This is a genomic window from Pirellulales bacterium, from assembly GCA_036499395.1.
In the GTDB taxonomy this organism is placed as follows: domain Bacteria; phylum Planctomycetota; class Planctomycetia; order Pirellulales; family JACPPG01; genus JACPPG01.
On sequence record DASYDW010000063.1, the window covers coordinates 288,358 to 403,700 of the forward strand.

The 115,343-nt window shown below is 60.5% G+C and carries 87 protein-coding genes (2 of these 87 only partly in view); 31 read left to right on the plus strand and 56 right to left on the minus strand.

Annotated elements, in window-relative coordinates; genetic code table 11:
• From VGN12_10505 to VGN12_10520, 4 genes are all read right to left on the minus strand, one after another.
• Positions 1–730, minus strand: partial view of a hypothetical protein gene (locus tag VGN12_10505; GenBank protein ID HEY4309871.1) — the 5' portion only. It extends 116 nt beyond the left edge of the window; only the first 730 of its 846 coding nucleotides appear in the window; its start codon is at positions 728–730; its stop codon lies off the left edge, out of view.
• A gap of 733 nt (positions 731–1,463) precedes the next feature.
• Positions 1,464–3,779, minus strand: a complete 2,316-nt coding sequence (locus VGN12_10510; GenBank protein HEY4309872.1) for a CehA/McbA family metallohydrolase — start codon at positions 3,777–3,779, stop codon at positions 1,464–1,466.
• A 147-nt stretch (positions 3,780–3,926) separates the two neighbouring features.
• Positions 3,927–4,544, minus strand: coding sequence for a class I SAM-dependent methyltransferase (locus VGN12_10515; protein HEY4309873.1), 618 nt, complete (start codon positions 4,542–4,544; stop codon positions 3,927–3,929).
• A gap of 65 nt (positions 4,545–4,609) precedes the next feature.
• Complete coding sequence (locus VGN12_10520) at positions 4,610–4,867, minus strand: hypothetical protein (GenBank protein ID HEY4309874.1); 258 nt, start codon at positions 4,865–4,867, stop codon at positions 4,610–4,612.
• Positions 4,868–5,389: 522 nt separating this feature from the next.
• Here VGN12_10520 and VGN12_10525 point away from each other — a divergent pair.
• The 3 genes from VGN12_10525 to VGN12_10535 all read left to right on the plus strand — a co-directional run bounded on the left by VGN12_10525 (position 5,390) and on the right by VGN12_10535 (position 10,289).
• Positions 5,390–6,205, plus strand: coding sequence for a PEP-CTERM sorting domain-containing protein (locus VGN12_10525; GenBank protein ID HEY4309875.1), 816 nt, complete (start codon positions 5,390–5,392; stop codon positions 6,203–6,205).
• A 118-nt stretch (positions 6,206–6,323) separates the two neighbouring features.
• Complete coding sequence (locus VGN12_10530) at positions 6,324–9,785, plus strand: PEP-CTERM sorting domain-containing protein (protein HEY4309876.1); 3,462 nt, start codon at positions 6,324–6,326, stop codon at positions 9,783–9,785.
• Positions 9,786–9,815: 30 nt separating this feature from the next.
• Positions 9,816–10,289 carry an NUDIX domain-containing protein gene (locus VGN12_10535; GenBank protein ID HEY4309877.1) on the plus strand — a complete coding sequence of 158 codons (474 nt, stop codon included), beginning with the start codon at positions 9,816–9,818 and terminating at the stop codon, positions 10,287–10,289.
• A 36-nt stretch (positions 10,290–10,325) separates the two neighbouring features.
• Here the strand turns inward: VGN12_10535 and VGN12_10540 are convergent, their stop codons facing one another.
• Positions 10,326–11,267, minus strand: a complete 942-nt coding sequence (locus VGN12_10540) for a DUF6263 family protein (GenBank protein ID HEY4309878.1) — start codon at positions 11,265–11,267, stop codon at positions 10,326–10,328.
• 216 nt (positions 11,268–11,483) lie between these two features.
• Positions 11,484–12,191 carry a metal-dependent hydrolase gene (locus tag VGN12_10545; GenBank protein ID HEY4309879.1) on the minus strand — a complete coding sequence of 236 codons (708 nt, stop codon included), beginning with the start codon at positions 12,189–12,191 and terminating at the stop codon, positions 11,484–11,486.
• A 325-nt stretch (positions 12,192–12,516) separates the two neighbouring features.
• Here VGN12_10545 and VGN12_10550 point away from each other — a divergent pair, with 325 nt between their 5' ends.
• Positions 12,517–13,722 carry a 2,3-bisphosphoglycerate-independent phosphoglycerate mutase gene (locus tag VGN12_10550; GenBank protein HEY4309880.1) on the plus strand — a complete coding sequence of 402 codons (1,206 nt, stop codon included), beginning with the start codon at positions 12,517–12,519 and terminating at the stop codon, positions 13,720–13,722.
• A 69-nt stretch (positions 13,723–13,791) separates the two neighbouring features.
• Here the strand turns inward: VGN12_10550 and VGN12_10555 are convergent, their stop codons facing one another.
• The 10 genes from VGN12_10555 to VGN12_10600 all read right to left on the minus strand — a co-directional run bounded on the left by VGN12_10555 (position 13,792) and on the right by VGN12_10600 (position 30,220).
• A complete protein-coding gene (locus tag VGN12_10555) occupies positions 13,792–15,048 on the minus strand; it encodes an NPCBM/NEW2 domain-containing protein (protein HEY4309881.1) in 1,257 nt (418 codons plus the stop codon).
• Positions 15,049–15,052: 4 nt separating this feature from the next.
• The gene (locus VGN12_10560; protein ID HEY4309882.1) at positions 15,053–16,108 is read right to left on the minus strand and encodes a prenyltransferase/squalene oxidase repeat-containing protein; all 1,056 of its coding nucleotides are present in this window, start codon (positions 16,106–16,108) and stop codon (positions 15,053–15,055) included.
• 55 nt (positions 16,109–16,163) lie between these two features.
• Complete coding sequence (locus tag VGN12_10565; protein HEY4309883.1) at positions 16,164–16,961, minus strand: hypothetical protein; 798 nt, start codon at positions 16,959–16,961, stop codon at positions 16,164–16,166.
• Positions 16,958–20,593: a hypothetical protein gene (locus VGN12_10570; protein ID HEY4309884.1), complete on the minus strand. Its 3,636-nt coding sequence runs from the start codon at positions 20,591–20,593 to the stop codon at positions 16,958–16,960. Before VGN12_10570 ends, VGN12_10565 begins: the two co-directional genes overlap by 4 nt.
• A 39-nt stretch (positions 20,594–20,632) precedes the next feature.
• Complete coding sequence (locus VGN12_10575; GenBank protein ID HEY4309885.1) at positions 20,633–23,002, minus strand: VWA domain-containing protein; 2,370 nt, start codon at positions 23,000–23,002, stop codon at positions 20,633–20,635.
• An 8-nt stretch (positions 23,003–23,010) separates the two neighbouring features.
• On the minus strand, positions 23,011–25,215 hold the full coding sequence (locus VGN12_10580; GenBank protein ID HEY4309886.1) for a VWA domain-containing protein: 2,205 nt from the start codon (positions 25,213–25,215) through the stop codon (positions 23,011–23,013).
• A gap of 71 nt (positions 25,216–25,286) precedes the next feature.
• Positions 25,287–26,189 (minus strand): DUF58 domain-containing protein, encoded by a 903-nt coding sequence (locus tag VGN12_10585; GenBank protein HEY4309887.1) that lies wholly within the window; start codon positions 26,187–26,189, stop codon positions 25,287–25,289.
• On the minus strand, positions 26,146–27,201 hold the full coding sequence (locus VGN12_10590; GenBank protein HEY4309888.1) for a MoxR family ATPase: 1,056 nt from the start codon (positions 27,199–27,201) through the stop codon (positions 26,146–26,148). The genes VGN12_10585 and VGN12_10590 overlap by 44 nt, the downstream gene beginning before the upstream one ends.
• 99 nt (positions 27,202–27,300) lie before the next feature.
• A complete protein-coding gene (locus tag VGN12_10595; GenBank protein ID HEY4309889.1) occupies positions 27,301–29,715 on the minus strand; it encodes a PQQ-binding-like beta-propeller repeat protein in 2,415 nt (804 codons plus the stop codon).
• Between the two features lie 331 nt (positions 29,716–30,046).
• Positions 30,047–30,220, minus strand: a complete 174-nt coding sequence (locus tag VGN12_10600; GenBank protein HEY4309890.1) for a hypothetical protein — start codon at positions 30,218–30,220, stop codon at positions 30,047–30,049.
• Positions 30,221–30,337: 117 nt separating this feature from the next.
• Here VGN12_10600 and VGN12_10605 point away from each other — a divergent pair, with 117 nt between their 5' ends.
• Complete coding sequence (locus VGN12_10605; protein ID HEY4309891.1) at positions 30,338–30,745, plus strand: DUF983 domain-containing protein; 408 nt, start codon at positions 30,338–30,340, stop codon at positions 30,743–30,745.
• Between the two features lie 41 nt (positions 30,746–30,786).
• On the opposite strand, the gene VGN12_10610 is transcribed toward VGN12_10605, so the two are convergent.
• The 19 genes from VGN12_10610 to VGN12_10700 all read right to left on the minus strand — a co-directional run bounded on the left by VGN12_10610 (position 30,787) and on the right by VGN12_10700 (position 53,338).
• Complete coding sequence (locus VGN12_10610; protein ID HEY4309892.1) at positions 30,787–31,122, minus strand: hypothetical protein; 336 nt, start codon at positions 31,120–31,122, stop codon at positions 30,787–30,789.
• Between the two features lie 178 nt (positions 31,123–31,300).
• On the minus strand, positions 31,301–32,188 hold the full coding sequence (locus tag VGN12_10615) for an SEC-C metal-binding domain-containing protein (GenBank protein HEY4309893.1): 888 nt from the start codon (positions 32,186–32,188) through the stop codon (positions 31,301–31,303).
• An 88-nt stretch (positions 32,189–32,276) separates the two neighbouring features.
• A complete protein-coding gene (locus tag VGN12_10620) occupies positions 32,277–32,768 on the minus strand; it encodes a DUF420 domain-containing protein (protein HEY4309894.1) in 492 nt (163 codons plus the stop codon).
• The gene (locus tag VGN12_10625; protein HEY4309895.1) at positions 32,765–33,535 is read right to left on the minus strand and encodes an SCO family protein; all 771 of its coding nucleotides are present in this window, start codon (positions 33,533–33,535) and stop codon (positions 32,765–32,767) included. Before VGN12_10625 ends, VGN12_10620 begins: the two co-directional genes overlap by 4 nt.
• 2 nt (positions 33,536–33,537) lie before the next feature.
• Complete coding sequence (locus tag VGN12_10630) at positions 33,538–34,452, minus strand: ABC transporter permease (protein HEY4309896.1); 915 nt, start codon at positions 34,450–34,452, stop codon at positions 33,538–33,540.
• A complete protein-coding gene (locus VGN12_10635; GenBank protein HEY4309897.1) occupies positions 34,445–35,392 on the minus strand; it encodes an ABC transporter ATP-binding protein in 948 nt (315 codons plus the stop codon). Before VGN12_10635 ends, VGN12_10630 begins: the two co-directional genes overlap by 8 nt.
• 207 nt (positions 35,393–35,599) lie before the next feature.
• Positions 35,600–36,067 carry a cytochrome C oxidase subunit IV family protein gene (locus VGN12_10640; GenBank protein HEY4309898.1) on the minus strand — a complete coding sequence of 156 codons (468 nt, stop codon included), beginning with the start codon at positions 36,065–36,067 and terminating at the stop codon, positions 35,600–35,602.
• A gap of 39 nt (positions 36,068–36,106) precedes the next feature.
• Positions 36,107–37,093: a heme-copper oxidase subunit III gene (locus VGN12_10645; GenBank protein ID HEY4309899.1), complete on the minus strand. Its 987-nt coding sequence runs from the start codon at positions 37,091–37,093 to the stop codon at positions 36,107–36,109.
• 128 nt (positions 37,094–37,221) lie between these two features.
• Positions 37,222–38,133 (minus strand): heme o synthase, encoded by a 912-nt coding sequence (gene cyoE, locus VGN12_10650; protein ID HEY4309900.1) that lies wholly within the window; start codon positions 38,131–38,133, stop codon positions 37,222–37,224.
• Positions 38,130–39,200 carry a COX15/CtaA family protein gene (locus VGN12_10655; GenBank protein ID HEY4309901.1) on the minus strand — a complete coding sequence of 357 codons (1,071 nt, stop codon included), beginning with the start codon at positions 39,198–39,200 and terminating at the stop codon, positions 38,130–38,132. Before VGN12_10655 ends, cyoE begins: the two co-directional genes overlap by 4 nt.
• 2 nt (positions 39,201–39,202) lie before the next feature.
• The gene (locus VGN12_10660; GenBank protein ID HEY4309902.1) at positions 39,203–41,014 is read right to left on the minus strand and encodes a cbb3-type cytochrome c oxidase subunit I; all 1,812 of its coding nucleotides are present in this window, start codon (positions 41,012–41,014) and stop codon (positions 39,203–39,205) included.
• Complete coding sequence (gene coxB / locus VGN12_10665) at positions 41,011–41,769, minus strand: cytochrome c oxidase subunit II (protein ID HEY4309903.1); 759 nt, start codon at positions 41,767–41,769, stop codon at positions 41,011–41,013. The genes VGN12_10660 and coxB overlap by 4 nt, the downstream gene beginning before the upstream one ends.
• 134 nt (positions 41,770–41,903) lie before the next feature.
• Positions 41,904–43,217 (minus strand): c-type cytochrome, encoded by a 1,314-nt coding sequence (locus VGN12_10670; protein HEY4309904.1) that lies wholly within the window; start codon positions 43,215–43,217, stop codon positions 41,904–41,906.
• A gap of 26 nt (positions 43,218–43,243) precedes the next feature.
• Complete coding sequence (locus VGN12_10675) at positions 43,244–44,161, minus strand: hypothetical protein (GenBank protein ID HEY4309905.1); 918 nt, start codon at positions 44,159–44,161, stop codon at positions 43,244–43,246.
• A 14-nt stretch (positions 44,162–44,175) separates the two neighbouring features.
• Positions 44,176–44,925, minus strand: a complete 750-nt coding sequence (locus VGN12_10680; GenBank protein HEY4309906.1) for a hypothetical protein — start codon at positions 44,923–44,925, stop codon at positions 44,176–44,178.
• 142 nt (positions 44,926–45,067) lie between these two features.
• On the minus strand, positions 45,068–49,561 hold the full coding sequence (locus VGN12_10685) for a hypothetical protein (GenBank protein HEY4309907.1): 4,494 nt from the start codon (positions 49,559–49,561) through the stop codon (positions 45,068–45,070).
• Positions 49,562–49,657: 96 nt separating this feature from the next.
• Positions 49,658–51,013: a hypothetical protein gene (locus tag VGN12_10690; protein HEY4309908.1), complete on the minus strand. Its 1,356-nt coding sequence runs from the start codon at positions 51,011–51,013 to the stop codon at positions 49,658–49,660.
• Between the two features lie 186 nt (positions 51,014–51,199).
• On the minus strand, positions 51,200–51,973 hold the full coding sequence (locus VGN12_10695; protein ID HEY4309909.1) for a cytochrome b N-terminal domain-containing protein: 774 nt from the start codon (positions 51,971–51,973) through the stop codon (positions 51,200–51,202).
• Between the two features lie 270 nt (positions 51,974–52,243).
• Positions 52,244–53,338, minus strand: coding sequence for a ubiquinol-cytochrome c reductase iron-sulfur subunit (locus VGN12_10700; protein HEY4309910.1), 1,095 nt, complete (start codon positions 53,336–53,338; stop codon positions 52,244–52,246).
• Positions 53,339–53,721: 383 nt separating this feature from the next.
• Between VGN12_10700 and VGN12_10705 the strand changes: the two genes are divergently transcribed.
• The 3 genes from VGN12_10705 (at position 53,722) to VGN12_10715 (ending at position 56,761) form a co-directional block, all read left to right on the plus strand.
• Positions 53,722–54,792 (plus strand): glutamate cyclase domain-containing protein, encoded by a 1,071-nt coding sequence (locus VGN12_10705; protein ID HEY4309911.1) that lies wholly within the window; start codon positions 53,722–53,724, stop codon positions 54,790–54,792.
• A gap of 240 nt (positions 54,793–55,032) precedes the next feature.
• Positions 55,033–56,316 (plus strand): phosphoribosylamine--glycine ligase, encoded by a 1,284-nt coding sequence (gene purD, locus VGN12_10710; protein ID HEY4309912.1) that lies wholly within the window; start codon positions 55,033–55,035, stop codon positions 56,314–56,316.
• 70 nt (positions 56,317–56,386) lie between these two features.
• Positions 56,387–56,761, plus strand: a complete 375-nt coding sequence (locus VGN12_10715; GenBank protein ID HEY4309913.1) for an STAS domain-containing protein — start codon at positions 56,387–56,389, stop codon at positions 56,759–56,761.
• Between the two features lie 100 nt (positions 56,762–56,861).
• Here the strand turns inward: VGN12_10715 and VGN12_10720 are convergent, their stop codons facing one another.
• Positions 56,862–57,077, minus strand: a complete 216-nt coding sequence (locus VGN12_10720; GenBank protein HEY4309914.1) for a hypothetical protein — start codon at positions 57,075–57,077, stop codon at positions 56,862–56,864.
• A gap of 215 nt (positions 57,078–57,292) precedes the next feature.
• Here VGN12_10720 and VGN12_10725 point away from each other — a divergent pair, with 215 nt between their 5' ends.
• Positions 57,293–58,489 carry a M20/M25/M40 family metallo-hydrolase gene (locus VGN12_10725; GenBank protein ID HEY4309915.1) on the plus strand — a complete coding sequence of 399 codons (1,197 nt, stop codon included), beginning with the start codon at positions 57,293–57,295 and terminating at the stop codon, positions 58,487–58,489.
• 24 nt (positions 58,490–58,513) lie between these two features.
• Here the strand turns inward: VGN12_10725 and VGN12_10730 are convergent, their stop codons facing one another.
• Positions 58,514–58,837, minus strand: coding sequence for an HU family DNA-binding protein (locus VGN12_10730; GenBank protein ID HEY4309916.1), 324 nt, complete (start codon positions 58,835–58,837; stop codon positions 58,514–58,516).
• 432 nt (positions 58,838–59,269) lie between these two features.
• Here VGN12_10730 and VGN12_10735 point away from each other — a divergent pair, with 432 nt between their 5' ends.
• From VGN12_10735 to VGN12_10755, 5 genes are all read left to right on the plus strand, one after another.
• Complete coding sequence (locus VGN12_10735) at positions 59,270–59,758, plus strand: hypothetical protein (GenBank protein ID HEY4309917.1); 489 nt, start codon at positions 59,270–59,272, stop codon at positions 59,756–59,758.
• A 134-nt stretch (positions 59,759–59,892) separates the two neighbouring features.
• On the plus strand, positions 59,893–60,513 hold the full coding sequence (locus tag VGN12_10740; protein HEY4309918.1) for a hypothetical protein: 621 nt from the start codon (positions 59,893–59,895) through the stop codon (positions 60,511–60,513).
• Positions 60,510–62,600: an efflux RND transporter periplasmic adaptor subunit gene (locus tag VGN12_10745; GenBank protein HEY4309919.1), complete on the plus strand. Its 2,091-nt coding sequence runs from the start codon at positions 60,510–60,512 to the stop codon at positions 62,598–62,600. Before VGN12_10740 ends, VGN12_10745 begins: the two co-directional genes overlap by 4 nt.
• A gap of 49 nt (positions 62,601–62,649) precedes the next feature.
• Positions 62,650–65,955 (plus strand): efflux RND transporter permease subunit, encoded by a 3,306-nt coding sequence (locus VGN12_10750; protein ID HEY4309920.1) that lies wholly within the window; start codon positions 62,650–62,652, stop codon positions 65,953–65,955.
• A gap of 99 nt (positions 65,956–66,054) precedes the next feature.
• Positions 66,055–67,029 carry an SMP-30/gluconolactonase/LRE family protein gene (locus VGN12_10755; GenBank protein ID HEY4309921.1) on the plus strand — a complete coding sequence of 325 codons (975 nt, stop codon included), beginning with the start codon at positions 66,055–66,057 and terminating at the stop codon, positions 67,027–67,029.
• Between the two features lie 16 nt (positions 67,030–67,045).
• Here VGN12_10755 and VGN12_10760 read toward each other — a convergent pair whose 3' ends face one another.
• From VGN12_10760 to VGN12_10770, 3 genes are read right to left on the minus strand one after another with little or no spacing between them, the layout of a single operon-like run.
• A complete protein-coding gene (locus tag VGN12_10760; GenBank protein HEY4309922.1) occupies positions 67,046–67,924 on the minus strand; it encodes a PHB depolymerase family esterase in 879 nt (292 codons plus the stop codon).
• An 8-nt stretch (positions 67,925–67,932) separates the two neighbouring features.
• Positions 67,933–68,700 (minus strand): class I SAM-dependent methyltransferase, encoded by a 768-nt coding sequence (locus VGN12_10765; GenBank protein HEY4309923.1) that lies wholly within the window; start codon positions 68,698–68,700, stop codon positions 67,933–67,935.
• A gap of 26 nt (positions 68,701–68,726) precedes the next feature.
• Complete coding sequence (locus VGN12_10770) at positions 68,727–70,376, minus strand: Ppx/GppA phosphatase family protein (protein HEY4309924.1); 1,650 nt, start codon at positions 70,374–70,376, stop codon at positions 68,727–68,729.
• A gap of 353 nt (positions 70,377–70,729) precedes the next feature.
• Between VGN12_10770 and VGN12_10775 the strand changes: the two genes are divergently transcribed.
• From VGN12_10775 to VGN12_10795, 5 genes are all read left to right on the plus strand, one after another.
• The gene (locus VGN12_10775; GenBank protein HEY4309925.1) at positions 70,730–73,540 is read left to right on the plus strand and encodes a tetratricopeptide repeat protein; all 2,811 of its coding nucleotides are present in this window, start codon (positions 70,730–70,732) and stop codon (positions 73,538–73,540) included.
• A gap of 74 nt (positions 73,541–73,614) precedes the next feature.
• Positions 73,615–73,878 carry a MazG nucleotide pyrophosphohydrolase domain-containing protein gene (locus tag VGN12_10780; protein HEY4309926.1) on the plus strand — a complete coding sequence of 88 codons (264 nt, stop codon included), beginning with the start codon at positions 73,615–73,617 and terminating at the stop codon, positions 73,876–73,878.
• Positions 73,875–76,085: a hypothetical protein gene (locus VGN12_10785; protein ID HEY4309927.1), complete on the plus strand. Its 2,211-nt coding sequence runs from the start codon at positions 73,875–73,877 to the stop codon at positions 76,083–76,085. Before VGN12_10780 ends, VGN12_10785 begins: the two co-directional genes overlap by 4 nt.
• Positions 76,086–76,131: 46 nt before the next feature.
• On the plus strand, positions 76,132–77,058 hold the full coding sequence (locus VGN12_10790; protein ID HEY4309928.1) for an ABC transporter ATP-binding protein: 927 nt from the start codon (positions 76,132–76,134) through the stop codon (positions 77,056–77,058).
• 7 nt (positions 77,059–77,065) lie between these two features.
• Positions 77,066–77,449, plus strand: a complete 384-nt coding sequence (locus tag VGN12_10795; protein HEY4309929.1) for a hypothetical protein — start codon at positions 77,066–77,068, stop codon at positions 77,447–77,449.
• Positions 77,450–77,544: 95 nt separating this feature from the next.
• Here VGN12_10795 and VGN12_10800 read toward each other — a convergent pair whose 3' ends face one another.
• From VGN12_10800 to VGN12_10825, 6 genes are all read right to left on the minus strand, one after another.
• Entirely contained in the window at positions 77,545–78,534 is a 990-nt protein-coding gene (locus tag VGN12_10800; GenBank protein ID HEY4309930.1) for an amidohydrolase family protein, read from the minus strand.
• 37 nt (positions 78,535–78,571) lie between these two features.
• A complete protein-coding gene (locus tag VGN12_10805) occupies positions 78,572–79,393 on the minus strand; it encodes a mycofactocin-coupled SDR family oxidoreductase (protein HEY4309931.1) in 822 nt (273 codons plus the stop codon).
• A gap of 98 nt (positions 79,394–79,491) precedes the next feature.
• The gene (locus VGN12_10810) at positions 79,492–80,022 is read right to left on the minus strand and encodes a hypothetical protein (GenBank protein ID HEY4309932.1); all 531 of its coding nucleotides are present in this window, start codon (positions 80,020–80,022) and stop codon (positions 79,492–79,494) included.
• 34 nt (positions 80,023–80,056) lie between these two features.
• Positions 80,057–81,490 carry a DUF1501 domain-containing protein gene (locus VGN12_10815; GenBank protein ID HEY4309933.1) on the minus strand — a complete coding sequence of 478 codons (1,434 nt, stop codon included), beginning with the start codon at positions 81,488–81,490 and terminating at the stop codon, positions 80,057–80,059.
• Positions 81,491–81,611: 121 nt separating this feature from the next.
• On the minus strand, positions 81,612–82,295 hold the full coding sequence (locus tag VGN12_10820; protein ID HEY4309934.1) for a PEP-CTERM sorting domain-containing protein: 684 nt from the start codon (positions 82,293–82,295) through the stop codon (positions 81,612–81,614).
• A gap of 87 nt (positions 82,296–82,382) precedes the next feature.
• Positions 82,383–83,576 (minus strand): PEP-CTERM sorting domain-containing protein, encoded by a 1,194-nt coding sequence (locus tag VGN12_10825; GenBank protein ID HEY4309935.1) that lies wholly within the window; start codon positions 83,574–83,576, stop codon positions 82,383–82,385.
• 425 nt (positions 83,577–84,001) lie between these two features.
• On the opposite strand from VGN12_10825, the gene VGN12_10830 reads away from it, so the two are divergent.
• The 3 genes from VGN12_10830 (at position 84,002) to VGN12_10840 (ending at position 89,153) form a co-directional block, all read left to right on the plus strand.
• Complete coding sequence (locus VGN12_10830) at positions 84,002–85,051, plus strand: metallophosphoesterase (protein HEY4309936.1); 1,050 nt, start codon at positions 84,002–84,004, stop codon at positions 85,049–85,051.
• A 131-nt stretch (positions 85,052–85,182) separates the two neighbouring features.
• Positions 85,183–87,726 (plus strand): DUF2339 domain-containing protein, encoded by a 2,544-nt coding sequence (locus VGN12_10835; GenBank protein HEY4309937.1) that lies wholly within the window; start codon positions 85,183–85,185, stop codon positions 87,724–87,726.
• The gene (locus VGN12_10840) at positions 87,723–89,153 is read left to right on the plus strand and encodes a DUF3999 family protein (GenBank protein HEY4309938.1); all 1,431 of its coding nucleotides are present in this window, start codon (positions 87,723–87,725) and stop codon (positions 89,151–89,153) included. The genes VGN12_10835 and VGN12_10840 overlap by 4 nt, the downstream gene beginning before the upstream one ends.
• A 136-nt stretch (positions 89,154–89,289) precedes the next feature.
• On the opposite strand, the gene VGN12_10845 is transcribed toward VGN12_10840, so the two are convergent.
• Positions 89,290–89,664, minus strand: coding sequence for a hypothetical protein (locus tag VGN12_10845; protein HEY4309939.1), 375 nt, complete (start codon positions 89,662–89,664; stop codon positions 89,290–89,292).
• 380 nt (positions 89,665–90,044) lie between these two features.
• A complete protein-coding gene (locus VGN12_10850; protein HEY4309940.1) occupies positions 90,045–91,148 on the minus strand; it encodes a glucose 1-dehydrogenase in 1,104 nt (367 codons plus the stop codon).
• A gap of 186 nt (positions 91,149–91,334) precedes the next feature.
• Between VGN12_10850 and VGN12_10855 the strand changes: the two genes are divergently transcribed.
• Together VGN12_10855 and VGN12_10860 are read left to right on the plus strand one after the other, a co-directional pair.
• A complete protein-coding gene (locus VGN12_10855; protein HEY4309941.1) occupies positions 91,335–92,171 on the plus strand; it encodes a phosphatidylinositol-specific phospholipase C/glycerophosphodiester phosphodiesterase family protein in 837 nt (278 codons plus the stop codon).
• A gap of 62 nt (positions 92,172–92,233) precedes the next feature.
• Complete coding sequence (locus VGN12_10860) at positions 92,234–93,559, plus strand: CCA tRNA nucleotidyltransferase (protein ID HEY4309942.1); 1,326 nt, start codon at positions 92,234–92,236, stop codon at positions 93,557–93,559.
• 32 nt (positions 93,560–93,591) lie between these two features.
• Here the strand turns inward: VGN12_10860 and VGN12_10865 are convergent, their stop codons facing one another.
• Positions 93,592–94,911: a reverse transcriptase family protein gene (locus tag VGN12_10865; protein HEY4309943.1), complete on the minus strand. Its 1,320-nt coding sequence runs from the start codon at positions 94,909–94,911 to the stop codon at positions 93,592–93,594.
• Between the two features lie 324 nt (positions 94,912–95,235).
• Here VGN12_10865 and VGN12_10870 point away from each other — a divergent pair, with 324 nt between their 5' ends.
• Positions 95,236–95,733 (plus strand): hypothetical protein, encoded by a 498-nt coding sequence (locus VGN12_10870; GenBank protein HEY4309944.1) that lies wholly within the window; start codon positions 95,236–95,238, stop codon positions 95,731–95,733.
• 59 nt (positions 95,734–95,792) lie between these two features.
• Positions 95,793–95,963, plus strand: coding sequence for a hypothetical protein (locus VGN12_10875; protein ID HEY4309945.1), 171 nt, complete (start codon positions 95,793–95,795; stop codon positions 95,961–95,963).
• A 157-nt stretch (positions 95,964–96,120) separates the two neighbouring features.
• Here VGN12_10875 and VGN12_10880 read toward each other — a convergent pair whose 3' ends face one another.
• From VGN12_10880 to mfd, 7 genes are all read right to left on the minus strand, one after another.
• Positions 96,121–97,242: a VCBS repeat-containing protein gene (locus tag VGN12_10880; GenBank protein ID HEY4309946.1), complete on the minus strand. Its 1,122-nt coding sequence runs from the start codon at positions 97,240–97,242 to the stop codon at positions 96,121–96,123.
• A gap of 464 nt (positions 97,243–97,706) precedes the next feature.
• On the minus strand, positions 97,707–102,278 hold the full coding sequence (locus VGN12_10885) for an SdrD B-like domain-containing protein (GenBank protein HEY4309947.1): 4,572 nt from the start codon (positions 102,276–102,278) through the stop codon (positions 97,707–97,709).
• A 63-nt stretch (positions 102,279–102,341) separates the two neighbouring features.
• On the minus strand, positions 102,342–103,376 hold the full coding sequence (locus VGN12_10890; GenBank protein HEY4309948.1) for a WD40 repeat domain-containing protein: 1,035 nt from the start codon (positions 103,374–103,376) through the stop codon (positions 102,342–102,344).
• A 328-nt stretch (positions 103,377–103,704) separates the two neighbouring features.
• Positions 103,705–105,021, minus strand: coding sequence for a citrate synthase (locus tag VGN12_10895; protein HEY4309949.1), 1,317 nt, complete (start codon positions 105,019–105,021; stop codon positions 103,705–103,707).
• A 151-nt stretch (positions 105,022–105,172) separates the two neighbouring features.
• Positions 105,173–105,730, minus strand: a complete 558-nt coding sequence (locus tag VGN12_10900; GenBank protein ID HEY4309950.1) for a class IV adenylate cyclase — start codon at positions 105,728–105,730, stop codon at positions 105,173–105,175.
• 207 nt (positions 105,731–105,937) lie between these two features.
• Positions 105,938–107,479: a peptidyl-prolyl cis-trans isomerase gene (locus tag VGN12_10905; protein HEY4309951.1), complete on the minus strand. Its 1,542-nt coding sequence runs from the start codon at positions 107,477–107,479 to the stop codon at positions 105,938–105,940.
• A 156-nt stretch (positions 107,480–107,635) separates the two neighbouring features.
• Positions 107,636–110,881: a transcription-repair coupling factor gene (mfd, locus tag VGN12_10910; protein ID HEY4309952.1), complete on the minus strand. Its 3,246-nt coding sequence runs from the start codon at positions 110,879–110,881 to the stop codon at positions 107,636–107,638.
• A 131-nt stretch (positions 110,882–111,012) separates the two neighbouring features.
• Between mfd and VGN12_10915 the strand changes: the two genes are divergently transcribed.
• The 5 genes from VGN12_10915 to VGN12_10935 form a co-directional block, all read left to right on the plus strand.
• Entirely contained in the window at positions 111,013–112,104 is a 1,092-nt protein-coding gene (locus VGN12_10915; protein HEY4309953.1) for an AAA family ATPase, read from the plus strand.
• Positions 112,104–112,778 (plus strand): DUF3226 domain-containing protein, encoded by a 675-nt coding sequence (locus tag VGN12_10920; GenBank protein ID HEY4309954.1) that lies wholly within the window; start codon positions 112,104–112,106, stop codon positions 112,776–112,778. Before VGN12_10915 ends, VGN12_10920 begins: the two co-directional genes overlap by 1 nt.
• Positions 112,779–112,829: 51 nt before the next feature.
• Positions 112,830–113,462 (plus strand): NYN domain-containing protein, encoded by a 633-nt coding sequence (locus tag VGN12_10925; GenBank protein HEY4309955.1) that lies wholly within the window; start codon positions 112,830–112,832, stop codon positions 113,460–113,462.
• Positions 113,463–113,635: 173 nt separating this feature from the next.
• Positions 113,636–114,973, plus strand: a complete 1,338-nt coding sequence (locus tag VGN12_10930) for an amidohydrolase family protein (GenBank protein HEY4309956.1) — start codon at positions 113,636–113,638, stop codon at positions 114,971–114,973.
• A gap of 14 nt (positions 114,974–114,987) precedes the next feature.
• A protein-coding gene (locus tag VGN12_10935; protein ID HEY4309957.1) for an amidohydrolase family protein crosses the window boundary here: on the plus strand, positions 114,988–115,343 show its 5' portion. Its footprint extends 925 nt past the window's final position; 356 of the gene's 1,281 nt are visible here — the first part of the coding sequence; its start codon is at positions 114,988–114,990; its stop codon lies beyond the right edge, outside the window.

The following is a 115,343-nucleotide window of genomic DNA, read 5'->3' on the forward strand; positions in this document are numbered from 1 at the left end:
CGTCGTCACCTGTCATCAGACGCAGCGCCCTGCGCAATTCACGCTCGGCTTCAGGCACCTTGCCACGGTAACCATAAAAGTAGCCCAACAGGAAATGGCCGGCCCCTTCACGAGGGTTGCTTCTCACGTGCGATTCGAGCTCAGCCAAGCGGGCCGCGAATTCTCCCTCAGACGCGAAATACTCGCGCACTTTCAGAACGGGGTCGCCCCACTGCTGCTGCGGCAAGAGACGCAACGCAATATGCAACGATTCCGCCGCCTTACCATACGTACCCAATGCGAACAGAGCCTGGGCACGCACCATCCACGTGTCACCATCGTCAGGCAACTCGGCCAGCACGGGATCAAGCTCGATCAGCACTTGCGAATAGTTGGCGGCCCGCAGCGCGGCCAAGGCCCGATCGTAATACGATCCCAAATCGGTCACGGGCCGATAGATATAACCGCTTGCCCCGTACGAAATGACCTGATGACCCAGCGGTTGCGGAAAGCCAAGGTTAATGGCCGGGTAACCAAACAGCGGCGAAAACGGGAACGCGTCGTACGTGAAGAACGCACTCGGTCGGATCACACCAGCACCGCCCACTGACGGAAGAACGCGCTGGCTGATCGACGACTGCCTTTCCCGCGCCGGCGCCGGGAAGATGGCCTGACGAGCCGGATCGGAATAAGAGAACTGCCCGAAGACCTGCGATGGATAGCAGACCGCGATGGTTGCTGCGCAGAGCATCAGGCACCTACCTGAAAATGCGCGCCACGATCGGCTCGAGTCCTTCATCGGCGGGCCTCCACGACTGCCCAACCGAAATCGTGACAGAAGTCTCGGCCCGTGGCAAGAAATCGGTCGACGCCCCGCTCGCACCGGGCAGAGGCTAAGGCCGATTGCGGCGTGTTGGAATGCGGTAGCCACGCCCTTGGTCAAAAACTGACCAGCACCGGACATTGCCGCGGGTGCAAAAACGAAGAGGCCGGCCGATTATCTCGGCCGGCCTCTTCTGACTCAGACACTCATTGACTCGTCAACAGAATCGGCTGCCTGACGCGCTCCGAACCCGGAGCAGGACAGCCCGTCGGCTGAAGCGTCAGACGAGCCACCTCTGGAAATCACTACACATATAGAGACCACCTCCTTCCTCTAGAGCCTTCCCGCTGGACGGCCGATCCAGGCCGGCGTCACGACGGGCCTCTAGTCCGGTCGGGACCACGTTAGCCCACGACACACGCGACAATGCATACTATGCAAACCACTCCAAAAGGGTCAAGCATTTTTGCTGCTGGGGACTCTACCCTACCGCAGCAAAAACCCATTTGGGCCGGGGCCAAGGCGCGCTAGCACCTCGTTCCCTAAAGGGACCTGACCACGACCACGGCCTGCTCCGAAAAGACAGCCACGCCAGGAAAATGGTTCGCGCCCGCGCCGTCGAGACATGACCGGGTACAACGCAGTGCGACCGGCTCGGCCGCTATTCCGCAACCGCTTCGGCCAACGCCTTACGATAGGCTTGCCGGGCCACTTCATACGCGGCGGCGGCCGCGGCGTGCTCGGGCTCGCGCGTGTTGCGCAACTTCTGTTTCCAGCAGACGTCCACGGCATCCAAACACCATTGTGCGCTGCGACGGCTGGCGCGGATCGGCTTGTTGTCGACCTCGATAAATACGGGGTTCGTATGTGCGGCGGCAAAAACGCGCAGCGCCACCCAACACGAATGTTGGGGCGTGTACTCGAACTGCAGATCCTTGACGCTGCCGTCGGCCTCGATCTCGCGCATTTCGACGACCTGCCCATTGACGATCAATTCAACCGGCACCTTGCGCGTATCGCCGACCCGGGCTCGCTCGACATGCCAGTACGGCTTCTGATCAAGCTTGCGGGCACGAATGTCCTCGCGTGGTTTTTCTTCAAGCAGCGCCGCCGCGTTGACACGGATCGGTAGCTTCTCGCCCTGCTTCACCGACAGCACACTGGCGCGACCTGCCGAGCCCGGTTCGCCGACGCCCAGGCCGTTGACCGTAAAATCGTAAAGATGCGCGAGCCCCTCAGTGCAGTAGCTGCGTCCATCGCGGATGCCTACCGCCCACTGATCGTAGTCCAGCGGTTGATCCTTAGATCCTTTTAGCTTCACGTACGCGCGCCCAAGTCCGACGCGCTCGCCATAGATGCACGGAAAATCCGTCTCACCACTGATGCGGCATGTGTATCCGCAGTTCAGCGTGTGATACCAGATGTTCATTTCCCACACGAACGGAGTGTCGACAGCGGAAATGAAATCGCAAACGTCGTGTGCCACGTCGACGATATATTCGTTGGCGCCGATACCGTCGAACGGTGGCATGTCATAGGTCGGCAGCGAAGTCGCGGGAACCTGCAGCCCCCAGCCACTGTGCGAGAAGCCGACGACGCCTCCTTGCTCTTTCCCCCATTTCAAGACCGGCAGATCCCAACTGGGCCATTCTTCGATCTTGGTCGTGCCTGGGTAGTCGTCTTCTTTCAAGCGCAGCAAGCACAAGTGACCGCAGTGCGAGCTGGGAAAGCCTGAAACTTCGACATCGTAGCGCATCAGGTTGTCGGGGGTCGAGAGGGCGCTGACTTTGCCCTCGAAATATTGCTTCTGGAAATACCAGCATGGCCCCCACGACAGCACGCAGCCGATGTTCAGATCCTCGCCCAGGATGTGCCGCATCATGTCCTCGGGCTGGACCCCTTCTTCGGGCGATTCGTAGTGCGCGCAGCCCGCGCTGTGGACGTGATGATCGCCGGAAAACCAGCCGTGATCGGCCATTTTGATCCACCGCTTCAGCCGAAAGCTCTCGCGATGCGTGGCCGCATTGGGCACCTCGATCTCGCGAGTCAGGATGCGATACTCCGGACCGCGTGAGTACGTCACCGTATATTTGCCCGGCGGCAATAGCACTGTCTCGCCGCTGTGACGATAGATCTGATCGTGAAAGAACAGGTCCGGAGCCATGCGCCGCGCGCGCGAGGGATAGACGCGTCCCAACGTGTCGCGAAAGACGAATTGCCCAGTCGTCGGCTTGCCGTCATCGTCGATCACTTCGAGTGACACGTGTACGGCCGGCTCGCATTGAAACAGCAGATTTAGCTCGTTGCGAAAGCCCAGGTCCTGCGTCCCCTGCCCTACGTCGAACATCAGCTTCGCCTCGCGTTGGCCGACGTCCCGGCTATACATTTCGATCACACGATATTCGAGCGGCAGGCCCGAGAGTTCCTTGTTGAGCGGCTGAGAAGTGTTGAGCGACACGTCGAGCCAGCGCTCGCTGACATCTTGCGGAGAGATCGATTGCGGCGGATCCGCTCTGCCACTGGACGGCTTGTGTAGCTTGGCCGCGTTGGGGCTGCTGACGCGCAAGGCCGCGGTCACGCCGGCTTCGTTGGCGACCTTCACCAAAAGCACGCGCCAGCCGTGCTGGACGAGTTTCTTCGGCGCCGCGCCTTCGGCCACCTTCACGCGACTTTCGGGATTGATCGTTACGCCGGCCACGCACAGGGGGTCAAGCACATTCTGAATCGCGGCCAGGCTTTTCGCCGCATCTTGCTCGGCGACCGCCACGTCAAGTGCGCTTTTCTGATCCGCCGTTAGCGGCGAGCCGGCCAATTCCAAGGCCTGCACCAGGCGCGTGACCTGCGCCTTCAGTGGTTGCAGTTCCACGCCCGTAACAATCGTGAGCGGCTCGGCGGCACGCGTCGCATTGCTTGATAGGAGCAACATCGCAGTCAGCAGCAGGATAAATAGCAAAGCTGGTTTTCGCGATAGCGTCACGGGGCATCCCCTATGGTTCGAGTGCAGGGCGTGTTCGCGGGCGCCGGGCCAGGCATCTCACTCAAAGAGCATAGAGGGCGCGGACCACGGCAAAAGGCGAGAACTCAAAGGCAGGATCACACTACCCTTGTACCCTGCTGGTGGGGCTCATGCCACTATCGCGGCACCCAGGTAATGAGGGGCCATGTAGCCGGGCACGCCGGCCAGATTGAACCGGTCGACCCGCTCGATCGCCAAACCTGCGCCGGCGACCAACTGATCGATCTCGCGATTCACGTGACAGCCACCGGTGAAGAAGCCGTGCAGCCGGTCGAGGCGATGCTGCCAGTCGGCGGTGCGCGGATTCTGGCTCAGACCATGTTCGAGGAACAAGAATCGCCCCGACGGCTTCAGGACGCGGCGAATCTCGGCCAGCGATTGGGCAACTCGCGGAATCGTGCAAAGGGTCCAAGTGCTGACGACGCAATCGAATCGCCCGGCATCGAATGGCAGCACAGCGGCATCAGCGCGCTCGATGCTGACCGGAATCTTGGCAGCCGCGATCCGCTGGGCCACCCGGGGCGCCAACATTTCGACCGGATCGGCTACGACCAGCCGTTCGACGGCCGGCGGATACGACGCAAGATTCAGCCCGGTTCCAAAACCGATCTCGAGGACTTCACCGCGAGCCTCGGCCAGTGCGCGAGGTCGCTCGCGCATCACTTGTGGCCGGCTCATGCCGAATTCCAGCACACGCGGCAGAATATATTTGTCGTAGAGTCCCATCCGAGGGTTCTTCCCGAGGGCAAGCCGCGCACGAGAGAGCGGCATCTTATCCCGGGATTCTACGTTTAGCCGAAGGCCGGCAAAATGCCCGACCACAGATTTCGAACCAGGACGCTGGTCTCGCAACGAATCGGCGCTGGCCGGCGGGCGACGGCCTTGGCATGTATTCGAGTGCGTGGGAAACGTCGATTCAGCCGCGTGCAAATGGCCGATGCCTCTTGGCGACAGGCGGCCTCGAACACGATATGACCGGACGTCGAGCGAACTTGCCATTGAGCGGCGTGACTACCCCAACCCAAGGTGTAGCAGCGTTTGCCGAGCATGATGTGCTCCTGGAAATGAGCGAAGGGCGTGGCAGAGATAAGGGCGTGACGAAGAAGGGTGGCCTGAATTCGCCGAACGGCGTCCGAAGGCCGACCGTTACGATTTGCGAATCTCATGCCAGGGGCTGATGGTCAGCGAAATCGCCTCCGGCTAATGCCTGGCAGGGCAAAAGGCGTTGCCGGGCCACCCCAAAAATCGCAATTCCCCAGAGACGAAGGACTATTCTTTGAAGCTATCGCTTCAACCGACCAGAACCACAAATCGGGAAAAGGGCCCGGATTCGAGCGGCCTGCCCGCCCCAAAAGCGCCTCGCAGGCCCTTGCCAACCGGTACATTACAAATCCCAGGAAAGCTAGTATTTTTGTTGACACGATCCTAACACCCACCTAGAATCGCGAGCTGTTGGGCAGATTGTCCGCCCACTCTTTGTAACCCACGGTAGCAGCTAGTGAATTCCGAAAAAGAGTCGCCCTAAGTAACTCTTTTCACCACTCGGAACTCTACTAGCTAGGTAAAACACCGTGAGGTTTACTACTACTTCGTTCTTCCGCATCGCGCCTGTTTGCGCGCTCGTTTCGTTGGGCATCGCCCTCGGATCGACAACTCCCGTACACGCCGCTCCGGCCAGCTTCGCGCAATTCTCCGAAGCATCCCCCGGCGGCAATTTGTTCACGTTGACTGGAAGTGCCAGCGAGACTGACTTCGGCACTTCGACCGGCGGCCCGTTGGGCGCGCCGATTCCGGTGAACTTCACCTATTTGACAGTTACGGGAACGGTTCCCGCTGACTTGCAAGGGGTGCAGAACGCCACGCTGTCGATGATTTCCAGCACGACGAATCCGGTCACCACCGGCTTTGGCGGCACCATTGCCGCGCAAGTGTTCAACGGCCTGGGCAGCCTGCCCAACGGCATCGCCATCACGCGCGACACTCCCGCGAGCGAAGGTTTCGGCACGAAGACGAACCTGTTGACCGTGACGTACACCAACGCCACGCTGCTGGGCATTATCAACAGCAGTGCACCGCAGTTGTCGGCCGACACGGCCACCGGCGGCGGCGTGACGGTGAACTACACCTCGGACTTCCTGACGTTCCCCAACGGCGAGCATAACTTCTCGCTGACGTTCAGCTCGTGGAGCTCGATCGGCGTGCAAGGTCTGCCGGGCGGCTTGCAAGTCGCCGGCGTTGATCCTGCGCTGTTCTTCCAATCGGCCACGGCTGCCGGTGCTGGCACCTTCGGTGGTAACGCCGTCGTTGTGCCCGAGCCGAGCTCAATCGCTCTGGCCGGACTTGGATTGGTCGCCCTGGTCTACGGCATGCGGCGTCGTCGCTCATAGCGACGCCGCACGATTGTGCGATGCCTTTGGTAGTGGGCATCGCACGATCGTGCAACCAGTGGGATCCAATTCAAACGTCGTCGTTTGGGTTCTTTCGGGCGTGATAAGGGCTGGGGCAATGCAGCGGTTTCGTGGTATTCCGCGCGCAATGAACGATTGCGCGTTTTTTTGTCTCCCGGTGATCGCGGTCGCGATCCTCTCTTCGCAATTGCTGATTCCAGCGGCATTCGCTCTGCCACCGCTTCAGCCAATTGTCTTTTCCGGGACACAAGCGCCGGGCATGGTCGCCGGCGCCAACTTCCAGTTTTTCAACTCGGTCTATTTTCAAGACGCCTCTGGCGCCACGATCGGCCCGAATGGCCAGATCGCGTTCTACGGCACGTCCTACGACCAATCTAGTTCACCGGTGTATGGGGGCATTTGGGAGAGCGACGACACGGGCCTACACCTGGTGGCCGTGAAGAATCAAAACGCGGCTGGCTTCGCGCACGGTGTCAATTACACCGATGTGCTTGGTAGCTCATCGGTCGAACCTACTCAAACCGCTCCGGTCTCGCTGCCACTTGTCGACGCATCGGGTAATGTCGCCTACAGCGGTTACGTCACCGGGCTTGGCGTCAGCTCGGGCACCGACGAGGTCCTCTGGCAGGGCCCCGCCGGGCAAGCCGGCATTGTCGCGCGAGAGGGAACCGCGGCGCCGGGTTCGCCAGGCAATACGTTTCGCGCAGCGCTCGATTATACCTTTCCCTCGTATGCGATGAACGCGGCGGGCAATGTCGCCTTTAGTGCCGGCACACAGGGATCGTCAGGCTTTGGGATTTGGGAGGGCGCGCCTGGCAGCTTGAACCCCGTGGCCCGTGCTGGTGATGCGGCCCCCGGAATTTCGGGAGGCACGTTCCGATCCCTCGCCCTTCCTGGCTTGCCGCCGCTGATTTTGGGCCCCGCGATTAATAGCAACGGGCAAGTGGCCTTCGAGTTTCCCTACGCTGGGCCCAACAGCACCGTACATGACGGTGTGTGGGTCGGGTCAGCAGGAAGCTTATCGCTGGTCGCCAAGTTTGGTGACCAGGCTCCGGGAACCCCAAGCAGCGTGACATTCGCCGATCCGACAAACGGTGATATTGGCACGAATAACGGTCCACTCTACACGTTCAGTCGTCCGGAGATCAGCTCGGACAACCAGGTCGCGATCGCCGGCCTGCTGACCGGCACTGGCGTAACCAGCGCCAACAACACGGGCATCTGGGCCGGGGCGGTCGGCAATTTGCAGCTCGTCGCGCGCGCGGGGGACGTAGCGCCTGGAGTGGGAAGCGGCAAAATCTTCGGCAATTTGGATTCCACGCCCTCTGCCGCCACGACTCCGCTGTACATGAACGCAAACGGTCAGATTGTGTTCGCGGCGCCCTACACCCATGCTGGTGCGTCGTCGCCGGATGGATACGGCATCTGGACCGGCACGGCTGGTCATCTAACGCTAGTCGCACGCGATCAGCCGACTTCACTGGCGATTAATTCCGCCGGCCAAATCGCGTTTGCCGACTCAAGGGGCATTTGGGTTACCGACGCCGGAGGAACTCCGAGCCTGGTGGCCAGTCCCGGCGAGTTAGTCACCGACTCTCACGGCAATCAAACCACCCTGTACGCGCTGAGTTTTGCCAGCGGCAGCACCTCGGACGGCTTTGGCACTGGCTTCAACGACAATGGTCAGATCGTTTTCACATCGACGTTGAACGAGTTTAGCACGGGCAACGGTCCGACAGCCATTTTTACAACTACTATCTCATCGTCACTGGTGCCGGAACCGAGTTCGCTTGGATTGGCGATTGGCGCCTTGGTCGGGGTTTTTACTTGGACTTTGCGCAAGCAATTGCTGCGTTCCTTCGCAGTGGTGCTCGCTGTCGGCGCGATTGCCGTGATGACTACGGCTGACGCGGCAACAACGGTCGACACCATTGCCACGAGTGCGACGCAAGCTCCCGAAGTCCCCGCGGGGATCAATTTCGCGGCGTTTCAAAACGGTGGTACGGTACCCGTACCACCGTCCATTAATGCGTCGGGCCAGGTGGCCTTTTATGGAACACTCAGCGGCGCCGGCACGACGACAACCAACAACGTCGGCGTTTGGACGGGTACCAGCGGCAACGTACGATTGACTGCGCTCGAAAACGATAGCGTGAGCGGACTGGGCGCCGGCATCAACTTTCTTGGATTCGCCGCTAGCTCGCTCCCTATTTTGGCTCCTAGTGTCATTCCACCGCCGATACCGATCAACGCTGCCAATCAAATCGCGTTGTCAGCGAACATAACCGGCTTCAATGTCAATCCATCGAATGATGAGTTGCTGTGGTCCGGCTCTGCGATCGCCGCGAATCAACTCTTGCGCGAGTCGTCTACGACGTTTCATTCGAATAACTCGAGCGTTCCGACCTTCGGCCCGGCGCCGCTGATCAATGACGCCGGCGATATCGGTTTTACATCTCTCAGCTCAGCCAACGGTCTGTCCGGCATTTGGGTCGATCACGGAGGAAACGTCCAGCCCGTCGCGACGTTCGGGCAGCAGGCACCCAGCACCGCATCCGGCGTGAAGTTCAGCAATGGCACCTATGGCAGCAGCGCGACCGGGATGAATGCCTCGGGCAGCGTCGTGTTCAACTCAGCACTCGTTGGGCCGGGCGTGACCGGACTTAACCAGGTGGGCATCTGGGCTGGGACGCCGGGGAACGTTCAGCTCATCGCCCGCGCCGGCGATACGGCGTCGGGCGTGGTGCCACAATTCCCGGGTCAGGATGTTTTTGCGGCGCTGACCGGGCTATCCCCCTTCTCTGTCGCCGAAATAAATGCCGCGGGAACGGTCGCGTTTTCCGCGTCGATGTTTACGGCCACTGGCATGTGGATTCACGACTCGTCAGGTTTGAAACTTGTCGCGACCGATGGGCAGCAAGTGCCGGGATTACCCGCGGGCGACGCTTTCGCTTCGCAGGCATTCTCACCGGCTTCGCCGCTACTGAACGCGCAGGGAACCCTGGCCTTTCAAGCGCGCCTATCCGGTCCGGATATCACCGCTGCCAACAACACGGCAATATTCAGCGGATTGCCTGACAGTCTGCACATCGTCGCACAAGCCGGCGCACAAGCTCCGGGCACGCCGACGGGCACGACCTTTACGCAGCTCGCACTGTCGCTTAATCCCGCCTATGCGGACATCGGACTGAATGGAATGGGGCAAGTCGTCTTCACCGCACAGTCCAGCGACGGCAAGATCGGCATCTGGGGTACCGATCGCGGCGGCAATCTGCTTGAGGTTGCCCGGCAGGGAGTCGCTATTCAGGTCGCTCCCGGCGACGTTCGCACAGTCGCGGGCATCGCCTTCCTCGGCGGTAGCGGCAATTCCGATGGCCGTGCAAGCGGCTTCAGCGACAACAGCCAGCTTGCCTTCTGGGCCAGCTTCACCGATGGCAGTTCCGGCATCTTCGTCAGCGATGCACTGGCCGTGCCCGAGCCTACGACACTCGTCTTGGCCGGCCTGGGGCTGCTGCCGGTCGTGGCATCCTGGCTCCGTCGGCGGCTTCGCACCCGTTAGGCATTTCGCGCGAAGCAACGGCATCCGCACTTGCGACTCATCACCGGCGCCGCGTACTCGTCGCTTTGCTACACTGCGGCCATGAAACAATCCGCGGGCGTGCTCCTCTATCGACAAACACAGGAGAAGGAATCTTCCGAGTCCGGTCTCGAAGTCTTGCTCGTGCATCCGTCGGGCAATTACAACCACCGGGCTCCTTGGAGCATCCCCAAGGGATTGCCAGGCACGAACGAACCTCTCGAGGCCGCCGCGCGGCGCGAGACTCTCGAGGAAACCGGTGTCGTTGCCGGCGCGCTTGTCGCGCTGGGCTCGGTGATCCTGCAGAAGAGCCGCAAAGAGATTCATTGCTTCGCCGGACGCGCGCCCCATGACGCCCAGCCGGCGCCGGCAAGCTGGGAAGTCGATCGGGCCGAGTTCGTCGGAATCGAAAACGCGCGGCAGCTACTGCATCCCGATCAGGTGCCACTATTGGACCGGCTGCTTGGAAGCGTGGATCGCTCCTGAACGGATCGCACGTGTCGCTGTCCGGCTCCTTGCCATTTACAACTCGCGGGCTTCCCCGGCAGCGACGCGCTTCATCGAGCTTTTGGTCGTGACCGTCTGCTCGAGTGAATTTGTGCCTACCGTGATCTCGAACTTCATCTTGCTGTTGACGCGCGAATCAGCCGGCTGGCCTGCCGCGGTATCCCAATAAATCACGCCGCTGGCGTCATTACCTGCGAGCTTTATCTTCGCCTGAGCGTCCTCGCTGGGTTCGAGCTTTACGTCCATTGCGACATCGATCTTGTCGAACTTCTTGCCGTCAACTTCTTCTTCCCCGCCGAACTTGTACTGCGTGGTCGTGACTTGCTTGCCAAAGGGGGGCGTTTCCATTTCGGCCGATTGATCCCACGTCTTGCCGACAGCCACTGCTTCCTCGGGCAGCGGCATCATGCTCTGGCCGATCATCTGCTTCAGACCGTCCTCGGAGAACATCCCGCCCGCCGGCATGTTCTTGAATGCCTGCACCATTCCATCGGGCGCCTGCATGTCGCTGACCTTACCCAGCGGCGAAACCTTCATAATAAACGGCTTGCCGATCATGGCGTCGAAGATCTTGGCCAGCGTCTCGGTACCGGGCGCCTTGCTCTCTTGTTGCGAGTCGTACTTCATCGGCGGCTGTCCCGCCTGCGGCAGCGTCATTTCCATCCGCACCCGGTCGATCGTCTGGCTCAGCGTGGCCGAACCATCAGCGGCGACGTCGGTAACTTCCCACGTCATATCCATGATCTGGCTGACCTTCACCTGAAAAGGCATGGGCCCGGACTTCGTCTCTTGGGTCATGTCCATTTTCATTTCGTAGCGGGTCTTGTCACCCGACTTGAATTTCCAGCGCAGTTCGGTGTCGGCCTGTGCCGACGCCATCAGGGCGCTGACCAGTGCCAGGGGAGCCATGACGAGGCATAATTGACGAACGACTGACCGGCGTACGAGCAACGACATAGGGCACCCCCCAAAAAATCGGATTCTTGTGTCCGTGTATTTGTTTCTACGAAATTTGCGTTGACGCTACGAATTGTAGACGAACTATCCGTCGCGGGGCACCCGCCCCGGGTCCGCCGCGCATCACCGCAACCAACCAACTATCAAAGTCGCGCAAACTGCTTGAGAGCTTGGGCTTCGAGTCTTTCAGCCTACATGGCCTTGCCGCGCTCACCCTTACGATGCATTTAGGACAATCTTCCCGCCGGGAGTAAGGACGCGGGGTTCGGCCTTGGTCTTACTACGTATCTCGTCGGCCCAAAGTGCAGCGTCCTGGTGGATCGGCGGCCAGGTGTCGTAATGCGACGGCACAACGATCTTCGGCGCGAGTAATTGGGTGGCGCGGATCGAATCCGCCGGGCCCATGGTGAACTGATCACCGATCGGCAACACCGCCAGATCCAGGCCCCCCTCGCCGATCAATTTCATGTCGTAGAACAATGCCGTGTCGCAGGCGAAGTACAGCTTCTGTTCCGCGATCGACAATAGAAAGCCGGATGGATTTCCGCCGTAGGAACCGTCCGGCAGCATCGAGCTGTGATGCGCAATGGTCAATTGCACGCGGCCGAATTTCTGCGATGAGCCTCCGCCCAGGTTATGCGGATGAGTCCGCGCGATTCCCTGCTTTTCGAGCCATTGGCAGATTTCAAAATTCGAGATCACGAGCGCCCCGGTTCGCCGCGCAATTTTCGCCGCGTCGCTCACATGATCGAAATGACCATGCGATATCAGGATGAAGTCCGCCTTCACGTCATCGGACTTCATCGCGGCCGTTGGCGAGTCGTCCAGAAATGGATCGATCAGGATCGTCTGCGGACCATGCTCCGGCGAGGGAGCCAGGACTGACCACGCACCATGCCCTAGCCACGTCAACTCGATATCCACCGCGCATATTCCTTTTGATGAGACCGGGCGAGACGATAAGGGAAAACGCAAGATTTTTGGTTTCGCCAGGCCAAAGCGCAGTAATCATAACGGACCCTAGCGCGGCGAGCCAGGATTCCGACCGCGGCAGCGCGTTCGATAAGATGGTCCATGGTTGACCAGCGTGATACCCTAATACCACGGAAACAATCGTTCGCACCGGCTTGCCAAGCGCCGTCATTCTGATAGGAAAGAGGCGCGTCGCGGGCGACGAATGCCGAGGAGACGTTCGGCCCCTCTGGTCGCGCAACGTGACAATCGAACATTTTTCGCCAGGGAGCCGATCATGGATATGCACGAACTGACACGCAGCCTGCACGTTAAGAACAATTCCAAGATCGTGATGGTCGTCGCCGACGGGTTGGGCGGACTGCCCTTCGAATCCGGGGGACTCACTGAGCTCGAAGCGGCGCAAACGCCCCGCTTGGATATGCTGGCCCGACGCGGCATCGTCGGACTCAGCGTTCCTGTCAAGCCCGGCATCACGCCGGGCAGCGGTCCGGGCCACTTGGCGCTGTTCGGCTATGACCCGTTGCAATACGTCATCGGCCGCGGCGCCTTGGAAGCGACCGGCATCGGCTTCGAGTTGGGGCCGAATGACGTCGCGGCGCGCGGAAACTTTTGCACGCTCGACGCTCAAGGGTTAATCAGCGACCGCCGCGCGGGACGCATCGAAAGCCAGGAAAGCGCACCACTGGCCGTGAAACTCCGGCAGGTCAAAATCCCCGGCGTCGAGGTTTTCGTCGAGCCGGTCAAGGAACACCGCTTTGTCGTCGTGTTCCGCGCGCCCGGCTTGGGCGGAGATGTCCTAGACACCGATCCGCAGACCACGGGCGTCGCGCCGCTGGCCCCTAAGGCAATCAACGCCGCCAGCGCCAAGACCGCCGAAATCGCGGCCGAGTTCGTCAAGCAAGCGCAAAAACTCTTGGCCGACCAGCCGAAGGCGAACGGCCTGACACTGCGCGGCTTCTCCGCACGTCCGGCGCTGCCGTCGTTCGAGGAAGTATACGGCCTGCGCGCCGCGGCCATCGCCGTTTATCCCATGTACAAGGGACTGGCGCGGCTGGTGGGAATGAATCTTATTGGTCCGGCGCAAACGCTCGACGATCAGCTCACTTTCTTGATCGAAGAGTGGACCAACTACGATTTCTTCTTCCTACACTACAAGTACACGGACAGCACCGGTGAGGACGGAAATTTCCAGGCGAAGGTGCAGCGCATCGAAGAGTTGGACGCCGCCATACCACGCATCATGACGATGCAGCCTACGGTGCTGATCGTGACCGGCGACCACAGCACGCCCAGCCGTTTGCGCACGCACAGTTGGCACCCCGTGCCGACGCTGCTGTTGTCGGATGTTTGCCGCAGCGACTCGGCTGATGGCTTCTGCGAGCGTGAATGTCTGCGCGGCGGGCTTGGACAATTCGAGGCAAAATATCTGATGCCGTTAGCGCTGGCTAATGCCGGACGGTTGGGAAAATACGGCGCGTAAGTGGCGCCACGATCAGACGCCGGCCAGAGTCGATCTGCCTGTTAAGCGCTACGCGTCGCGCGCCTTCAGTTACGGTGTGAGCCGCGCGTCGAGCCAGTTGGCCCGGTCCAGCTCGTCACCGCGCTCGCCAAACTCGACGATTAGGCTCAATCGTTTGGCGCCGCTAACGTCGACCGAAACCGGCTGCGGGCGCATGCCGCCGCGGATCACATCGCTCTTCCATGCCAGCTTGTCGTCGACATAGACGCCGAATACGACAGCCCCCCCGTCGCCGACCTGATCGTCCAGAGCCACATCGGCCTCGAACTTGCGAAAGCGTTTGTCCAAGCGATACGTCAAACGCCCGGCACTGTGCATGCCGATTCCCTTGGCCGCAGGATGGCCACCAGCGCGAAGTTGCGTACCGACTACGTTCGCATCGTTCTTATAAGGCCACGACTGGCTCAAGAACGGCAAATGCCGGTAGCCCTCGGCCGTCAGGTCCGAAAGATAGACAACATTGCCCGATAGTGGCTGAAACCAAACAAGCGAATCAGCCGGCAGTTCCCACACTTTCTTGCCAGGCATAGTGACCTGCAACAGGTCTTTATTGAGCACCACGCCGTTGACCGTCAAGCGGCTGCCATCGCGCAAACCCACCAGCGTGCGAGTCGGCGATGGCTTTTCATCAGCCGTTAGTGTGGGATCGAAGGCCGCGGCGGCAATGCGCCGCAGTTCAACGGCCACCTTTTGTCCCTGCGCATCGATAATGACGGAAGTCCCCGTCACCGAGGTAATCGTGCCCGACAGCTCGTCACCGTTCTCCAGCAGCAGCCGATCGCTCCGTGCCGCCGGATCGAGCGTTCGATTCGCCAACCGGTCTCGTTCCTGCAAATCCCGCGGCGTCTGGAAAATGATACCCGCCAGAAACTCGAGCGGCACTGCGCGCTCACCCAGCAGGTCCGAATCGAGATGTAGTTGCTCGTTTTCCAAGCGAACGGTTTCGGCCACGATCAACCCGCCGCCGCTGAGCAATACCTGAATGCCACGTTGCGGGTCGACCAGGTCGCCCCAGCGCACCAGATCCGCCAGCGGCACGCGCCGCTTTCCGTCGCTAGTCTGAAACGTGGCCTCGCCGGCCGAAGTAATTTCGAGCGGTCGTCCCTCGAAGCGAGCCCCAATTGCGGGAATCGCGAATGCCGTCGAAGGTTTGGGCGATGCTACGCTTGAGTCGCTCTGTGTCGCATCTTCCGTCGAGGACCGGACGAGATGCGCGGACAGAATCATCCCGCCGATGCACAGCAACAATGGCAATCGCGTGTACAAAGGGCGAATGAGAAGTGCCATCTAGCTAGCGCTGAAAAATGGGGAGATAATTCGTCGGCATCTGCAACACGATGCAGGCCATTGCCGTTCCATACTCGGGGCAGATCGAGTCCATCCATGATCCATCGTCGCGCTGCCGGGCGAGCAGCTCGTCGCGAATCGCCGGGTACCATTGCCGCCAGCGCTCGCCGCCCGAATGCCACATCGCCTGCACCGCGTAGTAATGCCCGTAAAAGTAATGGCTATCGCGGGCCAAAGTATTGCCGCGCGGCAAGCTCTCCATCAAATACGTCAAACCGTTTTCGACCGCCGGGCTGTCGTAAATACCGGCGCTATACAGGGCAACCACGCCAGCCGCCGAACGAGGGAACGCGCTTGGTCCCCCTTGCTGCATGTACATGAATCCGCCGTCGGCGTTCTGACTGCGCTTGACGTACTCGATGCAGCGCTCGATCGTCGCAGCCGGCACGTACAATCCGGCATTCCGCGCGGATCGCAACGCCATCACCTGGCAAATCGTCACCGAAATGTCGGCATCGCGGCGTTGCGGCTGATAACGCCAGCCACCTTCCGAGTTTTGCGTATCGACGATCAAGTTGACGGCCTTGGTCAGCTTCTCGCGCATATCGCGGCGCGGCGTCATGCCATATGTCTCCGCCAGAAATAGCGTGGCGAACCCGTGACCGTACATCGGTCCGTGGCCAGTGTCGTCGGCGACGTGGATGAATCCTTCGTCGCCCGTGTTTGCCAGGACGAAGTCGACAGCCCGGGTGACCTCTTTGCCGTGCGGACCTTCGTCGGGCGTACTGCCCGAGGCCACGAAAGCGATGCCCGACAGCGAACATACCGCCACGTTATGGCTCCATCCTCCCGAGCCCAGCGCACCATTTTCCTGCTGCCGTTTGGCGAGAAAAGCCAGGCCGCGGTCGATGCCGCGAATCGTCGCCGGGGTCATCATTTCCACGCCGCTACGATCGGCCTCGTCCTCGCGCTCGGCGGCGGACGCAGCAGCCGGCATCTGCGCAACGAGAGTGAAAACGCCAAGGAAGAGTACCAAGCTCGAGCGGCGCAACGTTCTCATGCGATTGATCTCCTTCGCAGCCGCGGCATGACGACGCCGCAGAGCGTCGGCCGGATTACGGCTTACCAGGTGTACCCTCGGCCAACGAGCGAAAATAATCGGCGATCATTTGTTCGTATTTCGGCAAGAACTGCTCTTCGTACGATTGTATCATTTGCTCGCGCTGGCGCTCGGGAAGCTGTCCCCAAACCCCCTTCAGCAGGTCGCGCATGTTGGCCATATCGGGCTTTTCCGCTTGCTGTTCGCGTGTCTTCTTCGTGCTCTGCCGTGCCGGTGCGTCAGACATGTCGCTTGATTCCCCGGTGCGTCGATGTGGCTGCAAAGACTCGCGGCGTTTCGTGGTTTGTTGCGCGCCCTTGCCGGTCGAGCCCGATTGCGAAGATTGCCCACCGCTTTGACGCTGGTTCTGCGCTTGTCGAATCAGGTCGTCGATGGACTTGACGATTTGTGTTTGCCGGTCGAGCGTGTCTCGATCGGCGCGGCGCTGGGCGATCTTGCCCTCGACGTCGCGCATCTGCTGTCTAAGGCGCGCGAGTGGATCCCGCCCCGCGGCATCGGCGGACTGGTCAGAATCTTCCAACCCTTTGAGCAACTCTTGTTCGAGCGGATCGATCTCTTTTTTGGCACTGCCGTCCTTAATCGCAGGGTCGGCGGCTTGCTTTTTCGTCGGACCAGTATCCAGCCCGTCGATCTCGGCATCCGGTCCCAGGTCCTTGAGCAACTCCGCGTCGAGCGCTGACATATCGCGTCGCGACGACGGTTTATTCGGCGTTTTTGGCTCGTCACCGTAAACATTGCCTGCGCATGTCAGTGGCATCGCCAGCCAAATAACTGCCCGCGATATGATACTCATGGCGACTCCTCGTTGGGGGCACCGTCATTTGGCAGCGTGGGAGTATCGCGGCGCAGATCGGGCAACCGTTCCGGATGATCTTCCGGCCGCTGGTCGGTCGTCTGCATCATGTTTGTAACCAGGTCAGCCAGCCGCCCCTGTTCGCGGCTGAGCAATTCGAATTCGGATTCCTGCTGCGCCTTATCTGGCGAGGGTTGACTTTTTGCTTCGGCCAGGGCGGTGGTCCGGCTGTTGATTTGTTCTTGGATGGCTTTCAGTAACTTCAGCTCGGCGACCGATCCGGTTTTGCCGTTCGAGCCCTCTTGCCCTCCCCCTTCGCCATCTCCTTGTTCGTCGTCCGGCTTCTCGCTTTTCGGTGCGGCATCTTCGTCGAGGGCACTCTTGAGCTGTGCGATGCGATCGAGCGCGCTATTCTCGTACATCAGCGTTTGGTCCCCCAGATCGCGCTGATCGAGTCGTTCGGCGGCACGAGTCATGTCTCCGCCGGCGATCTCGAGGACGAACTGAAAAACTTCGGCGCCAGCCAACGTTTTACTCAGCTCTTGCATTTCATCGCGCAAAGCGCCCTGGTTGCGGGCCATTTCCCGAACGCTCGCCGCCTCGGCCCGCGTTAGATTCCCACGTTCTTTCTCGCGAAGCTGATAGTGGATCGTTTCGCCGACGAGCTTTTGCTGCCGCTCGTGCAGACTGGCGACGGCATCCTCCATGCGTGCCAACTGCTCTTGCGCCAAATCGGTCTCGGCCTCGCGACGCCTGGCGGCCAGCTCGCGCTGCGCGTCCTCCAGGTCTTGTTCCGCGGCCTGCGCCTCATCGGCCGCTGATCCGGCTTCGCCCGCCTCGCCACTGTCCGAGGCCTGCCCCATCTTGCCTCCTGCCGCGGCGACATTCGCGCCTGCCTTCTCGGCCTGCAGCCGTTCCAGCTTGCGGGCAAAGCGATTGGCTTCGTCTTGTAACTGACGCTGCTCGCGCGTCAGTCGCTCCAACTCGCGGCGCCGCTCCTCTTCGGGCAGTTGCTCGGCCGCTTTCAGTTTTTTCTGCAAGCCCTGTTGCTCGTTTGCCAGACGGGCAAGATCCTGCTCGGCCTCGCGTAGCTTCTTTACCAATCGACCCAGCTCGTTTTCGCGGCGGCTGGAAAGAATGTCCAACATTTCGCGCAGCTCATTGGCCGCTTGACGCTGTCCCTGAGTGGCTTGCGAAATGCGATTCTGCTCGACGCCGCGCCCCGCCTGCCGCATCGTTTCGGCAACGCCCTGGCGGCGCGCCTGCTCGATCGCGTCTGCCATGCTATCGGCCGCGAGCGGATCCTCTTGCCGTGCAGCCGTCGCAGATTCGTCCATCTGCTGCTCAAGCCTGTCGAGGCGGCGCGCCAGATCCAATTGCCGCTGCGCGAGTTTCTGCAAATCGGCCCGCTGCTGCGGTTCTAAATCTCCGCTGGCGCGAGAGAGTGTCTGCTGGCCGAGCTTTGCCGTTTCTTCGACGAGCTCTTCCTGCGCCTTGGTGACTTGCCCGACTTCACGATGAAAATGACGGAAGCTGGCCCACTGCTTCATCTCGTCGAGCATTTCGGCGAGCGACTCGGTCACTTCATCCTGCGCCTGGGCGGCTTCTGCGAGAGGCGTATTGATGCCGGCCCCCTTGCCAGGCGCCGTCTCAGTCTTGTCTTGCAGCTCGACCTGCGCCGTCTTGATCGCCGTCGCCAGACCGCGACCAGCCTCGGGCAGGGGACCGTCAGCCAATCGCGATAGCCGATCGAGCAGGTCCTGCATTTGTCGCTGAGTGTCGGGTCCGTCGATCTTGTTGATCTGCAATTCTTCGAGCAGATCGTTGACCTGGCCTCGCAGACCTTCGTGCTTGTTGGTCAATTCGCGTTCGACCTGTTGCTGATTCAGGCCCGCTCCCTGCAAGGCGTCGATGTCCGATTTTTTCAACTTGCCGGTTTGCTTGAGCTGTACTTCCAATCCGGCCACGTGAGATCGTGCCGCGTGCTGCAATTGCAGCACGCGCGACAACTCGTTGAAAATTACCCCCTGCCGATCGACCAGACGGTCTTGCGCCTCTTCAGGCGTGACGATCGCCAACCGCCGTGGCAGGCTTTGGCCTGTTTGCCCGGCGTAATCGGTCACCGAAGCGTGAAACGTAAGCTGCACACCCGGAGGCAAGCCCAGCGGCGTCAACTGCCACTCATAAGACAGCTCGCGCCGGTCGCCGGTATAACCTTCTGCGGATGAGGCGGTCGCCACTTCAGCGGGCACGGACTCCGGCCCGGCGAAGAGTTCCAATCGCTCTGAGCCCGCGTCAGATTTGTCAGAGCGCAAATACTCAAGCGATACACCGTGTACCGCCAGATCGTCTGCGGCGTTCAGACTCAGTGACAGAACCGCGTCAGGCGTGACATACAAGTTTGCCTTCGGTTGCTCGATTTCCGCGGTCGGGGGCGCGTCGGGCACGGCTCGAATTTCATAGCGAGTCGTTTCATCGTTATGAAAGCCTTCGCGGTCCGTCAAAACGAACCGGTACGGTCCCGAGGCCCGCACTTCAAAAGGAGTTTCCGCATCGGGGGCAATCGTGGCACCGTAACCGTCGGCGCGAAGCGTCGCGGGAATCGTGACGTCATCCGCCATCCGCAGGGCTGCCTCGGCCAGCGGCTTCGTGAACGTGGCTTCCAGTTGCACCTTCGTGCCGACCAGTGCGCGCAGATTCGCTTCGCTGGCGCGCGGTTCCCAACCGGTATACGCCGGAAAGTGCAGCATCAGCTTGGTACTGCGCACCGCCGGCGGCTCGACGACGTCCAGCGCCGTCCAGGGCATCGTATAATCATCTCCCCCCACCGCGCGATATTCGAACGGCCGCTCGACGTTTTCTCGACGCGCGAGCAGTTCTCCTCCGATCGCATGCAATGGTTCGGTCTCTTCGCTCACTTTGTCGTCAGGGCCACTAAACCGGTAATGCATCACGACGTCGTCCGGCGGAACGGCCGACGTTTGATCGATCACTTCAACTTCGAAGTTCTGTCCGTGGGGCAAACGGTCGACCGGGGCAACGATTGCCAACTGATTCACGCGCGGCCAGTCGAAGTCACCCAGCGGACTCACCAGGCGCAATAGCGCCACACGCGACGTCGAACCGCCAACAAAAATGAGCAACAGCACCGCGGCCAGTGAAATTCCCAAGCTCAACAGAGCACGGCGGGCCGGCCGCGCGTCGAGGGCCGTCGAAAGATCGAGTTCGTCGATCGCGGCCGAGGTATCGCGAATCACGGCCCGGCGCAAGTCCGCCGAGCCCGCCAGGGGGTCGTCCGCAGGCTCGCGAACGAATTCCACGGCGCTCGCTAACCGGCCACGAAGAGACGGATATGCGAGTTCCAAACGCTTAGCGATCTGGACATCGCTCATTCGGCTGCCGCGAATGGCACGCCAGACTCCGCGCGCGGCCAAGGTGACAACGGTCAGCAAGGCCAGCGAGGAAATCGCCCGCAGCCCGCGATCTTGATAGCGGAAGAGCGCATCGACGAGCGCCAGCGTCACGCCAGTCCACAGCACGAGGACCAGCGCACGCGATATGGCTTTCGACAGTACGAACTGCCGTGCTCTTCGGCGGATTCGCGCGAGTTTGAGCTCGAGCGGATGCGGCATAACTATTCCTCGCCCGTCGAATTCCGCCACTCTTTGTGATTATACCATTGCATATCGCTTGCGCAGCAGCCACTCGCCGACTAGCAAACCGACAAATGCCAGCAATAGCGGCCAACGATTCCAAAGCTCGATGGGGGGCAAAGCTTCGATTGGCACCTGTCGCCCGGCTGGCAGGGATTTCTTCAATTGCTCGGCCGTGGCGAGCGTGAAGCTGCGCCCCTTAGTCGTTTCGCTGGCCCGCGCCAGCTCTGCAAAATCGGCCTCGACGCGCTCGAACTCACCGGCGGCCAATGTCACGGTGAAGTCGGTCGCCGGTGCGCCCCCCTCCAAGGTCGGCGCCGCGATCCAAGCGTGATAGCGCCCCTCAGGCAAGTCCGCTAGCGAAGCGACGAAAACACCACGCCCCATTTCCGCGCGCTCAAGCTGCACATGGATGTTCTTGCTTCCCTGTTGCTCGAGCACCACGCTGACACCATTATCCTCGGCCGGGGCCAATCGCTCATCGGTGAAGCGGACGCGCACCAGGACTGGTTCGCCTCGGTGATATTCGCGACGATCGGTCGTCAATTCGGCCGATCGATTATTTCCCAGCAACTTCGCCCGACTGAGATAACGGATGGTTTGAATCCAGTAGCGGGCGAAAAAAACATCCCCCACCCGATAGCGCCAACGCCAGGTGCCGTCGACGGCGTGAAACAGCACCTTGCCTGCCCCCGCATATTGCAGACAGATCAATGGCAACTTCGCGCCGTTTTCGCCCGACCGGGCAACATGCTCGGCCAGCACGCGCACGGCCGGCTTGAGCTTCGAAATCTCGAACATCCAATACAGCGGTGGCAAGTTGTTCCAAATCTCGCGAGTCTGTTCCGGTGTGTCCCCCAACTGCATGGTTGGGCTGGCCAGGCCCAGATCGGTAGGCAACACCTGAAAGCCTGCGACCGATCCCGAAATGGGCTGCCCGGCCGTGGCGCCGTCGAACTCCAATGGCAACAGCGCAGCCAACGGCGTATCGCGATAAGCGTCGGGGGTGAATCGAAGCCCCGAGATAAACACCAGTCCGCCCCCCTTCTCGGTGACGAACTCGTTCAGATTTCGCATCACGCCCGCGCCCAGCAGCGTGGGATTCACATCACCGAAGATGATCACGTCGTACTTGAACAACTCCTCGCGTCGCACGGGGAACGATCGCAAAGCCGATTGGTCGATCTCGGCATACGAAGGATCGGCCTCTTGCAGGACAGTATGCAACTCGATCGTCGAGTCGCGCTCTAAAAGGTGCTTAAGATAGCGGAACTCGTAGTTCGGATAAGCTTGCGCAAGCAGGACATGAATCTGATCCTTGCGCACGCTGACCAGCCGCTCTTGCCGATTGTTATCCGCCTGCACCTCGTCCGGCAAACTGGGAACTTCGACAACGAACTCGAATTCGCCGACGGCCGTGGGGCGATACGGGATGACGACCTTTTTCGCCTGGCCATCAGCGCCCACCTTGACCGTGGTTTTCGCCAGCGGCGCAGGGTTTGTCTTATCGCGCAGCACGACGTCGACTTGCTTATCGGCAAAGCCGTGGCCGATGAGCTTGAATTCGAAGTTCACCACATCATCGACAAAAACCACGTCATCGACCAAAAGATCACTGACGACCAGATCGCGGTTTGGCCGGTCGTTCCCCAGCGCAACCGTCAACAGCGGCACTCCCCGACGTCGCGCATAGCCGGCCGCATCGGCCAGCGATTCTCCCTCGGTGCTGATGCCATCGCTGAACAGCACGATCGCCGACGGTGGTGCGCCGCGCAAATCGTTCAAGATGTTGCGGATCCCCTGCCCCAGACGCGTGCTCTGACCCGTCGGCTCGACCCTGGCAATGCGTTCGAGCAATTCTTCGGTTTCGCCTAAGTCGCTACGCGCACTGTCCGCGATAAAGTACAGTCGCAGCTTGTGACCTCGGGCGGCATCTTGCAGTAACTGGCCGTTATCGGCCAACAGTAATGACTTCGCCAGGTTCAGGCGGGTCATTCTTTGCAATCGAGCGCCGCGCAACTGCGATTCGGCTAATGAAGCGATCTGCGGATCATCGTAACGATCGACCACGCCCATGCTGGCCGAATCATCAACGGCGAACACCAAATAAGGCAGCCCCGTCCGCTCGAGCGTGACGGCTACTTGCGCGATCATGAAGCAGACGATTCCCAGCACCACCAACCGCACGCCGATCAGGGCAATGCGAATGTTGCGCCCGGCGCGGGCCGCCTCGCGCAGGTAAAAGAATACGATCAGCGTTACGATCGACGCCACCACGACCAATGTCAGGCCGGCCGGCCACGGCCACTGATAGTCGAGCGTCCAAACCGTACCTTCCCCGGACTCGGCGGGCTCGAGGCCGAGGAAACGCTCTAACCAGGCTGGCACGGTTCCTTTCATCGCGCGTAACGTCCGCTGAACCAATTCAAAAAGCTCTCGGTCACCAGCAACCCGACCGCGGCGACTAATAACCACAAATGCAAGCGACTACGAACGACGATCTCGTCACTGACGTCGGCATCCGTATCGCGCCAGTTCGTACGATGGAAATAACGGACTCCCGGCCAGACGTCTTGCGCGAGTTCCTCGGGAGTGACTTGCTCCAAATCGCTTTCGACCGTGTTGAGATTCACAGCAAAGGCTTGCGCCGCTGCGAGCTGCGTTCCGCCGCCGAATGGTTCGACGCGGTAGATGCCGCTCTGCTGCGTGTCGCCGAACGACCAGGAACGGTCGCTCGCTTCGCCAACGACCGCGGCGCGTTTGATTTCTCCCGACGGCACTCGCACGTCGATCCCTGCCACGCGCCCCGCCGGCAACAAGCCCCCCAGTGCCTGCCCCACCGACACGTTGTGCTCTTGCAAGCGTCCGTGCATGGCGAACATCAGGAGTTCCTGGACGATGGGTACATAGCTGGGCCACATCGGCATCGCCGTCCAAGTGGCATCGGCGCTGGTCGCCACCAGGATCGATCGTCCGCGGCCGATCGTTTCTTCCACGATTAGCGGATCGCCGCTATCCGTGGCCAGCGCGACTTGCGCTCGTGTCGGCTCGGCCAATTGCAATTTGAAATACTTTTGCAGCGGAGTGGTCAACAGGCCGGCTTGTTCTGAATCGCGGAACTCGGCGACCAGCGGATGCCGATAGCCGAGCGGGTCGAGCGCGTATTGCGCCGCCTCGGCCGGCTTCAAGAGTTGCGCCGGCAGGACGCGCTTCGCGGGATCGTCACGCGCGGCGAGCAGCCGATTGTAATTATCGGGCTGCACCTGGTCGCCAAGGAAAAAGACGACGCCCCCGCCAAAGTTCAAGTAAGAGCGCAACACATTGGCCTCGCGCTCCGTGAATTGCGACACATTGCACAGGAACACGCAGTCGTACTGCGTGAGATCGGTGTCCAACAGCGCGCTCTCGTTGACAACTTCGGGCCGGACTCGCGATCGCTGGCGTTCGCCCGCCGGTGGCGAGAGGGCGACCATCAGAAAATCGGTCGCCGATTTGAACCGCCCGCCGGCCGGTCGACCATCAACGCACAGGACGCGCAGTTGGTCCTTAACACCAATCGCCAGGTAACGGTGATTATCGATATCCAGCAAGTCAGGCGTCATGCGTAGCTCGACGACGTGCTCGCCCGCGGCGTCGAAATAACAGGGAAAGTTTACGGCCGTACTGCCACCGGCGGCCAGGTCGACCGTTCGCTCGGCGGTACGCTCGCCGTCGATGTGCAGCTCGACAGTTTGCTGCGCTTTGGCCTGACGTCCGAAGTTGCGCACCTCGGCGGCTAGCATCGTCGCTTGCCCCACCGTGACAACTCCATCGGCCAGGCGAAGCTGCTCGATCGCGGCGTTATCAGCTCCGGATTGCCCGAGGTCGATCACGGTCAATGCGGCCGCTTCGCCGAGGCGCCGCGCGCGTTCGCGGAATTCTGCAATTGACGCGGCGCCGAGATCGGGGGACCAACTAGTCCGGCCCAAATCGGTAAGGAAGTACACCTGCTCGCGCGTGAGCCGGGGAAATTCGCGCCGCGCGGCCGCAAGTACCTGCTCGATCTGTGTGAGTGTCGTCGCCAGGTCGGCGCCACCGTGCGTGATCTTCGTCGCCGCGATCTCGCCCAAAAACTCAGCGGCCGAAAACGACGGCGTGCCGACAATCACTTGCGGCGGATCAGCCATTAAAATCAGCGTCAAACCGTCTCCTTGGCTGCGCTCTTCGACGATTTGCTCGGCCAGTTGCTTGGCACGGTCGAACCGGCTGCGATCCGTGGGCTTGTACGCCATCGAATACGAAGCGTCCAGCACCAGCAACTTATGCGTCGGCTGGCCGGTATGCGTCACCATGCCGGTGCGCTCGATCATGGGCTCGGCCACGGCCAGCACCACCGCCAAAACAAGAGCCGTGCGCACGGCCAGCAGCAACCAGTTCTCCAGGTGAATGCGCCGTGAATTCTTGGTGACCGCGGCTAGCAGATACTGCATCGCCGCCCAGGGAACCTCCTGGTAGCGGCGCCGACTGAGCAAATGAATCACTACGGGCGCAGCAGCAGCCGCCATCCAGCCGAGCATCGCCGGATGCATCCACAGGCCCAGCAGTATTAACCGATTAAGCAACGTCTTTCACGATAAGATTGTGATCGAACTGCATTCCAACAATTCGCCTTACTTCACCATCAACGGTCCCATCAGCCGGCATGCCTGAGTCGAGACGCCAGGTATGCCGACAGCGGCACGTCCAATGTTTGATCGGTGCGCATCGGTACGTAATCGATGCGCTGCGCCCGGCAGCCGCTTTGCACCTGGCGCAAGAAAGCACCAAACTCCGCCAGGTACGCTTTGCGCAGCGTGCGCGGTTCGCTCAGGACGTCGGGCAACTGCTCGAGCCCCTTGAACAGAGTCGTCTGCTGAAAGGGAAAATCCATTTCGGCCGGGTCGAGCACATGGAAAATTACGACCTCGTGCCGGCGATGTCGCAGATGCTTTAGTCCCGCCATCATCGCGGGAACATCATCGAACAAATCGCTAAGAATCACGACCAGGCCGCGCTTCTTCAAGCGTTCGGCCAGGTCATGAAAGATGGGGCCCGTCGCCGTCTTCCGTTCGGCATGCGTCTCGTCCATGACGTGCATCATTTGTTTCAGTTGCGACGGATTGCCGCTGGGGCGTAGCAAAGTGCGGACCTCCTGGTCGAACGTCACCAGGCCGACACTATCCTGCTGGCGCAGCGTGAGGTAAGCCAGTGATGCAGCGATGCACTGCGCATATTCCAATTTGCTGAGAGCCGCGTGGTCGCTCTTGTAGCGCATGCTCTCGCTCGTATCCAACAGCAAATAACAGGCGAGGTTCGTCTCCTCTTCGTATTGCTTCAGATAGACCTTGTCGGTCTTGGCAAATACTTTCCAATCGACGTAGCGCAGATCGTCACCTGGCACGTATTCGCGATGCTCGGCGAACTCGACCGAGAATCCGTGGTAGGGGCTGCGATGCATGCCCGCCACGTATCCCTCGACGATCGAACGAGCTCGCAGCTCCAGGCCGTGCAATTTAGCGAGCGTCTGCGGATCTAAATACTTCTGCGACTCGTCCACCGCCGCTGGTCTCCAGGTCCGATTCCGGAACGACTTCGATCAACTTGCGAATGATATGGTCTGTCTTGATTCCTTCGGCCTCGGCATTGAAGTTGGTCACAATGCGATGCCTGAGCACCGGCGCCACGACAGCCCGCACGTCCTCGCACTCGGCGTGATACCGGCCGTGCAGCACGGCCCGCGCTTTCGCCGCAAGCACCAGGTACTGACTGGCCCGTGGTCCCGCGCCCCAACTGACGTAATCGCGAATGAACTGCGGAACGTCCCCCTTCTCGCGCCGCGTCAACCGCGTGAAGCGCAATGCATAGCGGGCCACGTGCTCGGCCACGGGCACGCGCCGCACGATGTTCTGCAGCGTGAGAATGTCCTCGGTCGATAGTGTTGTTTCGAGTGTCGGCGTTTCGTCGGCGGTCGTGCGGCGCACGATTTCGAGTTCTTCGTCTTCGTCCGGATAGTCGACGAACGTGTTGAACATGAAGCGATCGAGCTGCGCCTCGGGCAATGGATAGGTACCCTCCTGCTCGATCGGGTTCTGTGTGGCCAGGACGAAGAATGGCGCCGTCAGACGATGCCGTGTGCCACCCACGGTCACCTGGTGCTCTTGCATTGCCTCGAGCAGCGCCGCCTGCGTCTTTGGCGGCGTGCGATTGATTTCGTCGGCCAAGATCACGTTCGCAAAGATCGGGCCGGCCAAAAACTTGAACTGCCGCACGCCTGAAACCTTGTCTTCCTGAATCACCTCGGTGCCCGTAATGTCCGATGGCATCAGGTCGGGCGTGAATTGGATGCGGCTGAACTTGAGCGACAGCGTGTCGGCCAGCGTGCGAATCAGCAATGTCTTTGCCAGGCCTGGCACACCGACCAACAAGCAGTGGCCGCGAGCGAACATCGCGATCAGCAACTCTTCGATCACCTGTTGCTGGCCGACGATCACGCGCCCCAACTCGGCGACCAGTCGGCGGTAGGCGTCGTTAAGCTTTTGTACTGATTGCACGTCATCGTCGGGGAGCATGCGATCCTCTTTTCAAATCGTTGATTTCCGCCTGATTTGATTCAGCCCGTTCTGCCAATCCAACTCGATCGTGGCGTTGCCAACATGCGCCACTAGCTCTTACCGGCCGCTCGCACTCTGCGACGCCGGTCTTGTACGACCGGATGGCGCCGGCGCGCGCGTCGCTTGTTCGGTGCGAGGCTTGGCCCGTTCGCCTTGTCCTAGCGTGTTGCCTGCCGCCGAGTAATCGGCTGGTCCTAAGGCGGTAAGTCGATCACTGCTGGCAATGACCAGCACTTCGCCGGCCGCGACTAAATTGCCCGAATGAATCCCGCGCGCTTCGAGCATGACGGGCGCTTGCTCCTGTCCTGTGCGCTGATCGAAGACGTGGATCGCTTGCACGGTTGGCCAATAGACCTTGCCGCCCGCCAACACGCCACGGCCAAACCCCTTGGGCGTCGGGCCCTCGGGCCAGGGATAGCTCACTTTGCCGGTCATCACGTTGATGCGCCATAGTTTTTCGCCGCTAGCCCACAGTGCGTCACCGCCGACCCCCAACAGATGCACGACGTCGTTGGCCAGATTCGTCTCCCACAGCAACAGCCCGGTCGCCGCATCGTAGGCCAGAATGCTTTCACTGTCGGCCGGTGCGACGATCAGCCGGCCACGGTCGTAGAGACACGGAGTCAAATCGCGATAGAAATGCGTCGCCCGCTGATTTAGGTCCCCCTTCTTCGCGCGCGGATAGCGCACGATCCACAGCGGGTGTCCCGTGTCGGCAGCCAGCGCCGCTACGGCGCCCAGGTTCGTGTTCACGTACACAACATCGTCGACCAACGTCAGCAGGTTGTGCGTACACTCACCCGATTGGCCGCGCGACGGCGTTTCAGCGCTGGCGACGAACTGCCGCCACAATTGTCGGCCGGTGCGCGCGTCGTAACAAGCGACGTGCGATTGGGGGCGCGTGCCATGTCGCAGCGCGACAAAAACTCGCTTGCCGTCCGTGACCGGCGATCCCTCGTAGGCCCATTTCTCTTCCAGTCGCAGCGGCGGCCACGTCAAACGCCCTTCGCCGACCAGGTCCAGCCCGACGAGATAGCTCGGCTGATGATAATTGACGCTGTCTTCGGGGCGCGTCGTCAGCGGATCGCCCATGCGGGCATAGAGAAAGCCTTCATGAGCCGTGAGTGTGAATCGCGCCACGCCCAGCGTGCTGGCCGTGCCATGTACGCGCTCGGCGATCGGCTCGGCAGGACGAAATATAACGGCGTCGCCCCCCCAGGCCGGCTTACCGGTGCGGAGGTCGTAAATTCGAATTTCATGCTGCGTGTTTACGGCAACCAGATTGCCGACGACGATCGGATGGTAGCTGAGCAGCTCGTTCTTGGTCTCGGCAACGCGAGGCGAAGGATAAAATGAATCGGTAACCGGCGCCTTGGGGAGCGAAATCGGTTCGCTCCACAAGACAACATCCGGAGCAAGCGCCGCCGGCCCGCAATGCGATCGAGACATCGCCCCGGCGAACGTCGGCCAATCGCGCCCCGCGGCAGACGGCTGCCAATCCTTCGCCCCGGCCAAGAGCGCCGTCAGCGACTCGACGTAATTCACTTCCAGACCGGCGAGTCGACCACGTGCCGAGGCATGCATCGCCGTAAACGCCACAAGTTCGTCGGCGGCGCGCTCGAGCGAACCTTCCAGAATCGACACCAGCACGAGCCGCGCACGCACGCTGGCCAGATCGACGTCCGAATCCGGATATGCCAAGCGATTGGGGGGCAGGTTGCGGTCGTTCCAACAAGCGACAAGTTCGCGGCGCGTTTCATCGGTCAAAGCTTCATCGGTGCGCAACCGATACACGGCCGGCGGGATCGCGCTATCCGGCTGGTACCACCGCTGCAACTGCTCGCGACGCTCGGTCGCGAGTCCATCATCGGCAATCGTGCGATCAAATGCGTCGCGCGGCACGCTTTGTGGCGGGGTAGGAATCAACGCCTCCCAACTGGCTCGCGCAACGCCATGCTCGCCCCGTTCGAGAGCCATATCTCCCAAGGCCAACAAGGCATCGTCGCCCGTGCTGCTGACAAAGTACTGGTCGAGCATGTCGCGCAATGCCCGCACATCATGTCGGGCCACTACGTCGTCAAATAATCGTTTGGCCTGGGCGTCGATCCGGGCACGATAAAGCGCGAGCGCCTGCGCCGGCAGAACCGCCAGCCGCATTTGGCAATATTCACGCACGCTGACGTAACGGCGGTCGCTGGCAGCGATGACACGGCCCAAATCTTTTTCCATCACCTGTCGCAAGGTTTCGACAGCTTCGTCCCATTGCTGGTCCCCGGCGAAGGCCTTGGCCTGCTCCAGGCGGGACAACGTATCGGCGTCGGCCTGCGGCACTTCCACCGAATCGGAAAGCTCAAAGCGGCTGGACAGGCTAAAGAAGAAGGGTTGCGCTGCGCATAAACGCGGCGCAATCAGCAACGCGAAGAACGCGACAACCAGCCAACTCAGATTACGGCATACGAAACCGATACTCACGTTCGCACGGACCTCGGTGAAGGGTCGAGCATGCCAGGCAAGACATCTGGGCGGCGGCGCGCGTCGAAAGCAGGCTGAACCGGATCGATCGAAAGCGTAACGACGGTTCGGGCGTCAACCGACGCTGGGCACTTAAGTATAAGCCGCGACACAGTTCCCGGAAAGGAAACGCCCACTCACAGCCGACCCGGCAGACGATGCGAAATGCAGGGAAAACCGCAGAAAATCGTGGCGATTCCTGCAAATCGCGGCGCGGGCGCGGCGCGGCTACCCGCGACACGTCCCACCTTCGTAAGCTCCCACTTGATGGGTGCGCCAGCACCGCCAGGACTTACCGCGACCGCGAATACCCTTCCAGAATGCGACCGATGTAGAACATCGCGAATGAAGCCACGGCCATCACGAGCATCTTGCCAACGCTTACGAGCTCCGTGATTTGCATGACGATGGCCAGGCCGGGCAGAACGAGTCCCGCGATCTGTAGCAGCCGCCCAATGATTTGCACGCCCGTTCTCCTGCGCGACACCTTGGATAAACTTACACCCGCATGGCTGCGTCGCTGGCAGTAGAGTATCGTAAAGACATGCCGCGCCGCAACGAGCGCGGCGGGAGGCAGACAACAATGAGCCTGTGGCAAATCCTCGGACGAACCTTACGGCTGCGCTGTCCGCGCTGCGGCCAGGGGCGACTCTTCAGCGGTTGGGTCAGCATGCCGCGACAATGCGAGTCGTGCGGCCTGAAATTCGAGCGCGAGCCCGGCTACTTCCTTGGCTCGATCTATTTCAACTACGGCGTCACGGCCTTTATTGTGACGATTGCCGCCCTGTCGATGATGATGTTCAGCGACTTCTCCGAACGAACGCTGCTCTTCTCGCTCGGTGCGTTTTGCATCCTGTTTCCGATGTGGTTTTTCCGCTATGCCCGGGCGCTGTGGATGACGTGGGATCATTTTGTCGATCCTCTGCCGACAACGACCGCCGCATCACAACCAATTCCACATGATGCCGCGAAAGACGCAGCGCATAGGTAACGTCGAATCGCGCGGCGAAATAGAAAAACGCGTGCGAACGATTACTCGCCGCGAATCTCGGTCGACTGGTGACCGCCGAGCGGAGCGTCGCCATTTTTCTGCTGGCGACGGGCCTGGCGCACCAGGTAATAGAAATAACCGCTGAACGAACCGAAGATCGCGAACGGCATCGAGAGCATGAACAGGATGCTGTACATCATCCCGGTGACCAGGTCTCCCCCCTTGCCATCCTGATTGGCGAGAGCCGCCTTGCAACTGGGACAAGCCGAGGCCGTCTGAGCCGCAACCAAGACGAGAACCACTGCGGCGAACAAGACAACGTTCGACAACAGGCGTCGACGTCGTTCGGCGCGGGTGTCATGGCTTGTATGCGTCATTTTCAGACTCGCTAGACCGGACATCTTTAACAATCGAAATTATAGCCGATACAGGGCACCTGGGTAGACGGAAACCGGGGGAGGATCGTGCCTGGCAAGTCGGTTTTTAGCCGGTTTTTCTCGTTCGAGTAGGACGCCCGGTGCCCCATGCCCCCGCTCGTGGATTCCGCACGCGTCGCTACGACGGCTTCTTCGTCATACAGCATTTCTTATATTTCTTGCCTGAGCCACAAGGGCAGGGATCGTTCCGCCCCGCCGCGCCGGTTGCCGGCCGCGCGACCCTGGCGGACGCAGGTGCTGGCGGGGGTTGCCCTTCACGCCCGGGCAAGCAATCCCGGAAGACGTTTTGTCCCTTGATCCATTTCGCCGCCACGTCCGGAGTCGTTAACGCGCACAGTACCGCGCTGTTCAGCTCATACCGCTGGGCATCGATTCCTTTTTCCGCGAGCCCATCGCGCATCCCGTCGGACACTGACACCGTCCAGATGCGCGCGTGATAGTCGAACGGGGCGGTATTGGGCTGCGTCGGATGCAGATACGCCTCTTCGCATTTTTTGACCGATAGCGAACTATACCCGCGACAGATCAAGGGGCGCGCCGCGTATACGCTGCACGTATTATCGTCGGCCAGCAATGCACAAGGGATGTTCGCCTGCTTGCGCTGCTCGGCAGTCATCGGCCGTTTCCGCCGTACGCGATCGCGCAATCGTTCTTCGACCTTGGCGAGTTGCTCGGGTGGCAGCGTTTGACGCAGATGATGGGCCACGCTGATGGCATCGAGCGGATGAACCTCGACGTGCGAGTAGCAACAGAAAGCGCACCCTGCCCGGCATTCTCGCCCCGCGCGGCCAGGCGATTGATCGATGCCGACCTGAGCCCGGCCCAGCGTATCGTCGATCAATTCGAGCGCCGCCCGCTCAGTCCGGCCGGCGTTCTCGATGATTTCGATCGTGGATTCGTACTCCGCTCGGCGGGCACGGGCGCAAGCCTCGAACGCTTCGGCCTGCGTGGGCATTTCGGCGTCCGCGTCGCCGCCCATCGGAGTTGGCAGATACTCGCCAGTCATGCCGCCATCGCCCCTTGGGTCTGTCGTCCAGGCAACGCACACGCACGAGATCAGGTCACAGCCAGCGAAACGAGCCGCGCGCCTCGGTTTATACGCCTTCGGTGGCGTAGCCCAACCATGCCCCGTGATACAGCATCACATACACGATCACGCCGGTTACCGAAACAAACAGCCAGATCGGAAAGGTCCAGCGGGCCACGCCACGATGCCGTAACCGTTGATCGGTGAGCCCCAGATAGATGGTCGTCACCGCCAAAAAAGGCACGGCCGCCGCCAGAATTACGTGCGGAATCAGGATCGCATAGTAAACGTACCTCACCGTCGCCGGCCCGGTGAATTTCACGTGCAGGGCTTGGTAGTGGTAAATCAGGTAAGAAATCAAAAAGAGAATGCTGACCACGAATGCCGCCAGCATGGCCCGCTTGTGCGCTTGCTCGCGTCCTTGCTTGATGAACGTGAAACCCACGACCAGTAAAACCGTGGCGGACGCATTCAACAGCGCATTGAGCGTAGGCAGGTCCGTGACCGTGAATGCCAGTAGCGAGTGAACGACCATGCCGACATGTGCGAACGACGTCACGGCGTGGCCTCGCTCGCTGCCGGCTCGGTCGTCGAAGAGCTCTCGGCGCCGTCAGTGGTTTCTGAGGCGTCTGCTGCCGGATCGGCCGAGGTCGTGGCTTCCGCTGCTGTTTGTTCGCTCGCCGACGTCTCAGCCTGGTCAGTCTTCGCCGGGGGCGTCTCTTCGGCCAGCAGCTTCGTGATCTTCTTCTTCAGCGCCAACATCTGGCTCGAATCACTAGTCAGGTACAGGCCGCGGACGTTGCTCCATTTATCCACCAGGATCACGCGCTCGGTATGCATCTTCGGCCCGACCGGCACCTGAAAGGCTTCGCTGCCGAGCTTCTGAACGGACTCGAACGGGCCGCTGAGGAATGTCCACCGCTTGGGGTCAGCTTTGAACGTGCGAGCGTATTTGGCCAACACCTCGGGCGTATCGTTCGCCGGATCACAGGTAACGCTGACGAACTTCAGATGCGGATCTTTATCGTCGTTTTGCAGCTCCGCCAGCGCGCGGTTCATCTGGGCGCAAGGACCGGGGCAACTAGTAAAAAAGAAACTCGCTATCCACACGTCCCCCTTCAGCTCATCAAGCGCAAAGGGCTTTCCGTCCGTATCAACCAGCGCCGCGTCCTCGAGCGATCCCGTAGACCGCGTGCGCTCGATATGGCGGGGCTTGCTCACCACGCTGCGGTCACCGCTCGTGGCTTGATAAACGCGCCATCCGGTGTACGAGCCGTACGCCCCTAAGGCCGCCAGCAGCAAGGACAACCAAACCTTAACTTGCATCGTCACAGCAGATCTCCCGTCGTTCGCTGTCCGGCAATCCAACATGCGGCGGCGAACGTTACCACAGCAAATAAAATTGTCACCGTCAGTGCCACCGGCAGCGACGGCAGCGCGTTCATCCACCCGAGTGCTGCCGGAGCGGCCTCGCCCCAGTAGAGCAATCTCCGCATCGCCGCCACGCCGTAGGTCAGCGGATTCACGTACATGATCCACCGCAGCCAACCACTGTCGGCGGGAAAAAACGCGCCAGACAATAACCACATCGGCAACAGAAACACGCTCATGATGGCGTGAAAGCCCTGCGTCGAATCCATCCGCCAGGCAATGACAAACCCCAGTGATGTCAGCGCAAAGGCGACCACTAACGAAAACAATGCCGCGGCAATGGTGCCGACGAGCGAAAAATGCAGTCCGACCGTCAGCCCCAATATCAGAAACAACAATCCCTGGCCAGCGGCCAGTAGTGTTCCGCCGAGGATCTTGCCCAGCACCATCGACCAACGGGGAATCGGCGCGACGAGCACGGATTGCAAGAAGCCCTCGCGGCGATCTTCAATGATGGAAATCGTCGAGAAGATTGCCGTGAACAGCAGGATCAGCGCCAGCGTGCCCGGAAAGAAGTATTCGCGATAACTCACGTCCGTGCCGGCGCCAGCCATTTGGAACGACGGACCCAAGCCCGCGCCGAACAAAATCCAGAATAGCACGGGCTGCCCGATCGCGCCGACGATCCGATTTCGCTGACGCACAAAGCGCACCAGCTCGCGATAACAAAGGGACCAGACGGCCGAACCCGAGGTGCCTGCGCTCGATGTCATCGGCGCTTCGGTCGTGGCGCGGGCGCGCGGCTCGCCAGACACCGGTTGTGGCGTTGTTGCCGTAGCAGTCGAAATCGATTCGATACCCCGTTCAGCCAACGCCCACCTCCTCGGCCTGCCAGAAGCGATGACCGGTGCGGGCGATGAACACATCCTCTAGCGTCGGCTTGCCGACCGTGATCGAGCTGACCTGTCCGGGGAACTCTTCGACGAGGCGCGCCACCCATTGATGGCCGGCAGCTTGTTCCAATCGCACACGACCGTCGACAACCGTGGCGGCGCAACCCAGGCGTTGCGTAATCGCGGCCGCCAGCGAGTCGGGCTGTGCCGTCTCGATCCAGATCGTGTCACCGCCGACCGTGCCGCGCAGCTGGTCCGGCGTGTCGAGCGCGACGAGTGATCCGGCGCTCATGATTGCCAGCCGATCGGCTTTCTCGGCTTCTTCCAAAAGGTGCGTCGTCAGAACAACGGTCACCCCCTCTTCGTTGCGCACGCGATGTAGATATTCCCACAAGTCGCTGCGAGCGCCGGGATCAAGGCCCGTGCTCGGCTCGTCCAACAGCAGTACTCGTGGCTGATGCAAAAGTCCCTTGGCCAGTTCGACGCGCCGCCGCAAACCGCCGGAAAGCGTTTCGACCAGGTCATGCTCACGATCCGCGAGCCCGAAGCGAGCCAGCATCTCACGGCGCCGCTCGTCGAAAGTCCGGCCTGTAATGCCGTATAATTGGCCGTGTTGCCACAGGTTCTCATTAACTGTCAGCTTGCGATCGAGGCTGGGCGCTTGAAACACCACGCCGATACGGCGGCGCACTTCGTGCGATTGCTGGGCCACGTCCAGCCCAAGGATCGTGATCGAGCCTTCCTGAATCGGCACGAGCGTCGACAACAGCCGGAACAGCGTGGTCTTACCGCCGCCGTTGGGGCCGAGAAAAGCGAAGATTTCGCCCGGCGCAATTTCCAGGCTGACATCGTCTAGCGCTTTTCGCTCGCCATAGCGATAGACCAGCCGCGAAACAGACACGGCCGTTGAGGAAACCATGAAGGTCACTCGAAAAAACAAAGAAGGAACGTTGCGAGCTAAAGCGCCCAACGAGGGCCGCGCCCCCCAGAGCGGCCGACCCAAGTCCAACTGTGCCCGGCTGGCTTGCCACGGCCGTCGACGATCATTCCCTGCGCCACGGATGCCAGCCGCGGCAGATGCTTAACAAAGCAACCCGCCACAACAAGCTTCCGGTTAATTGTACTTCTAGTGAGGCGCGGCGGCAGCCGGCTCTTTTTCCGATGTGTCGCGGACCGGCTCTAACTGCTTAACCTTTTGCTGCAGCTTCGCGAATTCGGCCTCGGGCTGGGCCGCGTGCTCGCGCCGCTCGGGCGAATAGGTACGCATCCGCAAGCCGATATCCGGCACCAGGGCCATCATCAGAAACACCGACATGATCGAGGCCGGAATCGTCAGAACGTATTTCCAATCGGCCTCGTACTTCAGATGCATGAAGAACAGGATCACAAGCATCGCCTTCGTACACGAGACCGCCATCATGAAGAACCGCCCTACCGCGGGCTGCTCATGCCAGGGCCACAGACTCGAGTACGTGAAGAACGAGCAACCTGTCAAAACGCACAACGCCAGGAACACGTAGACATACTTGGCAATCCCGTGATCGCCGTGGGCGTGCGAATGGTCGACGGTCGAATGGCCGGCATCGTGCGTCATAAATAACTCCGCGAAAATACAAACCCGTATTACCGGGATTTAGAACAAATACAGAAGCGGGAACAAGAATATCCACACCAGGTCGACAAAGTGCCAGTACAGGCCAATATTCTCGATGGCGACCGCCCGGTGTACATCCAACGTCCAGGTCATCATCAGCGCGAAAACGATCAGACCAACCAACACGTGGATGGCGTGAAAGCCGGTCAGCAAAAAATACGTGCTGGCCCACATATTGCCGCCCGGAATCACGATCGGCATGTGGAACGACTCGATCAGCTCACGCACGTACTCAACTTTGTCCGAACCCGCGTGCGCATAACCAAGGTTCACCCAGGGATGCTCTTCGGACAACGTCTCGGGATGGGCGTCGGCCTTCGTGTGGTCCCCCTCCAAGCTTGGCGGCGGCATTATGTCGTCGGCCATCCGCTGCAACGTGACCAGGTTTGTAGAACCGAAGTCATCCTTCATCTTCTTGGCTAGCAATAGCTTGTCGGCCTCTTCAGGCTTGATCCCCTCGGGAGGAAGCTTGGCCAGCGGCTCGATGAGCGATTGCAACTTGATCCGCGCCGCCGAACCGAAGTCCAGATCCGCACGCTCGTGGATACGGCTGCGCGGCATGGCCGGATAGATGCCGTGCGAGAACTTTGCGTTGTACTCGTACATTTTCACGCCCAAGAAGACACAACCCAGCAACAAGGTCACAGTCATCCAGGCTTTGGCCAATCCCGCCTTATTCGCCCTGGCGCACTCCAGGGCCAGCACCACGCTGACGCTAGAGCAAATCAGAACGAATGTATTGAACGCGCCGATCGGTTCGGAGAGGTGTACGTCGTGCGTGGCGGGCCAGTCGGGCGCACCGAAACGAATCACGATGTACACGCCGATCAACGCGGCGAAAAACATAATTTCCGTCGACAAGAACAGCCACATAAACAGCTTGCCGTTAGGCAGCGGCAAACCCGGCTGGTATTGCAACTTCAAATGTTGAGTATGCCCGTGATGGGCGTCAGCGGCTGTGGCCATGACCGGTAATTATGCCTTTCTAAAAGCGTCGGACAAAAGAGGGGCGGGCACGTTGGCAGTCGCCTTTGTTGTGCGGCGACCATGGCGTCCATCCCCGTTTTGTCAGACGGTCAAAACGACTCCCAAATTCAACTCGCAATACGACTCGATAATAAAAGCAAAATCAGCACCGTCGGCAAATAGACGAGCGACGCACGCAACAGCAGCCGGGCCGACCGTTCGTCCAACCTTCGTGCGAACCACGCTGCGGCCGCCAACTGAGCAAGCCCCAGCAGTAGCGCCGCAAAAAAATAACCGGTCCCCGCCAACCGCATCACGGCAGGCAGCACGCTGACCGGCAGAAGAGCGAGCGCCCCCGTCACAGCCAGCAGTCCCACTCGGCGGCCACTGGGATCAACGACCGACAGCATCTGGCAGCCCCCCGCGGCATAGTCAGCGCGGTACATCCAAGCGATGGCCATGAAGTGCGGGAACTGCCACAAGAAAACAATCATGAACAAGGTCGCCGCGGACAGATTCAAATGTCCGCCGACGGCCGTCCAACCCATCAATATCGGCATCGCGCCGGCGACGGCGCCGACCGCCGTGTTATGCGAAGTGCGCGACTTCAGCGGCGTGTACAGGCAAACGTAGGCAACCCAAGTGGCCAGGCCCAACAGCGCCGTCAACCAGTTCACCATCATCGCCAGGACGGCCACGCCGGCCACGGTCGAAATCGAGCCAAACCACAGCGCTTCGGCCGCGGTGAGTCGCCCGGCCGGCAACGGGCGATCGGCGGTTCGCGGCATCCGCGCGTCCGAATGACGCTCGATCCACTGATTCCAGGCGCTCGCGCCTGCCGCAATGAGGCCGGTGCCGACAGCCGCATACAACAGCAGTTGCCAGTCAGGCTGTCCCCAACTGGCCACACAGGCCGCGACGATGATCGTGACCAGTTCCATGACCACGATCTTCGGCTTGGTCAGTTCGACATAATCGCGCAACCGCGTTACAAGTCGAACGCGCGACGAGCTCGCCATGGCCGTCGTGACAATGCTCATGCCAGTACCCCCACCGCGACGACGCTGCGCACGACACGTGATTGTCCGGCCGGCAAAAGCAACGATCGCAAGGCAATGAGTAGCGAGGTCGCCAAAATCAGCGATCCCGTGGCCACGTGTCCGGTCGTTACCCAAGCCTGCAATCGTCCGGCTTGCATGACGACGAACTGCTGGGCCCAGGGGTAATTCCCAAACAGCGCTTCGGGCCAGCCATAGTTCACGACCCAAGCACCTACGCCCAAGGCAAGTTGGACGATCAACAGCCCAGCCAACGCGACGGCCGGGACGAAAATGAATCGATCCGCGAAAAACCAGCGAGTCGCCCGCGCGGCGAGCATGATCACGTGCACTGTCAACGCCGCGGCCATAAACAGGTGCAACCATACGGCGGCGCGAAACACCGTGACGTCAACCACCGGCCGCACGTGACGCAATTGCGATCCCAGCACCAACTGCAAGTAGGCGATCGCCACGGTAAGGAAAGCAATTCGTTGAAAGCGAGCCGACGCCCGGCCCCGGGCTAGTTCCTGCGATTGATCCGGCCCGGCCCACCACTGCTTCGAAGTCCAACGAGGTGAAGTCCACACGGCGAGTGCTACGGTATACGCGAAGAATGCCGGACCGACGCAGCCATGCAGTTGGGCCAACAAACGTTCGTCCAGCACGACGCGCAGTCCGCCTAGTGCGCCTTGCGCGATCACAAGCGCGAGCGCCCCCAAGCTTGCCATCCGCACCCAGCGACGCTGCTCGCCGAGGAATGTCGTAACGACGAACAGAATCGTCAACATGCCGACCGTGGCGCCGAACAATCGATGACCGTGTTCGATGAACAAGTCCCACGGTCCGGCGATCCACGTCTGCCAGGGATACAGAAATAGGTTGTAGCCGAACGTGTTAGGCCAGTCGGGCACGGCCATGCCGGCATCGTAGGTCGTCACTAATCCGCCGACCCAGATCAGGGGAAACGTCGCGCATACCAACAGCACAGCCACGCGATGCGGCCAGGGACTGGCCGGAGCCGCGACGAGCGAGCGAGCATTCTCGGCTTGTGTGCGCGATTGCACCACGATTAATGGTGTCCGTGATCGTCGGTGGGAATGTGCCCTTCGGGGGGCGGTTGCGTTTGCGGATAGTAATCGATGTCGACTTCCGGCGAGCCGTACTCGTACGGTCCACGGTAGACGATCGGCTGTGCGTCGAAGTTGCCGTGCCCCGGCGGGCTGGGGGCGAACCATTCCAGGCTATTGGCGTGCCAGGGATTGCGTCCGACTTTCTTCCCGAAAAAGATGCTGTAGAAGAAATTGATCGCGAAAATGATCTGCGCGGCACCCATGCCCAAGGCGCAAATCGTCATGAACTGATTCATCGGTTGCAGATGCCGGAACGTCAGATAGTGATACGGGTCTGCCAACCGCCGTGGGAAGCCGCCGGCCCCCAGAATATGCATCGTGTAGAACGTGCCGTTGAAGAAGATGAACGACAGGAAGAAGTGTACTTTCCCCCAGAACTCGTTCATCATGCGGCCGAACATCTTCGGGAACCAGAAATAGATTCCCCCGAAGACGCCGAAAGCGGTACCGCCGAACAACACATAATGAATGTGTCCGACGATGAAGTACGTGTCGTGAATGAAGATGTCGACCGGCGTGGCCGCCATGAAGATGCCCGACAAACCGCCGATGATGAACATCGAAACGAACGACAGGGCAAACAGCATCGGCGTGGTGAACTGGATGCGTGCGCCCCAGATCGTGCCTAGCCAGTTGAACACTTTTACAGCGCTCGGCAGAGCGATGAACATCGTCGAGACCATGAACGTCATGCCCAGGTACGGGTTCATGCCCGACATGAACATGTGATGCCCCCAGACGATGAAGCCCAACCCGGCGATACCCGAGATCGAGTACACCATCGGCTTGTAACCGAACAGCGGCTTTCGCGCGAAGCATGAGATAATGTCCGAGACCATTCCCATCGCCGGCAGGATCATGATGTACACAGCCGGGTGCGAATAGAACCAGAACAAGTGCTGCCAGAGCAAGGTCTGACCACCGCCAGCACCTGCCGAGACGTTATTGACGACCAGCCCTTCCGGAATGAAGAAGCCGGTGCCGATCGTGCGGTCGAGCAATTGCATGAACAGTGCGGCGGTCAAAACCGGCAACGCGAAAGCTTGCAAAATTGCGGTAATGAACATGGCCCAGATCGTCATCGGCATGCGGAACATCGTCATGCCTGGAGCGCGCATCTGGATGATCGTGGTCATGTAATTGACCGATCCCATCATCGACGAGACCCCCACGAAGATCAGCCCGATCAGCCATAGCGTCTGCCCAGCCTGGCTCCCCGGTGCCGCGCCCCACACGGCAGACAACGTGGCGTAGGCCGTCCATCCGGACGATGCCGCCCCGCCTGCTACGAAGAAGCTGCCGACCATGCACACAAAGGCCGGCCACATGAACCAGTAGCTGAGCATGTTCAGCGTCGGGAACGCCATATCGTCGGCCCCGATCATCAGCGGGATCAGGAAGTTGCCGAACGCACCCGCCAGAATCGGAATGATCACGAAGAAGATCATCACCGAGGCGTGCATCGTGAACAGCATGGTGTAGAACTCGGGCGAGATCTGTCCCCCTTCGGCCGAGAACAGCATCTTTCCGACAATCGGCATTTCGGACCAGGGCCAGGCCAACTGCCAACGCACGGCCAGCGCCAACAACCCGCCCACGACGAACCATAGCAGCGTCGAGAACAGGAACTGGATGCCGATAACTTTATGATCCAGCGAAAACACGTACGTGCGCAGAAAGCCTGCCGAATGCCCGTGATCGTGAGCATGCGCATCGTCGTGAGCGTAATCGCCGAGAGCGGAGGTACTCATTTCGTCGCCTCTTGTGCCGCAAACATTTCAGACAGCCACTCGTCATATTCGTCGCGAGGCTGCACCGTGAGCCGCCCCTTCATCTTGTAGTGCCCCCAGCCGCACAGCTCGGCGCAGACAAGATCATACGTGCCCGTCTCGGTCGCTTTGAACCAGACGGGAATCATCATGCCGGGAACCGCGTCTTGCTTGACGCGCAGATTCGGCAGGAAGAAATCGTGCAACACGTCCTGGGTCTTCAGCGAGACGAGAATCTCCTCGTTGACCGGGATGTGCAAATCGTTCACATGGTAAATGTCGTCGGGCGTGCCGAGCTTGTTGTCCTTGCCCGGGTAGCGCAGCCGCCACTCGAATTGCCGGCCCGTCACTTCGACCGTCACTGGCAACCCCTCGGCGCCGGGATTGCGAATCTTCACATCGGCCCAGGCGTTCATCTGGTAGATGGCGATGAACAGCAGCGTAGCGGCCGGCAGGATGGTCCAAATGACTTCCAGGTTGTGGCTGCCGTGCATGTACTTCACGGGGTCGTTGTTCTTCGCCCCGTCGTAGCGCCACATGAACCAGAACAGCAGCACTTCGGTGGCGACGAACACTAGACCCGTCAGGATCAGGATGAACGTCCACAGGTGGTCGATCTGATGGCCATGCTCCGAGATGTCGCGCGGCAACCAATACCCAGCTCCTGGCGCCCACCAAAAGACGCCAACACCCAGGACCGGTACCAGCAAAAACAAAATGCTCCAGAACCTACCCACAATCATCCTCCCACAAGCATCACTTGCGGCTTATTTGCGTGTCATGCAAGCGGCGGCCGTCTGGCCTGCACGCCCAATTCTCAATTCGTCGTTTCACTCGCCCCGTTCACTCGCACTTACTATTCGTGAACGTTCTATTCGTGCCAAGAGTCGAGACCGGCCAATCGTCCCTTGCCCACCTGCGGATCGCTAAGCTTCTCGTAGGGAAGCGTCCGGACGTAATTGACGATGTGCCAAATCTCTTCTGAGGTCATGCCGCTGGGATTGCTGGCGTCCGCACCGCCCTGTGGCATCGGGGTGCCGTTGATGCCTGCAAAGATGCGGCGGTAAAGGTCCACCGGACGACGTCCAAAGCGATAGATCCCCAGCCGCAAATTGCGCGGTTGCACTTGTTGTTGAGGCAAAAGCCATTTGTGCTCTTCGGCAACCAACTTCGTTTGCAAATCGCTGAGTGCCTCGGACTTCTCTTTCCTATCCTCGATGCCGTTGGCGTCGGCAATCTTCTTCGAAATATCGGCGAACTGCTTCACCTTGTTCCAGTCGTCGAACAGCAATTCCTCGCTGCCGTCTCCCATCGCCGTGGGACCGTGACACTTCGCGCATTGCGCTTTGGCGCCTCGGAACAATTCCGCTCCCTTGGCAACCGAGGCCGCTAACGCCTCGGGGGTATCGGTCGGTGGGCCATCGGGCGGAACAACGATCGATGATTCCGCCTGCGCCCACGATTCGGCCACGGGAGTCAGGTAATCGCCGGCCAAATCGCTGAGCTTTGTAGTCTTCAGATCGATGGCATCGCCTTCGTCCAGAACCTTGATCAACAGCAGTGTCTCGGTCTGGCCGCGGATGCTGAGGTACTTCACATATTCGACCAGCGCATCGATTTCGTCATCCGGCAACAGCAGGAACGACGGCATCGCCGTGCCCGCAATTCCTTCGTGAAGGATGCGCCGCATGTCGTCGGTCGTCGGCTTGGCGGCGCGGGCCGTGCTCTTGAACTTGAAGGCGCCCGTTCGGTAATCGCGGGGGTACGGATTCAAGAAAGCAGCCGTCGGTCCGGCGCCATCGCCGCTGATGCCGTGGCAGTGCGCACAATGCTGGCGATAAAGTCCCAATTGAGCGCCGGTATGCTTGCGCCCGGCGGGACCGGCCGCCATCTCAACCTTGCGTCGGTCAAGGCCCGACTCGGGCATGACGTACGGAGCGTCTGGCTCGCCGAACATGGCGTACAGCACGGTCGAGACCGCTTCGAGCGACGTCCCGATCTCTTGCTTCGCCTTTCGCTCGTCCTCATTCTCCTCGCTGCCCGTGAGCTGCAAATCTTCCGGGCTGCGGCCTTGCAGGTTCAGGCGAAAGACCGGGGCATCGCTCTTGCCACAGCCGACCAGCACCGGCATGACCAGAGTACACGCCGCGAGGACCAGCAAATGATTAAACGTAAAGCTCTTCATGATCGAATCTCAATGAAAGCGCGAACTCAATGAAACGCGGTAGCCGGCACTTCGATCGTCGCCAGGTCCAACTCGCCATCGGCCGGAACCTTGACCTTGAATCGACCTTTGCTCCAGCCCCCCTTGGCCTCGAGGCCGCCGGTGGCTTGCTCGTGCCAAACCTGGAACTCGATATCTTCGCCGGCCGGCAGGTTCTTGATCTCGAACGAGCCGTCCGGTTTCGAAACTGTGACATACGGATCGTCGCGAGCAATGATGAACGCCTTCATCCACGGATGAATACTGCAGGTCGCCGACTTCGGCTCGCTCATCGGCCGGCTGAACTTGTAAGTGACCGACGAATTCGGCTGCAACAACGGGTTGGCCGGCGTGTTGCCGCCCCCCGGATCAAAGCTCGTATTGTGCGAGACCGGATCGCTGTTCTTAATCTCGAGCGGCACTTTCGTGCTCGTCGCGAACACGTGGCTCAAGAACAAGCAACCTTTCTGATCGAAAATCGGCGGAGTTGCTTCTGCCGGCGCGGCACCGTCCTCAGGCTTAAAAACGCGCGACACCTTGCGGGCGAAGACTACGACGTTCGCAATCCCCTTGTTGCCCGAATCAACGACCAATTGCTGGTTGGGAACCTGCTGACCGCAAACGGCGCCGTCTTTACCAGCAGTTGAGAGAAACGCGGCCGCTGGCGGATCGCCCGCGAAAACGAACTTCCCTTTCAGCGCGCCCCAACCGGTGCCCGTCGGCTCGGCCGTTTGCGTAGCCGCGGCCTCACCGCCGCCGGAACCAGCACGGAGTTCCTTGGCGACACTAACATTCGGCGCAGGATTGATCGCGATCGCCTTTCGGCATCCCGAGGTGCCGACCAATACCAGGCCTGCAACGGCCAAGATCAACGTTGTCGCAACAAAGCGGATCACAGCGTCCCCTCGCAGTAGATTAAGTGTCATGCGCCCGAGGCTTGTTACTTGTTGAACAATTTCGGTTCAAGTTTCACCGAACCCAGGTCGTTGTCGCCGGCCTTGATCTCCATCGTGAAGCGTCCCTTCGGCCAGGCCTTCGTATCGACGTTGCCGGCCTTCTCTTGCCACACTTGGAACTCCAGCTTACCGGCAGGCAGGTCCTTGATCTCGAACGAGCCGTCCGCATTTGATACCGCGAAGTACGGGTTGTCACGCGGCAGCACCAGCGCCTTCATCCAAGGATGAATATTGCAAGCCACGGGCTGCGGGATGACCTGGGCACGAGCATACTTGTAAGTCGCTTCCTTACCCGGCGAGATCAGAGGATTCGCTCCCTGACCGCCGACCTCGGTGACGTTGCTGTTGTGCGAAAACGGATCCGAGTTCTTCACCACCAGCGTTTGCGAAATCAACATTGGCAGGATGTGCGGCTCGAACCGGCAATCCTTGTTGTCTAGTTCAACCTTGTCAGGATGCTTTTCGACTTCCGGGTTGACCTTAACGCCCTTGGTTCGGCAAAAAATCACGACGTTCTTGATGCCGCCATCGGCGCCGACCACCAGCGATTCATCCACCGGATTGTGCGTCATGCACATCGGCTCTTTGGCCACGTTCAGCTTCTGCGGCTCCGGGGCTTTGCCGTCGTAAACGAACTTCCCCTTCAGGTTGCCCCACTGCGCGTCGGCCGACGCCGACACCGAAAGGACCACCGCCAAACACGCCGCCATTATTTGCACGCGATTGCAAAACATGTTGCTTGATTTCCTCTCGCACATGCGTCGAACCAAAGCTCATTGAACTCGGGCCGACAATGTCATGGGCCTTGCGCCCTTCTTTAAAACTTCGGTTATCGCTCCGCTTCGGCAGAGCACGCCGGTCGCTTCCCCGCGACCTCTATAGTCCCGCCGCCGCATCCTGGTGCGCCGGAACAGCGTTTCCGCCCTCGGCCGCGGCCGTCGCCGGCGGCGCCGGCTTCACCATCGGCTTGATCGACGTGCGATCCTTCATGTACGTGTCGTAGTTCAACAGGAAGTCCACGACACCTTCGACTTGATCCAGGCTGGTGCCTGGGAACAGGCTCTGGTCCGCCGGTTTATCCGGCGGGAAGTTCACCGGCATGCCCGTGTAAGGCAACAGGCGCTTCGGATTGCCGATCCACTTCTGCACAAAGTCGGGACGCAAACGTTGGTAAACGCGATCCAGGTTCGGCGCAAGGGCCGCCACGCTGCCGGCCGGCGTAAAGTCTCCCACCTTGTGGCACTTCACGCAGTATTCGTTGCCGGTGATGATCCTCAGCGCGTCCTCGAACCGCTTCGGATGCTTCGTATCCTGCGCGGCCAGATAGCTCGAATCCGTGCGATGGTCGACCAGGTACGGATACTGCGCACCGTCGACCGCGGCAAAGTAATTCGCCAGCTGCGTGGCCTCTTCGCTCGACATGTTGAACCGCGGCATACGCAGCACGACGGCCGGGCGAATCGGATACGGATTTAGAAGGAAGTCGTGCAGCCATTGCGTCTGCACCTTGATTCCTTCGTTCAAGAGCGGCGGAGGGACCCAACCCCAGGCGTCGCTCGACTTGGCGTTCGGATTGGTGGCTTGCTCCTGGGCTAGCGCCACGGGTTGCAGCAACCGAGCGAAATTGCCACCGTACGGCGGAATCTTCTTCGTGATGCGGCTTTCCTGGACCGGCGCCTCGGCACCTCCGACGATCCACGGCTGACCGTTGATCGGCAGCGAACGCCACAGTCCGAAATAATGCAGCGGGTTACCGTCGTCGTCCTCAGCCACTTCCGGATTCGGCATGCCTGTGACTTTGGCGTGACCCAGCCCGCGATTATCAACCTTCTTCGACTCCGCCAGTTGTTGCGGCGTGAAGTGCGGCTTTTCGAACGCGTAATCCTCGAACGGAGGCGGCTCGGGGAAGGTCTTGGGATCGAAATCGAATTCCCAGCTTTCCATCCGGAACGTATGGCAGCCGTCGCAATTGAACTTCGTAATCAAGCGCTCGCCGTCGAGCACGGCCTGACGACGCGGATCGGCCTTGTATACGTACTGCGACGCGGGGGGCTCGGCCACGAGCCCCAGCACGAACGTGATCACCGCTTCACGCTGCTTATCCGAAAGATTGAATTTCGGCATTCGCAGCCGCTCGATGTAATCCTTGTTCTCGGTCATCCGGTAGTCGTAACTGCGCGGTTCACGCAGCTTCTGCCAAATGAAACCTTCGCGCTCGTGATTGACGACCGTCTCGAGGAAGAAGCCGGTATCGGCATCGGCATGGTGCGGATCGAGCGCTTGCTCGATGTTGTGAATGTGCCCATGCCCATGCACGAAGTTCTCTTGTGCGATGTACTGCACAACCTGCTCGAAGGCCAGCTTCGACGGCTCCTTGCGCCCCCAGTCGGCCAGTCCGGTACCGATCGGCTTCGAATCTTCGAAGCCTGGGATGTCGTGGCAGCCGGCACAACCCAAGCGGCCAATCGTGCGACGACCGACATACAGCAGCTTGTGCCGCTCGTTCTGCTCGGCCGTCATGCCGTCGGTCTGGACGAGCAGCTTCTCGTCGACCTTCAACTGATCCCGCAACTTGGCCGGGATACCGTTCTTCAAATAGTCCTCGGTCTGGCGATGCGTGAAGCTGCCACGCAGGTATTCGGCGGCCAGGTCATCCAGGTCCTTTTCGACCACGGACGGCGCTTCACCGGCCTTCCAGCCATCACGCGACGCCAGCAAGAACGCCGCTACGTCGGCTGCCGGATCCGAGACCTTACCGTCGGCATCGGTAACCGGTTCGAGGAACAGGTTCGGCATCACCGTGCGGGCGTGATAATGCTTCGGCTCGCGGACCCAGCTATAGAGCCACTTCGCCGCGTCGGGAGACGTCAGCTTGTCGCCGATGCGCGACAGATCGGGGCCCTGCGTATCCTTGGCGTCGGGGAAATCCTTGTGCTGATGGCAGGCCAGACAGCCGCGCACCTGGAACACGACCTTGCCACGCTCGGCCGAGGCCTCTTCGGTCACGCCTGGCTGCTTGTCTAGATATTTGAACGACTGGCTGATTTCGAGCAGATACTCGCTGACGGCACGAACCTCGACCGGCTCGAACCGCTCGGATTTCTCCAGGCCGGGGCTGGCGACGTAGACCGGCACCAAGACCGGCTCGCCTTCGTCATCCAGCACTTCCTTGCCGTCGGCGTCGAGCTTCGGCTCCATCTGCGGGCGGCCATTTTCGTCGCGGCGGATTTCGCGCAAGTGATCGTCGAGCCCGAAGAACTTCGGCATCCGCGTGGTGGGTCGGAAATCGACCGGACTGCGAATCCAGTTCGCCAGGAAGTTTACATCCAGCTTGCTCTTTACGAATCGCAGGCTTGGTCCGACCTTGCGATACGTGCCGGGCGTTTCCTCGTCGGTACCGAGCAAAGCGCCCAACTGATGCGTCTGCGTGCTCAAGCGTGCTTGCTTGGCGTCATCGCCCCCAGCTTTGGCAGCCTTCGCGGTGGCGGCGTCATCGCCGAGCATTTCGGCCAGCAGCTTGCGAGCCTGCTTCTCGGTCGGGTGATCGATGACCTGTTCGGCCAGTTGCCGTTCGTAATCGTTGAGTGCCGGATCCACCAGCACGCTGGCGGCGACGGCTCCGTAGTTCGGCTCAACGCGGATGTCCGGACCGCGACGACGGCTGGGTCCGTCGAAGCCGTTGATTTCATGGCAGCCAAAGCAGCCGTACTGCCGAATGATGTTGAAACCTTCGACCAGTTTCGGCGCCGGCGGATCAGGGAATCGCTCGCTCGGCTCGAGCTCAGTCACGGAGAAGTGACACTTCAAGCAACTGCTTTCCAGGAACCGTTCGGGACGCATCGGGAAGATCCAGTGATGGTTGCTGAACCAACCATGCTCGTCCTGCCACTCTTTCATCTCGTGCGGATCGTTCGGCGTGTGCGAAGCCCACTGGAAACTGGTCGCACTCCCCTGCCCTTCGTGGCAAATCGTACAGCCCACGTCCATCATCTTGTGCGGGCTCAGCGAGCCGACGAACAGATCCAACCGCGGGTGCGAGCTGAACGGGTGCGGCAGGCCGCGATTCACGCGCACCGTGACCGGCTGTCCCCAATTCACGCTGTCCAACAGATAACGCAAGACCAGGCTGCGCTCATGCGAGACGTCAACGTCATTGACGAATTGCACGACGTCGCCTACCTGGAACTCGGCGTCGGCCGCAGGGCTCGTCGGTCGCACGACGCTCACCACGATATCGCGTGCGTCGAGCAAACCGGTGTCGGCAAACTCCAGGCCATAGATCTTCGACAGTGCTTCGCGACGCTTCGGTTCGTCCGAGGGAATCCCGTCCTTGTATTCCGCCGGCGGTTCGGCCGGAGTCTTCAACGACAGCGGTACCAGTTCGTGCGGGCGCGGCGGGTAGGCCGGATCCGAGGCCGAGCCGGCCCCCGATTTGTCGATCGCCTGATGACACGTGATGCAGCGGTCGAAGCGGGCCACGTCGCTGAAGTTGTTGTTCAACGTCAGCTTCGGCAGCCAAATCTGCTCGATCTTCAAGGGGCTGTTGAAAGCATTGATGATCGGCAAGTCGAGAATCTCTTTGCCGCGGGTCAACTGACGATCGGCCTTCGCCTTTTCCAAACGATCCAAGTCAGCCAAGTGATCGCCGAGCGCCTTCTTGGCCGCCCCGACCTGTACGCCCGACTGAGCGACGATCTGCTCCAGATCGACGCGGTGCGTTTTGGCCTGCTGATATTCACGGGTCATCTCATTGACGTTTTCAACGACCTTGTTGACCGCTTCTTGTCGGCGCGCGAGCTCAGCCTCGGGCAATCCTTCGCCGACGCCCAAGTTGTAGCTGCTGCGTTCGACGTCCAGATCCGCGCGGCGAAACTTTAGCAAGCTGAAGCGCTTGTCTTCGTCGAATTGCGCCTGGCGAACGAGGTCGTCCATGGCCTGAATGAGGTTCTTGCGGGCCGAGACCATCTGCGCGGCCGTCCCCTCATCGCCAGACTTCTTCTGGAGCTCTCGCACGGCCTTGTCAGCGTTTTCGATCTTCGTCAGATCGTAGCCGTTTTGATCGACATGCGGACGCGCTTCGTCCAGGAATGCCGTAACGATGCTTTCGGCAGGCGGCTCGGCCTCGGCCGCGGTGACGGCCTTTTCCAGTTCGACCTTCTTCTGCTCGAACTCGCCATTGTCCTGGTCGTTGATCTTGGCCTGCGTAAACCAGGTCTCGATCTCACGGAATTTGCGCTGGACGGGCTTCCATTCGCGGTTGTGGTCCGCAGCCAGCATCCACACCGTGGTTACCAGCATCGCCACTCCCGAGATGCCGAACACGATGTGCAGCAACTTGGAGTCGCGCCAAGTTTGTTCAGTAGCAGGCATGTCGAAACGCCTTTACAGCCTTAAATACAACGGATGCGGATTTGCGTCTATCGCGCTGACCGGCACGGCGCTTCCGCGCCGCGGGCGGACGGCGCCCTAAAAATTCAAGAAGTACTCAGGGATGCTGATGAAGTATTTCAAGTTCACACTCCACCGCGCCACCATCTTCAACGGCAGCGAGCCCATCATCAAAAGCAGGTTCGCCATCAGCATGTAACGGATGAACCCCATCTTGACGAAAAACTTGCGGAAGATCGTCGCTGCCATGATCGGCGGCAGCAGCACGAAATAGGCGAACACCAACAAAATGCCAGGCAGCTCGCGCCACAGGATATAGCCCAACTCGGCCATCGCTCCTGATCCCGGCGGCGCCTTTGGCATGCTCTGGTTCAACCACTTGATCCAGAAAAACTGCGAAAGGTCGACGTTGTTCTGAGCCAAGACTTTATGCGCATCCCAGGTCTCGAACGGTCCGAAGAAGTTCCAGTTCGGTCCGCGCAGGAAGGTCCCCAGAATGATTAATATCACCCACAGCTCGAGGAAGCCGAACTGAAATATCAGGTAGGCGAACTTCCGCTCCGAGATCGTGTAGTAGCCCGATCCCTTGCGATTGAAATCCAGGTACGGAATCGCCATCAACCCCAGCAACACGACGCTCGGCAGCACCACGCCCGCCATCCACGGATCGTAGTACACCAGCATTTCCTGCAAGCCCAGGAAGTACCACGGCGCCTTCGACGGATTCGGCGTCTTGACGCGGCTCGACGGCTCTTCCAGCGGAGCCTGTAGCGCGATCGCCCACAGCAACAGAAACGCGGTCAGAGCGACCATGCAGATCAGCTCGGTATAGACCAGGTCAGGCCAGACCAGCACCTTCTCGCTGTCTTCTTTTTCCAGCGGGGGCAGGCCTCGCGCGGCGCGATCGTCGTTCAACACGGCCTTATAAGTGGCCAGCCAGGTGAAGAAACCCAGCAAGAACACCAAGCCCACGATCGGCACATTGTCAGGCTTGGCGACGATGGCGGTGAAGTTGGGATCGGTCATCGCCATCCCCATCGCCAACAGCGCCAAATTCAATAACGTCCAGGCCACCGGCGGCAGAGTCCAAGCACGGCGAAAGACAAACAGCGCCGTAAACAAAGCCAGCGAACCCAGGGCCAACGTCACCGGCCCTGAAAGCTCGTTGACGATCTGCTTCACATCCGAGGGCAATTCCGGTGGCAGCCCAATCATGGCCAACGGGGCACAGATGAAGAAGGCCGCACCGACCAGTAGCCAGACCAACACGTTGGTCACCGGCACCGTGGTGGCCCCGAACTTTAACGTTGTATAGGTCTTCGGCCCCTTGCGCCACATTACCAGGGCTGCGACCCAATTCAGGGCGCACAACAGCAAGTAGTAGAAGCCCAGCAGCGTCGCAATCTTCATCAAGAAGCCAGGATCACTATGCATATCGATTTCCGATCCCTACGAATTCCGCTGGCCCGGGGGCACCGTCGTTCAAACAACCCACCGTTATCGAAAACAAACGGCCCACCGCACAGAAAACCCGCCGTACAGAAAACACTGCCGGAATGTCCGTCAATCCATCAATTCAAAACACACACGCACGCGCGATCCCTGCCGGTCGCGTGTGGTTTACAGCGGTCCGCTGATGCCGCCGTCTTTGCGCACCCGCCAGAAGTGGATCGCCAACAGCAGCGCCACAGCCAACGGAATCGCGATGCAATGCAACACGTAAAAGCGATTCAAAGTATCTTCACCGACGAAACGCGCGCCGATCGTTACGAAGCGGGCGTCCGAGGCGTTGGTAATCATCGAGATGCCGTCGATATTCAACAGCTTGGCACCCGGCCCTTCGTGTCCCATGATCGGCGTTGCGCGAGCCATGTTCGAACCGACAGTGATGGCCCAGATCGCCAACTGGTCCCACGGCAGCAGGTAGCCGGTAAACGACAATAGCAGCGTGAGCAGCAAGAGCAGCACGCCCACGACCCAGTTGAATTCTCGCGGCGGTTTATAACTGCCCGTGAGAAAGACGCGATACATGTGCAGCCAGGTCGTGATGACCATCGCGTGCGCACCCCATCGATGCAGCTCGCGCATGATCCCCAAACTAGTCACATCGCGTAAAGACAGAATATCGTTGTACGCCCATTCCAAGGTCGGGCGGTAATAGAACATCAACAGCACGCCGGTCACGGTCTCGACCAGAAACAGAAAGAACGTGACGCCCCCCATGCACCAGGTGTAGCTCAGCGCGATCCCTTGCTTCTTGATCGAAACCGGGTGCAAGTGCAGGAAGAAATTCGTCAGCATCACCACGATGCGATTGCGCCGATCGAGCGGCATCGGATGACGAAAGACGCTCTTCCAGAGCTGCGAGTTACGAATGGCTTCGCCGAGCGACATGGATAATTCCGCTAGTTTTTAGTCAACCAACCCGAAGGAACCTGAGCTGCATCCCTCGCTTGCAATCAACCTCGCATGCCCCTGCCATGCCTGACCGATGCCGCCATGCCTGGCGAATACCCGTCACTCTTGGCGATTCATCGGCCAACGAAAAAAGCGGGGACCCCGCCGGGGCCCGCCGCCAACTTCGTCACTAGCGCGACCGCCTCGCGACAAACCAACCACACAAAGGGGCAATTCTCACTCCGACGCCTTAACGCATACAGCTGCTTATACCGACACAAAGCAGCCCGGATCACTCCACTGCCCCAACTCTTCCTGGAACGTTCGGCTCTTGTCGACTTCCAACTGGCCGTCGTCGGCAAGCTTGATCGCGTACCGCTCGAGCGGACGAGGAGCCGGACCTTCGAAGTTAACGCCGTCCTTATAAAAACCACTGCCGTGACAGGGGCATTTGAATTTCTGCTCAGCTTCCAGCCAATTCGGCGTGCAACCCAGGTGCGTGCAAACCGTCTTCAGAGCTACGATCTGGCGAATTCCCTTGTATTCAACATTCACCGGCCAGATGCCGAATTGTGCCTTGAACTTCTCGTCGACAACGCCCGGCGGAAAATCGTTAGGGAAGCCGATCTTGAAGCGACTTGGCGGCTCGGTCAGCACATTCGGAAACATGTAACGCAGCGTGGCTAGCGTCCACAAACCGCCGGTTGCGGCCAAGGAAGCGAAGCCCACCCCCAGGAACGAACCCAACAACACGCTCAAGAAGAAACGACGCTCTTCCTGCGGAACAGCTTCCTTGGCTTTCGGCTTTGCATAGTCGGGCTTGGCCGGCATTGGCGGAGCAACCGATTCGCCTTTAGCAGGCTTCGCCGGCGCGTCTGGCTTCAGTCGCGCGGCCGCTTCGGACTTGCTCACTGGGCCAGGCTTAGCGGCGGCACGTGCCGCCGCCAGAATACTCGACGTGTCACGCACCGCAGCGCCCGCTACGGGCGCCGCTGGTTTCGCGGCAGGCTTATCGAGCTTCGGCTTCGGCGCGGGCTTCTCGGCCGCCGGCTTTGCAGCGGCAGCAGGCTTCGCTGCAGCTTCGGCGGCAGCAGCCTTGTTCGCACGGGCCGCCGCCAGAACTTCTGCGACACTTAGCTTTGCACCACCCGCGACGGCCGATTTTGGCTTCGCCACAGGCGCCTGGGCCGCAGGCGACTCCTCGGCGCCGTTGCCGGCAGCAGCTATCGGCTCAGCGGCCGGCGGCGATTGGGCCGGGGGCGCTGTAGCAGGTTCAGCAGCGGCCGGTTGCCCGGCTGCTGCGGTGTTTTTTCGAGCGGCCGCCAGAATATCGGCCACGGACATCTTCTTTTTTTCGGTCATGCGGCTGTACTCGCTGGCACCGAGCGCGCGACCGTAAGGCTAGAAACGCCCTGATCGATCAAACGCTGCAAAGGGCTATGAAAAAGCAATTTACGGCTCAATGCGAGGGCCAAGAAGGGGTCTTGTGACATTTTTCACGAACTCCCCGCATTAATTTCTATCCTAACCTGCACGATTGTCAACTACCCTCGCCGAGAATGCCCGCCTCGCCAACCTGAGAAAATGGCGAAGCAAACGACGGCGGGGAAATCTGATTCCGCTAGCCTCGATCCGGATAGAATAGCGGTCGTTTCAAGAGTTGCCAGCAGCGCGGTTTGCAGGTATCCCCTTTGCTTCGGCACTTCGGCCTTCCGCCCCGTTTCCTTACCCCCCCCGCTCCCCCCTTGTCGTCAGCACAACGTCTCGCCTGGCCGTCGCTCGAAGCCTTGGTTCGTCGCGACCCTGCGCGCCGCGGGGTTGCCAGCTTTACCGTCGCCGGATCGCCGCTTTGTGCCGGCCAACTGATGGTGGCCGCCCAGGAGCTGGCCGCCCGCGCTACCGCCGTCGGAATCGTGACCGGTTTCTGCATTTCAGGTGCCAGCCCCCCGGCGGCGGAAACCGATGGCCCGCCGGGCGCGCTTCTGCTTGCCCGCACGCTGAACCTACTGGGGATAGAAGTGGCCCTGATCGCGGATCGCTATGCGACGCCGCTACTTGAGGTGGGCTGCGATTTCTTGGGCCTGCCACGCAGCATCGTTCGAGACTTTCCGCTGGAGGAAATCGCTCCGGCCGCCGCGTCGAATGCCACAACGATCACCCCGCAGGCGGACCGCTGGAGCGAAGACTTCTTGCGATCGGACCTTGGCAGCCGGCTATCGCATCTGATCTCGATTGAACACGTCGGGCCAAGTCATACCGAGCGCTCGTTTCTTGCTCAAAAGCGGAACGCGCCGCCGCCGCTAGCGAATTTCGAGAGCGCGGTACCCACGGCAAGCCGGGACGTTTGCCATAACATGCGGGGCAGCCCAATCGACGCTTGGACCGGTCGCGCGCACCGACTGTTCGAATTGATCGCCGAGTTCCATCCGCACATCACCACGATCGGCATCGGCGACGGCGGCAACGAAATCGGCATGGGCACGATCCCCTGGGAAACGCTGCGTCAGGCCATCATCGTCGGTCCCGGCGGACTGGTCCCCTGCCGTGTCGCCACCGATTACACGCTGTTGGCGGGCGTTAGCGACTGGGCGGCCTATGCTTTGGCTCTGGCCATGATTCCGCTGCGAGGCGCCGAGATACCAACGGCGTGGGACGAATCCTGCCTGCGCGAGTTGATCGAGCGGTTGGTCCGCGATGCTGGCGCTGTGGACGGCGTAACAGGCCGGCCTGAAGCCACGGTCGACGGTCTGCCACTGGAAACTTACCTGCAGGTCTTCTCAGGCATTCGCGAACTCTGCGCGGCTGCGGCGCGATAGGCCAATAACGGCCATCGCGCGAGCCGGCGACTATCGAATACGACGCCTGTTCCGCCGCGCGAACGATTCGGTAGTTGGGCTGCGTAGAAAGAATGCCAATAGGCGCCGCGGTGGCGTTTTTTCGCGATTCGCGGCCGTTCCGGCAGCTTGTGTGCAATGGGTCAAAGCGCTAGAATCGCCACCGGTGGCGCATGCGCAGGTGCAACATCGTTCAGTGGCTTTAATCCTGGTGCACCGGCTATGAAGCTCTTGGTGATCGGTAGCGGCGGGCGCGAACACGCGCTAGTCTGGAAACTCGCTCAAAGTCCGCACGTCGATCGGATTTTCGTCACGCCGGGCAACGCAGGCACGGCCGGTATTGCCGAGAACGTCGACATCAGCCCCACCGATTTTCCGCGACTCATCAAATTCGCGAAGCAGAACGACATTGGACTCACCGTCGTCGGCCCCGAAGGGCCTTTGACGCTGGGCATCGTCGATGCGTTCGTCGCCGAGAAGTTGCGAATTTTCGGCCCCACCAAGGCCGCCGCCGAGCTCGAAGGGAGCAAGGTCTTCTGCAAGAACTTGCTACGTCATGCTGACGTCCCCACGGGCGATTATCGCGTCTTCCGCAATGCCGACAGTGCCATCACGTTCCTGAAAGATCGCGAGGATGTGCCGGTGGTCGTGAAGGCCGACGGTCTCGCGGCTGGTAAGGGCGTGATCGTGTGCGCCGGCCGTACCGAGGCGCTCGAGGCCGTCGACCGCATCGGGCGCAAGCGTGAGTTTGGCACCGCCGGCGACCAGATCGTGATCGAAGAGCGCCTCGACGGCGAAGAGGCGAGCGTCCTGGCGATCACCGATGGGCAAACGATCGTCACGCTGCCACCCACACAAGATCACAAGCGCGCTCACGACGGCGATACCGGTCCCAATACCGGCGGCATGGGCGCCTATTGCCCGGCACCTGTCGTGAGCGATGAGATGCTCGCGCGCATCGAAGAGCACGTACTGGTGCCGACAGTTCATGCGATGAAGCGTGCCCGGCGGCCGTTTCGCGGCGTGCTGTATGCCGGGATCATGCTGACGAACCAGGGCGCCAAGGTCCTGGAATACAACGTTCGCTTTGGCGATCCCGAATGCCAGCCGCTGTTGATGCGGTTGAAGACAGACCTGCTCGAAGTGCTATTGGCGACGACCGAAGGACGTTTGGACGAAATCGCCCCCTTGGAATGGGACCCTCGCCCCGCGGTGTGCGTCGTCATGGCCAGCGAAGGTTATCCCGGCAAGTACGCGCGGCACAAACCGATCCGCGGCTTGGACGAAGCGGCGCGCCTGAAGGACGTCCAGGTCTTTCATGCCGGCACGACCATGCTCGACGGGCAAGTCGTCACCGACGGTGGTCGCGTCCTGTCCGTAACGGCGCTCGGCACCACGATTCCTGCCGCCAAGCTGAACGCTTACACCGCGGTGAAGGCCATCCGCTGGGACGGCGCCTGGTGCCGCAAGGATATTTCCGACAAGGCGCTTTGGAACTCGCGTTAAGCAACTTTCCTCCGTAAATAGCCATTCCGATTCAACGGCCATCTGCATCCACCACGGGGAGCAACCTTCTGTGAATTACGCACACCTGCGGCTGCAAGACCTAGGCGAGGTGTTAGTTGTCTATTTCCAGGAAGGAACGCTGACGGACGGAAACGTGATCGAGAAAATCGGGCACGAATTTAATGACGTCGCCCTCGAGGCGTCTGGAAATCGCAAGCTGCTGATCAATTTCCAGGGCGTGAAATTCATGTCGTCGGCGATGCTCGGCAAGCTGTTGCCGCTGCACAAGAAGTGCAAGAACGACAAGATCGTCTTGAAGTTCTGCAACATCTCGCCCAACCTGCTCGAGGTCTTCAAGATCACGAACCTCACCAAGCTGTTCGATATCTCGAACAGTGAAGCAGACGCGGTCGCTTCGTTCGGCAAGCGCGGCTTCTTTAGCTAACAGGTCGGGAAGTATCCCCAGCGCGGCCACGGACCGCGCAGCAGCTCGGCTAAAACTGCGCCTCAGATGCGCAAGCGCGACCGATCAGATCCCGAAGCGGTTAAGCAGCCTTGCGCCGCTTCTCCTGGGGGGCGTTTGCTTGTTTTCGCGTCGGCCCAGCGGTGTCGATCGGCAATTCGGTCGTGGCCTGATTGCTGCGCTCGCGTCGCGATATCGCAGCGACGGAGTAGACACCGCGAACGCCGACACCGATCGCGATCGCCGCGACCGCTAACCCGATCTCCAAGAGAGTGTCGATCCTGGTCAGGTAGTGCATGCTTGCCCGTCTGCTCTGGAGGCCAAAGGCTGCCACCGCGCGTGCTAATGAGTGCCGCGCGGGGCGCTCCCTGTTGAATTGGATCGGCGTCCCATGAGAACAAAATTTGCTAGCATGGCGGCCGGGCATGATTTGCCGCCCAGGTAAGCTGTAGCGACACGTAAACATCTATCGCGCATGCCGTGAACACGAAGTCCCAAAGGGAGCGATCAAGAATGCCGCTCGACGTCAGCGAGAAGTTGCGCGACGCCGTGATACGCGAGCGGTTGATCGAAACCGCGCAGCGCCTCGTGGCCGTCCCAAGTCCAACCGGCGACGCAGGCCAGGCAGCAAATTGCCTTGCCGAGTTGCTCCAGGCCGAGGGCTTCACAGTTGAGCGGCCGATCGCGGACCATGCGGCGGCGCCGGCCGTGGTCGTTCGATTCGACAGCGGGCGGCCTGGTCGCACTCTGCAATTCCACGGCCACCTCGATACGGTCCATTTGCCCTTCGTGCCGCCGGCGATCATCGACGGGAATTTAACCGGCAGCGGTGCCTCGGACATGAAAGGAGGGCTGGCGGCCGCGGTCGAGGCGCTACTTGTGTTGCGTGACACGGCCAGCTTAACAGGCGGCGCCGTCCTATTCGTCGCGCACGATTTGCACGAAGCTCCCTGGGGACTGGGACAACAGCTCAACGCGCTGATCGCCAACGGTGTTCATGGTGACGCCGTGCTGATTCCGGAACCACTCTCAGGCGCTCTGCCCACGGCCGGCCGCGGTTCGGCCACGTGGAAGGTCACACTGCGCCGCGCAGGCGCGCCTGTACACGAGGTGATGCGTTCGCAGGACGAGCCAAGTGTGATCAATGCCGGCGCCGAGTTGATCAGCACATTGGCGCGTTTGTCCGAGAGACTAGCGCAACAGAAACATCCGGTCGCAGACTGCGAGACGGTCTTCGTCGGCCAGGTGCATAGCGGCGAGATCTACAACCAGTACCCGCAAGAATGCTGGCTCGAGGGGACGCGGCGCTGGCTGCCGGAGACGGATGTAGTTGCCGTCGAACGAGAGTTTCGCGCTGTCGTGGCGGACGTTGCCGCCCGCACCGGCACGACCGCTCATATCGAGTGGCGACCGGTTCGGGGGGCCTTTATGCTCGACACTAACGATCCGCTTGTGACGACGTTCCAACGGGCCTTTGTCGAGCAGTGCGGTCAGCCGCTCGCTCGCGGCGCGAAGCCATTCGTCGACGACGGAAATAGCTTCTGGGCGCTAGCGCGCGTCCCCGCGATCACGCATGGCCCCCGCGCAGGCGGGCAGCACACCGTAAACGAGTGGGTTTCGATCGACGACCTGGTGCGCGTTGCGCATCTATACGCGCTAGTGGCCACGCTCTATTGCCCAGCCGTGCCGGAAGAATCTGGATCCGCCTAACTCGAAGGCAACCGAGTCCGTGGGCTACTTGCCCATGTCCTTCAATTGCTTCAGGGCGCGAACCGTGATCTTGGTCGAGGCGGGCTTGGCCGGCACGTCCATCGTTTCACCCGGCTTGAACGGGTTGGGGACGCCGGTCCGAGCCGGCTTGGCCGGAACGTGCTTGCGCTCGATCTTCACCAGACCCGGAATCGTGAACGAACCAGGACCGTCGAGGGCGCTGCCGATTTCCTCGCTCAAAGCGTCGAAAACGGCACTGATCTGCCCCTTCGACAACTGCGTCTTCTCGGCGAGCGACGTAAGAATTTCCGTCTTGGTCGGGGCCTTCTTGGATGCGTCTGGCGTCATGATTCGACCTGTCCTTATGGAATTGTGTTGTGCGGGCGACTATGCCGTGTGCGAAGAACGTCGACTGCTCTCGATCGGCCTCGCCGCAGATACCGCCGCGCCGGCTCTGGTGAACAGCACAATCGGAGCGATCCAACCCGTGACCACGGGATTGAACATCCGAACATTAAAAACGACGCCGGACGTGCTGGCAACCGCAAAATCCAGCCTGGCGCGGGCCGGATCATGGTCACCTTGGCGGCCGCGGCCCCCTCTCTCGTACCCCCCCTTATGCCAGCGCCATCGGCTGAAACATCGCCTAAGAACTCGCTCGATGGACAAAGCTGCGAGCCAGTCTGCGATTGGTCGATACCTGGTACAGCATGTATACTTACAGAGAACGGAAGCTGCTCCCTTCCCTAGTCTGCTAGCCCCCTGCCGGGACTCGGCATAATGCGCATGCGATCCATGGAACGCTGCACGAGATTGGTCGGCGTAGCCCTGCTGTTTACGGCGGGCTTTTCGACCGGATTGCAACACGCGCATCCCGGTGGATCAACGCCGCACGATCATCACCACGTCCGCCACACCGCGACGCTAGGCGTTCAGGAACCCGCATCCGATACGGCCGTCTGGCTGGCGGCGCCGTTGCACATGCATGTCTTTCTGCTCGGCTTTCAGTTCACCTTGCCCACGCAAGAGGAATCGAATTCCGAGCCCACCCCCGGCGAGCACATGCTGGTAGTGCGATTGATGGGGGATGATCTGACCGATTCGGCCGTACGTCTGCCGGCCGATACCGGCATCGCCCCCTTGGTCGCGGCGCCCATGAGTCTGCCCCTGGCTCCCGTCCAGCAGATCGTCGCGCCATGCAATTGGCAGAACGCCTCACCGCTGTGTGATTTAGCGCGCCACGAGCGCTCAGGCGTTTTACGGGCCTGATTCTCTCTGCGCGACAGCATTGCTGTTGTGCGCTTCCGACCGCTCACGGCGCCACGTTAATCGGCGCCGCCGTGCGTTCCTCCGTGACGTGCCTAACCCGTTCGCGATCCTTTGCGTTCGACGCCGGATTCATCATGTCCGTTTACCTAGGCCGAAACTTGCTGTCCCAGACTGCTGTCGCGGCTGCGTGCGCGCTGTTGGCATTGGGCCTGCTGGGGACAGGCTGCGCAAAGCGCGAGACGGCTAACGCCGAACACGGCCACCACGACGAGGATAGTCACGGCCATGAACATCACGATCACGAGGAGGGGGAGGAGGGCGATCATGACGAAGCCCCGCTCAGCGAAGCCGATATCGATATGCCGCGCGACTTCCGCGGCGCGACCGAACGTCTTGGTGATTACCGTCGTCGGATCCTTTCGGCCATTATTTCCAAGCATGCGCATGACGCACACCGCCCGCTGGACGAAATGGACCTCGTGATTACGAAGCTGATGGTGCTCGCCCGTGATAGCGGCGTTCCCCGCGGCGATTGGGAGGAAGTGAACCTAGCCCGGCGCGAGTTACGCGCCCAGTTCGACATCGCCCACGCCGCCATCGATAAAGAAGAAACGCCCGATGTGGCCCGGCTAGAAGAGAGCACCGCGGCGCCGCTCGCTCGACTCGAGGCGATCGCCGCGCGCGTGCCTGCGACGCGCGAGGCCGAGGCGCAACCAGTCCATGAATCCGCGCGTGCCGAGGAGGCACAACCATGACGACGGACCGACGAATGAGAGCCTTAATACTTGTACTGACCGTCGCCTTGCTGCGCGTTGTCGCAGCGACAAACATCGCATTGGCCCACGGAGGGCATGACAATTTGCCAAGCAGCGGCGTGGCCGTGCGCAGCGATCGGCTGCTGATTTCGCCCGAGTCCGAAAAATCGCTCGGTATCGCCACAACGGTTCTGCATCTGCGCGACTTGGAACGCGACATCATGGCCAACGCCACGGTCGAGATTCCCTGGCGAACGCACGCTTTCGCCACGTCGCTTGTCGCCGGTCGCATTGCCGATGTGCTGGTCCAGCCGGGTGACACCGTCAAGCTAGGGCAGCCACTGGCCGAGGTCGAAAGCCAGGAGATCGAAACGTTGCAGCTCGAACTGTTGAAGGCGGCCACCGAATTCACGCTGGCCAGCCGATTGCTCGAGCAGCGCGGGGGGCTGGCCTCGAGTGGCAGCATCTCGGAGCGGCGCGTGCTCGAGTCGCAGGCCACGCGCGACCAGTGGGCCGCCGAACGGGGCATCGCCATTCGTAAGCTCATGTCGTTGGGCTTCACCGGTCGCATGATCGACGAAGTGCTATCCACCCGGCAGCCGATTCGCACGATTCCCATCACCAGCCCGCTGGCGGGAGTCGTCTCTGTGGCGAACGTTCGCGTGGGGCAAGTCGTTTCGCCGTGGCAACAGGTGTACGAGATCGTCAACCTCGATACGGTCTGGGTACACGGCCAGGTACTGGAAACTGATAGTACGTCGGTCGCCGAAAAGCAGCCCGTCGACATTCTGGTCGAAGCACTGCCGGACAAAATTTTCAGGGGCGAGGTCGACCATGTCGGCGTGAAGCTCGATCCCGAGTCGCGCAGCCTGCACGTGCATGTCGAGGTCGACAATCACGAGAAGCTGCTGCGCGAGGGGACGTTCTGCCGCCTGCGCATTCGTGCGAACGTCGCGCCGGAAGCCATCGCCTGCCCTTACGATGCAATCGTCGATCCCGGTGGTTCACCGTGGGTGCTCGTCGAGGAACGTCCCGGCACCTTCGTGCGGCAACCGGTAAAGCTGGGCATGCGTAGCGGCAACATGGTCGAGATTCTCGACGGCGTATTTCCCGGCGATCCGGTCGTCGTTACGGGCAAGCACGAATTAGCTTCGCTCTTTCCGGCCGAGTACGCTACGCCGACATCAAGCACGGGCAACGTCGCGAACACGACAACCGGCACGCGCTCGACAATATCTCCTTCGAAGCCGCATGAAATCATTGCCCAAGCGCAGATCGAACTGCCCACGGACAAGAAGGCGATGGCCTATTCGACCGTCACCGGGCGTATCGCTCGCATACTCGTCGAACACGGCGAGCGGGTGAAAGCTGGTCAGGTGCTGGCCGAGGTGGAAAGCCTGGAACTGCGTAACGTGCAACTCGACCTGCTGCGCGCGAAATCTCAATTGAAGCTATCTCGCAAGTTGCTGGATCAGTACAAGCGTCTGTCCACCAATGGTGGCATCGCGGAAAAAGATTTGTGGGAGACGCAATCCGAAACCGAGAATCTGGAATCGACGGTTGCCAGCCTCAAGAACAAGCTTTCGTTGTTGGGGCTTTCTGCTGACGAAATACAACAGATCTCGCAGTTGGACATTACGGCCGTCGCCACCGAGGACTTTCGCACGACCAGCGCCATCCGCTCGCCGATTGACGGCCGGATCACACTTTTTGATCTGTCGATCGGTCAGGTCGTGCGGCCGCAGGACGAGCTCTTCGAGATTCAAGACAACTCGCGCGTCGTGGCGCGTGGCTACGTTCACGAACAAGACTCCGTCGCGGTCGGACTCGGTCAGCCGGTGACCGTGGCCATCACCGCCGATCCCAACTTCGCGGCCCGCGGCACCGTCGATCGCGCAGCGCCCACGTTATCGGCCTGGGGCCGAGCGATGAGCGTTTGGGTCGAGCTTGACAATCACGGCGGCGAGTTGAAAGAGGGGATGCTGGCCCGGCTGTCCATCGTGCCCAAAGCTTCCCTACAGGAAACCGCGGCCGACGGTGCGTCACGAACGGAATCGCACAGCGCGCACAAGGTGACATCGCCATGAGGAATTTTCGCACAATCATGGATCATTCGGCGTCACGCGGGAGGGGCAGATGCTGAATCGCATCATTGCGATGTCGCTGAAAAACCGCGCCCTGGTACTGGCCGCCACAGTCGTGCTGCTAGCCTACGGCGGTTATGTGGCCTCGAGCTTGCCGATCGACGTCTTTCCCGACCTGAATCGCCCCACGGTCACGATCCTTACCGAAGCGCCGGGCCTGGCGCCCGAGGAAGTCGAAACGCTGGTTACGTTCCCGATTGAGTCGGTCCTCAACGGGGCGACCGACGTGCTGCGGGTCCGGTCGGCTTCCGGGATCGGCATCAGCATCGTGTGGGTTGAGTTCGAATGGGGAACCGACATCTACGTCGACCGCCAGATCGTCAACGAAAAATTGCAACTCGCCCGGCCGCGCCTGCCCCGTGCCGTGAACCCGCTGATGGCGCCGATCAGCTCGATCATGGGCGAAATCCTGCTGATCGGTATGCGCAGCGAGGGGGCCACCGACCCTATGGAGCTGCGCACGCTGGCCGATTGGTCAGTCCGGCCGCGATTGCTCGCGCAAAACGGCGTCTCACAAGTCGTGGTGATGGGAGGCTCGCTCAAGCAGTTTCAGGTTCTCACCTCGCCCGAACGATTGGCCCAATACAACGTCACGCTCGAAGAGTTGACGCAAGCCGTCGAGAAATCGAATGCCGTGACCGGCGGCGGCTTCTTGATTTCGGGCGGTGAAGAGTCGTTGATCCGCATCGTCGGGCGGGCCATCACGCTCGAGGATCTGGAAAACACCGTGGTCCGCCAGGGAGATCCTGTCGCGGTCACAGTTCGCCAGGTGGCGGACGTCCGCTATGGTGGCCCGCTCGCACGCGGCGATGGCAGCGTCAACAGCCAGCCCTCGGTGATTCTTACGGTACAGAAGCAGCCGGGCGCCGATACGCTGACGCTCGATCGAAAAATCCTCGCCACGCTCGAAGATATCCAGGCCACGCTGCCCGCGGATGTGAAGGTCGAAACCAACATCTTCCGACAGGCGAACTTCATCAACGTGGCGATCAAGAACGTCGAAGAGGCGATCCGCGACGGCGCCGTGTGGGTCGTGGTCGTGTTGTTCTTGTTCTTGTGGAACTTTCGCACCAGCGCCATCACACTCACTGCCATCCCGCTGTCGATTATCGTCACGGCGCTAGTGTTCCACTTCTGCGGCCTGTCGATCAATACGATGACGCTGGGCGGACTGGCCGTGGCGATCGGCGAATTGGTCGACGATTCGATCGTCGACGTCGAAAACATCTACCGACGCTTAAAAGAAAACCGCGCCAAGCCGAAGCCCGATAATCCGATCAAGGTGATCTTTCTCGCCTCGGCCGAAGTGCGCAATAGCATCGTCTACGCCACGTTGATCGTGGTGCTGGTCGTGCTGCCGCTGTTTTCGTTGGGCGGCCTCGAAGGGCGCATGTTCGCCCCCTTGGGCCTGTCTTATCTGTTGACCCTGTTGGCATCGCTCGCCGTTTCACTGACGGTAACGCCGGTGCTGGCTTCGTACTTACTGCCGAAGGCAAAGTTCCTAGAGCATGCGCACGATCCGGTCCTGTTGCGCTGGCTGAAACGCCTCGACGAGAAGGTGCTGCACATTACGCTCCGACATGCCGGCATTGTGCTGGCTGTAACGGGCGTGCTGGCCACATTGTCGGTCGCGGCGGTGGCGTTCATGGGGGGTGAATTTATGCCCCCCTTCAACGAAGGTTCGCTCACGATCGGCGCAACGACGCCCCCCGCCACTAGCCTGGACGAATCCAACCGCATGGGCCGTCGCACCGAGGACCTGCTGCGCGAGGTGCCCGAGGTGACGCACACCTCGCGGCGCACCGGCCGCGCGGAGCTCGACGAGCACGCGGAGAATGTGAACTACTCCGAAATCGACGTCGGCCTGATCGAGCATGAACAACCCAAGCCCGGCTTGTTCTATGCCGTCCTACGGGCCATTCCTGGTGTGGCCGTGTTGGGTGTGAACGAGCAAGGTCGCCCGCGCGAGGAGGTGCTGGCCGATATCCGCACGCGTCTCTCGCAGGTGCCTGGCGTGGTTTACAACATCGGCCAGCCGATTTCTCACCGGCTCGATCACATCATGTCCGGCATCCGCGCGCAAATCGCGGTCAAACTCTATGGCCCGGATTTACAAGTCTTGCGCGCCAAGGCGCGCGATATTTTCGGCATTATGCAAGACGTGCCCGGCATCGTCGATTTGCAAATCGAGCCGCAGGTCGAGATCCCGCAAGTGCGCGTCACGGTGTTGCGTGAAAATGCCGTTCGCTACGGATTGTCGCCGGCCGACGTGGCAGACGCCCTGGAAACTGCCCTGCAAGGACGCAAAGTGTCTCAGGTGCTGGAAGGGCAACGGACCTTCGACCTGGTCGTCTGGTTCGACGAAAAGTCACGCAACGATGTCGACGTGGTGCGATCGACCTTGTTGACCACTCCCACAGGCGCTCACGTAGCGCTCGGTACCGTCGCCGAAGTCGTGCAAACCACGGGGCCGAACACGATCAATCGCGAGAACGTGGTGCGCCGGATCGTAGTCATGGCCAACGTGGCGGGCCGCGACCTGGTCGGCGTCGTTCACGACATTCAAGAGGGTGTCAGCGCCAAAGTGCTGCCTAACTTGTCGGCCGGTTACTTCGTGGAATACGGTGGGCAATTCGAGGCGCAGCAAGAAGCCAACCTGCGACTGCTAATTCTAGGATGCGTCGCCGTGGCTGGTGTGTTCATGCTGCTGGTGAAATGCCTCGGCTCGTGGCGCGCGGCCCTACAGGTAATGGTCAACATTCCGCTCGCGGCGATCGGCGCCGTGCTGGCACTACTGCTGACGCAATGGCCAACAGCCGAGGCGTTGCACGACGTCCCGTTCTGGCAATGGCCGCACGTGTGGATACAAGCCACCAGCCTGTCGGTTGCGCACTGGGTCGGTTTCATCACGCTGATCGGCATCGTCAATCGCAACGGCATCATGATGATCTCGCATTACATTCACCTGATGCAGTTCGAAGGAGAGCACTTCGACGAAAAGATGATCATCCGCGGCAGCCTCGAGCGTTTGGCCCCCGTGCTGATGACCGCGCTCACAGCCACGATTGGGCTGGTTCCCCTGGCGATGGGCGCCGGCCAGACTGGCAAGGAAATTCTGCATCCGTTGGCCGTCGTCGTCATGGGCGGGCTCATCAGCTCGACATTGATGGATCAAATCGTCACGCCGGCCTTGTTCTTCAAATTCGGACGCAAGGTGTACGAACACCGCTTCGAAGAGCATCATGGCGAAAAAGCGCACGCCGCGGTCGAACGCCTGGCCGACGAGCTGGACGACTAGGGTCGCGGTGCGTCGCGAACCGCGTGCGTTTCGGGTATTCTTGCGGGCACGCCATTTCTGGTTGGCCGGCTCGACACTTCTACAGGGGATACTTCTGCCATGGACATTCGCACCCAGGCTCGACAACTCGAACGCACCTTGCGCTGCTTATCGATCATTGCGGCAACCGTCGTCATCATTGCTGCGGCCACCGGCATGTCAGCCGCTGCGGCCGACGCCCCCATTCCCGGTATCGGCCCGACCGGTCCCGCGAAGGAAATTGCCGGCACGTTCAAGTTCACCGAAGGACCTGCCACGGATCGCGACGGCGTCGTTTACTTCACCGACGTGCCGGTGCAAAAGATTTACAAGATCGGACCCGACTATACATCCTCGGTCTTTCGCGACGAATCGAACGGCGCGAACGGGTTGATGTTCAACGCTGCCGGCGAAATCGTAAGCTGCCAGAAGAACGGGCTGGTGGTGTGGAATCCAAAGACCAAGAAAGAACGAGTACTGGCCGATAAGTACGACGGCAAGGCACTGAATCGCCCCAACGATCTGGTCGTCGACGCCACCGGAGGCGCCTATTTCACCGATCCCAGCTCCGCGCTCGACGGCAAGGCGAACCAGCCGGTCGCCGGAGTCTTCTACGTCACGGTCGACGGTAAGCTGACACGACTGATCGATGACTTAATCTTTCCGAACGGCATCATCCTCTCGCCTGACGAGAAGACACTGTATGTGATCCCCTTCTTGCGCGAGCAGATGATGGCTTATCCCGTGACCGCGCCGGGCAAGCTTGGGCCGGGCCGCGTCTTCTGCACCATCGAGCAACCGGAGGGCAAAAAGGGGGGCGGTGGCGATGGCTGCGCGGTCGACGCACGAGGCAATCTTTACATCGCCGCGGCGACCGGTGTACAAGTCTTTGACCCGGCCGGCAAACTGCTGGGCACGATCAAGGTGCCGAAGACTCCGTCGAACTGCGAATTTGGCGGCAAGGACCTGAAGACCCTGTACGTCACAGCCCGCACCGGCGTTTACGCCTTCCCCATGGAAATCACGGGGCACCGGTTCCCCGGTGGGCCGAAGTGAAACAGCGACCGACCGCTTAACGCAGCGGGTGCCTTACAAAAAACTCCCACATCAGGTCATTGGCCGAGATGCTCAAGGTCGAAGGGCCGAGTGCTGTGATGCGCGATTCGCGCCCCGGCCAAGTGTGTCCCCCACCGGCGACAACGTAAAGCACGACCTCGGTTCCGTCACGGCCCCCCGTGTATTCGCGGCATTCGATCGCCAGGCCGTCGGCCGCGACATTGGGCAGATCAGTAATCGTCGGATCAGGACGGCAGCCGTTGAAATCCGCCCAGCGGCGGATCGACTCGGCAACAGACGCGAAATGATTCTGCGACAGGCTGAGTGGTCCGCGACCGCCGTCGAACGGCACGTAATCGTCCTCGGTGCCATGAAAATGAATCACCGGAACCGGCCGGTCAGGGGCAAAGGCGTCGAGTGCCATCGTCCCGGCCACGGGCGCGATGGCCGCGATCCTCTCCGACAATTCGGCCGCCAAGCGGTAACTCATCATGGCGCCGTTCGACATGCCCGTGGCGTAGATGCGCCGCTCGTCGATCGCCGCGCTGCGCGATGCCTCATCGAGTATCGCATTGACGAACTGAACATCATCAATATTCTGCCGACGGGCATAGCCGCAGCAATTGCCTGCGTTCCAGGTTAGCAGTCGCGACACTTCGCCGGTGCCGTTCGGATAAATGACGAGAAACCCCGCCTCGTCACTCTTTTCGTTTAGCCCGCAGAAGCGAGCCATGAAAGCCGCGTCGGTCGCTCCGCCGTGAAAGGCCAGCAGCAGCGGATACGTCCGGCCGGCATCGTACGACGGCGGGGCATGCAGCAGATAAGTTCGCTCGCGACCGTCAACGTTGATCGTGCGGCGATGGGTACCCGGCGTCAGCGGAACGAATTCAGCCATGAGGGGATCTATATCTGCCCGAAGTACAACTCGGTGTCATATTCGAAGCGCACGTGCCCGTCTTGCTGATGCTCGGCGAAGAGTCGCGACAGTGTCGCAAGCATCGGCTCATACCTTGGGTCTTCGACCGAAGGAACGTACGACGACGAAAGCAACCGCCCGGTGAGCCCGGCCAGGTCGAATACCTGCTCGTTGGGAATCGCGCGATAGTGCGGCCGACCGCCGAAGAAGCTCTCAAGCGCCAAGGCACTGACGTTGGCGTGATTCACCTCGGCATAATCAGTGCCAAAGTCGATTAGCAGCTTTTCGTAGCTGCGCAGGAACGGGGTGGTGTCGGTCTTGCGCGTGTTCCACATCAGCACGGCCCAACCGCCAGACCGCAGGATGCGTTGGCACTCGCACCGCGCGCCGGCGACGTCGAACCAATGAAATGCCTGTCCCGCGACCACATAGTCGACGCTGCGATCGGCGAGTGTCGTCTGCTCGGCCGTGCCGGCAATCGAGTGGAACTGCGGTTCTGTGCCGAGCAAAGATTCCGCCGCCGTCCGCATCGCGTCATTTGGTTCAACGGCAAAGACGGTGTTGCCGTGGTCGAGAAACAGCTTCGTCGATATTCCTGTCCCGGCGCCGATATCGGCCACGACGGCAGCCGACGAAAAGCCCGTTTCCTCGCTTAGAATCCGCAACACTTTGGCCGGATAACCAGGCCGATAGCGCACATAATTCTCGACGCGTGTGCTGAAGCGTCGCGTAGGATCGGTATCAGGCTGGGGCATACCTGGCTCTCTCCACGACAGCTTGCTCAGCCACGGTCGGATAGCGAGGCCTTTTCGATGCCTTCTGCGCCATTCGATGTAGTGCCATTCACTTCGCCTGGCGCATGCGGCGCCGCCGGGTCGTGCCACTCGACGCGCAGGGGAATGTCGAATACCCATTCGAAGAAATCGCACCGCCGCCGCGCCCCCCACAGGTCGACCTCGGGCAATTCGTCCGCGATGACGTTCATCGTGATCGCGCGCGGGCTGAACTTGATTTCCACGTCGCGCACGACACGGCTATGGCTGCGATCCAATCCGCCGGCGATACGCAAGATGGCGGCCAGCCGGCGCACCCGCTCCTGATCCGCGGCCGGCAGCCGATCGTAATTGGCGTGCTTGGCCTTCGGTTTTCCGCCGCGATGATAGCGCGCGATGTTGGCGATCAACTCCAGTTCCTGCGGCGGAAATCCAGCCAGTCGGCTATTGAGAATCAGGTGGTAGCTGTGCTTGTGATGCTTGTCATAATCGATCAAGTAGCCCACATCTTGCATGCGCGCGGCCGCTTCCAATAGTGGTCGATCTTCAGCCCGCAATTGATAGTGCTCGGCCAATTGCGCGAAGATCGAGCCGGCCAGCCGCGCCACTTGTCGACCATGTGCGAGGTCGACACCGCAACCCGCGGCGAAGCGCTCGATCGCCAGGTCCTGATCGTGCGGGTCCTGGCTCGTGGTGCCCAGCGTCGAATCGATCATCGTCAGCACCAGGCCGTCGCGGATGCCGCGGTTGTGTACCTGCAGTCGATTCACTTTGAAGCGACGCATCAGCCGGTCGATGATCGCGATGCCGGCCACGATGATGTCGGCGCGATCGGAGCTGAGCCCGGTCACATTGCGCCGCGCCTTGGCCGGCATCTTACGTAACCGATCGAGCAGATGCCGCACCTCGGCGTGCGTCACCTCGTACCCGCGCAGCGGCAGACCGTTCTGCCCTTTGGTGGCCATCACCATTTCTGCCAGCGTCGTGAAAGTTCCGCCCGAGCCGATCAAGATGTGCGGCACGAAGAAGCGTTTCTTGATCTCGCGGCGCAGCTTGCGGTCGATCGAATCGAGCAGGCGCTCGAAATCGTCGAGCTGCACATCGCCGCCCCCCAAGAATTCGTCGGTCAGGCGCACGGCGCCGAGCGGCGTCGTATAGATCGCTTCGATCATGTCGCCCGAGGCCAAAATGATCTCGGTGCTTCCGCCGCCGATGTCGGCGATCGCCACGTTCTTGCCTGCCAGCGGGAAGTTGCGTGCGACACTGTAAAAAGCCAGTCGCCCTTCTTGCTCGCCGCTGATGACCTCGACGTCCAGGCCGATTTCTTCTTTGGCCCGGCGGCAGAATTCCTGGCCGTCCTTGGCCTCGCGCACGGCGCACGTCGCGATCACGCGCACCTCGCGGGCCTGAAAGCCGGCGGCAATCTGCTTCATCCGCCGCAAGGCATTGAGCGACTCTTCCACAGCCACGGGATCGAGCCGCTTCGTCTTGGCCAGGTTTCGCCCCAGCCGCGTCGTCTCTTTCTCTTCGTCGAGAATGCGGTAGGTACCGTCTCGCAACGGCTCGACAATCATCAGCCGAACGCTGTTGGTACCGATATCGATCGCCGCCAGCCGGTGAGCCAGGTCGGGCGACAGAAATGTTTGCTTGTCATCCATGGATCACGTCAACACCACACGAAATACCAGGGCGCACTCCGTCACGCCCGTTTCTACGAATAAGATAGCACATACCGCCGACGGCGCGGACCGAGGTGGAAATACCGGCGCGGCCAAGAAAATCGGCCAATAAATTTCCGAAAAGCGCGGCTACCGGACCGCAAATCGTCGAACCGCGCCAAGTCGCTTGCCTTGAAGCGTCCCGAGCGGCGCGATACCGTGAAATTGTGGAATCATCGAGCGATAAAACCACTTGCGAAATCACGCGTCGGCGGTCCGTCACGGCGCATCGTTTTCGGTGTGATTCAACGACGCGAAATCGCTCGATCTGGCGAACGCTTTTTTTGCTCGCTGTGACCGGCACATTCCTTGCCGGCAGTTTCGCCACGGCCGATGACAGTATTTCCACGGCCCGTGCTCTATTGCTCGCTGGCAAGTACGAAGAAGCGATCGAGGCGTACGAGAAGCTCGCAGATTCGGATCCCGAACAAGCCGCGGTCGGCCTTGCCCGCGCGCACGCGGCCACCGGCAAGCGTGAAGAAGTCGCGCGGGACCTGGCCGCGGCCGTCACGAAGAATCCACAATCGGCGCCGCTACAGGCCGAGACGGCGCGCTGGGCCCTGGCGCGCGGCGACATGACCCTGGCCGACAAAGCCGCTGCCGCGGCACTGGCGATCGACAACGATCAGTTGCTCGCCCGGTGGGTGCAAGCCGAACGCTTGCGAATGACCGGTCAGCTCGACGAAGCCAATAGCACCTATAAATGGTTTATCGATTTCTACAACGCGCACGAAGTCACCGATGCCGAATCGCTCGGCTGGATCGGCCTGGGCGCCGCGCAATACGCGCGCTGGAATCGCATATCAAGCCAATTCAGCTTTCTCGTCAACGAGCTTTATCCCGACGCCCTCAGGGCCGATCCCGCCTGGTGGCCGGCCCATTACGCCGCAGGTTTGCTCTATCTGGAGAAATACAATCAGCCCGAGGCGGCGCGCGAATTAAAGGCTGCCCTGGCACTGAATCCGAACGCCGCCGAGATTCACGCCGCGCTCGCACGTCTGGCCGTGCAGAATCTGGACGTTGGCACCGCGCGGGCGGCGATAGAGCGCGCCTTGGAAATCAATGCTACCGAAGAAGAAGCGCTCCTGGTGCGTGGCGATATTCTGTTGGCAAACTTTCAGGCTGCCGAAGCTGTCCCGGTATTCGAAGAGGCCGTCCGTCTGCATCCCTCGTCATCCGTGGCAGCCGGTCGCCTGGCCGCGGCCTGCGCGGTCGTCGATGGTCTACCAGCCGATCTGGCCGGCACGCGCGTGGGACGTCTTATTGATAATGCCGTCGCCGCGAATCCGCACTGCGGAGACTTCTTCGCGTCGCTCGCCGGAGCGCTGGATCAGAGCCGGCGTTATCCGGACGCCGACAAATACTTTCGCGAAGCGATCACCAGGATGCCGCAATTGATTCAGCCGTACGGTGATCGCGGCGTCGTACTGATGCGATTGGGGGAAGAGGTCGACGCACGGCAGCAGCTCGACGAAGCCTACAAAGTCGATCCCTTCAACGTGCGCGTCAACAATATGTTGAAGGTGCTCGAGGTGCTCGATGGCTACGCGCTGCTCGAGACTGAGCATTTCGTGATCAAATTCGACCGCGGCCGCGACGAGATTCTGGCTCGCTACGCTGCACGCTATCTCGAGGACGAGGTATTTCCCGAACTTTGCGCCAAATTTCAGTTCACACCGCCGGGCAAGTCCCAATTCGAAATATTCAGCCGCGCTCGCAATACCAGCGGTCACGGCTGGTTCAGCGCGCGGATGATTGGTTTGCCTTTCGTACACACCGTGGGGGCTTGCGCCGGCAAGATCGTGGCGCTGGCGTCGCCCAACGACATGCCGAATAAATACAATTGGGCACGCGTGCTAAAGCACGAGTTCGTACACGTGCTGAACCTGCAGCAGACACACTTTGCCATCCCGCATTGGTACACCGAGGCTCTGGCCGTCGGCACCGAAGGAGTCTCGCGACCGCAGGTGTGGAACGAGCTACTCGTCGATCGGGTCCCCAAGAATCAGCTCTTCAATCTCGATACGATCAATCTCGGTTTCGTCCGGCCGCAATCGGGACTCGACTGGCAAATGGCGTATTGCCAGGCCGATCTCTACGCACGCTACATGACCGAGAGCTATGGCGAGACGGCGCTCGCCAAGATGCTGACCGCCTATCGCGACAATCTCGATACACGCGCGGCCCTCGACCGCGAGTTTCACGTCAAGCAGGAGGACTTCGAACGAGGCTACCTCGAATACGTGCGCAAAGTCGCGGCCGGAATCACCACGCAATCGACCGAACCTACCGAGACCTTGGCCGCGCTCGAAAAGCTACACAAATCCCAGCCCAACGATGCGGCCGTCACGGCGCGTTTGGCGGCGAGTTACTTAGCGCGAAAAGACTATGCCACGGCGCGAAAACTTGCCGACGCGGCGCTAGCTGCCGCCAAACCGAATTCGCAGGCCCGTCAGCAGGCCGCCTACGTGCTGGCCCGCATCCGGTTGGTAGTGGGCGAAACGCGAGAGGCTCTCGCGCTGCTGGAAGAAAACGTCGATCGAAAATCGCCGGAACCGAGTTTGTTGAATCTACTGGCGGGCTTGCAATTCAAGGCCGAACATTTTGACCAGGCCGCTGAGCTTTATCAGGTCGGTGCCGAGCATTTTCCGACCTCGGCCGGCTGGCTGCGTTCGCTGGCCAAGGTATATCTTGCCCAACAAAATGACGTTAAGCTGGCAGAAGTGCTCGTGAAGTTGGCCGAACTCAATCCGGATGATGTAACCATCCGCTTGAAACTCGGCCAAATGGCCCTGGCGGCACATGATTTTGTCACCGCGGCACGCTGGGGGCGCGAGTCGCTGCACATCGACGTGATGGACGTGGACATTCATCGCCTGCTGGCGGAAGCGGCACTGGGACGCAGCCAGTTCGCCGAAGCCGCCAACGAGTATGACGTGGCTGTGCAAATCGATGGGGACAACAGTTCGTTGCAAATGGGGCTCGCCGAAGCGTGCCTGAAGGCGAATCGCCCGGATCGCGCCAAACGGGCGTTGGAACAGGTGCGCAAGCTCGAGCCGGACAATGCCCGGGCAGCGGCCATGTTGGAGAACCTGGCAAAGTGAATGATTCGATATCGCCGTCGCAAACTACCAGCGCGGATATCACGTTGTCCGCCTTTCAACGACTGATTCGCGAGATGTATCTTGAAAAGGATCTCGCGCGCGGCGTCGACGGCACGTTCATGTGGCTGATGGAAGAGGTCGGCGAGTTGGCTGGCGCGCTGCGCAGCGGCACCCATGAAGATCGACTTGGCGAATTCGCCGACGTGCTGGCCTGGCTGGCGACGATCGCGAACGTTGCCGGGATCGATCTGACCGAGGCCGTGGCGCGAAAATATGGAGCCGGCTGTCCTGGTTGTGCTCAATTCGTATGCGTTTGCGCCGACGCGGAGAAGCCATGAACGAAGGGGCAATAATTCGACATCGCTTCGCAATCTTGTGGTTGGCGCTTGCGCTCGTTCTCGCTGGCACACCCCACGCGCGGTTGTTCGCCGCCGAGCCGGGCGATCCCGAGATTGTCGGTCTGCGCGTCGGCTTCGACACACGTTACAAGCTGGGGCGCTGGACACCGGTCGAAATCACGTTTCTCGGTGGCGTCGAGGCCCTTACCGGCAGCGTCCGCCTGATTCTGCCCGATGGCGATGGTACCCCCTCGGTCGTTACCGCGCCGCGGCCCGTGCAGATTTTGCCGGGCCGTCGAACAGCCGTACAGATGTACGCCAAGTTCGGCCGCGCCTACGGCGAACTGCGAGTGCAATTCCGCATACAGAATAAGAACGTCATCGATCGCGTGTTCGACGGCAACCCTTCGCCCGATCACTTGGAGCTACCGCAGCCGTTGCAAGAAAAAGAAGGTCTGTTTGTGATGCTGGGCTCGTCGATCGGTGTCGAAGAGTCTGCCCGGCTGTATCAGCAGACGACCGGCCTAGCGATTGCTGTCGCAAGTCTTAGCGATGTCGACGCACTTCCCACGCAATGGTACGGCTACGACGGTGTCGATGCGTTGCTGATTTCGACAAGCCAGCCGGACCGGCTGCATGCCATGTTCGATACCGAGGCGCGCAGTGCCGCGCTCGCCGAATGGATCGAGATGGGGGGCAAGCTGATTTTGACCGTGGGCGCCGAGTCCCCAGCCGTGCTCGCGGCCGATGCCCCGCTGGCGCGATTCGCGCCGGGACAATTCGTCGAGACGACGCTGCTGCGCCGCACGACCGATCTGGAAAGCTTCGTCGGCGGATCGCGCAAGGTGCGTGGCTCGGCCGGCGGACTGTCGCTGTCAGTTCCGCGGCTCGAAGAAATTCGAGGGCGCATCGAAGTGGCCGATGGCAACTTACCTTTGGTCGTGCGCTCGACGCGGCGCTTTGGCGAAATCGATTTTGTGGCCGTTGATCTGGACCGCGCGCCGTTTGTCGATTGGGAAGGGCGTGCCATTCTGGTGTCTCGCCTGCTGGGTCTTTCCGAACAAGCGTCGCTGGCGGCGGCCACGCCCACCAATCAGGCGACCGCGAATCTGTATCCCAACCGCGCCCAAGATTTGCTGGACCGGATGCGCAGTGGACTTAACGAGTTTGTCGGCGTCACGCCCATCTCGTTCGCCGTCGTGGCGGCCATGATCGTGGGCTACATCCTGTTGATCGGTCCTGGCGATTATTTCCTGGTGAAGCGACTGCTGAAACGGATGGAACTCACCTGGATCACGTTTCCGATCTGGGTGGCGCTGGTGAGCGCGGCCGCTTACTCGTTGGCGGTGTACACCAAGGGAAGCGCTCTACGGCTTAACCAGGTCGACCTGGTCGACATCGACATGGAAAACGGCCGTGCGCGCGGCACCAGTTGGCTAAACGTCTTCTCGCCGCAATCTCAAACCTTCGACCTCGCACTTCAGCCGCAGGAGCCGTCAGGCGCCCCGATCGCCGATAGCCAGCGATTGCTGGCCTGGCTCGGTTCTGGCGGAAATCAGTTTGGCGGCGGCGCAGGTACGTTGTTCGCCGGTCAGTATGAATTCACGCCTGAGTTAGACGGAATGCTGAACCTGCCGATCCAGGTTTGGTCGACAAAAGGTCTATTCGCGCGCACCTCTTATCAATGCCGCGAGTTGCCGACGGCCAACCTGGTGCTGGCCCCCGATGGCGTGCCCGAGGGAACGATTCGCAACGAGCTATCGATCGAGCTCTCGCAATGCATGTTGCTGTCGGGCAGTTGGGTCTACCTGTTGGGTGACCTCAAGCCTGGGGATACGTTCACGCTTCGTCCGGGCGAGCAGCGCGACCTGAAGCATGTCCTGCGCCATCCCGATACCTGGAAAACGTCCGGGGCAGCATCAGCCGCCCCGCCCGGAACCGCCATGGCGATCGAAGCGCTCGATGAAATGCTATTTTTCAAGGCTGCGGGAATTGGCGCGACCGCGGGCCGTACGAATGCCGAGGAGGCGTTCGTCGATCTTTCGGACCTGTTGGACGCGAATCGCGCGATCCTACTCGCCTATGCGAAACAACCGGCCTTGCAACTGACGCGCGACGGCCGTCCGCTGGCCGGGCCGAACGATCTGCATTGGACCGTCTATCGCTTTATCTTTCCCGTCGCCAAGGCCAAGGCATCCGCGCCGTGAACCACGACTCAGAATTGCGTCCTAACCGCAAAGGGCACCGCTCGCCGTGATCGAAACCAAGGACCTGACCAAGACCTACGGGACGTTGCACGCGATCAACCACCTCGACATCAAGCTCGAGCGGGGGGACGTGTTCGGCTTCATCGGCCCCAATGGCGCCGGCAAGACGACCACGATGCGCATCCTGGCCACGCTCTTGAATCCCACCTTCGGCGAGGCGTACGTTTGCGGCTATTCGATCTACACCAAGCCCAAAGAGATCCGCCGCGTGATCGGCTACATGCCTGACTTTTTCGGCGTGTACGACGACATGAAAGTGATCGAGTACCTCGAATTCTTCGCCGCGGCATATCGCATCAAAGGACCCGCACGGCGAAAAATCTGCGACGAGGTTCTGGAACTGGTCGACCTGGGCTACAAGCGGGAAGCATTCGTCACCAGCCTCTCGCGCGGTATGACGCAGCGACTGGGTCTGGCGCGCGTCCTGCTGCACGACCCGCAAGTGCTGCTCTTGGACGAGCCGGCCAGCGGCCTGGATCCCCGCGCCCGCATCGAAATTCGCGGATTGCTCAAAGAACTGCGAAACATGGGCAAGACCATCATGGTCTCGAGCCACATCCTGCCCGAGCTGGCCGACATTTGTAACAAGATCGGCATCATCGAACGTGGCGAGTTGCTGGTGAACTCGGATGTGGCCGAGGTTATGCGTAAAGTGCGCCGCCAGCCAGTTCTGAAAGTAGGGGTAACCGGCGATAGCGACAGCGCGGCAAAGTTGCTATCGCAACATAAGGGGGTCGAGAAGATCGACACCACGAACGGCGTCCTCACCGTGACCCTGGCCCCCGAAATCGAAGACTATAGCGATCTGCCCAGCCTGCTGATCGGCGCAGGGCACAAGCTGACGCTCTTCAAGGAAGAAGAAGTCAACCTGGAAACGGCGTTCATGGAATTGACCAAAGGGATCACTTCGTAGTTCGGCCATGAAGTTCGCACAGCGTGTATTTTTCGCCGCCACTGTGTTTGGTTTGGTGATGGTGCCGCCGCTGTACTTCCTCGAAGACTTTCTCGGCCGACAAGTGCCGCCGGCTATCACGCATCCCGAGATCTTCTACGGCTTCGTCGGCGTCACGCTCGCCTGGCAGATCGGCTATCTGCTGATCGCGCTCGATCCGCTGCGCTATCGGCCGTTCATGCTGTTGGGAGCGTTTGGCAAAGCGTCTTTCGCCATCTCAACGGCGCTGCTGGTCGCCACGGGCCGCGCACCACTCGGCCCATCGCTGCTCGTCGCGCCCGATGCGATCCTGGCGATACTATTCGTCTGGGCCTTTATCGCGACCAAACCAAACGAGACTAAACGATCGTAGGGTGCCCTGTGGGCACCAGGAACCCAACAATCAATCGCGATCCCGACGACCAGCGTCTCAAATGGTGCACACATTGCACCCTACGGAAATGCGCCTTACGAAAAGAAAACGCGCTGGGCCGTCTTTTGCAGTAGCCGCTGGCGATCGTCCGCGGTGAGAAAGTCGAGCCGAGACCGCACAAGCTCGATCGAATCGCGGTACGTGTTATCGCCTTGCACCTGGTAAGGGCAGTCCGTGGCCCACATCAGGCGCTCCGCGCCGAACGCGTCGCGCAGTCGACGGATCATCGCAGCCAGATCCGTGTAGGGCGACTTTTTCTTTCCGAGTGCGTAAAAGGCTGACACCTTCACATATGTGTTCTTATGACGTGCCAGCCGGCAGAGTTGATTCAGGTCTTCTTCGCGAATCTCGCCCGAGATTCCGACACGACCGCAATGATCGACGACGACCGGCGTATCTGGGTGCTTTTCGCACATCCGATCGATGGCCGACAGGGCATCGGGATTCACCAGGCAGCACATCGCCATCCGCTCGGCGGCGCCGTATTCCCACATCGCCGCCAGGCCGGGCGTTTCCAACCAGCGATCAACCGGCATATTGCGCGGATAAATGCGGAAGCCGCGCACACCCAGAGGTTTCAGCCTGCGCATTTCATCCTGCGGTCGGTCCGCTGCGTCATCAATGACGGCAATCCCCGAGAACACACCGGGAAAACGCTTGATCGTGTCGAGCATGTAGGAATTGTCGAATCCGTAAAAGCTCATCTGCACCAGCGCGACCCGATTCACTCCGCAGGGACGCATGTGCTCGAACAACTGCTCCGGCGTAAAGCTCGGCGGCGCCATTTCCTCGCGCCGATAACCGGCCGACAGCGGATACTTCGCCGTGTCGTGCGTCCAGACGTGAACGTGCGCGTCGATCGCGCCGCTCGGTTCGGTTGCAGTTGCTGTCGTGGGGTCGGCCATGGCAATCGCTCCGAGATGCGAGGTGACCGCCAGCGTCGCCGATGTGGCAACGACGCGTCCGATCGCATCGCGCCGAGTCACAGTTCGCCGGTCAGCGGGGTTAGCCTTGCGTCTGTTCATGGAATCGTCGAATCAGAGGTCGAATGACAAACGGTGCTCAGCGCGTCAATAAACCCGCGTCCAGCACGAATTCGGAACCGGTCACATAACGCGCGGCATCCGACACCAAAAACAACACCGCTTGTGCCACATCCTCCGGCTCAATCCACGGCACCGGCAGCAAGTTGCCGGCCGAGCGCTCGGCAATTTCGCGCGGGCTCAACCCTTCGATCGCCGCCAGGCCATCGTTCATTGGGGTGTTTACCCCTGTCGGATGTATCGATACCACACGAATGTTGTGGGGCGCCAGTTCCAGGGCCCAAGATTTGGTCAGGCCGGTCAGCCCCCATTTTGATGCCGCGTAATGGCTCAAACGTGCCATGCCGCGCAGGCCTGCGATCGAGGAATTGTTGATGATCACGCCCGAGCGCCGGGCGATTAAATGCGGAATCACGCGCCGCGCGACCAGCCACGCCCCCTTGAGATTGATGTCGAGCATCGCGTCCCAAGCTTCTTCGGTTAGCTCGTGCGCCAGGCCGTAACCGCAGATGCCGGCGTTGTTGAAGAGAATATCGATCCGCTCGAAGCGCTGGGCCGTCGCCGCCACCGCGGCCGATACGGCGTTATCGTCGCGCACGTCCGCGGCAAACGCCAGGCATTCCACTCCGGCGCGCTGACACTCGTCCACCAGCGAATCCAGCTCACCGGTGGTCCCCATCTCGTAGCCTGGGTACGCCAGCGGGCGTCCCACATCCAGCGCCGCGACGTGGGCACCGGCGCGCGCAAGCGCAAGCGCTGTCGCGCGTCCCTGACCATGCGCAGCGCCCGTGATGAACACCACACGGCCGGTCAGCGTTTTGTTGTTTGATTCCTCAGGCATGGAACACTTTGCAGATGAAAACAGGAGATACTGAGATTGGCAAGCGCGCCGCAGCAGCAGCAGCGGCAAGAGCAGCATGCCCTCGGCCCGGCCCGCCGTCAACGATCCGTGCGGCGATACGGCTCAAGATAATCGTCCAGATCGATTCGCAACGCGTTGTTGAAGACATTCGTCGCGATCATCATCCCGCCGAACGCCGTCAGAGCCACGATCTCGGCCGGTGCGAATTGCCGGGACAAGCGGGCGTACAGGGCATCCGAGACCTGGTTCGCGTCACGCACCAGTTGCCGTCCATAGTCGACGACCACTTCCTCGCGTTCGTTCATGGCAAGTTGATCGGGATTCTCGCCCGCGTCGATCAAGTAGCGTCGAAAGAAGGTCGAGCAAATCAAGCAGTCGGCCGCCGACGAGATGGCGTGGACGAAGAGCATGGTCGCACGCGGCTCGAGGAATTTATGCACCTCCTCGCGCAGCGGATACCACTGCATCAACGCGTCGAGTGCCGGCAGCGAATGGGCGAGCGTTGCCTTCATATTCGTCATCCGGCCCTGGGATGACGTAATCTCATCAAAGGCGGCCTGCACGTCTGGCGTTGTCTCTTCGTACTTAATCTGAGATACGCGACCCATTATCGACCTCTTACTGGAAACTACTCTGCCGCAATTAAAACAAATCTATCACCGGCTGACCGGTAGCTAGCGGCTGAGGGCGCCCCTGCCGATCGTATATTAGCTCGCGCGGATCGATCCCCAGCGCGTGCAACACCGTTGCGGAAAGGTCCGGAGGCGTCACGCCGCGGTCTTTCACATGCGCGGCCAGTTCGTCGGATTCTCCATAAATCTGTCCACCACGGACTCCGCCACCCGCCATCAATATCGAATAAGCGTGCGGCCAGTGATCGCGACCGCTGGCATTGGTTGCACTATTCATCACCACGCGACCTACGCGAGGCGTGCGACCGAACTCTCCCATCACTACGACCAAGGTTGAATCCAACAGCCCCCGTTCGCCGAGATCGGCCAGCAATGCGGACAACGCGCGATCGAGCGGCGGAATGAGCACATTCTTCAAGGTTGTAAAATTATCCTTGTGCGTATCCCAGAAAGGGCTCTTCACGTCGCGCCCGTCATCGTGCCAATTGACGGTAACCAACGTCGCACCGGCTTCGACCAGCCGCCGCGAGAGAAGCAATCCCTGCCCGAATGGCTCACTGCCGTACGATTCGCGCAGCTCGTTCGGCTCTTCGTCCAGGTTGAACGCGCGGCGCGCTCGTGGCGAAGTAACGATCGACAGTGCCTGCCGATAGAGTCCATCGAGTCGATCGCACGGCTCGCGATCGGCCAGCCGCCCCAACGTACCATTAAATTCGCCCAGCAACGTGCGCCGCGCCGCCAACCGATCGAGCGTGATTCCGTGGGGAAGCTCGACTCCCGAAACCGCGAATTGCGTGCCGGTGGAGTCGGCCTTCACGAGCCAGGGATCGTACGTCTTGCCTAAGAAGCCGGCGACCTCTCCCGCATACTCGTTGGGCAGATCGAGAAACCGATTCCAGCGAGGCAACGTCACGGCCGGCGGAAAATCCGCACGCGGCCCCTGCATCTTCGCCACTAACGCGCCGAGCGACGGATGATCCTCGGGCGCTGGCGACGCATCCAAGTCAGGCCGGGCACGTTCGCGCCCCGTGAACATGTAATACAGCCCATAACCGTGCCGTGGATGCTGATGATGCATCGAGCGCACGATCGTCAATTTGTCAGCATGTCGGGCGAGCAGCGGAAAGTGCTCGCAAATCTGAATGCCCGGCACGTTGGTGTCGATCGGACGAAACTCGCCGCGAAAGTCGACTGGCGCCGCCGGCTTCATATCGAAGGTATCGATCTGGCTCGGTCCGCCGAACAGATAAACGAGGATGCAGGCCTCGGCCTTACCGGACGTACGCCGCATCGGCTGCGTCCCAACTGCAGGGCGCGCCATGGCTCGCGAGCCAAGAATCTGAGGCAGCATCACACCTAGCGCACCGAGCCCGCCGATTTCGAGCACGTCGCGCCGTGTGAAGCCGTCGCAGACTTTTCGCGGTCGACCGTTGATACGCAGCATGCCGGTAGCCTAACCGTGCCCGACACCACGGACAAGCTTGCCGCGAATGCTTGATCGACGGAGAGAGAATGATCTCGGCCGGCGAGCGATCAGCGCCACCTTTCACCAGCGCCGCTCTCAGCTAACGCTGCCGGCGACGGCAATATGCTAGCGCGGAAACCGCCATCCCGGCCAGCACAAATGTCGATGGCTCGGGAACCGGCTGCACAAAAACCATCGGCCCCAGCCATGCGCCGGGCGCTGCCAGCGCGCCATTCGGGAAGGAATTGTAATTCCCGAACACCGGCGTCGGCAGTTGGGCAATGCGGGAATCCGTCGGCACACTGGCGCCAGCGAACTTCACGATGTCGGGATTCGCGATATAGTCCGCACCATAAACGGTATAGAGCCCCGGATTCAGTGTAATGGGCGAGTTCAGCTCCACGCGATACGATCCGATCAGACTGGCAGCGGTGCCAGCGGGAATCGTGGCGCTCAGTCCAACCCCCGACAGCGTGACCAAGTGGTCGTGGGACAGTCCATCGGCTCCATCGTCGTACCAACCGAGCCCCACGACTTGCACTGGTTCAAGAACCTGAAACTGCCAACCGTAGTTGCCATTGATGTTGACGTCGGTGAAGCCGAAATACTGACCCGGACCAGGCGAGTTTGCCAACTGTGTGCCCGGGTCGACTGGTAGCAACGGCACCGGCGCGGCCACGGCGACTGTAGCCATGCCGGCCACGCAACTAACAATCAACGGAACGATGCGCCTGCGAGACGCGCGAAGCGCAATGGCCAATCGGTCAGCAATCGACGTACCCATGGAACCTGCCCCTTTTTTATGACATTGCTATTGAGCAGGTAAAACCTGCCCTCGCCCAATTGCAACCGTGAAGAACGTCGTGCAGCTCTACGCGTACCGCTTTCGCAACTTGGCGAACAGCAGCCCCAACGTTCCCAATCCGCCCAACACGATCGTCGCGGGCTCTGGCACTGCCTTCACACCCAGCTCGAACGGCGAAAAGCTTCCGGTGACGAACGTGATCGTATGATCGGTCGTGTTGACCGTGCCACCGAACTCCCAATCTTTGCCGATCGAGTTGTAGTGCCAGATACCCAACTGCGACTGATCGGTGCCGGCGGGCAATAGCGACGGATCGTAATGGAACACGAGCGTTGCGTCCTGCCCCGATTGCAGGCCGGTGTATTCCACGTTCCAGATTTGCGGATGCACCGACAGGTCGGCGGTCGAGGCGGCGAAGATCGGGTTAGCTTGCGCCGCCTGGATCGCTTGCTGCGACAGGCCGGTATTGTTCGGAATTTGCTGTGCGCTGAAGGTACCGCCGTTGGTATCCCCAGGCAGGTTAATCGATACGCCCCCCGTCGCCGCGGCGCCTCCCAATACATCGGCATGCGTCGCGGTAGGCGCGACGGTCGTGATATTCGAGGCGCCGAAGTGCGCCGTCGACAACGCGTTGAGCGTGAACTTTTCGGTCGTCGTCGGGCTGTTCGAACCCGGCAAATAGTATCCGCTGACCGCCAGCGACCAGTCGCCCGATCCTGGCGCCGATTGCGATAGCGTCCAGGTACCGAAACTTACGGTTCCTTTGTATCCCGTTTCGTCATTCGTGCCGGCCGCGCCCCCTGGCGGCGTTTCGACCAACGTACCGCTGAGCACCGTAAAGCCGGTGGTCGCGGCATTGAACACTCCGTTTGAACTAGTCAGCACGGGGCTGCTGAAATCCCAGCTCAGATTGCTGTACTGAACTTGCGCCGCCGGCGAGACGGTGTGTACGGTCAGGTCCGAGTCCTGCTGGAAATAGCCGTCCCCACCAATGAACTGAACGCTGGTTGGCGTATCGGTTAGCGGGTTAAAGCTGACAAGAAAATGTCCGCTCACATCGCTGACGTTGCTCCCCGGCGAGACAGGCGTAAATGTGCCGTAAGTCGACTCGGTCAGCGAATAGCCCAGCGTGCTTTGCGTCGGATCGATCGTGAACACAACATTCTGCGTGTCGGCCGAAGCGATTCGCTGCAGCGAGAAAAGCGTAACAGCCGCCGTGACGCAATAACGAAGGCAAACCGTGAATTGATGCGAAGTCATCCGATCCCCCTGAAATATATCCCTACGGAACATGTAATAATTGCCAGCACTGGCCCAACGTGTATCGGAATCGCAGGTGGTAGTCTCACCGGAATGAGCTCAAGCGCGATGTGACGCGAACGTCACGAATCAAGCGCGAGAGAGAAACCCACCGTCGAAGAAGACGCTACGAATTCAATTTCGCTAGCCAGCCCATAAAGAAAGGGGCCACAGGTGGTAAGAACGCCGTTAACTTACGGATCACGACCCGGCATTGCAAGAGATTTTTTCAGAAATCTCTTTTCCGCCCGGCGACCGACCGAAGGGCAATAAAACCCCTGAACTATCAACGTCCGGCGTTCCGTATCGAACAAACGGGCCCGATTGATCGTCTAGAAGCCAATCTCACCCGACGACGGGTGGCGAATACGGCAATCAAGGCCCGGATGAGCAAGATGCTCCTGGCATTTAACGTTTCGATGCTCCTGGTGGATTTCGTGGCCATCATCGTGATGGCGAGGACGACTCGTCTGAGCCGTCGTGCGGGGACGCTTGCCGCCGTCGCGTTTGCGGCGTTATTACTCTCGGCGGCATCGCGGGAAGGTCCGTTCGGTCAGATCCGTTTGCTGGCGGCCGCGGTGTTCGTTCATGGCGTGATCTTGGCCACCGCCCTGGCGGCCATCAGCTGGCGTTCGCGGCGCCGACTCGCGATCGCGTGGCTTCTATTGGCCGTGTCACTACTGGCGGTCGGCGTTGACAGCTTTTACGTCGAGCCCTTCTGGCTCGATGTAACGCGATTGACGTTGCACTCGCCGAAGATCGACCGGCCAATTCGTATCGCGGTCGTGGCCGACTTCCAGACCGACACGATCGGCGATTTCGAGCGAGAAGTTCTCGAACGCGTGCTGGCCGAAGAACCCGACATCATTCTCTTTGTGGGCGATTACATCCAAGTCAAAAGCATCCACCGGCCCCCCTTGGCGAATGAATTCCGCAAGCTGCTCGTTGAATCGGGCATCGCCTCGCGCGCGGACGTTTATGCGGTGAAAGGGAATAACGACCCGCCTGACTGGAAGGAACTTTTCCGTGATTCACAGGCGCGACTGTTCGAGGAAACCGAAAGCATAATCTGCGGATCGCTCGTAATTACTGGCCTGAGCCAACCCGACTCGCGCGACCCCTTCCTCAACGTGCCACCGGCCGAGGGATTCCATATCGTGTTCGGGCATCATCCCGATTACGCGCTGGGAAAAGTGTCGGCCGATCTGATGGTCGCCGGGCACACGCACGGCGGGCAAGTTCGCTTGCCGATCATCGGGCCGCTAGTCACCCTGTCGCGAATTCCGCGGCAGTGGGCCGCCGGGGTCACCGACTGTGGCCAGGGACGGACGCTGGTCGTCTCACGCGGTACAGGCCTCGAACGAGGAAATGCACCGCGGCTGCGTTTTCTCTGCCGGCCTGAGCTGGTCGTCATTCAGCTCGAGCCGGAAGCATGACGGCCACATATTGTCACTGTGTAATACCATCATGCGCCCTTATATTCGGACCTATACTATCGGAGCAGGCGCGACACCGATAATCGATACGATCGGATGCTGCCATTTCGCAGCACATCAAAGGGGCTGTTATGACAGAGTTATTAACATTTCTATTGCTGATGTTCGTTGGCTGGGGAGTGCTGCAGATCATCCGCGGCCAACGGCAGCAACAGACCAACGCCAAACAGTTGAGTGAATTGGTCACGGCGCTACGCCGGGACCTCGAGACGAATCGTCAGGCCGTCGCGCGCTTGACCAGCAGTATCGCGTCAACTGCCGTCGCGCCGATTGCAAAATCGGCGCCCGAAGCGAAGGCCGAAGAATCTTCGCTGCCGATCCCCACGGTCGAGCAGGAAGTAGAACAGCCAGCGATCTCGCTGCCCCCTCCGCCACCGCGGGAACGTTATCACGAGCCAGAGCGAGTCCTCCATCCCGAGCCGCGGCCGTCGTACGCAGAATCGGTGGCGGCTAAAGTTGAGCGACTGCACGACGTCGCAGCCACCGTCCAGCACACCCCGCGCGAGCCGAACCGGTACGAAGTCGCCGCCAAGGAAGCGCTCGAAAAGATCTGGAACTGGATCATCGTCGGTCAGGACCACCGACCCGAAGGCGTGTCGCTCGAATACGCCGTGGCCAGCAATTGGCTGCTACGCATCGGAATCGTGATTCTCGTGATGGGGGTCGGGTTCTTCTTGAAATACTCGGTGCAGAATCAATTGATCAGCGAGATGGGGCAGGTGTCGCTGACGATCGTGGCGGGTGCCGCGATGCTGGCCGCGGGCACCCGGATGTTAGGCAAGCAATACCAACTGCTCGGCCAAGGTTTGATGGGGGGCGGCATCGCCGTGCTTTATCTGGCCGTCTTCGCCGCGGCGAATCGTTTTCATTTGATCGGTCTCATGCCGGCCTTTGCGCTAATGGCCCTGATCACGGCCACGGCGGGCATTCTGGCCGTCACCTATCGCAGCCTGCTGGTCGCGGTGTTGGGGATCATCGGCGGCTATGCGACACCGCTGATGCTGGCGTCGGGCGAGCCCAACTTCGTCGGCCTGTTCACCTACATTCTGGTGCTGGGCATTGGCGTACTGGGAATCAGTTTCAAACGCGATTGGCGGCTACTTGTGTGGTTGGGCTTCATGGGCAACTACACGTTGTTCTTCCTGGCGATGGAGGAGTACCACCGTGCAAACTTTTGGGAAGTACTTCCCTTCCTCGCGGCATTCTTCGTGCTCTACTCGACGGCGGTCTTCATCTTCAACGTGATGAATCGCGTGAAGTCCACGCTGCTCGAGTTGCTAGGACTGTGGGCCAATGCCGGCGTTTTCTTCGCCACCAGCTACGTGCTGGTCCGCGATGCCTACGGTAAATACGCCGAAGCCGGGGTGACGCTGGCCATGGCCGCGTTCTTCATCGCCCACGTCTTTGTTCTTTTGAAGCAGAAGGTCCACGATCGCGAATTGATGCTCAGCTTTACGGCACTGTCGGCCGTATTCCTCAGCGTGACTTTGCCCTTGGTGCTGTCGCGACAATGGATCACCGCCAGTTGGGCGGTGCAGGCCGTGGTGATGCTGTGGGTCGCCGGCAAGTTGAATAGCCGCTTTGTGCGCATTTTGGCATATTTGCTTTATGTGATCGTGGTTTCGCGATTCGCGTTCGTCGACCTCCCGAACCAATATCTGGTCGGCCAGGCGGGCGCGACGGATCCTTTCTGGGACTATGTCATGGCCATGTTCGAACGTGTAATGATGTTCGGCATCCCCGTGGCCTCGCTGGCGCTAGGCTGCCGCCTGGTGCAACATCCGCCCGGCGCCGCCCAACTTTCCGTGGACAGCGCCGACGATATCGGCGCCTGGATTGAGGATCGCTGGGCGCTGGTTGTCGGCGGAACGCTGATGCTGGGAACGTTGTTCCTCGCCCTGCATCTGGAGTTGAATCGCTCGGTGGGTTATTTCTTCGAGCCTGCCAGGCTGCCTATGCTGACGCTGCTTTGGGCGGCGTTGTGCGCCGTTTTGCTGCAAGTCTATCTACGATTCCGCACGCAATCGCTGCTAACCATCCTCTTGTTATTCGTCGCCGGTACGGTGGCCAAGTTGTTCTTCTTCGACCTGCCGTATTGGAATGTGGATCAACATTTCGTCTACGGTGGCAGCTATTCTTTCCTCGCGGCGACGATGCGCCTCTTGGATTTCGCGTTCGTTGCCGCCTTCCTGGGTTATGCCTTCGTACGATTGCAGGGTAACCTCACCGCCGAACAAGCTCGCCTCGGACTGGGCGCCACGGCGTTGGGCCTATCCTTCGTCTGGTCAACGCTCGAGTTGCACACGTTATTGCGCCATTTCATGCCGGGCATGGAATCGGGGGGCGTTTCGATTCTGTGGTCGCTATACGCGCTAGGCCTGATTCTAAGCGGCATTCGCCAACGCGTGCGCCCCTTGCGGTTCGTCGGCCTGGCCTTGTTCGGCATCGTCGTCTGGAAGGTGTTCTTCGTCGATCTCGCGCAGCTGGATCAGTTGTACCGAATCATCGCGTTTCTGGTGCTTGGCGTGCTGGTGCTCTGCGGCTCGTTTGTCTATCTCAAATACCGGCCGACATTCGCCAGCGATACCATCCCCGACGGAAAGGATGCGTCATGACGCAACTTACTGCGGGCGGCCCGCCGCCGGCAGCGCTGCTGCGAATGCTGTTTTTGACGATGTTATTGCTAACAGTATTGCTCGCGCCGTCGGCACAGGCCGCGCCGCTCGACTCGTTTCAATTCCAGCGCGAAATCACGACACCAGATATCACAGCCGACGAGATTCTCTCAATCACGCTCGACAGTCCCGTGTACGCCGGCACGCAGAACGGGCTTGCCGATGTGCGTGCCATCGACTCAGGCGGCCTAGAAGTTCCCTATCAGCTCGACAAAGTTATTGCGACGCGCACTACGAACCAGCGCGAGGCATGCCCGAGCCATGTCATTTCTCTCAAAGAGCTTGCCGGAGATTCGGGACAACCCAGCCTGGAAATCGTCATCCGACTCGACAACAAATCTCCCGCGGCCTCGGGCCTGACCGTGAGGACTCCGCTGCGCGATTTCCAGCATAATGTGCAGGTCTTCGGCCGCGCCGAGGCACAGGATTGGCAACCGCTGGTTCCCGAGGCGCTAATTTTCGACTACTCGCGCTACATGGACGTCAGCAAACGCGACGTGCCGCTGCCGGCGAACAACTTCCGCGAGTTTCGCCTGCTGATCGACGACGTCACGGACGAACAGCGCCAGCCGCTCAAGGAACTGACGCGACATCTTCACGCAGGGGTCGAACGAGAACGCACCGAGCGCACGACGGTTCGCGAACGATCGACGCGTATCGATGCCGTCGACTTCTATCATCTGGCTCCGCATCAGGAGCCTGGCAAAGAGGTCAAAACGGCTTACCCGCTTACGAATTTGAAAACCGAGGAAGACGAAAAGAATCGACTGACAATCGTTGATGTGCGCAGTCGCCGCGAACCGTTGACATCGTTGACTCTGAAGTCCGAAATGCCCAACTGGGTACGGCGTGCCGTGGTTCAGGTACCGGATGGTTCTGGCGCTGGCGACGGATGGCGAGACCTGTGCAGTGCGACGATCTCGGCCATTCGGTTCCGAGATTTCAAGCAAGATCAATCGACGATCTCGTTTCCCGAGCAGCGAGAATCGGCGTACCGCCTCGTCATACACAACGAGGACAATCCACCGCTGACCGTGACCGAAGTGCTCGCCGAGGGAAACCAGTATCAACTGCAATTCCTCGCCGGCAGTCACGCGCCGTATCGGCTTTATTACGGATCGACGGTAGCGGCATCCCCGCGCTATGATGTCGCGACCTTGATGGCCGCTCTTGGTGGTCATTATCAAAGCAAGTCTCTGACGCTCGGACCTGAGCAAAATAATCCCGGCTTTCACGAGCCCATTAATCGGCGCCCCTTCGACAGTCGCCTGTTCTTCGGCGCCGCCATTCTATTGGCAGTCGGCATCATGTCAGTGCTCGTTTACGGTGCCTTAAAGCGTGTCGATCAACTTCCTACCGATCAATAGCGGACGCCACGCGACGCTGATGCGCAACGTTCCAGGCGCAAAAAAAAATCGGCACCCGAGAGCTTCGGGTGCCGATGAACGCTTGAAGTTTTTCTAACTAGCGAGTACTTCTTCGCGAAGCATCTCCCGCGATCACTTAGCGGTAGCGCCAGCGACCCATCGGGCCACGGTACCAGCCGCCGTAGTAGGCCGGTGAGTAGTACGACGCGTACGGAGCCCCGTAGTACGAGGGAGCGTAGTACGACGTGTAGGGGGAACCGTAGTACGACGTGTACGGAGCGCTGTAATACGAGGTGTACGGCGTGTAGTAACTGGTCGACACGACCGGGCTATAAGCCGTGGTCACCGGGGCGCTATAGTAGGCCGTCGTCGTCGGTGCGTAATAGCTCGTTACCGGCTCGGCATAATACGCCGACGTTACGACAGGGTTGCTGTAGTACGTCACGTACTGGGCCTGCGACACACTCGCTGCGGACAAGATCAAGGCGGTCGTCAAAACTAGCGTCTTCATGGTACTTTCCCCCGTGTTGTGATTGCCAAGGTTGCTGCTCACCGGGCAATACGAAATATATGTTGGAAAACCTTTCCGCGCCGGCTGTTTATCATGGCCCGGCTATCCGCGGCCCGTCAATGAGTAGGAATGCAATTCGCGCGCCAAGATTTTGTTGTGCTTGCACGCGGGTTTTTAGAAGGCCTCGAAGGGCCGCAGAATCGACCTGATCGCGCCATAACCGACCTGGGCGGCCGCAAATTCTTCCTAAACGGCCACGCTTGCCGCGAGCTAGGAAAGTCCCCGCGTCGAAACTTGAGACGCGCGTTCCAAAACGAGACGCCCCCCGCGACAGCATTGAGAACGCACGGGCGCGAGAACAGCCGCCACAACCCGCACGATCAGCCGGCTGCGACGTCGACGAACACCTTCAGCGCGGACTTTTCCTCGACGAGCAGTCGCATCGCTTCGGCGTAATTTCCCAGCCCGTCGACCGGGTTAGTCAGAATGCGCTGGGTGACGCCGGGATAGGTCACTTCCCCAACGGCCAGATCGCGAATACCCATCTCGAAGTGCTCGCGATTGCCGTTGACGCTTCCCAGCAGCAACTTGTTGCCCAGCACCCAGTCGAGATTCAATTGATCGGCCGGCACTTGAATGTGCTCGAGCCCACCGGTGATGCTGGTCCACACCAACACTCCATTGATACCGAGAACGCGCATCGCGCCAAAGGCCACGGCGCTCGAGCCGGTCGCGTCGACGATGATGTCCGCCTTACCGACGCGCTTAGCCAATTCTTCCATCGGCGTCTCGGTCGTGCTAATGTACGTCGCGCCGAGTTGCTCGACGATCTCGGCATTCAGCGTCGGTGCCTTCGTGCGCGCCAGCGTGTACACGTCCAAGCCGCGCAACCGCAAGATCAACGTCGTCAGCAATCCGATCTGCCCCGCGCCCAGGACGTACGCCACGCGCGGCCGCCACACCTTCAGCCGGCGCTGTGCCTCGAAAGCTTGTTGCACGGCCTTGGCCGAGACGCTCATCGGTTCGGCCAGCACGTGCAAGTGCTTCAAGCCGACCGGCACCTTGACAATGAACTCGGCATCGTCGACGTAATGCTCGGTCAGGAAGCCATGCAGCAGGTTGATGCCACGCTCGTAGTAGACTTCCTCGCTGGTCATGTCGCTGTTGCCGATCTGATCGTAGATCGATCCGCCCGGCCGGCGCACTGTGGCCGCGACATAATCGCCGGGACGAACATGGGTCACATTCGCGCCGACCTCCTCGACGATGCCAAAGCTTTCATGCCCCAGCACCAGAAAGTTGTATCCCGGAGGGGCCGCACCGTATTTGGCCTCATTGATCTCTTTGTCCGTGGCGTCGATGCCCACCTTCAACACGCGAACCAGCACGCCGCGCCCGCCCGGAATGTCGTCAACGCACGGCTTCGGCAAATCGGCCAGGTGAACGCTATTGGCCTTACCGGGAAAAACGGCGATCGCTTTCATCAATGGATCTACCTGCGGGAGAGCGAAGAAAATGGCCGCGTCGGCACGGCCCAATCAAAGTAGAGTCGATCGTAATGTCCCGGCACGAAGCGCAGACAAGGCTGGCAATTATCGTGCAGTCTGGGACAATCAGGAGGACACCAATCTACGCTTCGCCCCGCTGAGCAACAAGACGCAGGATCACCGATGAATCGACGACAATCGCCGCTGGTTTCGCTCGCTTTCGCCGCCGCGACGACGGCTCTGCTGGTACTTTCACTGACGGCTCCTGCAAATGCCGCCGACGTATCGCCACTGGCAAACGCCCATGCCCACAACGATTACGGGCATAAGCGCCCGCTGTTCGATGCCCTCGATCATGGGTTTTGCAACGTCGAGGCTGACATCTTTTTGGTCAATGGATCTCTGCTGGTCGCGCACAATCTCAAAGACGTGAAACCGGAAAAAACGCTCGAGGCTCTCTACCTCGATCCGCTCTTGGCCCGCGTCCGCGAAAACGGCGGCCGCGTGTATCGCGACGGGCCGCCGTGCATGTTGTTGATTGATATCAAGGCCGATGGTGAACGCACGTACGAAGTCCTGGCCCAACGCCTGGCGAAATATGCCGAGATGCTCACTGTCGTCCGCGATGGCCAGCTTCACCCGGGCGCCATAACGGTCGTTATCTCGGGCGATCGCGCCACGGACCGCATCCGGGCCGACAAGGTTCGCTATGCCGGCATCGACGGTCGCATGAGCGATCTTGATTCCGACGTGCCTACGAACCTGATGCCGCTCGTCAGTGACAGTTGGGGAAGCCACTTCACTTGGCGAGGTAAAGAAGCGATGCCAGCTGTCGAGAAAGAGAAGCTGCGATCGTTCGTCGCCAAAGCGCACGCCAAGGGACGCAAGATCCGCTTCTGGGCCATTCCCTCCAACCCCACCGTGTGGGCGGAACTGGCCGACGCCGACGTTGACCTGATCAACACCGACGATCTGCCTGGGCTGGAAAAATACCTCCGCGAGCGCGCAGCGGCAAAATAGTCGAAGCGATTCGAGCGGACCACTCGAACGAATCGGCCGGCTTCAACCGGTGGCCCATCCTGATGACCCATCCCACAGCGGCAGCACAACGCGACCTGGCACTCAGCGTGCTGCGGCGGCTGCGCGAGGCCGGTTATCAAGCTCTCTGGGCCGGCGGCAGCGTGCGCGACCAGTTGCTCGGCCGCACGCCCAAGGACTACGACGTAGCCACCGACGCCACGCCCGAACAGATTCGTACGATCTTCGGTCGTAGACATACGTTGGCCATCGGCGCTGCGTTTGGCGTCGTGGCGGTATTGGGCCCGAAGCACGTGGGCATGGTCGAAGTCACCACGTTTCGCCGCGATGCTGAATACAGCGACGGTCGCCATCCGGACGCGGTCGTCTTCAGCACGCCCGAGGAAGATGCCCAGCGACGCGACTTTACGATCAACGGTCTGTTCTACGATCCCCTCGACGATCGCGTGATCGATTACGTCGGCGGGCAAGCCGACCTCGAACGTCGCGTGGTCCGCGCCATCGGCGATCCGCGTGCTCGCTTCATCGAGGACAAGCTTCGGATGGTGCGCGCCGTGCGCTTCGCGGCCGGTTTTGACTTCGCCCTCGACGAGCCGACCTTGGCGGCGATCGACGAAATGGCCGAAACCATTCAGGTTGTGAGCCCGGAACGCATCGCGCAAGAAATGCGCAAGATGCTGGTCGACCCGCAACGCGCCGCGGCCGTCGAGCTATTGCGTCGTACGCGTCTGCTGGCCGTGCTGTTACCTGAGTTGAATGGACTGGCATCCTCGGACGAAGCTCCCGCCTGGCGACACACAAAGCAGGTGCTCGCCGGAATTGCTGCGCCCAGCTTTTCGGCAGCGCTTGCGGCGCTCTTACACGCGCTCGACGAACCGGCAGCCGAGTCTTCGTCGGCAGACCAAACGATGAAATCTTCGCCGGCCGTACAGGTTGCCAGCGCGATCGGCGACCGTTGGCGATTGTCGAACAAAGAGCGCGACCTGGCGCAATGGTTGCTGGCGAATCACGGTCGTCTAAAAAATGCCGCCGGCCAGCACTGGTCGGTTGTGCAGCCTTTACTCATCGACGCCGGCGCCGTGGAACTGATCGCCTTGCACGAAGCCGAAGGACTCTCGCGCGGCGGCGATCACGCGCTTGCAGCGAATAACGACGTGGAATTCTGCCGCGCGAAGCTGGCGCTTCCGGTGGCCGAGCTTGATCCGCCCGCATTGCTCGATGGCAACGATCTGGCCGAGCATGGTATCCCGCGAGGAGCGATCTACCGATTCCTGCTTTCCCAAGTCCGCGCCGCACAGCTTGACGGGCAAATCGGCACTCGCGCTGAGGCACTATCGCTCGTGGACCGTTTGAAACACGACTCGCAATAGCTCGTTACCGCGACACGCTCACGGCCTTTTTGTTACCAGGAAATTCTCTCGAAGATCGCCTGCAGCCGCGCCCCACGTGACGCGTTGATCGACTCGACAAAGGAAATCCGTCCGCGTAGATGAGCTTGAAAATCGCCGTGATGTTCTCGGTTCTGTTCAACGACGCCGTGCCGTACGCAATTCGTGAGGATGGCCTTCAGCCGATCGTAATCCTGGCGGTGCGTGTTCAATCGTTCATTCACAACAATGCCTGCCACGTGTTGCGAGACGCCAGCGCGCATGATGCGAGTTTTCCGATGGTTGACCGCAAAACCTTCCTCAGCCGCGATAACGGCTATGTGCAGGCCGAAGCGTTTAACCACGCGCGCGAAATCCGCGCCGCCTGAGACGACTAGGTCGTCTGCATACCGCGTATAGGTGGCTCCGACCTTTCCCGCGAGACCGGCGATCCGGCAGTCGAGCCGGTAAGCGCACAGATTCGCGATCGCCGGCGAGGTCACGGCCCCTTGAGGAAGATGACGACACGAATATCGATTGCGGGCCACGCGCAGTCGATCATCGAAGTCGATTGCTGCTTCTCGCCACACGTCAACCGGCGTGGCGTGAGTACATAGCCCGGCCATCAAATCGGCAACGCGTTCGGGGTAGCCGGCCGTGCGAAACAGGGCTTGGACTCGCGCAGCCCGGATCGAGGGAAAGAACTCTTTCAGGTCCAATCGCAGTACGACGTCTTTTCCGACGTGGGGCGCCGCAAAAGTTTTGATCGAGCGTCCACGGCGAAAGCCATGCGCCGCATCGTGGACGGGTATTCGTTCGAGGACGCCCGTCAGGATCTGTCTTTGCAGCCTCTTCAATTGAAGCTTCGGTGCTTCGATCAGGCGAATCTGCTCCGCGCACTTGGCAAGCACTCGATAATGATAATGTCGCAAGGCCAAGGTGCTTTGCTTGCCGTTTAGATCACCGCGATCGGCGTACCACTCGAGGTTGCGCATGGTTACGCACAACCAGGCAGCCAACTCGCCTGTCGTCCTGATCGTGGGCACATCCCAGGCATTCGCGACCCCCACCTTCCGCATCTCGGGTTTGGCTGCAACGCGATCGATGATTTTGATCGCCTCGTTCTGACACGCCCGATGAAAACCGTCGTCGCACGCGATAAATTGCGCGAGGACGCGTTGGCGAGGGGGTGGTCGATCGCCAAACTCCATGCACGCGCGGCGCGCCAGCGGCAAGAGCCACCGCCACCGGCGCCCGAGTAGTTGAGCGCCGCGCTTTGCCATTCCCTGGGCATCCAGAACGTCGGCGAGAAAAACCGTCGCCAGGGCGCTCGCGATATCTGCAGGTCGGTGCATAGATCGAAGAAAAGCGGCAGGACACTCCAACGAGTCTGGTCTAGCGTGAGACGGTATGCGTGCAGCGCATCAGCCCTCACGCGACGAATGGCAAGAACTTCACGATCCCCTGGGGTAGCCCCAGAGAGGCAAACTCGAACGCATGCGCGCAAGGTTTACCGGCTTGGAGTGCCTGCCGCCGCAGAGCATTATAAGGGGTGAAGTGACCGACTTGAAATCAGCATAGTTGCCCCCTACCTGGACAGTCGACGCGCCGCGACCTACGATCTACCGGCACGGTTCGTCATAATCCTTTGGCAATTTCTCTCCGCGGAGAATCACGGCGTGGACATTGATTTCGTCAGCGTGGCATTTCGTTGGCTGCACATTCTGCCCGCCATCATCGCCGTGGGAGGAACGATCTTCATGCGCGCGGCCCTGGTGCCGGCGCTCGGCGAATTGCCCGAGGCGCAACGCAAAACGTTCCACGAGGCCATTCGGTCGCGATGGTCGAAATGGGTCATGGCGTCGATCACGTTCCTGCTGATCAGCGGTTTCTATAACTTCTTCACGCTTAACGCGAAGTACAAGTTTCCGCCGCTTTACCATCCACTGTTCGGCATCAAGGTTCTACTGGCCTTGGCGATCTTTGCGATCGCCAGCATTCTGTCGGGCCGATCGAGCACGGCCCAGCGGGTGCGGCAGAATCCGCGCCCCTTTCTGAACCTGAACATCGCGCTGGCGGTGTTGCTGGTTTGCATTTCGGGTGTGATGCGGAACATCACCATGAACTCGCCGCTGAAGGCACCCCCTGCCGCCGCGGTGATCACGACCGAGCAATAAGCCACGATCCCAATCGCGACAGCCCCGCATACGATTCCCACAGGTTCGAGCCCTCAGCCATGGACAAAAAGGCCAAGAAACGTATCGACCTGTTGAATACGCGTCTGCAGAAGCTGCGTTTGCAACTCGCCGGCGCGAAGAAGCAGATGGACGAGCCGTCCGAAGTTGTCCGGCTGGAAAAGGAACTGGCCGAGGTCACGGCCGAACTCGAAAAGCTGAAGAAGGCCTAGGCGCGCGACGGCCACGGTCCACAGCGACGAGCCCTATACGCAAAAAAAACCGACGGTGAATGCACTTGTGACATTCACCGCCGGCTCGCACGGAGAAACTGATCGCTACGAACACTCACATTCGCTGCCAGTAAGATTGCGCACCGGCAGCAATTCTTTAAAAGTTGCGATAAACAGCCGCGTCGTCACGGCCATCACCGTCGAAGTCCCCCACGACCGGCAACCGGCCTGGACCACCAAGTTGCAATTCGGTGGTGGTTGCCTCACCGTCTTTTTCAATCGCGATCAGCCAGGTGCCGTCGCGATAGATGCCAACTTCATCAATGCCGTCACCGTCGAAGTCGCCGGCCACGGGCTGATCGCCAGCCTGCCCAAAATCCTTCTGGACGTCGGCGTCCGTAATTTGACCATCGCCGTTAACGTCGATCGTCCAATGCCCGTCGCGGAAGATGGCCACCGTGTCGATACCGTCGCCGTTGAAATCGCCGGCAACGACCTGGCCGTAATCGGTGTTCAGGTTCAACACGTGCTCGACCGCGTCGCTGCGCACGTCGCCGTCCGCGCCACGTTTCAGGTAGCGCACCGGCCGGCCGGTCTGCGCCGCGGTGTCATTTTGATCGTCGCGAACGACATCGTTGTTCGCGTCGGGCAAGCCTCGCTCGGCCGGCGCACTATCGACGTTCGCCACCACCTGTTGGCCATAGACGCCGATGTCGTCTTTACCGTCGCCGTCCCAATCGCCTACGATCGGTTGGTCTCCCTCCTCGCCCAGGCGGGCCCACAGGTCGTCCTGATCCCACGTGCCATTGCCGTTGAGATCGATGAACCATTCGCCGGCGCGAAAGATGCCCGTTTCGCTGTCGCCGTCGCCGTCGAAGTCACCAGCAATGGGAACGAATTTACCTCGGTTATCCGTGGTCGTGGCCGCGCGGGCCGTTGCGTCAGTGCCCGTACCTTCTTGCTCATCGTTTGCGAAGTGCGAACGATCGAGTTCAGGCCGGCTCTCGGCAAACGGCTCGGCCGTGCCGGCAGGCAGCGCCTCGTTCTCGCCCGGCGTCTGTCCCGTATCGCGCGGCAATCCGCCGTTGATCACGCTTAAGCGCAGCAGGTAAACGGGCTCAGGGACATCGGCCTCGACCGCGGCTGCCGTTACTGCATCATTGGCGACGCTTACCGCGCACAGCCAAGACCCAACGACAGCCGACGATCCAGCCCACAATAAAATCCAACGCGCCCCGGCTGCGAACTGGCGCAGCGGCGCAAGGAAATGCCAACCCATGACAGTCTCTCCAAGGTGCGTTTGACATGATGCTCTGACAAGACATGGGGCCGCATGATGCGGCGTCGCCGGGAACCCGGCAACGGAACTATAGTCCGCATCAAGGGCGTGGGCTTGAGAGTTTTCATGCAATTCGGAGTGTACCAATTTTGCGGAAATGGCGTACCTTCGCCGGCAAAATCAGTACGGGCGCAAAGCGCGCAGCGTTAAGCTGTGACGATTACGCCAGCCGTAAGGACGTAGCGGCGAGACGCAAGCCGCCGCGATAGAGAACACCCCACGCGATGCGCAACGCGGAGCGCCAAAAAAAGGGCATTCGTCCAGCGCGCGATCATTGCCCTGTTCGCGCAGGTTCCGATGCGTGACGCGCGTGCTAGATCGAGACTGCGCGTCACCGCCCCTGCAAGTTACGACGAGGGACGCGTGCGCCCAACTCGTCGCAACTGTTTTGATTGTCGCAGGCGCTACTCGGTCGCCGTCGGTGCGGCTGCGGCCGGTGCAGCGGCTGTGCCCCGGCTCGGGTGATACACGCCCGGCTCGTCGATGCCGTCGCCGTTCCAGTCGCCCACGACCGCCACGTCGCCGGGCGAGCCGAGTTGGAACAACTTGTCCTTGGCATCCAACAGGCGATCGTTGTTGGTATCGACGTACCAGATGCCGTCGCGGAACACGCCGAGCTCGTCGACGCCGTCACCGTTGAAGTCACCAACGACCGGTTGATCGCCGTCCCGGCCGTATTGGAAGTCGTGGTCCGTTTCGGTCCACTTGCCGTCACCGTTGGCATCCAGCAGCCAGCGTCCTTTGTAGAACAAGCCGATCGTGTGTACGCCCGTGCCGTGCCAATCCCCAGTGACCGGAATGTCCCCAGGCGTGCCGTAATGGAACACGTGGTCGATGACGTCCGCGCGATAATCTCCCTTCGAGGTGTGCTTAAGCGTGCGGAAGCCGAGCGCCGCTTCGTCCGTGCGCGGCGGTACGTTCTTCGTCGGACCGCTCTTGGTGTTTTCCGGCGCAGGCAAGCCCGGCTCGTGGCGAATGGCCGACGGATCACCCGGCCACGCCCGACCGAAGATGCCGATGTCGGTCTTACCGTCACCATCCCAGTCGCCGGTAACTGGTAAGTCCCCTTCATGACCGAGCTTGGCCCACAAGTCCCCTTGGTCCCATTGGCCGTTGTCATCAAGATCGATGAACCACTCGCCGCCGTAAAAGAAGCCGACGTCCGTGATACCGTCGCCGTTGAAGTCGCCAGTGACGGGGATGCCGTTTCGCATACCGAAGCGGACGAATTTCTTTACGCCCTCTTCGCCTTCTCCGTTGCCCAACATCCATTCCGAGTTGTGAACGTCTTCTCCCTCCATCGCGAAGGGGTCACTCTTCATACTGACCATCGAGATTTGCGGGGCCGTGGCGTTCGTGCCGCGCGGTTCGCCGGCGTCGATAACGCTCAAGTGCCACGTATAGCCATAGGCGTAGCCACCGCCGTAGTAGAGGCTAAGCGGCTGTGTGGCCGGAAACGCCTGGATCGTCGGAATGATGATGATCGGCGTGGGCGGATTGGCCATCGGTTGCAAGCTGGGCGCCTGGAAGACCGACGGCGCCAGGAACGCCAACTGCCCCTTCTCGCAGAAGTCGTAATCCGTGGCGTTGATATTCGATCCAAGCGGGATCTCCGTGATCGTATCGACGCCCACCACGATGCCTCCGACCGATCCGGCGCTGGCTCCGAATTCCGTGAAGCCGTTCGGCTGGACTTCATGCACGGTGTACGTGCCGGCATGCAAGCCAGTAAAGCTGTACATGCCGTTCTGGTCGGTGACCGCGGTGCGGACGACCTGGTTGTTCGAGTCGAGAAGCTGAATCGTCACGCCGGCCAACAGCGGCTCGCCCGGCTCGTAGACACAGTCGCCATTCAGGTCGACGTGTACCATGCCGGAGATGCTCGAAGGCGCTTGCACGCAGAAGTTGTAATCCGTGGCGTTGACGCCGGCGCCGAGAGTAATGTTCGTGATCGTATCGAGCCCCGCCAACGTGCCGCCGGCCGAACCGACCGTATCGCCGAATTCGAAGTAACCGGCTGGTTGCACCTCGTGTACCGTATAGCTGCCGGCGCGCAAGCCTGTGAACTGGTACTGGCCGTTTTGATCCGTAACGGTCGTGGCGACGACCTGGTTGTCCGTATTCAACAATTGCACAGTAACGCCAGCCAGCAGCGGTTCGCCTGGCTCATAAACGCAATCGCCATTCAGATCGACGTGGATCATGCCAGCCAGCGTCGCCGGAGGCTGCACGCAGAAGTCATAATCCGTAGCATCGACGCCCGAACCGAGCGTCACATTGGCGATGGTATCGAGCCCCTGCAGCGTGCCACCCACCGAGCCGACGGTATCGCCGAACTCGAAGTAGCCGGCCGGTTGCACTTCATGCACCGTGTAACTTCCCGGCTTCAGGCCGGAGAACTTGTATTCGCCCATCTCATCAGTCGTCGTCGTGGCCACGACCTGATTCTGCGAGTTGAACAATTGCACGGTCACGCCGGCCAGCAGTGGCTCGCCCGGTTCGTAGATGCAATCACCGTTCAGATCGACGTGGATCATGCCGGCGATGCTCGCCGGAGCTTGCACGCAGAAATCATAATCCGTGCCGTTCACGCCCGAGCCGAGCGTAACGGCGGCGATCGTGTCCAAGCCTTGCAGCGTACCACCCACGGAGCCGACGGTATCGCCAAATTCGAAGTAACCGGCCGGCTGCACTTCATGCACCGTGTAAGTGCCTGGCTTGAGGCCCGTAAACGTGTACTCACCGTTCTCGTCGGTCGTGGTGGTGCCGACGACCTGATTGCTTGCGTTGAGCAATTGCACGGTCACGCCGGCCAGCAGCGGCTCGCCCGGCTCGTAAATGCAGTCGCCGTTCAGATCGACGTGAATCATGCCCGAGATGCTCGCCGGAGCTTGCACGCAGAAATCATAATCCGTGGCGTTCACACCCGAGCCGTGCGTAACGGCGGCGATCGTGTCCAAGCCTTGCAGAGTGCCACCCACGGAGCCGACGGTATCGCCGAACTCGAAGTAGCCGGCCGGCTGCACTTCATGCACCGTGTAAATGCCTGGCTGGAGGCCTGTAAACGTGTACTCACCGTTCTCGTCGGTCGTGGTGGTGCCGACGACCTGGTTGCTCGCATTGAGCAACTGCACCGTGACCCCCGCCAACAACGGCTCGCCCGGCTCGTAAATGCAGTCGCCGTTCAGGTCGACGTGGATCATGCCCGAGATGCTGGCCGGAGCCTGCACGCAGAAGTTGTAATCCGTAGCGTTTTCTCCCGACCCCGGCGTCGCGCCTACGATCGTGTCCAGTCCTTGCAGCGTGCCGCCAGCCGAGCCGACCGTATCGCCGAATTCGAAGTAGCCATTGGGCTGCACTTCGTGGACCGTGTAAGACGCAAACGGAGCCAGGTTCGAAAATTTGTACTGCCCGTTCTGATCCGTGGTAGTCGTGGCGATGACCTTGTCGTTCGAATCGAGCAACTGGATCGTCACACCCGCCAACAGCGGCTCGCCCGGCTCGTAAATGCAGTCGCCGTTCATGTCGACATGCACCATGCCCGAGATCGTGGCCGGCAGCAATTCACCGAAGTTGTAGTTCTGTGCATTGGTGCCTGACATCAGCGTGATGTTCGTAATGCCATCCGGCGGCGCGAGCGTTCCACCGACCGAGCCGACGCTGTCCTTGCCGTCGAGGTATCCGCCAGGCTGCTCTTCTTCGACCGTGTAGTTGCCGTACTTCAGGTCGGTGAACTGGTAGTACCCATTGGAATCGGTTTTGGTGGTGCCGATCAGGTTCAGGTTCGAATCGAACAGATCGACGGTCGTGTTGGGAATGCCCGGCTCGCCGGTTTCCTTCACGCCATTGTTGTCCGGATCGTAATAGACATAGCCGCTGATCTTGCCGGGGAGCGCCTCGGCGAAATCATTTTGAAGGCTGTTATCACCCCCCAACAGCGCCACACTGCTGATCGTGTCGGCGTTGGTCACGACGCCATCGGTCATGCCGTTGACCGTGCCGGCCGTAGCGCCGACGCTGAAGTAGCCGCTAGGTTGCGTCTCGCGAACCTGGTACTGCCCCGGCTGCAAGTTGCTGAAATGATAGGCGCCGTTGGCGTCAGTCGTCGTCGTCAGGCCGGTGCTGATGTACTCTTCGCCGTCCCACTGGTACAAGGTCAGCGCGACATTGGGAATACCGGGATCTCCGGTCTCCTGAATGTTGTCTAGATTGTGATCTTCGTAGACGATACCGCTGAGGCTGCTGGGCAGAACAATCTGCGGGCCAGTCACAAGCGCACCAGCCGTGAGCACCGAAGACGGCTGCGGATTTGGCGGATCGTAGTTGTCGTGCGGCAACGTCAAACCGGTGCCGGCGAACTTCGGATCGAAAGCGTCGACGAAGGTATCGGACTTCGTCAAATCGTAGTAATGCGGTGCCGTGAACGTCGCGATCGCGTGCGAGCCGGCGAACTCGGCCCCTTCCACCACGGCGCTGGCCGGTGGAGTGAGGCCCATTTCGTCGACGTCGATCGAAAAGACCAGTGTCTTGCCCGCGGTGAAACCCGAGAAGGTCAAATCGAGCGACTGTCCGCCATTGACGACGGTCACACTCGTCACCGTGACGCCATCACTCGAGACGACCTGAAACGGATGATAGCCATAGACGCCGGGTCCGCCGGCGGTTGTATTGAAGAACGGATCGCCATTGTTCAGGCCGTCGCCAAGCTTGTCCGTATTGATCAACAGGTGCGTTAACTGCGTGCCATCGGCGCCACCGTTGAACTGAACCTGAAACACGTTGGGGATGTTGTCCTCGCCACTGCCCGGATCGTAGTAGACCAGGCCCAGGTTTACATCCGCGGCCATCAAGCGCCGCTCTTCCATCTCTTCGATACGGCAGCGATGGTACAAGCTGTCGCGTGGGCGGAGCGCCGTCCTCAGTTCGGCCGTCGAACGGCGGCGGGAAAAACGCAATATGTTGCTGAAGAAGCCCACGATCAACCTCCTTGCGAGCGTGGCGCCGGACGGAACCGTCCATTTGCGCGAGATGTGGCGGAATTACCGCGTCGTCCGATTGCGGTTTTCTTCGACGACCTTTCCTTCTGTGGCAAGCGGGGTCCACAGACGTACGGAGGTGTCGAAGCCAGCCGAGATGAGAACACCTGTCTCGGTGCGATAATCGAGCGACGAAACACTGCCGGTGTGCCCCAGCAAGCGCGACTCTTCCTTGCCCGACTTCAAATCCCAGATGCGGATCGTATTGTCACTGGCCCCCGTCACAAGCTTTTCTGGCGTGAGATAACGCAGTGCGTGAATCTTGCCGGGCCGGCTGGGAATCGATAGCAGCTCGGCGCCACTCTCGGCGTTCCACAGACGCAGGAAGCGGTCATCGCCCCCCGAGGCCAACTGCGCGCCGTCGGGCGAGAAGCCCAGCGCATGTACGCGTTGCCGATGCGCACTGATATCACGCAGTACGGCGCCCGTCTGGTAATCCCAAATGCGCACCCGGCCATCGCGCCCCGCAGCAGCGAAGCTCTTGCCGTCTGCCGAAAACGCCGCCGCGCGAATGTCGGCGCATGGCGCCACCAGTTCGCGAATCGGCGTTCCTGCCACGCCGTCATACAGACGAACTTTATTATCGAAGCCCGCGGCGGCCAGCAATTTGCCGTCAGGGCTGAAGGCCAGGCAATAAACCACTTGCGAGGGGCCGGGCAACGTCTGCCGCAACTTCCCCGTCGACGCGTCCCAATACAGAACGTGATGATCGTCACCCGCCGAGGCAATGGTCTGGCCTTTGGGATTGTACGCAACGGTGCGCACCCAATCGGTGTGGCCGCGTAGCTCGCGCACGAGCGCCCCGTCCTCGAGATTCCAGATCCGCACGATGTGGTCGTCACCGCCGGTGGCAAACATCCGGCCATCAGGACTGAGACTGACCGCCGTCAACACCGGAGGCCCGGCGCTACCGGAGGAACCGCGCATCGGCATGACGCGCGCCGATTGCATCTCAGCGGCCTGCTGCGTGGCCACGTTGCTGGCCAACCACAACATTGCGAGCGAAAGTACCCGAGCAATTCGACAGGCTCGATTCACGTCAAGCTCCTCATTCCCACGCGCGGTGAGAAAGCGCCATGGATTAGCGCCCCCGATCGGGCCACCGTTGGTCGATGGCCGCGCTCTTCCCCTACGTGTTCCTATCGGTTCAAACGGACCGTTCGCGCCAATCGAAGCAGACGCAGCGCAGTGGGGGCGTGTTAAACTTTGCGGGTCCGGAAAACCGTACGGCCAGCCAGAGGGCAAAGGGCGCAAGAAAGCAGCCGCTAGCGAGAGATTGCGCGGCGCAGAAACATTCGGTGGCCGACCTCGTCGAGGCACGACCGTACCGCTCAACTAGGAGAGATTCGGCGCGAGTCCCGGCCCGTTACCGCTTTTCGAGCGGCACGAATTCTCGCCGGGTCGGCCCCGTGTAAATCTGCCGCGGACGGCAGATCTTCTTCGTCGGCGAAGCGTGCATTTCCATCCAGTGCGCAATCCAGCCCGGCAAACGGCCGATGGCGAACAGCACCGTGAACATCTGCTCGGGAATGCCCATCGCGCGGTAGATGATGCCGGAGTAGAAATCGACGTTGGGGTACAGCTTGCGCTCGATGAAATACGGATCCGACAGGGCCGTCGTTTCCAAGTGCCGGGCGATTTCGAAGATCGAACCTTGAATCTTCGTTTTTACCAGCAGCCGATCGCACACACTCTTGATGATCGTAGCGCGAGGGTCGAAGTTCTTGTAAACGCGATGCCCGAAGCCCATCAGCCGGAAGCCGCTGTTTTTGTCCTTGGCCATTTCGACGTACCGGCCCACGTCGCCGCCGCCGGCGCGAATCTGTTCGAGCATCTCGATGCAGGCCTGGTTCGCTCCGCCGTGCAGCGGTCCCCACAAGGCACAAATGCCGGCCGAGATCGACGCGAACAGGTTGGCATTGCTCGAACCCACCATCCGCACCGTCGAAGTACTGCAGTTTTGTTCGTGGTCGGCATGCACGATCAACAGCAGGTTCAAGGCTTCGACAAAATCAGGATCGATCTGATAGGGCTCGCTGGGAACGGCGAACATCATCCGCAGGAAGTTTTCGCAATACCCCAGGTCATTTTGCGGATAGACAAAGGGCTGGCCGATCGACTTCTTGTAACTGAATGCCGCGATCGTCGGCAGCTTGGCCATCAAACGGTAAACCGAAATCTCGACCTGCTTGGGATCGCGCGGATCGAGCGAGTCTTGATAGAACGTCGATAACGCCCCGACGACCGAACTGAGAATCGCCATCGGATGCGCGTCGCGCGGAAAGCCGTTGTAGAAAGCTTTCATCTCCTCGTGCAGCATTGAGTGCCGGCGAAGATTATTGCGAAACGTCTCGAGCTGCTCGACATTCGGCAGTTCGCCGTAGATCAACAGATAGCTGGTCTCGAGGAAGCGACACTCCTTGGCCAGCACCTCGATCGGGTAGCCGCGATACCGGAGCACCCCTTTTTCGCCGTCCAGGAACGTGATCGCGCTTGTCGTGGCGCCCGTGTTGACGTACCCCTCATCCAGCGTGATGAACCCGCTCTCAGCCCGTAGGTGGCTGATGTCGATCGCCTTCTCGTTTTCGCTCCCCTCGATAATTGGCACGTCGATTTCGACGTCGCCGAGGTTCAATTTCGCGGTTTTCGCCGGCACGGCGTTTTGATTCACGACCGAACTCATTTTCAGCGCTCCGTAGCCGGTAGGCGATAGATGGCGGGTGAGGAACGCAGTTTACCGGCGCTAGACTCATTCTACAATTCGCCACGCGCAGTATTCATCCTGCTAATAGAAGATGCGGTAATCGCACCGTTGGACAGATGGTCCGGAGCAACTACTTAGGAGGCTGCGAAATAGAGTGCAGCACCATATCGCTATACGACTCGGCGATTAAGTCTGCGGGCAGCAGGCCAAATCGGCTCGTCAACTCGCGAACAAGTGCTTCCCCCTCAGACTGGTGCGCCGCCGATTCCAGCACGGCCTCGAACTCCAGGAACGTCCCCAGCTGCTCCACCCGATCGAGATGAATTCGCACGTTTTTGTAATGTGAAACCTCGCGATCCTTCGCCACCACGACGAGCACTCCCAGTGACATGCTCAGCGCTTCTCGCAGTGACTCGCCGTCGGCCACCGGCACAATGCGGTATTGGCTCGCCCGCGGCGATACGTCGTTGGGCCGCGCGTATGCGATCAACTCGGCAACCGCATCCGAAAATTGGCGCAGCTTCAGCCGGCCAACGGCACAGCGAAAATAAGTATCGGTTTGCCGCAGCACTTGCGGCGTTCCACCGGAAAGCTCGGCCGCCAAGGTGCGGGCCTGTTCGAGATCGCGCAGCCGCGCCTTGATTTCGACGTTTCGTCGTAACGCAACATGAGGATCGTTCGAAGGCATCGCTCGTACACCAGGGTGCGCGCGTGGAGGATTCATCCGCAGATTTCACAGATTACTCAGAGGGGACGACTTCGGCAGGCACGTATTTTCAAATCTGCGAAAAGCTGCGCCTCAAAGTCTTTGAGATCTTCGGGAAATGAGATGACCGCGGCAAACACGGCCACGGCGCCCCTAACCTGAGAAGCAAGCCTGACTCGCGACCGGCCTCTAGCGGAGGTAAGGATTCGGTCGCGGTGTTTTCGCCCCCATCGCCGGGGTCGCAGGCCGCATCGTAGTGTTGGCCTTCGAACCGTCGGCCGAGGGCTCTTTGGCGGCGGTCGCGTCGGTCTTCGGATCGTCGTCGTAGATCGTCCAGATCGGAATCTGGTCGCGCAGCTTGTCGACGTACTCGTGCAACTTTTGCTTGTCCTTCTCGGTATGCGCGACCGCCAACTTCTCCTTGATCTCGACCTGCACCTCGGTGAATGGTCGCCGTCCGGCTTCCTTCCGTTCAACGACCCGCACGATGGACATGGTGGGACTGCGGCCGTCGTCCAGAATCTGGCTCAGGCGTCCCACGGGAACCGAGAAGATCGCCTGATCGAGTATCTCCCAAGCGAGGCTTCCTTCGGTCGTCCAATCGTACTGGCCGCCGATCGCGGCCGTTGGTCCCTGCGAGCGCGCCTTGGCGACTTCGGCGAAGTTGGCCCCCTGCAGCACGGCGTTTCCTAACTCTCCCAGCGCCTGACGGGCCGCGTCGCGATTCGGGAAATTGGTTGTCCGCACTCGCAATTCCTCCCACCGTGCCTGGGCCGGAAAGGAATAGTTCTCGATATGTTCGAGATAGTAGGCCAGCATATCCTCGTGCGTGACCTCGTGCTTGGTGCGGGTTTGCTGTCCGATCCAGCCGAAGGCCAACTGTTGCTCGACAAAAGCCTGTTTTTCCCGTTCAATCGACGTGCCGTGCAGGCGCAGCTTTTCTTCCAGGTCGCCGCGCGTGCCCAGGTTCAATTGCTTGAGCTTGCGGCGGACTTCCTTGTTCTCGAATTCTTCCCCCAAGCCGTCCACGATCTTCGGATACGTGTCGGTCGGAACTTTGCGCTGCGCGTCGACCAGCGCCAGCTTGATCTCGACCAAATGGTTGAGGCGGTCGCGCATCAACTTTTCGCGCACCTTCTCCAAATGCTGCGGAGGAATTTTCGAGGCATTCTGCTCTAGGACTTCCTCGATGTAGCTTTTGACTTCGCTCTCCTGGATCACTTCCGGCCCAATTCGCGCCACGATGCGCGCGCCGTCCAGATCGAGCAAATCGAATTGCATCGAACGCTCGTCCCCGTTCCACTTCGCGCTCGGAGGAAGCGATGCGCCACCGTTCACCGCCCCCGGGGCACCGGGTGGTGGTGCGCCACCCTGCGGCGTACCTGCCACGGTCCGCGCCGCATTGGGCACGGCCCCCGCCTTGCCCATCGGCACGACGTTTTGCTGCTCTGGTGGCGGCGGCGATCCGGGCCATCCTGCAGGACGTGCAGGGGTGCCGACATTGCCCGGCGGTCCCGGCATCATGAAGTTGTTCGGGTTCATCTGCGGGCTTTGCCCAAACGGCACCGGCATCATCTGCTGCGGAGCGTACGGATCGCTCGGATCCTGGGCGAACGCGTCGCCTGTCGCGACCACGGCCATAAGGATCACGAGCGCGCAGCCGGCAATCCGCGACGGCTGCTTTCGCGCCGCGCCGGCAGAGAGATCAATCTGGGATGCCCTACGTGGCAATCGAAGCTCGTCTTTCCACGTTCTGGCGCGCAGCATTCGCCCGCCTGGCGAACCTCGCGCGCCGCTTGAATTCGGAAATGATTGACGAACAGACGGAGATAGGTCGCACGCGCCGGCCACAGAAACCTGGCGCGGGTGGGGATTGTAGAGGAAAGCTCAATCCGCTCGCAACAGCGCTTTGATGACCGCGTGGATCGAATCGGGATTGGTAAGATCCTTGCGAACCGGCAGATAAGCGCTGCGACCGTCAACGACCCGCAATCGCGACTTCGGATGCTTTGCTAGCTGCTGGATCAGGTTCGCGTTGCGATAGCGCATTACGATGAAGCCTTCTTCCCGGTGGATCGACTCCAAAGCCCAACGCTGGGCCAGAATTCGAATCTCGACCAGTGATAGCAAACGCTGCATCTGGTCCGGCAAGGGCCCGAAACGATCGGCCAACTCGGCCGTCAGATCGCTCAGCTCCTCCGGCGTGCCGATTCGTCCCAGCCGCCGGTACAGGTCGATCTTGAAACGCATGTCCGGCACATATCGGCGGGGAATGTAAGCCTCGCCCGGCAGGTCGACATGCACATCGACGATTTTGCGCGCCGGCATTTTTTTCAGTTGCCGCACGGCTTGCTCAAGCAACTCGCAGTACAGCTCGTACCCCACGGCCGAGATATGACCGCTTTGCTCGGTCCCCAGAATATTGCCAGCGCCGCGAATTTCCAGATCGCGCATGGCGATGGCAAAACCGGCCCCCATGTCCGAAAACTCTTCGATCGCATGCAATCGCTTCGCCGCGTTCGGCGACAGGGCCTTATTCGGATCCAGCAGCAGATAGCAATACGCCCGATGCTTATAACGCCCGACGCGGCCGCGCAACTGGTGCAGGTCGGCCAGGCCATAGATGTCGGCCTGATCGATGAACATCGTGTTCGCACTAGGGATGTCGAGCCCGCTCTCGATGATCGTCGTCGCAAGCAGCATGTCGAACTTGTGATCGACGAAGTCTAACATCACATCTTCCAGCTCGCCTTCAGGCATCTGTCCGTGGCCGACGCGAATCCGCGCCTCGGGCACGATCTGTCGCAAGCGGATCGCCAGGTTCTCGATGTCATGTACACGATTGTGGACAAAGAACATCTGGCCGCCCCGGTTCAGCTCGCGCAACACCGCATGGCGGATCATCTCGGGATTCGATCGCGCGACGCGTGTCTCGATGGCCAGCCGATCGGCCGGCGGCGTTTCCAGGTTCGAGATGTCGCGCAACCCCAACAGCGACATGTGCAACGTGCGCGGAATTGGCGTGGCCGTCATCGTTAAAACGTCGACGATCGAGCGCAGCGCCTTGAGCCTTTCTTTGACGTCGACGCCGAAGCGTTGTTCTTCATCGATCACGAGCAGGCCAAGATTCTCGAAGCGGATATCCGCTTGCGCCAGCCGGTGAGTGCCGATCACGATGTCAACTGATCCGTCGGCCAACCCCTCGATGACCTGCCGCTCTTCCTTTGTCGAGCAAAAGCGACTTAAGACCTTGATCTTGAAAGGGAATTCAGCCATCCGCGCGCGAAATGTCCGGCCGTGCTGTTCGGCCAGCACCGTGGTCGGCACCAGCACAGCCACCTGATATCCGGTATCCACGGTTTTGAACGCGGCCCGCATCGCCAACTCGGTTTTTCCATAACCGACGTCGCCACAGATTAACCGATCGAGCGGACGCGGCGCGCGCATGTCGGCCTTGATCGCCGCGATCGCCGTGAGTTGATCGGGCGTTTCTGTGTACGGAAACGAGGCGTCGAACTCCTTCTGCCACTCGGAATCTTCGGGAAACGTGATGCCCGGCTGCGATGCGCGGCGCGCTTGCAGATCGAGCATGTCGCTGGCCATATCGATCACGGCCCGCTGTGCGGCTTCCTTCTGCCGGCCCCACGTCCGCCCACCAATATGCGCGAGTGTCGGCCGGCTCTTCGCGCCGCCGACATACTTTTGCACGAGATCGATCTTCGAGCTGGGCACGAAGATTTTCGTGCCGCCGTGGAATTCGATCTCCAGATGCTCCTCGGCCTGATCCTCCTTCTCTAAGAGTTTCAGGCCCAGGTAACGCCCAATGCCGTGCGACAGGTGAACGACATAGTCCCCCTCGCGCAGCTCTAGAAAGCTGTCGATCACGCGTCCTAAACGGCGCCGGCTAGGACGTGTCAAATCCGCGCGATGGAACAGCTCGTTGCCACTCACGAGCGCGATGGCGTCCGACACCAGTCGAAACCCTTCGCGCAAGTGGCCAAGCGGGAAGTGCAGATGCCCTTCTCGCGCCAAGCGCGTCTCGGCGAACACGTCTAGCAAGCGTCGTGCTTCGGCCTCGGTTTGGCAGACGACATAGACCTGTTGCCCGGCCCCCACCATATCGAGCTCGTTGCGCACCTTCGCAATGTCGCCGCTGAACCGTTCGACCGATTCAATCTTCAGATGGCAGCTCGTCTCCAATGACGCCGCCGCGATGCTCGCCGCCGTCACTGAAGGAAATCGATAGACCTGCTTCAGCACTTCATTAACGGCGTGAAAATCCTGGGGTCGGTCGAGCCGTGTTAAATAGTGTTTTCCCTCTTGCTCGAGCTCGGCCGGCTCGACAAGCAGGAACCAACTTCCCTGCGGCAGGTACGCGGTGAAATGCTCGTGATCGATCGCCGTACGGTCGAGGACCGTCACGTCAACGGCATCGAGCGAAGCCAAGCTGCGCTGGCTGGCCACCTCGAAGCGGCGAATCGATTCAACTTCGTCGCCGAAGAACTCGATCCGAACCGGCTCGTACCAGTCGGGCGCAAAGATGTCGAGAATCCCGCCGCGCGTCGAAAACTCACCCGGCAGCTCGACGGCGCTCGTGTTATGAAAGCCTTGCTCGGCCAGCCAGCGGGCGAGCGAATCGACCTCGACCGCATCGCCGACCCGAATGCTGCGGGTCTGCTCGCCCAGCCTGGCCCGTGACGGCACCGGCTGCACGAGCGCCTGAATGCTGGTGACGATGACACGCGGCGTGGCGGCGTTCTTATCCGTTGACAGCAATTGCTTCAGCAGCCGTACGCGGTCGCCATAAACCTCGTCGTGGATCAATTGCTCGGTGGTCGTTGACTCCCAGGAAGGAAATCGAGCAGCCTCGATCGGCGCGAACAGCGACAGGTCGTCGAGAAAATCGTCGATGTCGCCCGGATGAGCACAAACCACCACCAGCGGCCCCGGGGCATGGTTCGAGAGCGCCGCCGCGACCAGCGCGCAGCTCGACCCCCAGACTCCGTCGAGCGTGGCCCCATGCCCGGCTTGCAGGCTGGTCACGACGTCGGCGAAACCGGTTGCCGCCTCCAATCGCCCGGTCAGATTCGGCAATCGGCCGGGCGCGGCAGTCTCCATCGCTGCGTCTGTCATACGTCCGTCGAGATTCTACGTTTATACAATGCTTTCAGTAAAGCGAGGGGCGGGCAGGTGGCCGAGAATCAATTCTGCATGGTAAGCTACGCACTGTTGCCACGCAGTTCAACGACAAGCTGGATATTGAAATGATCGATGAACTTGACTTTGAGAACTACCGGGGCTTTCAACATTTCGGTCTTTCCGAGCTTCGTCGAATCAATCTGCTTGTCGGCAAGAACAACTGCGGAAAGACGTCGATCCTAGAAGGAATACATCTGCTCGTAACTGGCGGCGATCCAATAGTTCTGGCGAGAAATGCGTCACAACGTGGCGAACGAATATTCGCGCCGGAAAGCCGCGATCGATACAATTCGGAATCAAGTTTGGATGTATCGCACTTCTTCTACGGACATGACTTTCAGATTGGAACCGGCTTTTCGATCAGTGCAGAGCCACTCGGCCAGCTTTACGTTCGCGTAGTTTCCGCTTCTGAAGGAAGCGAACAAGGCCGACTTTTTGAGGAGGGGCGCCCTGACCTGATCCTCGAATCGCAGTACCTTTCAGTCTACGGTGATCGCGAAATCGCAATCCCGGTCTTTGAAGACGGCGCGCTTTCAAGTGACGCCTTTCGGCCGAATCGCCACTTACGTCGCGATCGTGAGCCATCACCGGCAGTCGAGCTAGTAAGTCCCTACTCGTTAGAGCCACGGTCGTTAGGGGCAATGTGGAACAGAATCGTAGTGGAGGCTCGCGAGTCAGAAGTCGTCAGCGCGCTGCAGATTATTGAACCACGTCTTAATGGTATTTTTTTTCTGACTGCAGAGCGGGCGGCGCGCGTCCGAGACACGATCGTCGCTGCATTTGAAGGCGAACGGCGGCGCGTGCCCCTTGGTAGCCATGGCGATGGGATGCGGCGACTGCTCGAGATATCGCTGTCGCTTGCGCAAACTTCAGATGGTTTCCTTCTCATCGACGAAATCGACACCGGCTTTCACTATTCAATTATGGGTGAGATGTGGCGACTCGTCGCGACCGCGGCGCTGGAAAAAAATATACACGTCTTCGCAACGACACACAGCCTTGACTGCATACGCGGATTGGCCTGGCTTTGCGAGAACTATCCGCATCTCGGTGCCGAGGTCAGTATGCAGAAGATTGATCGATCGCTGAATCGTGCCGTAGCGCTTGATGCCGAGCAGATCATGATCGCCGCCAACCAGAATGTTGAGACGCGATAATGTCCTCATCCATGCAGAGGCCGACACTCTACGTCGAGGGGTCTGACGATGACCATACGATTCGTCACCTGCTAATCCGCAGCGGCATCGACTACGATAAAACCCCTTGGCCTGCCAACTATCCAGAAGTCAAGCAGGTTGAGATGAAAGCCAAGTCCGGAGGGATTGACGCGCTGATAAACTTGATCGCGCCTGCAATAAAGCTATCTACGGACAGGCCGATCGCATTTGTAGTAGACGCCGATTCTAACCGTGCAGCTCGCTGGGCTGCAGTTCGCGCAAAATTGCTTTCTGTTGGTCTCGAACCACCAGAAGAAATGGAACCGCGCGGGTTCATCGGACAGTCGGCAACATTCCGGAGCCGTGTTGGCGTTTGGCTAATGCCGGACAACCAGCGAGACGGGACGCTAGAGCATTTCCTTCGCGATTTAATCTCGACCGACGATACACTTATCGGACATTCCGAGACTGCAACAGCTACCGCAAAAGAAATCGGCGCCAAGTTTGCTGAAACCGCCCGCTTAAAAGCGCAGCTTCATGCTTGGTTGGCATGGCAAGAGGAACCTGGATGTCCGTACGGAACAGCGATGCGAGCGCATTATTTCCGACACGACAACGAACTTGCAAAAAGGTTCGTCGCATGGTTTCGCGACTTGTTTGGGATCCCTGCCTGAGCCGTAGCCGTCGTCGCGTCTATTTCGTGGGTGGCGTTGACGGCAGCTTCTATGGCCCTGATTATCGACGGCTATAACCTGATGCATGCGGCGGGCATTATCGCTCCCGGCGTGGGGCCGGGCAGCCTCGAACGTTCGCGGCTGGCCCTGCTGAACTTCGTTGTCGAGTCCCTCGAACCCGCCGCACTGGCCGCAACGACCGTCGTCTTCGACGCCCGCCAGGCGCCCCCCGGCCTGCCGCGCGAAATGGTGTACCGCGGCATCACGGTCCGCTTCGCCGCCGGCTACGAAAGCGCCGACGAACTGATCGAGCACTTGATCCAGAAGCACAGCGCCCCCCGCCGCTTGACGGTCGTGTCGAGCGATCACCGCTTGCACCGCGCCGCCCGGCGCCGCAAGGCGCAGCCGATCGACAGTGACCGCTGGTACGAGCAAGTGCTGGCCAAGCGCAACGAACGCCACCGCAACGCTAAGCCCAAGGTCCGCAAGCCGCCGACCCCCTTGGCCCGCAGTGAAGTCGAATACTGGCTTTCTCAATTCACCGACGAACCACAATCCGAGCTAAAACCGACACCCGTCAAACACCCGAACGACAATCCGGCGGAAAAACGCTTGGACGACACCGAGAACATCTTTCCGCAGGAATATCTCGATTCGATCAACGAGCAGGACCTTGGGGAATAGGGGCTTTCGATCCTCCGTCAGGCCTCATTCTTCTTCCCGCGCGCCGCAGGAACTATGATAGAGTGCTACCCACTGACTGAGGGGCAAAAACACTAGCGTTCCACTTGCCCCATGCTCATGTCGAGTGTTGCGGCAATGAACGAAACAGACGCGACCTTTAGTTGAAACGATCTATGCAAACATCAATACGCGCAGCTGTGCTTGGGATTGTGTCGTTTGCACTGGCCGCCACGTGCGCGGCTGTTGACGCTCCCACGGCCTTCGTCGGCGCGAAGATCATCCCCATTGCCGGCGATGAAATTCCCTCGGGCACGCTCATCATCGCCGACGGAAAGATTCATGCGATCGGGCCGAGCGAGTCGGTCAAGATTCCCGACGGCGCCAAGCAGGTCGACGCCAAGGGACGCGTCATCATGCCCGGCCTGATCTGCACGCACAGCCATATTGGCGGCATCGGCGGCGCCGATGGCAGCGGACCGATTCAGCCCGGCGTGCGAATTCTCGACTCGCTCAACATCCTCGATTCGGGCTTTAAGCGCGCTCTGGCTGGCGGGCTGACCACGCTCAACGTCATGCCCGGCTCAGGCCATTTGATCAGCGGTCAAACTGTGTATCTCAAGCTGCGTTTCGGCGAGCACACGCCCGACAAGATCGACGACCTGTTCATTCTCGACGCGTCCGGCAAACCCACCGGTGGCTTGAAAATGGCCAATGGCACGAACTCGATGCGGCCGTCGCCGTTTCCGGGCACGCGCGGCAAGAGCGCCTTCCTGGTTCGCGACCAGTACATCAAAGCCCGCGAGTATCAATACAAGGTCGACCAGGCGAAAGGCGATCCCGAGAAGCTGCCGCCACGTGATCTGAATCTCGAAGCGCTGGTCGAAGCGATGCAAGGCAAGCGCGTCGTGCATCATCATACGCATCGTCACGACGACATCATGACAGTGCTCCGCCTGGCGCAGGAGTTCGGTTTCCGCGTCGTGCTGCATCACGTCAGCGAAGGCTATAAAGTCGCGGACGAAATCGCCAAGGCCAAGGGTCCCTGCTCGGTCATCCTGATCGATTCCCCCGGCGGCAAGCTCGAAGCCCGCGATATGCAAATGTCCAACGCCGGCGTCCTCGAACGGGCCGGGGTCCGTGTCGCCTTCCACACCGACGATTGGATCACGGACTCGCGTGTCTTTCGCCGCATGGCCGCGCTCGGCGTGCGAGCCGGCATGTCGCGCAAGGCGGCGCTCGAGGCTCTGACCATCGCCGGGGCTGAGATGCTCGAACTGCAGGATCGCATCGGCAGTTTGGCCGTAGGCAAAGACGCCGATTTTGTGATTCTCGACGGTGATCCTCTCAGCGTTTATTCGCACGTGCTGGAAACGTGGGTCGACGGTCATAAGGCCTTCGACCGCACAAACGCTCAGGACCATCTCTATGCCGTCGGCGGCTACGGGGCGGCCCACGATCAGGCCCCTTACTACTGCTGCTTCGATCACTTGCTGAAAGCCAACCAACAATGACGCTGGTTCAACCAATGCGACGATCATTAACGCCGATTGGCATCGCCTGTGGACTTCTCGTGGCGTTATCGCCAGGAAGCGTCCGCGCCCAGATCGCGGTACGCGGCAAAACCGTCTATACGATGGCCGGTCGTCCGATCGAAGACGGTGTCGTCATCGTGAAGGATGGCAAGATCGTGACCCTTGGCAAGGCTGCCGATGTGAAAGTGCCGGACGGCTTCCGCGTGCTCGAAGCGGCCGTCGTAACGCCCGGCCTGGTCGACGCCCATGCAACCGTCGGATTCTCGGGGCTCTTGAATCAGCAAGGCGATCAGGATCAGTTCGAACGCTCGGCGCCGATCCAGCCCGAGATGCGCGCGATCGACGCCTA

Bases quoted from the DNA above. Each gene is read 5' to 3' on its own strand.
- VGN12_10570 (HEY4309884.1), bottom strand. From the start codon at position 20,593: ATGCCGCATCCGCTCGAGCTCAAACTCGCGCGAATCCGCCGAAGAGCA.
- VGN12_10750 (HEY4309920.1), top strand. From the start codon at position 62,650: ATGCTGAATCGCATCATTGCGATGTCGCTGAAAAACCGCGCCCTGGTA.
- VGN12_10830 (HEY4309936.1), top strand. From the start codon at position 84,002: ATGAGCAAGATGCTCCTGGCATTTAACGTTTCGATGCTCCTGGTGGAT.
- VGN12_10895 (HEY4309949.1), bottom strand. From the start codon at position 105,021: ATGAGTTCGGTCGTGAATCAAAACGCCGTGCCGGCGAAAACCGCGAAA.
- VGN12_10540 (HEY4309878.1), bottom strand. From the start codon at position 11,267: ATGTCGTTGCTCGTACGCCGGTCAGTCGTTCGTCAATTATGCCTCGTC.
- mfd (HEY4309952.1), bottom strand. From the start codon at position 110,881: ATGACAGACGCAGCGATGGAGACTGCCGCGCCCGGCCGATTGCCGAAT.
- VGN12_10810 (HEY4309932.1), bottom strand. From the start codon at position 80,022: ATGGGTCGCGTATCTCAGATTAAGTACGAAGAGACAACGCCAGACGTG.
- VGN12_10625 (HEY4309895.1), bottom strand. From the start codon at position 33,535: ATGCAAGTTAAGGTTTGGTTGTCCTTGCTGCTGGCGGCCTTAGGGGCG.
- VGN12_10550 (HEY4309880.1), top strand. From the start codon at position 12,517: ATGGATATGCACGAACTGACACGCAGCCTGCACGTTAAGAACAATTCC.
- VGN12_10725 (HEY4309915.1), top strand. From the start codon at position 57,293: ATGCCGCTCGACGTCAGCGAGAAGTTGCGCGACGCCGTGATACGCGAG.
- VGN12_10860 (HEY4309942.1), top strand. From the start codon at position 92,234: ATGACCCATCCCACAGCGGCAGCACAACGCGACCTGGCACTCAGCGTG.
- VGN12_10840 (HEY4309938.1), top strand. From the start codon at position 87,723: ATGACGCAACTTACTGCGGGCGGCCCGCCGCCGGCAGCGCTGCTGCGA.
- VGN12_10690 (HEY4309908.1), bottom strand. From the start codon at position 51,013: ATGCATAGTGATCCTGGCTTCTTGATGAAGATTGCGACGCTGCTGGGC.
- VGN12_10720 (HEY4309914.1), bottom strand. From the start codon at position 57,077: ATGCACTACCTGACCAGGATCGACACTCTCTTGGAGATCGGGTTAGCG.
- VGN12_10685 (HEY4309907.1), bottom strand. From the start codon at position 49,561: ATGCCTGCTACTGAACAAACTTGGCGCGACTCCAAGTTGCTGCACATC.
- VGN12_10530 (HEY4309876.1), top strand. From the start codon at position 6,324: ATGCAGCGGTTTCGTGGTATTCCGCGCGCAATGAACGATTGCGCGTTT.
- VGN12_10740 (HEY4309918.1), top strand. From the start codon at position 59,893: ATGTCCGTTTACCTAGGCCGAAACTTGCTGTCCCAGACTGCTGTCGCG.
- VGN12_10845 (HEY4309939.1), bottom strand. From the start codon at position 89,664: ATGAAGACGCTAGTTTTGACGACCGCCTTGATCTTGTCCGCAGCGAGT.
- VGN12_10590 (HEY4309888.1), bottom strand. From the start codon at position 27,201: ATGCTCCCCGACGATGACGTGCAATCAGTACAAAAGCTTAACGACGCC.
- VGN12_10735 (HEY4309917.1), top strand. From the start codon at position 59,270: ATGCGCATGCGATCCATGGAACGCTGCACGAGATTGGTCGGCGTAGCC.
- VGN12_10520 (HEY4309874.1), bottom strand. From the start codon at position 4,867: ATGCTCGGCAAACGCTGCTACACCTTGGGTTGGGGTAGTCACGCCGCT.
- VGN12_10670 (HEY4309904.1), bottom strand. From the start codon at position 43,217: ATGAAGAGCTTTACGTTTAATCATTTGCTGGTCCTCGCGGCGTGTACT.
- VGN12_10825 (HEY4309935.1), bottom strand. From the start codon at position 83,576: ATGACTTCGCATCAATTCACGGTTTGCCTTCGTTATTGCGTCACGGCG.
- VGN12_10555 (HEY4309881.1), bottom strand. From the start codon at position 15,048: ATGGCACTTCTCATTCGCCCTTTGTACACGCGATTGCCATTGTTGCTG.
- VGN12_10745 (HEY4309919.1), top strand. From the start codon at position 60,510: ATGACGACGGACCGACGAATGAGAGCCTTAATACTTGTACTGACCGTC.
- VGN12_10610 (HEY4309892.1), bottom strand. From the start codon at position 31,122: ATGACGCATACAAGCCATGACACCCGCGCCGAACGACGTCGACGCCTG.
- VGN12_10515 (HEY4309873.1), bottom strand. From the start codon at position 4,544: ATGGGACTCTACGACAAATATATTCTGCCGCGTGTGCTGGAATTCGGC.
- VGN12_10875 (HEY4309945.1), top strand. From the start codon at position 95,793: ATGGACAAAAAGGCCAAGAAACGTATCGACCTGTTGAATACGCGTCTG.
- VGN12_10800 (HEY4309930.1), bottom strand. From the start codon at position 78,534: ATGAACAGACGCAAGGCTAACCCCGCTGACCGGCGAACTGTGACTCGG.
- VGN12_10855 (HEY4309941.1), top strand. From the start codon at position 91,335: ATGAATCGACGACAATCGCCGCTGGTTTCGCTCGCTTTCGCCGCCGCG.
- VGN12_10730 (HEY4309916.1), bottom strand. From the start codon at position 58,837: ATGACGCCAGACGCATCCAAGAAGGCCCCGACCAAGACGGAAATTCTT.
- VGN12_10880 (HEY4309946.1), bottom strand. From the start codon at position 97,242: ATGGGTTGGCATTTCCTTGCGCCGCTGCGCCAGTTCGCAGCCGGGGCG.
- VGN12_10795 (HEY4309929.1), top strand. From the start codon at position 77,066: ATGAAGTTCGCACAGCGTGTATTTTTCGCCGCCACTGTGTTTGGTTTG.
- VGN12_10565 (HEY4309883.1), bottom strand. From the start codon at position 16,961: ATGAGTATCATATCGCGGGCAGTTATTTGGCTGGCGATGCCACTGACA.
- cyoE (HEY4309900.1), bottom strand. From the start codon at position 38,133: ATGAGCATTGTCACGACGGCCATGGCGAGCTCGTCGCGCGTTCGACTT.
- VGN12_10915 (HEY4309953.1), top strand. From the start codon at position 111,013: ATGATCGATGAACTTGACTTTGAGAACTACCGGGGCTTTCAACATTTC.
- VGN12_10765 (HEY4309923.1), bottom strand. From the start codon at position 68,700: ATGCCCCAGCCTGATACCGATCCTACGCGACGCTTCAGCACACGCGTC.
- VGN12_10925 (HEY4309955.1), top strand. From the start codon at position 112,830: ATGGCCCTGATTATCGACGGCTATAACCTGATGCATGCGGCGGGCATT.
- VGN12_10865 (HEY4309943.1), bottom strand. From the start codon at position 94,911: ATGCACCGACCTGCAGATATCGCGAGCGCCCTGGCGACGGTTTTTCTC.
- VGN12_10760 (HEY4309922.1), bottom strand. From the start codon at position 67,924: ATGGCTGAATTCGTTCCGCTGACGCCGGGTACCCATCGCCGCACGATC.
- VGN12_10645 (HEY4309899.1), bottom strand. From the start codon at position 37,093: ATGGCCACAGCCGCTGACGCCCATCACGGGCATACTCAACATTTGAAG.
- VGN12_10815 (HEY4309933.1), bottom strand. From the start codon at position 81,490: ATGCTGCGTATCAACGGTCGACCGCGAAAAGTCTGCGACGGCTTCACA.
- VGN12_10660 (HEY4309902.1), bottom strand. From the start codon at position 41,014: ATGAGTACCTCCGCTCTCGGCGATTACGCTCACGACGATGCGCATGCT.
- VGN12_10605 (HEY4309891.1), top strand. From the start codon at position 30,338: ATGAGCCTGTGGCAAATCCTCGGACGAACCTTACGGCTGCGCTGTCCG.
- VGN12_10805 (HEY4309931.1), bottom strand. From the start codon at position 79,393: ATGCCTGAGGAATCAAACAACAAAACGCTGACCGGCCGTGTGGTGTTC.
- VGN12_10680 (HEY4309906.1), bottom strand. From the start codon at position 44,925: ATGTTTTGCAATCGCGTGCAAATAATGGCGGCGTGTTTGGCGGTGGTC.
- VGN12_10930 (HEY4309956.1), top strand. From the start codon at position 113,636: ATGCAAACATCAATACGCGCAGCTGTGCTTGGGATTGTGTCGTTTGCA.
- VGN12_10770 (HEY4309924.1), bottom strand. From the start codon at position 70,376: ATGGATGACAAGCAAACATTTCTGTCGCCCGACCTGGCTCACCGGCTG.
- VGN12_10635 (HEY4309897.1), bottom strand. From the start codon at position 35,392: ATGGTTTCCTCAACGGCCGTGTCTGTTTCGCGGCTGGTCTATCGCTAT.
- VGN12_10920 (HEY4309954.1), top strand. From the start codon at position 112,104: ATGTCCTCATCCATGCAGAGGCCGACACTCTACGTCGAGGGGTCTGAC.
- VGN12_10820 (HEY4309934.1), bottom strand. From the start codon at position 82,295: ATGGGTACGTCGATTGCTGACCGATTGGCCATTGCGCTTCGCGCGTCT.
- VGN12_10850 (HEY4309940.1), bottom strand. From the start codon at position 91,148: ATGAAAGCGATCGCCGTTTTTCCCGGTAAGGCCAATAGCGTTCACCTG.
- VGN12_10560 (HEY4309882.1), bottom strand. From the start codon at position 16,108: ATGAGAACGTTGCGCCGCTCGAGCTTGGTACTCTTCCTTGGCGTTTTC.
- VGN12_10700 (HEY4309910.1), bottom strand. From the start codon at position 53,338: ATGACCGAAAAAAAGAAGATGTCCGTGGCCGATATTCTGGCGGCCGCT.
- VGN12_10615 (HEY4309893.1), bottom strand. From the start codon at position 32,188: ATGACTGGCGAGTATCTGCCAACTCCGATGGGCGGCGACGCGGACGCC.
- VGN12_10785 (HEY4309927.1), top strand. From the start codon at position 73,875: ATGAACGAAGGGGCAATAATTCGACATCGCTTCGCAATCTTGTGGTTG.
- VGN12_10695 (HEY4309909.1), bottom strand. From the start codon at position 51,973: ATGTCGCTCGGCGAAGCCATTCGTAACTCGCAGCTCTGGAAGAGCGTC.
- VGN12_10640 (HEY4309898.1), bottom strand. From the start codon at position 36,067: ATGACGCACGATGCCGGCCATTCGACCGTCGACCATTCGCACGCCCAC.
- VGN12_10675 (HEY4309905.1), bottom strand. From the start codon at position 44,161: ATGACACTTAATCTACTGCGAGGGGACGCTGTGATCCGCTTTGTTGCG.
- VGN12_10780 (HEY4309926.1), top strand. From the start codon at position 73,615: ATGTATCTTGAAAAGGATCTCGCGCGCGGCGTCGACGGCACGTTCATG.
- VGN12_10835 (HEY4309937.1), top strand. From the start codon at position 85,183: ATGACAGAGTTATTAACATTTCTATTGCTGATGTTCGTTGGCTGGGGA.
- VGN12_10900 (HEY4309950.1), bottom strand. From the start codon at position 105,730: ATGCCTTCGAACGATCCTCATGTTGCGTTACGACGAAACGTCGAAATC.
- VGN12_10755 (HEY4309921.1), top strand. From the start codon at position 66,055: ATGGACATTCGCACCCAGGCTCGACAACTCGAACGCACCTTGCGCTGC.
- purD (HEY4309912.1), top strand. From the start codon at position 55,033: ATGAAGCTCTTGGTGATCGGTAGCGGCGGGCGCGAACACGCGCTAGTC.